At 55.8% G+C, this 115,343-nt stretch carries 106 protein-coding genes, 1 pseudogene and 1 riboswitch (1 of these 108 running past the window's edge); of the genes and pseudogenes, 52 read left to right on the top strand and 55 right to left on the bottom strand.

Annotation, left to right across the window (positions count from 1 at the left end):
• The 4 genes in view from pgaA to pgaD are tightly spaced (at most 38 nt apart) and all read left to right on the top strand, a layout consistent with a single transcriptional unit that may run on beyond the window.
• Nucleotides 1-1,176, top strand: partial view of a poly-beta-1,6 N-acetyl-D-glucosamine export porin PgaA gene (gene pgaA, locus PGR23_RS14205; protein ID WP_047078505.1) — the 3' end only. 1,272 nt of this gene lie to the left of the window's left edge; only the last 1,176 of its 2,448 coding nucleotides appear in the window; its start codon lies off the left edge, out of view; it ends in the stop codon at nt 1,174-1,176.
• A 38-nt stretch (nt 1,177-1,214) separates the two neighbouring features.
• Nucleotides 1,215-3,200 carry a poly-beta-1,6-N-acetyl-D-glucosamine N-deacetylase PgaB gene (gene pgaB, locus PGR23_RS14200; protein WP_380377833.1) on the top strand — a complete coding sequence of 662 codons (1,986 nt, stop codon included), beginning with the start codon at nt 1,215-1,217 and terminating at the stop codon, nt 3,198-3,200.
• On the top strand, nt 3,193-4,524 hold the full coding sequence (pgaC, locus tag PGR23_RS14195; RefSeq protein WP_047046346.1) for a poly-beta-1,6-N-acetyl-D-glucosamine synthase: 1,332 nt from the start codon (nt 3,193-3,195) through the stop codon (nt 4,522-4,524). The genes pgaB and pgaC overlap by 8 nt, the downstream gene beginning before the upstream one ends.
• Nucleotides 4,521-4,955 carry a poly-beta-1,6-N-acetyl-D-glucosamine biosynthesis protein PgaD gene (gene pgaD / locus PGR23_RS14190; RefSeq protein ID WP_315712205.1) on the top strand — a complete coding sequence of 145 codons (435 nt, stop codon included), beginning with the start codon at nt 4,521-4,523 and terminating at the stop codon, nt 4,953-4,955. Before pgaC ends, pgaD begins: the two co-directional genes overlap by 4 nt.
• Nucleotides 4,956-5,011: 56 nt before the next feature.
• Here the strand turns inward: pgaD and PGR23_RS14185 are convergent, their stop codons facing one another.
• Nucleotides 5,012-5,803, bottom strand: coding sequence for a DsbA family protein (locus PGR23_RS14185; RefSeq protein ID WP_015704089.1), 792 nt, complete (start codon nt 5,801-5,803; stop codon nt 5,012-5,014).
• A 220-nt stretch (nt 5,804-6,023) separates the two neighbouring features.
• Between PGR23_RS14185 and PGR23_RS14180 the strand changes: the two genes are divergently transcribed.
• From PGR23_RS14180 to cbpM, 3 genes are all read left to right on the top strand, one after another.
• Nucleotides 6,024-6,707, top strand: coding sequence for a TerC family protein (locus tag PGR23_RS14180; protein WP_045396487.1), 684 nt, complete (start codon nt 6,024-6,026; stop codon nt 6,705-6,707).
• Between the two features lie 141 nt (nt 6,708-6,848).
• Entirely contained in the window at nt 6,849-7,766 is a 918-nt protein-coding gene (gene cbpA / locus PGR23_RS14175; protein WP_047046356.1) for a curved DNA-binding protein, read from the top strand.
• Nucleotides 7,766-8,071: a chaperone modulator CbpM gene (cbpM, locus tag PGR23_RS14170; protein ID WP_015368685.1), complete on the top strand. Its 306-nt coding sequence runs from the start codon at nt 7,766-7,768 to the stop codon at nt 8,069-8,071. The genes cbpA and cbpM overlap by 1 nt, the downstream gene beginning before the upstream one ends.
• A gap of 101 nt (nt 8,072-8,172) precedes the next feature.
• Here cbpM and PGR23_RS14165 read toward each other — a convergent pair whose 3' ends face one another.
• From PGR23_RS14165 to PGR23_RS14150, 4 genes are all read right to left on the bottom strand, one after another.
• A complete protein-coding gene (locus tag PGR23_RS14165; RefSeq protein ID WP_015704087.1) occupies nt 8,173-8,544 on the bottom strand; it encodes a plasmid partitioning/stability family protein in 372 nt (123 codons plus the stop codon).
• A gap of 9 nt (nt 8,545-8,553) precedes the next feature.
• Entirely contained in the window at nt 8,554-9,510 is a 957-nt protein-coding gene (locus tag PGR23_RS14160; RefSeq protein WP_015368687.1) for a plasmid stability protein StbA, read from the bottom strand.
• A gap of 274 nt (nt 9,511-9,784) precedes the next feature.
• On the bottom strand, nt 9,785-11,200 hold the full coding sequence (gene melB / locus PGR23_RS14155; RefSeq protein ID WP_047046360.1) for a melibiose:sodium transporter MelB: 1,416 nt from the start codon (nt 11,198-11,200) through the stop codon (nt 9,785-9,787).
• Nucleotides 11,201-11,292: 92 nt separating this feature from the next.
• The gene (locus tag PGR23_RS14150; protein WP_396280010.1) at nt 11,293-12,645 is read right to left on the bottom strand and encodes an alpha-glucosidase/alpha-galactosidase; all 1,353 of its coding nucleotides are present in this window, start codon (nt 12,643-12,645) and stop codon (nt 11,293-11,295) included.
• A 239-nt stretch (nt 12,646-12,884) separates the two neighbouring features.
• Between PGR23_RS14150 and melR the strand changes: the two genes are divergently transcribed.
• On the top strand, nt 12,885-13,823 hold the full coding sequence (gene melR, locus PGR23_RS14145; RefSeq protein WP_032715623.1) for a transcriptional regulator MelR: 939 nt from the start codon (nt 12,885-12,887) through the stop codon (nt 13,821-13,823).
• Nucleotides 13,824-13,873: 50 nt separating this feature from the next.
• Here the strand turns inward: melR and proP are convergent, their stop codons facing one another.
• On the bottom strand, nt 13,874-15,376 hold the full coding sequence (proP, locus tag PGR23_RS14140) for a glycine betaine/L-proline transporter ProP (RefSeq protein WP_047078509.1): 1,503 nt from the start codon (nt 15,374-15,376) through the stop codon (nt 13,874-13,876).
• A gap of 534 nt (nt 15,377-15,910) precedes the next feature.
• Between proP and PGR23_RS14135 the strand changes: the two genes are divergently transcribed.
• The 12 genes from PGR23_RS14135 to phnP all read left to right on the top strand — a co-directional run bounded on the left by PGR23_RS14135 (nt 15,911) and on the right by phnP (nt 24,800).
• A complete protein-coding gene (locus tag PGR23_RS14135) occupies nt 15,911-16,246 on the top strand; it encodes a zinc ribbon domain-containing protein YjdM (RefSeq protein WP_015368693.1) in 336 nt (111 codons plus the stop codon).
• A gap of 284 nt (nt 16,247-16,530) precedes the next feature.
• Nucleotides 16,531-16,965: a VOC family metalloprotein YjdN gene (gene yjdN, locus PGR23_RS14130; protein ID WP_045396544.1), complete on the top strand. Its 435-nt coding sequence runs from the start codon at nt 16,531-16,533 to the stop codon at nt 16,963-16,965.
• 156 nt (nt 16,966-17,121) lie between these two features.
• Complete coding sequence (gene phnF, locus PGR23_RS14125) at nt 17,122-17,847, top strand: phosphonate metabolism transcriptional regulator PhnF (protein WP_015368695.1); 726 nt, start codon at nt 17,122-17,124, stop codon at nt 17,845-17,847.
• Nucleotides 17,848-18,300, top strand: coding sequence for a phosphonate C-P lyase system protein PhnG (gene phnG, locus PGR23_RS14120; protein ID WP_396280011.1), 453 nt, complete (start codon nt 17,848-17,850; stop codon nt 18,298-18,300). It abuts the gene before it with no gap.
• Nucleotides 18,297-18,881: a phosphonate C-P lyase system protein PhnH gene (phnH, locus tag PGR23_RS14115; protein ID WP_015368697.1), complete on the top strand. Its 585-nt coding sequence runs from the start codon at nt 18,297-18,299 to the stop codon at nt 18,879-18,881. Before phnG ends, phnH begins: the two co-directional genes overlap by 4 nt.
• The gene (locus PGR23_RS14110; RefSeq protein WP_045396506.1) at nt 18,882-19,946 is read left to right on the top strand and encodes a carbon-phosphorus lyase complex subunit PhnI; all 1,065 of its coding nucleotides are present in this window, start codon (nt 18,882-18,884) and stop codon (nt 19,944-19,946) included.
• Entirely contained in the window at nt 19,939-20,787 is an 849-nt protein-coding gene (locus tag PGR23_RS14105) for an alpha-D-ribose 1-methylphosphonate 5-phosphate C-P-lyase PhnJ (protein ID WP_015368699.1), read from the top strand. Before PGR23_RS14110 ends, PGR23_RS14105 begins: the two co-directional genes overlap by 8 nt.
• A complete protein-coding gene (phnK, locus tag PGR23_RS14100) occupies nt 20,784-21,542 on the top strand; it encodes a phosphonate C-P lyase system protein PhnK (RefSeq protein WP_045396510.1) in 759 nt (252 codons plus the stop codon). Before PGR23_RS14105 ends, phnK begins: the two co-directional genes overlap by 4 nt.
• A 107-nt stretch (nt 21,543-21,649) precedes the next feature.
• A complete protein-coding gene (gene phnL / locus PGR23_RS14095) occupies nt 21,650-22,330 on the top strand; it encodes a phosphonate C-P lyase system protein PhnL (protein ID WP_396280012.1) in 681 nt (226 codons plus the stop codon).
• A complete protein-coding gene (gene phnM / locus PGR23_RS14090) occupies nt 22,327-23,463 on the top strand; it encodes an alpha-D-ribose 1-methylphosphonate 5-triphosphate diphosphatase (protein ID WP_045396516.1) in 1,137 nt (378 codons plus the stop codon). Before phnL ends, phnM begins: the two co-directional genes overlap by 4 nt.
• On the top strand, nt 23,463-24,026 hold the full coding sequence (phnN, locus tag PGR23_RS14085; RefSeq protein ID WP_396280013.1) for a ribose 1,5-bisphosphokinase: 564 nt from the start codon (nt 23,463-23,465) through the stop codon (nt 24,024-24,026). Before phnM ends, phnN begins: the two co-directional genes overlap by 1 nt.
• Before the next feature lie 15 nt (nt 24,027-24,041).
• Nucleotides 24,042-24,800, top strand: coding sequence for a phosphonate metabolism protein PhnP (gene phnP, locus PGR23_RS14080; RefSeq protein WP_396280014.1), 759 nt, complete (start codon nt 24,042-24,044; stop codon nt 24,798-24,800).
• Between the two features lie 21 nt (nt 24,801-24,821).
• Here phnP and yjdP read toward each other — a convergent pair whose 3' ends face one another.
• Nucleotides 24,822-25,175, bottom strand: a complete 354-nt coding sequence (gene yjdP, locus PGR23_RS14075) for a DDRRRQL repeat protein YjdP (RefSeq protein WP_045396524.1) — start codon at nt 25,173-25,175, stop codon at nt 24,822-24,824.
• Between the two features lie 70 nt (nt 25,176-25,245).
• Nucleotides 25,246-27,531 carry an ATP-binding protein gene (locus tag PGR23_RS14070; RefSeq protein WP_396280015.1) on the bottom strand — a complete coding sequence of 762 codons (2,286 nt, stop codon included), beginning with the start codon at nt 27,529-27,531 and terminating at the stop codon, nt 25,246-25,248.
• Nucleotides 27,532-27,720: 189 nt separating this feature from the next.
• On the opposite strand from PGR23_RS14070, the gene PGR23_RS14065 reads away from it, so the two are divergent.
• Genes PGR23_RS14065 through PGR23_RS14055 form a run of 3 tightly spaced genes read left to right on the top strand, consistent with a single transcriptional unit; the run spans nt 27,721 to nt 31,205 of the window.
• The gene (locus tag PGR23_RS14065; RefSeq protein WP_045367893.1) at nt 27,721-29,241 is read left to right on the top strand and encodes a sugar ABC transporter ATP-binding protein; all 1,521 of its coding nucleotides are present in this window, start codon (nt 27,721-27,723) and stop codon (nt 29,239-29,241) included.
• The gene (locus PGR23_RS14060; protein WP_045380370.1) at nt 29,238-30,236 is read left to right on the top strand and encodes an ABC transporter permease subunit; all 999 of its coding nucleotides are present in this window, start codon (nt 29,238-29,240) and stop codon (nt 30,234-30,236) included. Before PGR23_RS14065 ends, PGR23_RS14060 begins: the two co-directional genes overlap by 4 nt.
• A gap of 27 nt (nt 30,237-30,263) precedes the next feature.
• Complete coding sequence (locus PGR23_RS14055) at nt 30,264-31,205, top strand: ABC transporter substrate-binding protein (RefSeq protein WP_015368709.1); 942 nt, start codon at nt 30,264-30,266, stop codon at nt 31,203-31,205.
• Between the two features lie 33 nt (nt 31,206-31,238).
• On the opposite strand, the gene PGR23_RS14050 is transcribed toward PGR23_RS14055, so the two are convergent.
• Entirely contained in the window at nt 31,239-31,973 is a 735-nt protein-coding gene (locus PGR23_RS14050; RefSeq protein WP_396280016.1) for a response regulator, read from the bottom strand.
• 272 nt (nt 31,974-32,245) lie between these two features.
• Between PGR23_RS14050 and fdhF the strand changes: the two genes are divergently transcribed.
• Nucleotides 32,246-34,393: a formate dehydrogenase subunit alpha gene (gene fdhF / locus PGR23_RS14045; RefSeq protein ID WP_308958424.1), complete on the top strand. Its 2,148-nt coding sequence runs from the start codon at nt 32,246-32,248 to the stop codon at nt 34,391-34,393.
• A gap of 461 nt (nt 34,394-34,854) precedes the next feature.
• Nucleotides 34,855-35,538, top strand: coding sequence for a tetratricopeptide repeat protein (locus PGR23_RS14040; RefSeq protein ID WP_026612428.1), 684 nt, complete (start codon nt 34,855-34,857; stop codon nt 35,536-35,538).
• 35 nt (nt 35,539-35,573) lie between these two features.
• Here the strand turns inward: PGR23_RS14040 and gltP are convergent, their stop codons facing one another.
• Nucleotides 35,574-36,884 (bottom strand): glutamate/aspartate:proton symporter GltP, encoded by a 1,311-nt coding sequence (gltP, locus tag PGR23_RS14035; protein WP_047047489.1) that lies wholly within the window; start codon nt 36,882-36,884, stop codon nt 35,574-35,576.
• A 414-nt stretch (nt 36,885-37,298) separates the two neighbouring features.
• On the opposite strand from gltP, the gene acs reads away from it, so the two are divergent.
• The 3 genes from acs to actP all read left to right on the top strand — a co-directional run bounded on the left by acs (nt 37,299) and on the right by actP (nt 41,401).
• A complete protein-coding gene (gene acs, locus PGR23_RS14030; protein ID WP_047078459.1) occupies nt 37,299-39,257 on the top strand; it encodes an acetate--CoA ligase in 1,959 nt (652 codons plus the stop codon).
• A 183-nt stretch (nt 39,258-39,440) separates the two neighbouring features.
• Nucleotides 39,441-39,755, top strand: coding sequence for a DUF485 domain-containing protein (locus tag PGR23_RS14025; RefSeq protein WP_045398145.1), 315 nt, complete (start codon nt 39,441-39,443; stop codon nt 39,753-39,755).
• On the top strand, nt 39,752-41,401 hold the full coding sequence (gene actP, locus PGR23_RS14020) for a cation/acetate symporter ActP (RefSeq protein ID WP_045398148.1): 1,650 nt from the start codon (nt 39,752-39,754) through the stop codon (nt 41,399-41,401). The genes PGR23_RS14025 and actP overlap by 4 nt, the downstream gene beginning before the upstream one ends.
• 41 nt (nt 41,402-41,442) lie before the next feature.
• Here the strand turns inward: actP and PGR23_RS14015 are convergent, their stop codons facing one another.
• The 7 genes from PGR23_RS14015 to PGR23_RS13985 form a co-directional block, all read right to left on the bottom strand.
• Nucleotides 41,443-42,534 carry a type 1 fimbrial protein gene (locus tag PGR23_RS14015; protein ID WP_396280018.1) on the bottom strand — a complete coding sequence of 364 codons (1,092 nt, stop codon included), beginning with the start codon at nt 42,532-42,534 and terminating at the stop codon, nt 41,443-41,445.
• A gap of 20 nt (nt 42,535-42,554) precedes the next feature.
• On the bottom strand, nt 42,555-43,124 hold the full coding sequence (locus PGR23_RS14010; RefSeq protein ID WP_380378712.1) for a fimbrial protein: 570 nt from the start codon (nt 43,122-43,124) through the stop codon (nt 42,555-42,557).
• Between the two features lie 34 nt (nt 43,125-43,158).
• Complete coding sequence (locus PGR23_RS14005) at nt 43,159-45,744, bottom strand: fimbria/pilus outer membrane usher protein (RefSeq protein ID WP_396280019.1); 2,586 nt, start codon at nt 45,742-45,744, stop codon at nt 43,159-43,161.
• Nucleotides 45,698-46,387, bottom strand: a complete 690-nt coding sequence (locus PGR23_RS14000) for a fimbrial assembly chaperone (protein ID WP_396280020.1) — start codon at nt 46,385-46,387, stop codon at nt 45,698-45,700. Before PGR23_RS14000 ends, PGR23_RS14005 begins: the two co-directional genes overlap by 47 nt.
• Before the next feature lie 56 nt (nt 46,388-46,443).
• Nucleotides 46,444-47,004 (bottom strand): fimbrial protein, encoded by a 561-nt coding sequence (locus tag PGR23_RS13995; RefSeq protein WP_196796506.1) that lies wholly within the window; start codon nt 47,002-47,004, stop codon nt 46,444-46,446.
• 555 nt (nt 47,005-47,559) lie between these two features.
• A complete protein-coding gene (locus PGR23_RS13990; protein WP_047047331.1) occupies nt 47,560-48,249 on the bottom strand; it encodes an LrgB family protein in 690 nt (229 codons plus the stop codon).
• A complete protein-coding gene (locus PGR23_RS13985; RefSeq protein WP_045398169.1) occupies nt 48,242-48,652 on the bottom strand; it encodes a CidA/LrgA family protein in 411 nt (136 codons plus the stop codon). The genes PGR23_RS13990 and PGR23_RS13985 overlap by 8 nt, the downstream gene beginning before the upstream one ends.
• 103 nt (nt 48,653-48,755) lie before the next feature.
• On the opposite strand from PGR23_RS13985, the gene PGR23_RS13980 reads away from it, so the two are divergent.
• A complete protein-coding gene (locus PGR23_RS13980; protein ID WP_045398172.1) occupies nt 48,756-49,637 on the top strand; it encodes a LysR family transcriptional regulator in 882 nt (293 codons plus the stop codon).
• Nucleotides 49,638-49,959: 322 nt separating this feature from the next.
• Here the strand turns inward: PGR23_RS13980 and PGR23_RS13975 are convergent, their stop codons facing one another.
• The 4 genes from PGR23_RS13975 to soxR all read right to left on the bottom strand — a co-directional run bounded on the left by PGR23_RS13975 (nt 49,960) and on the right by soxR (nt 54,877).
• The gene (locus PGR23_RS13975; protein ID WP_015368729.1) at nt 49,960-51,606 is read right to left on the bottom strand and encodes a Na+/H+ antiporter; all 1,647 of its coding nucleotides are present in this window, start codon (nt 51,604-51,606) and stop codon (nt 49,960-49,962) included.
• Nucleotides 51,607-51,753: 147 nt separating this feature from the next.
• Nucleotides 51,754-53,103, bottom strand: coding sequence for an NCS2 family permease (locus tag PGR23_RS13970; RefSeq protein ID WP_015704058.1), 1,350 nt, complete (start codon nt 53,101-53,103; stop codon nt 51,754-51,756).
• A gap of 372 nt (nt 53,104-53,475) precedes the next feature.
• Nucleotides 53,476-54,144, bottom strand: a complete 669-nt coding sequence (locus PGR23_RS13965; protein WP_380378699.1) for a glutathione S-transferase family protein — start codon at nt 54,142-54,144, stop codon at nt 53,476-53,478.
• A gap of 274 nt (nt 54,145-54,418) precedes the next feature.
• Nucleotides 54,419-54,877 carry a redox-sensitive transcriptional activator SoxR gene (gene soxR, locus PGR23_RS13960; RefSeq protein ID WP_045396728.1) on the bottom strand — a complete coding sequence of 153 codons (459 nt, stop codon included), beginning with the start codon at nt 54,875-54,877 and terminating at the stop codon, nt 54,419-54,421.
• 84 nt (nt 54,878-54,961) lie between these two features.
• Here soxR and soxS point away from each other — a divergent pair, with 84 nt between their 5' ends.
• Nucleotides 54,962-55,291 carry a superoxide response transcriptional regulator SoxS gene (gene soxS / locus PGR23_RS13955; protein ID WP_015368734.1) on the top strand — a complete coding sequence of 110 codons (330 nt, stop codon included), beginning with the start codon at nt 54,962-54,964 and terminating at the stop codon, nt 55,289-55,291.
• Here the strand turns inward: soxS and PGR23_RS13950 are convergent.
• Complete coding sequence (locus PGR23_RS13950; protein WP_047045874.1) at nt 55,276-56,880, bottom strand: EAL domain-containing protein; 1,605 nt, start codon at nt 56,878-56,880, stop codon at nt 55,276-55,278. The genes soxS and PGR23_RS13950 overlap by 16 nt on opposite strands.
• Before the next feature lie 549 nt (nt 56,881-57,429).
• On the opposite strand from PGR23_RS13950, the gene PGR23_RS13945 reads away from it, so the two are divergent.
• Nucleotides 57,430-57,711, top strand: coding sequence for a YjcB family protein (locus tag PGR23_RS13945; RefSeq protein ID WP_015704055.1), 282 nt, complete (start codon nt 57,430-57,432; stop codon nt 57,709-57,711).
• A gap of 64 nt (nt 57,712-57,775) precedes the next feature.
• Here PGR23_RS13945 and iraM read toward each other — a convergent pair whose 3' ends face one another.
• Nucleotides 57,776-58,135, bottom strand: coding sequence for an anti-adapter protein IraM (gene iraM, locus PGR23_RS13940; protein ID WP_045396734.1), 360 nt, complete (start codon nt 58,133-58,135; stop codon nt 57,776-57,778).
• Between the two features lie 449 nt (nt 58,136-58,584).
• Here iraM and PGR23_RS13935 point away from each other — a divergent pair, with 449 nt between their 5' ends.
• Nucleotides 58,585-60,165, top strand: coding sequence for a lytic transglycosylase F (locus PGR23_RS13935; protein ID WP_047045871.1), 1,581 nt, complete (start codon nt 58,585-58,587; stop codon nt 60,163-60,165).
• A 79-nt stretch (nt 60,166-60,244) separates the two neighbouring features.
• Here the strand turns inward: PGR23_RS13935 and ssb1 are convergent, their stop codons facing one another.
• Nucleotides 60,245-60,769 carry a single-stranded DNA-binding protein SSB1 gene (gene ssb1, locus PGR23_RS13930; RefSeq protein WP_015368746.1) on the bottom strand — a complete coding sequence of 175 codons (525 nt, stop codon included), beginning with the start codon at nt 60,767-60,769 and terminating at the stop codon, nt 60,245-60,247.
• 254 nt (nt 60,770-61,023) lie between these two features.
• Between ssb1 and uvrA the strand changes: the two genes are divergently transcribed.
• The 3 genes from uvrA (at nt 61,024) to PGR23_RS13915 (ending at nt 64,716) form a co-directional block, all read left to right on the top strand.
• Nucleotides 61,024-63,849, top strand: coding sequence for an excinuclease ABC subunit UvrA (gene uvrA / locus PGR23_RS13925; RefSeq protein ID WP_045396741.1), 2,826 nt, complete (start codon nt 61,024-61,026; stop codon nt 63,847-63,849).
• Nucleotides 63,850-63,991: 142 nt separating this feature from the next.
• The gene (locus PGR23_RS13920; RefSeq protein ID WP_047045868.1) at nt 63,992-64,399 is read left to right on the top strand and encodes a hypothetical protein; all 408 of its coding nucleotides are present in this window, start codon (nt 63,992-63,994) and stop codon (nt 64,397-64,399) included.
• The gene (locus PGR23_RS13915; protein ID WP_045396749.1) at nt 64,399-64,716 is read left to right on the top strand and encodes a hypothetical protein; all 318 of its coding nucleotides are present in this window, start codon (nt 64,399-64,401) and stop codon (nt 64,714-64,716) included. The genes PGR23_RS13920 and PGR23_RS13915 overlap by 1 nt, the downstream gene beginning before the upstream one ends.
• A 1-nt stretch (nt 64,717) precedes the next feature.
• Here PGR23_RS13915 and PGR23_RS13910 read toward each other — a convergent pair whose 3' ends face one another.
• From PGR23_RS13910 to dnaB, 6 genes are all read right to left on the bottom strand, one after another.
• Complete coding sequence (locus PGR23_RS13910) at nt 64,718-65,071, bottom strand: MmcQ/YjbR family DNA-binding protein (protein ID WP_020079872.1); 354 nt, start codon at nt 65,069-65,071, stop codon at nt 64,718-64,720.
• Between the two features lie 3 nt (nt 65,072-65,074).
• The gene (locus PGR23_RS13905) at nt 65,075-65,491 is read right to left on the bottom strand and encodes a secondary thiamine-phosphate synthase enzyme YjbQ (protein ID WP_045396752.1); all 417 of its coding nucleotides are present in this window, start codon (nt 65,489-65,491) and stop codon (nt 65,075-65,077) included.
• Between the two features lie 141 nt (nt 65,492-65,632).
• Complete coding sequence (gene aphA, locus PGR23_RS13900; RefSeq protein WP_047045864.1) at nt 65,633-66,346, bottom strand: acid phosphatase AphA; 714 nt, start codon at nt 66,344-66,346, stop codon at nt 65,633-65,635.
• 248 nt (nt 66,347-66,594) lie between these two features.
• Complete coding sequence (tyrB, locus tag PGR23_RS13895; RefSeq protein WP_396280021.1) at nt 66,595-67,788, bottom strand: aromatic amino acid transaminase; 1,194 nt, start codon at nt 67,786-67,788, stop codon at nt 66,595-66,597.
• A 184-nt stretch (nt 67,789-67,972) separates the two neighbouring features.
• On the bottom strand, nt 67,973-69,052 hold the full coding sequence (gene alr, locus PGR23_RS13890; RefSeq protein WP_380378838.1) for an alanine racemase: 1,080 nt from the start codon (nt 69,050-69,052) through the stop codon (nt 67,973-67,975).
• Between the two features lie 31 nt (nt 69,053-69,083).
• Nucleotides 69,084-70,499 (bottom strand): replicative DNA helicase, encoded by a 1,416-nt coding sequence (gene dnaB, locus PGR23_RS13885; protein ID WP_015368755.1) that lies wholly within the window; start codon nt 70,497-70,499, stop codon nt 69,084-69,086.
• Nucleotides 70,500-70,551: 52 nt separating this feature from the next.
• Between dnaB and PGR23_RS13880 the strand changes: the two genes are divergently transcribed.
• Nucleotides 70,552-71,535, top strand: a complete 984-nt coding sequence (locus tag PGR23_RS13880) for a quinone oxidoreductase (RefSeq protein ID WP_396280022.1) — start codon at nt 70,552-70,554, stop codon at nt 71,533-71,535.
• Between the two features lie 193 nt (nt 71,536-71,728).
• Here the strand turns inward: PGR23_RS13880 and pspG are convergent, their stop codons facing one another.
• The 3 genes from pspG to PGR23_RS13865 form a co-directional block, all read right to left on the bottom strand.
• A complete protein-coding gene (gene pspG, locus PGR23_RS13875) occupies nt 71,729-71,971 on the bottom strand; it encodes an envelope stress response protein PspG (RefSeq protein WP_045396775.1) in 243 nt (80 codons plus the stop codon).
• 141 nt (nt 71,972-72,112) lie between these two features.
• Nucleotides 72,113-73,111 (bottom strand): tRNA dihydrouridine(20/20a) synthase DusA, encoded by a 999-nt coding sequence (gene dusA / locus PGR23_RS13870; RefSeq protein ID WP_289578574.1) that lies wholly within the window; start codon nt 73,109-73,111, stop codon nt 72,113-72,115.
• Nucleotides 73,112-73,213: 102 nt separating this feature from the next.
• Nucleotides 73,214-73,702, bottom strand: coding sequence for a cupin domain-containing protein (locus PGR23_RS13865; RefSeq protein WP_015368759.1), 489 nt, complete (start codon nt 73,700-73,702; stop codon nt 73,214-73,216).
• A 114-nt stretch (nt 73,703-73,816) separates the two neighbouring features.
• Between PGR23_RS13865 and zur the strand changes: the two genes are divergently transcribed.
• The gene (zur, locus tag PGR23_RS13860) at nt 73,817-74,332 is read left to right on the top strand and encodes a zinc uptake transcriptional repressor Zur (RefSeq protein ID WP_045379090.1); all 516 of its coding nucleotides are present in this window, start codon (nt 73,817-73,819) and stop codon (nt 74,330-74,332) included.
• An 80-nt stretch (nt 74,333-74,412) separates the two neighbouring features.
• Here zur and PGR23_RS13855 read toward each other — a convergent pair whose 3' ends face one another.
• From PGR23_RS13855 to PGR23_RS13840, 4 genes are all read right to left on the bottom strand, one after another.
• On the bottom strand, nt 74,413-74,622 hold the full coding sequence (locus tag PGR23_RS13855; RefSeq protein ID WP_015704042.1) for a CsbD family protein: 210 nt from the start codon (nt 74,620-74,622) through the stop codon (nt 74,413-74,415).
• Between the two features lie 175 nt (nt 74,623-74,797).
• A complete protein-coding gene (gene dinF / locus PGR23_RS13850; RefSeq protein ID WP_047045853.1) occupies nt 74,798-76,123 on the bottom strand; it encodes an MATE family efflux transporter DinF in 1,326 nt (441 codons plus the stop codon).
• Nucleotides 76,124-76,193: 70 nt separating this feature from the next.
• Nucleotides 76,194-76,802 carry a transcriptional repressor LexA gene (gene lexA / locus PGR23_RS13845; RefSeq protein ID WP_015704040.1) on the bottom strand — a complete coding sequence of 203 codons (609 nt, stop codon included), beginning with the start codon at nt 76,800-76,802 and terminating at the stop codon, nt 76,194-76,196.
• 122 nt (nt 76,803-76,924) lie between these two features.
• Nucleotides 76,925-77,293, bottom strand: a complete 369-nt coding sequence (locus tag PGR23_RS13840) for a diacylglycerol kinase (RefSeq protein WP_045396782.1) — start codon at nt 77,291-77,293, stop codon at nt 76,925-76,927.
• Between the two features lie 130 nt (nt 77,294-77,423).
• Here PGR23_RS13840 and plsB point away from each other — a divergent pair, with 130 nt between their 5' ends.
• Nucleotides 77,424-79,847: a glycerol-3-phosphate 1-O-acyltransferase PlsB gene (gene plsB, locus PGR23_RS13835; RefSeq protein WP_045396787.1), complete on the top strand. Its 2,424-nt coding sequence runs from the start codon at nt 77,424-77,426 to the stop codon at nt 79,845-79,847.
• Between the two features lie 51 nt (nt 79,848-79,898).
• Here plsB and ubiA read toward each other — a convergent pair whose 3' ends face one another.
• The 6 genes from ubiA to PGR23_RS13805 form a co-directional block, all read right to left on the bottom strand.
• A complete protein-coding gene (gene ubiA, locus PGR23_RS13830) occupies nt 79,899-80,768 on the bottom strand; it encodes a 4-hydroxybenzoate octaprenyltransferase (protein ID WP_045396790.1) in 870 nt (289 codons plus the stop codon).
• Between the two features lie 12 nt (nt 80,769-80,780).
• Complete coding sequence (gene ubiC / locus PGR23_RS13825) at nt 80,781-81,278, bottom strand: chorismate lyase (RefSeq protein ID WP_015704038.1); 498 nt, start codon at nt 81,276-81,278, stop codon at nt 80,781-80,783.
• Between the two features lie 188 nt (nt 81,279-81,466).
• Nucleotides 81,467-82,414 carry a maltose operon protein MalM gene (malM, locus tag PGR23_RS13820; protein WP_045396796.1) on the bottom strand — a complete coding sequence of 316 codons (948 nt, stop codon included), beginning with the start codon at nt 82,412-82,414 and terminating at the stop codon, nt 81,467-81,469.
• 107 nt (nt 82,415-82,521) lie between these two features.
• Nucleotides 82,522-83,820: a maltoporin gene (locus tag PGR23_RS13815; protein WP_015704036.1), complete on the bottom strand. Its 1,299-nt coding sequence runs from the start codon at nt 83,818-83,820 to the stop codon at nt 82,522-82,524.
• Between the two features lie 99 nt (nt 83,821-83,919).
• On the bottom strand, nt 83,920-85,029 hold the full coding sequence (gene malK / locus PGR23_RS13810) for a maltose/maltodextrin ABC transporter ATP-binding protein MalK (protein WP_015368770.1): 1,110 nt from the start codon (nt 85,027-85,029) through the stop codon (nt 83,920-83,922).
• A gap of 166 nt (nt 85,030-85,195) precedes the next feature.
• Nucleotides 85,196-85,372 carry a hypothetical protein gene (locus tag PGR23_RS13805; RefSeq protein ID WP_015368771.1) on the bottom strand — a complete coding sequence of 59 codons (177 nt, stop codon included), beginning with the start codon at nt 85,370-85,372 and terminating at the stop codon, nt 85,196-85,198.
• Between the two features lie 27 nt (nt 85,373-85,399).
• Here PGR23_RS13805 and malE point away from each other — a divergent pair, with 27 nt between their 5' ends.
• The 3 genes from malE to malG all read left to right on the top strand — a co-directional run bounded on the left by malE (nt 85,400) and on the right by malG (nt 89,169).
• Nucleotides 85,400-86,590, top strand: a complete 1,191-nt coding sequence (gene malE, locus PGR23_RS13800; RefSeq protein WP_047045849.1) for a maltose/maltodextrin ABC transporter substrate-binding protein MalE — start codon at nt 85,400-85,402, stop codon at nt 86,588-86,590.
• Between the two features lie 129 nt (nt 86,591-86,719).
• Nucleotides 86,720-88,264, top strand: a complete 1,545-nt coding sequence (gene malF, locus PGR23_RS13795; protein WP_047045845.1) for a maltose ABC transporter permease MalF — start codon at nt 86,720-86,722, stop codon at nt 88,262-88,264.
• Between the two features lie 14 nt (nt 88,265-88,278).
• Nucleotides 88,279-89,169, top strand: a complete 891-nt coding sequence (malG, locus tag PGR23_RS13790; RefSeq protein WP_015368774.1) for a maltose ABC transporter permease MalG — start codon at nt 88,279-88,281, stop codon at nt 89,167-89,169.
• A gap of 193 nt (nt 89,170-89,362) precedes the next feature.
• Here the strand turns inward: malG and psiE are convergent, their stop codons facing one another.
• Nucleotides 89,363-89,773: a phosphate-starvation-inducible protein PsiE gene (gene psiE / locus PGR23_RS13785; protein ID WP_015368775.1), complete on the bottom strand. Its 411-nt coding sequence runs from the start codon at nt 89,771-89,773 to the stop codon at nt 89,363-89,365.
• A 364-nt stretch (nt 89,774-90,137) separates the two neighbouring features.
• On the opposite strand from psiE, the gene PGR23_RS13780 reads away from it, so the two are divergent.
• The 6 genes from PGR23_RS13780 to PGR23_RS13755 all read left to right on the top strand — a co-directional run bounded on the left by PGR23_RS13780 (nt 90,138) and on the right by PGR23_RS13755 (nt 94,035).
• Nucleotides 90,138-91,415: a serine dehydratase subunit alpha family protein gene (locus PGR23_RS13780; protein WP_047045843.1), complete on the top strand. Its 1,278-nt coding sequence runs from the start codon at nt 90,138-90,140 to the stop codon at nt 91,413-91,415.
• An 83-nt stretch (nt 91,416-91,498) separates the two neighbouring features.
• Nucleotides 91,499-92,239 carry an AzlC family ABC transporter permease gene (locus tag PGR23_RS13775; RefSeq protein ID WP_047045840.1) on the top strand — a complete coding sequence of 247 codons (741 nt, stop codon included), beginning with the start codon at nt 91,499-91,501 and terminating at the stop codon, nt 92,237-92,239.
• Entirely contained in the window at nt 92,232-92,552 is a 321-nt protein-coding gene (locus tag PGR23_RS13770; protein WP_015368778.1) for an AzlD domain-containing protein, read from the top strand. Before PGR23_RS13775 ends, PGR23_RS13770 begins: the two co-directional genes overlap by 8 nt.
• Nucleotides 92,553-92,572: 20 nt before the next feature.
• Entirely contained in the window at nt 92,573-92,953 is a 381-nt protein-coding gene (locus PGR23_RS13765) for a RidA family protein (protein ID WP_047045837.1), read from the top strand.
• 108 nt (nt 92,954-93,061) lie between these two features.
• Entirely contained in the window at nt 93,062-93,571 is a 510-nt protein-coding gene (locus tag PGR23_RS13760; protein WP_045396813.1) for a GNAT family N-acetyltransferase, read from the top strand.
• An 8-nt stretch (nt 93,572-93,579) separates the two neighbouring features.
• Nucleotides 93,580-94,035: an acyltransferase gene (locus PGR23_RS13755; protein WP_063415062.1), complete on the top strand. Its 456-nt coding sequence runs from the start codon at nt 93,580-93,582 to the stop codon at nt 94,033-94,035.
• Nucleotides 94,036-94,084: 49 nt separating this feature from the next.
• Here PGR23_RS13755 and pgi read toward each other — a convergent pair whose 3' ends face one another.
• Nucleotides 94,085-95,734, bottom strand: a complete 1,650-nt coding sequence (pgi, locus tag PGR23_RS13750; protein WP_020079879.1) for a glucose-6-phosphate isomerase — start codon at nt 95,732-95,734, stop codon at nt 94,085-94,087.
• Between the two features lie 340 nt (nt 95,735-96,074).
• Nucleotides 96,075-96,308: riboswitch (Lysine riboswitch) on the top strand.
• A 183-nt stretch (nt 96,309-96,491) separates the two neighbouring features.
• On the opposite strand from pgi, the gene lysC reads away from it, so the two are divergent.
• Together lysC and panS are read left to right on the top strand one after the other, a co-directional pair.
• Nucleotides 96,492-97,841: a lysine-sensitive aspartokinase 3 gene (gene lysC / locus PGR23_RS13745; RefSeq protein WP_032709596.1), complete on the top strand. Its 1,350-nt coding sequence runs from the start codon at nt 96,492-96,494 to the stop codon at nt 97,839-97,841.
• Nucleotides 97,842-97,938: 97 nt separating this feature from the next.
• The gene (gene panS, locus PGR23_RS13740; protein ID WP_015368789.1) at nt 97,939-98,868 is read left to right on the top strand and encodes a ketopantoate/pantoate/pantothenate transporter PanS; all 930 of its coding nucleotides are present in this window, start codon (nt 97,939-97,941) and stop codon (nt 98,866-98,868) included.
• A gap of 37 nt (nt 98,869-98,905) precedes the next feature.
• On the opposite strand, the gene PGR23_RS13735 is transcribed toward panS, so the two are convergent.
• Entirely contained in the window at nt 98,906-99,244 is a 339-nt protein-coding gene (locus PGR23_RS13735) for a helix-turn-helix domain-containing protein (protein WP_045396820.1), read from the bottom strand.
• Nucleotides 99,241-99,596: pseudogene (locus PGR23_RS13730) on the bottom strand (type II toxin-antitoxin system RelE/ParE family toxin). The gene PGR23_RS13735 and the pseudogene PGR23_RS13730 overlap by 4 nt, the downstream one beginning before the upstream one ends.
• A 203-nt stretch (nt 99,597-99,799) precedes the next feature.
• Here PGR23_RS13730 and PGR23_RS13725 point away from each other — a divergent pair.
• Nucleotides 99,800-100,072, top strand: coding sequence for a DUF3811 domain-containing protein (locus tag PGR23_RS13725; protein WP_045396828.1), 273 nt, complete (start codon nt 99,800-99,802; stop codon nt 100,070-100,072).
• Here PGR23_RS13725 and rluF read toward each other — a convergent pair.
• Together rluF and PGR23_RS13715 are read right to left on the bottom strand one after the other, a co-directional pair.
• Nucleotides 100,069-100,944, bottom strand: coding sequence for a 23S rRNA pseudouridine(2604) synthase RluF (gene rluF, locus PGR23_RS13720; RefSeq protein WP_045396831.1), 876 nt, complete (start codon nt 100,942-100,944; stop codon nt 100,069-100,071). The two genes, PGR23_RS13725 and rluF, sit on opposite strands and share 4 nt — an antisense overlap.
• A 61-nt stretch (nt 100,945-101,005) precedes the next feature.
• Nucleotides 101,006-101,251, bottom strand: a complete 246-nt coding sequence (locus PGR23_RS13715) for a YmjA family protein (protein ID WP_020079884.1) — start codon at nt 101,249-101,251, stop codon at nt 101,006-101,008.
• Between the two features lie 145 nt (nt 101,252-101,396).
• Here PGR23_RS13715 and pepE point away from each other — a divergent pair, with 145 nt between their 5' ends.
• Entirely contained in the window at nt 101,397-102,086 is a 690-nt protein-coding gene (pepE, locus tag PGR23_RS13710; protein ID WP_015368795.1) for a dipeptidase PepE, read from the top strand.
• 70 nt (nt 102,087-102,156) lie between these two features.
• Here the strand turns inward: pepE and PGR23_RS13705 are convergent, their stop codons facing one another.
• A complete protein-coding gene (locus PGR23_RS13705) occupies nt 102,157-103,788 on the bottom strand; it encodes a Na/Pi cotransporter family protein (RefSeq protein WP_015368796.1) in 1,632 nt (543 codons plus the stop codon).
• Nucleotides 103,789-103,918: 130 nt separating this feature from the next.
• Entirely contained in the window at nt 103,919-107,602 is a 3,684-nt protein-coding gene (metH, locus tag PGR23_RS13700) for a methionine synthase (RefSeq protein WP_154105134.1), read from the bottom strand.
• A 195-nt stretch (nt 107,603-107,797) separates the two neighbouring features.
• On the opposite strand from metH, the gene iclR reads away from it, so the two are divergent.
• Nucleotides 107,798-108,628 (top strand): glyoxylate bypass operon transcriptional repressor IclR, encoded by an 831-nt coding sequence (iclR, locus tag PGR23_RS13695; RefSeq protein WP_045396840.1) that lies wholly within the window; start codon nt 107,798-107,800, stop codon nt 108,626-108,628.
• A gap of 51 nt (nt 108,629-108,679) precedes the next feature.
• Here the strand turns inward: iclR and aceK are convergent, their stop codons facing one another.
• The 4 genes from aceK to metA form a co-directional block, all read right to left on the bottom strand.
• The gene (aceK, locus tag PGR23_RS13690) at nt 108,680-110,464 is read right to left on the bottom strand and encodes a bifunctional isocitrate dehydrogenase kinase/phosphatase (protein ID WP_047045825.1); all 1,785 of its coding nucleotides are present in this window, start codon (nt 110,462-110,464) and stop codon (nt 108,680-108,682) included.
• Nucleotides 110,465-110,564: 100 nt separating this feature from the next.
• Nucleotides 110,565-111,869, bottom strand: a complete 1,305-nt coding sequence (gene aceA / locus PGR23_RS13685; protein ID WP_015368800.1) for an isocitrate lyase — start codon at nt 111,867-111,869, stop codon at nt 110,565-110,567.
• 31 nt (nt 111,870-111,900) lie between these two features.
• Entirely contained in the window at nt 111,901-113,502 is a 1,602-nt protein-coding gene (gene aceB, locus PGR23_RS13680; protein WP_045396846.1) for a malate synthase A, read from the bottom strand.
• Nucleotides 113,503-113,762: 260 nt separating this feature from the next.
• The gene (gene metA / locus PGR23_RS13675) at nt 113,763-114,692 is read right to left on the bottom strand and encodes a homoserine O-acetyltransferase MetA (protein ID WP_045396850.1); all 930 of its coding nucleotides are present in this window, start codon (nt 114,690-114,692) and stop codon (nt 113,763-113,765) included.
• Between the last annotated feature and the right edge of the window lie 651 nt (nt 114,693-115,343).

Raw genomic sequence — 115,343 nt, 5'->3', positions numbered from 1 at the left:
CTGCCGGAAGCCGAACGGCTCTCCGACCGACTGGCCACCACCGCGCCCGGTAATCAGGGGCTGCGCATTGACTACGCGGCGATACTACAGGCGCGTGGTTTACCCCGCGCCGCCGAACGGGAACTGAAAGCGGCGGAAGCGTTGGAGCCTTCGAACATCCCCCTCGAACGTCAGCAGGCCTACGTGGCGATGGATCTTCAGGAGTGGCGGCAGATGGAGCTATTAACCGATGACCTGCTGGCGCGCAGCCCCGAAGACCTGAGCACGCAAAAATTAGCTCGCGCTCGCGAGGTGCACCATATGTCGGAACTGCGCCTTAACAGCACGCAAGGGATCCACTCGGATAACCCGGTCAGCGGTAGCCACGACTTTAGCTGGGATGCGGCGATTTACGGCCCGCCAATTGCCGATAACTGGCGACTTTTCGCCGGTAATCGCTTCGCCAAAGGGAATTTTGATGAAGGAAAAGGCTCCAGCCGCCAGCTATTTGGCGGCATCGAATGGCGCCCGCGCGATGCCTGGGCTGAACTGGAAATCTCCAACAACAATTTCGCCGGCGACAACAAACCCGGCGCCCGACTTTCCGCCTGGCAAAGCTTCAACGACAACTGGCAAATTGGCGGCGAGGTCGAACGTCTGTCGCGGCAGACGCCGCTGCGCGCGCTGCGTAACGGTATCAGCGCCAACCGCGGCGAGGGCTGGGTTCGCTGGTATCAAAACGAACGACGCGAATATCGCTTCAGCGCCGCCGCCACCCGCTTCTCCGACCACAACCGTCGTCAGGAATATACAATCTCCGGCAAAGAGCGGCTCTGGCAATCGCCAACCATCACGCTCGATCTGGAACCTGGGCTCTCCGCCAGCGTCAACAGCCGGGCGGATACCCTGTACTACAACCCGAAACGCGACTTCGCCGCCACCTCGGCGCTGGTCGCCGATCACGTCATGTATCAGCACTACGATACCGTCTGGAGCCAGCAGCTTGCGGCAGGCGGCGGCGCCTACTGGCAAAAAGCGTATTCGACCGGCGCTATCGCCATGCTCGGCTACGGCCAGCGTATTCGCTGGAACAACGTGATCGACACCGGCGTGATGCTGAACTGGGACAAGCGTCCCTACGACGGCAAACGCGAAAGCAATCTCTCCATTGCCCTTGATGCGAATTTACGGTTTTAAGGATAAACATGGTCAACAAAAGTATCCGCATCAGCCTGATGGTTATCGGCTGGCTCCTGATGACCTGCGCGCTTCGCGCAGAAACGATTCCTTTTCTGCCGCCGGACGCGCGGCCGCAGCCTGAGGCGAATAAGCCCTGGCCACAGAATAAGTTTCTGGTATTGGCCTATCACGATGTAGAAGACGATGCCGCCGATCAGCGTTATCTGGCGGTGCGTACCAGCGCGCTCAACGATCAAATCGGCTGGCTGCTGCACAATGGTTATAAGGCCGTCAGCGTGCAAAATATTCTCGACGCCAACGCGGGGTTAATCACGCTGCCGCCAAAGGCATTTCTGCTGAGTTTCGATGATGGCTACAGCAGTTTTTACACCCGGGTCTGGCCGCTGTTAAAAGCCTGGAACGTCCCGGCACTATGGGCGCCGGTAGGCAGTTGGGTCGATACGCCGGAGCAGAAAAAAGTCGATTTCGGCGGTCTGATGACTCCGCGCGAGCGTTTCGCCACCTGGGAGATGGTGCGCGAGCTCGCGCAATCGCCGCTGGTTGAAATCGGCGCGCATACCTGGGCTTCGCACTACGGTATTCAGGCCAATCCGCAGGGTAGCCGCGAACCGGCGGTTGCCAACCGTTTTTATGATAAGGCCAGCGGACGCTACGAAAGCGACCAGCAGTTTCACCAGCGCATCGATACCGACGTGCGCAAAGTGAGCGACAAAATCGCCGACGTCACCGGCAAAGCGCCGCGCGCCTGGGTATGGCCCTACGGCGCCGCGAACGGCACATCGCTGGCTATCGCGAAAAGCCGCGGCTATCAACTGGCGTTTACCCTCGGCGATGGTCTGGGCGATGTGCGGGATTTGGATAACATTCCCCGTCTGCTTATCTCCGGCAATCCGTCGATCAAGGCCTTCGCCAGCCAGGTGACGCAAATCCAGGAGCGTGAGCCGGTTCGGGTGATGCACGTCGATCTCGATTATGTCTACGATAAAGACCCGGTTCAGCAGCGCAAAAATATCGATAAGCTGATCCAGCGTGTCTACGACATGAAAATCACTCACGTTTTCCTGCAGGCCTTTTCCGATCCGCTCGGCGACGGCACGGTGAAAGCGCTCTACTTCCCCAACCGCCGCCTGCCGATGCGCGCCGATCTCTTCAACTTCGTCGCCTGGCAATTACAAACGCGCGGCGGCGCCAAAGTGTATGCGTGGATGCCGGTGCTGGCGTTCGATCTGAACGGTTCGCTACCGCGCGTACAGCGCTGGGATGCGCAGAGCAACACGCTGCGCCAGGCCACTCGCCCCTATGTACGGCTATCGCCATGGAATAGCCAGGTGCGCGATCAGATCCGCGATATTTATCAAGACCTTGCCCGCTACGCGACCTTTGACGGCGTGCTGTTCCACGACGACGCGGTGCTGACGGATTATGAAGATGCCGGCGCCGGGGCGATGGCCGCCTGGCGGGCGGCGGGCCATTGGGAGGATATCGCGCAGATCCGCCAAAATCCCGCCACGCTGCATGCCTGGACGCGGTTTAAAAGCCAGGCGCTTATCGACTTCACCCGCACGCTCAGCCAGAGCGTAAAAGAGATCCGCGGCCCGCAGGTGAGAACCGCGCGCAATATCTTTGCCCTGCCGATCCTGCAGCCGGAAAGCGAGGCCTGGTTCGCGCAGAATCTCGATGATTTTCTGACGGCCTACGACTGGACGGTGCCGATGGCGATGCCGCTGATGGAATCGGTTCCGGTTGCGGAAAGCGATGCGTGGCTGGCGCGTCTGGTGCGCGCCGTCAGCGCCAGACCGGGCGCATTGAAGAAAACCATTTTTGAGCTGCAGGCTAAAGACTGGACTCTCCCGCAGCAGAACGCCATCCCTGACCAACAGCTGGTTGACTGGATGCGGACGTTACAGCTCAACGGCGTCAACAATTACGGCTACTACCCCGACGATTTTCTTAATAATCAGCCTGATATCTCAAAAATCAGGCCCCTGTTTTCATCGTACTGGTATCCCAACAATGACTGATCGCATTATCGCATTTTCGATTTTATGCCTGGTTTTCGGGCTACCGCTGGGCGTGGCCGCCGTTTTCACCGGCGAGTTGATACTGGATTTCGTCTTCTTCTGGCCGCTGTTTATGTCGGTGCTGTGGATAACCGGCGGGCTCTACTTCTGGTTTCAACTGGAGCGCCACTGGCCATGGGGTAAAGAGACGCCGCCGCCGGAGCTTGCGGGCGATCCGTTGATCTCCATTTTGATTCCCTGTTTTAACGAGGAGAAAAATGCCCGCGAGACCATCGAAGCCGCGCTGGCGCAGCGCTATCGCAACATTGAGGTGATCGCCATCAACGACGGTTCCTCCGACGATACCGCCAGGGTGCTTAATCAACTGGCGGAAGAGTACGCTCTGCTGCGGGTGATTCACCTGGCTGAAAATCAGGGGAAAGCGGTAGCGCTGAAAGCCGGCGCTGCCGCCGCGCGCGGGGACTTACTGGTGTGTATCGACGGCGATGCCCTGCTCGACCGCGATACCGCCGCCTACCTCGTGGCGCCGCTGATCCAATACCCCCACGTCGGCGCGGTGACCGGTAATCCGCGTATTCGTACCCGCTCGACGCTGATTGGCCGCATTCAGGTCGGCGAGTTCTCTTCGATAATCGGGCTGATCAAGCGCACCCAGCGTATTTATGGCCGGGTGTTTACCGTCTCCGGGGTGATTGCCGCTTTTCGTCGCCAGGCGCTGGCGGACGTCGGCTACTGGAGCCCGGATATGATCACCGAAGATATCGATATCAGCTGGAAGCTGCAGCTACGTCATTGGGCGATTTTCTTCGAGCCGCGGGCGCTGTGCTGGATCCTGATGCCGGAAACGCTGAAGGGACTGTGGAAACAGCGTTTACGCTGGGCGCAGGGCGGCGCCGAGGTTTTCCTGGTCAATCTGCGCCGCGTGTTTCGCTGGGAACACCACCGAATGTGGCCGCTGTTCCTCGAATATGCGCTCTCCACGCTGTGGGCCTTCGCCTATGCGGTCACCATTTTTCTGTTCATCGCCAGCCATTTTGCCCCGCTGCCGGAGAACCTGACCGTCCGCAGCCTTTTTCCGCCGGAATTTACCGGGCTACTGCTGGGGGTGATGTGTCTGCTGCAGTTTATCGCCAGCCTGTACATCGAAAGGCGCTATGAACGCGGCGTCGCCGGCTCGCTGTTCTGGGTGATCTGGTTTCCGATGGTGTACTGGATGATCGGCCTGTTAACCACCATCGTCGCCTTCCCCAAAGTCATGTTGAAACGTAAACGCGCCAGGGCTCGCTGGGTCAGCCCTGATAGAGGTAAAGGAAGAATGTCATGAACGAACAAACTCTGATATTAACCGAGCATCGCATGTTGCCGCGGATCTTTGACGGCGTGTTAACTGCCATCGCGTGGGCCGGCTTCGCCTTTTTTATGTATGCCAACCTGCTGATGCAGTTTACCGAGCGCGGTAACGACAGCTGGGACGCAATTATGGCGTCGTTTAATACCGTGCTGGTCTATTTATTGGTGGCGGCAATTAACGGCTGGCTGCTGATTTTGTGGTATCAGTACAATCTGCGCCGTTATAACGCCCGGCGGCACGGCAGCATGGCCTCGCTGCGCCATGAAGAGCTGGCGGAGAGCTTTAATATCGCGCCGCAGATCATTTCCGAGATGAGCCAATATAACCTGCTGACGGTATACCATGATCAGATTGGCAGAATTATTGATTTGAAAATCAATCAGAACGAGGAGGTCGAACGGTAACGGCCCCCCAAAAAGGCCGCATCACGCGCGGCCTTTCCTCTTTCAGCCCGGTGAGATTACTGACCGCCGGCTTTCTTAATCGCCGCATCCAGCGAGGCTTTGTCGGCCAGTCCCGGGAAGACGGTAATGGTCGCTTCGGTCGCGCCGGTAGTCGGCATGACAATCACGCCAGGCGTACCGCTTAAGCCAATCTCCTGCGCCAGCTGGTTAATGTTTTCCAGCGCCGGTTCAACATCCGCCGCTTTTTTGGCGTCAAAGTTCACCTTTTTCGCCTGCTGCTGGATGTCCGCCGCCGTCAGTTTGCCTTCGTTATGCCCGGTAGCGTAAACGCCGTTGTGGTAAGTCAGATAGGCCTCAGCCCCTTTCTGTTGATAAATCTGCAGGCCGGTTTTCGCCGCGTCCAGCGAGGTTGCCCAGCGGCTGCCGAAAATCGGCCACTCTTTAAAGGCAAAACGGGTTTGCGGATGATCTTTAATCACCTGCTCCATAACCGGTGCAAGGCGGCTACAGTAGATGCATTGATAATCGAAGAACTCGATAACGGTGACTTTACCGTTAGCCGGGCCGTAGGTTGGCGTGGCCTTATCCTGCGTCAGCTTGTCGGCATTCTTGATTACCGCCTGAGTAGCGGCGCTGGCCTGCTGCTCCGCCTGAATTTGCTGCAGCTTTTGGCTGGCCTGCAATAGCACTTCCGGATGGGCGACCAGGTAGTCAGCGGCGATTTTGCCGATGCGCGCTTCCTGCTCCGCGGTGAAAGTCGCGGCCGGCGCGTCAGCGGCGCTGGCCAGCGCCGGCAGCAGGGAAGCGCCCGCCAGGGCGAGAATAAGTAAATTCTTGATGCCAGACATATTGAAAAGTCCTTACGAAAAAGTAGACGGCAGGTGAGCCTAATCGGACAAAATATCATCCTTTGGCGGCGAATCATTGTCAGTCTATGCATTGATTCGTAACTTTATTTGTCAGACGCCACTATTCTCCCTACGGCTTGAAGGGTGGTCAGGGGCGAAGAACGAGAGTACCCTGCGCCCATCTTTTTTTGATCGACATTATTTGCAATACGAGCCAGGCATGAACGAAATATTGAGTCAGTGGGACTTCGCCGTTATTTTGCTACAAATCATCGCCATCGATTTGTTATTAGGCGGCGATAACGCGGTGGTCATCGCCATGGCCTGCCGCAAGCTGCCGGCGCATCTGCGCACCAAAGCCATTGTTATCGGGACTCTCGGCGCGATTATCGCACGGGTCGTGCTGCTGGCGGTGGCGATTTATTTGTTGTCGTTGCCGTGGCTAAAAATTGTCGGCGCGTTACTGCTACTGTGGATTGGCGTTAAGCTGGTCGCCAACGAAGAAGAAGAGAGCGATATCAGCAGCTCAAGCAGCCTGTGGCGCACCGCCGTCACCATCACCGTCGCCGATGTCATCATGTCGCTGGATAACGTACTGGCCGTGGCCGCCGCCGGTAAAGGCCATCTGTTACTGGTGGCGCTGGGGGTATTAATCAGCATTCCGATTATTGTCGCCGGTAGTAAGCTGGTGTTGGCAATCCTGACTCGCTTTCCCTCGGTCGTATTACTGGGCGGCGCGCTGATTGGCTGGATTGCCGGTTCAATGATGATAACCGATCCGACCCTGGTTCAGCTGTTCCCCAATTCCCCGAATTATCTACATTTTGTTGCCGGGGCCATTGGCGCGGCGTTGGTGCTGCTGGAAGGATGGCGCCGCAACTACCGCTCCGGCACCCCGGAATAATCACTGGACGCCGTCACCCCCGACGGCGTCAAGTTTTCGCCACTTTTCTCCGCCACCCTTTCTCATTTGCCCTACTCTTAATAGAGCCGCCTGATCCAGGGATTCTGTGACCAGATTTTTGAGCATAAATGAGATAACACCATGGAATTAAAGGATTATTATACCATTCTAGGGGTTAAGCCAACGGACGATCTGAAAACCATCAAGACCGCCTATCGCCGTTTGGCGCGTAAATATCACCCCGACGTCAGCAAAGAACCCGATGCCGAAGCAAAATTCAAAGATCTCGCCGAAGCATGGGAAGTCCTCAAAGACGATCAGCGTCGCGCCGAATATGACCAACTTTGGCAGCACCGCAACGATCCGCAGTTCAACCGCCAGCAGCACGCCCACGAACAAAGCTACAGCCAGCAGGACTTCGACGATATCTTCTCCTCGATGTTCGGCCAGCAGGCGCATCACGCCCGCCGCCAGCGCGCCGAGCGCGGCCACGATGTCGAAATCGAAGTGGCGGTGTTCCTCGAAGAAACCCTCACCGAACAGACCCGTACCATCAGCTACAAGCTGCCGGTCTATAACGTCTTCGGCATGGTTGAGAGTGAAACGCCGAAAACGCTGAATGTGAAAATTCCGGCCGGGGTCAGCGATGGCCAGCGTATTCGCCTGAAAGGCCAGGGGACACCGGGCGAAAACGGCGGCCCAAATGGCGATCTGTGGCTGGTGATTCACATCGCGCCGCATCCGCTGTTCGACATCAACGGTCATAACCTGGAGATCGTACTGCCGCTGGCGCCGTGGGAAGCCGCGCTGGGGACGAAAGTCACCGTACCGACGCTAAAAGAGAGCATTCTGCTGACAATACCGGCGGGCAGCCAGGCAGGGCAACGGCTACGCATCAAGGGCAAAGGGTTGGTGAGCAAAACCCACACCGGCGATTTGTTCGCCGTCATCAAAATTGTCATGCCGCCAAAACCAGATGAAAAAGCGCGTGAGCTCTGGCAGCAGCTCGCCGAAAGCGAAGCCAGCTTCGATCCGCGTAAGACATGGGGGAAAGCCTGATGGCTAAAGTAACAGTGACGTTTACCATCACCGAGTTGTGCCTGCGCACCGGGGTGTCGGAAGAGGAACTGACGGAGATCGTCGGCTTAGGGATGATTGAGCCACACCAGCCGCAGGCTGAAACCTGGCTGTTTGACGACAGCGCGGTAACGATTGTGCATCGCGCGGTGCGCCTGCGTAACGAGCTGGAGCTGGACTGGCCGGGGATTGCGGTGGCGCTGACGCTGCTGGATGAAAATGCGCGCCTAACCCGCGAGAATCGCCTGCTGCAGCAGCGACTGGCCCGCTTTTTGACCCACAGCTAAGCGGAGTTCCCGGGTCGCGGCGTTCCGCCTTACCCGGGCTACAGCTCGCTCACGGCGCAAACCGTAGCCCGGCTGAGCGTAGCGAAAGCCGGGATAAGCGCTTAATCCGGCAGCGAGCCGGCGAGATTACGCGCGGAGACGCTCTCGCTCACCGGGGCTGGCGGCTCGGGCGCCTTAACCGGCGCAGCCGCTGGCGCGGATGCCGGAGCGGAAGACGCTGGCTGAATCTCAAGAAACGAGGCCAGCATTCTACGCAACGTCTCCGGCGGCGTATCTTCCGCCAGCAGCGCCGCCAGCATTGACGGCAGCCGGCTATCAACTTCACCCAATGCTAACCCCGCCAACAGCGCCGTACGCGACATATCCCCGCGATCGCCGCGATGATGGGCCTCAATTTTCGCGTCCGCAAAGCGCTCGCTGGCGCTGATATCCGGGCGCAGGTAAATCAGAACCTTTCTGCGGTCCAGAGTCATAGACGCTCCTTAACCAATAATTTTCAGACCACGCACGAGGGCGAACTGCGGCTCGTCGGCCACCACAAAGCGATCTTCGCGCAGACCCATGCGTTCGCGAATCGCATCGGCAACCAGCGGCGCGCCGCCGCCAATCACGATGGCGTGCGAATAGCCTTTAAAACTATCAATCGCCGTCAGAACGCGAGTCGTCAGGCGTTCGATGCTATTAGAGATAACCTTTTTCACCTCCGATACCGCATCCGGATCGTTGATGTTATCGGTCAAATACTCTTCGTCGTGGCGGTTGATGATTATCTGGTCAACGTTATAGCTCGAGGTATCGGTATTCGCCCGGGCCAGCGCCAGCTTAACGGCGTCGGTCACCAGCGACACGCCCAGCTTCGGGTCGCCGTAAATGCGCGAAACCGAGGTCATCTGCCCGGCCACCATCGAAATATCCAGCGTGGTGCCGCCGAGGTCGACAATCAGCACCGAATGAGATGGTTTAAGCTCATCGCACAGGCTAATACCCGCCGGAATGGATTCCGGACGCACGGTGACTTTGGTGATATTGAACACCACGCCTTTATTCAGTTTAACTTCGCGCAGCAGGCTCTTTTTCTTACGCTCAATGTTATCAAGACGATATTGCGCATCTTCATCATAAAATTCGGTCAGCGGCAGGGTGACCACAATCTCGACATCCTGCGGTTCCAGACCACTGGTCAGCAGCGCATGATGGACAGCGATGGAGTTCAATGGGCTGTATTGCCAATCAATATTGTTGGTGGGTAACGCATCGGGGGTGATCAGGTCGAAAGAGTACTTTTCATCATCCACGGTGTAGTTAAATGGCTTCCCGGCGCCGAAAGTGGCAGACCAGCCGCGCTTGAAACTATTGGGGCTGATATGGGTGAAAGTTTCGCCATCTTGCTCCCACAGCATTTTGATATTGGTTGAACCATCATCGATAAAAATGCGCATCGCATTGCTCCATCACTGAGACAAATAAGAGAAAATGTAAGACCCAAAAAGAGTAGCAAGAGTTAAAAAGCAGCGCAAGAGCACGAAAAAGAGACAATTCTGAGTTTTATTTGAGAAACAATGGATATTTCAATTAACCCATTGAGCTCAAAGAGAGAACTATAAGAGACAAATCAGAGAACTTAAGATTTTCATTTCTGTCTGTTTTAAACGCTATTTTTGCGCAAAAAGAGAGCATCCCTCCCCTCTTTCGCCAGCGGTTTTCGCACGCTTTTTACACCTGATTGGGTACCACAATCGGCCGTTCCGGCTCGACGACATTTTCCGGTACCCGACGATATTTATCCAGCAGGTGAATCTGAATACGTCGCAACATATCGCCATTCAGCTTGTAATAACGGAAATAAAGAAACAGCGTCAGGGCAAAAAAGAGCGTCGGCAGCGCAATCATAATCGCCTGCATCCCCAGCAGCGTGTGAGGCGATTGCGCCGTATTCGGCACGTAGCCAATGATACCGAGCACGATGGCGATAAACCAGGCCGCAAACGCCGAACCGGCTTTGACCACCAGCGTCTGCACCGAGTAGGCGATGCTTTCGCAGCGGATATTCATCGTATATTCGCCGTAATCAACGGTATCGGCCACCATAATGACCTGTAGCACCCAGAACAGCGCGGTGCCGATATTCAACAGCACCCCGGCCAGCGAAATCAGCGCGATGTTGTAAACGCCGCTCAGCGCCATCAGCAACAGCACGCCGCAGCCCAGCACCGGCATGATAGATGCTCCCGCCCACAGAATGCGCCGCGACAGCCCTTTCACCAGCCGTGGGAACAGGATCAGCGTCAGCAAATTCGCCGCCCCCGCGTAGGACATGTAATACGGGAACATCTCCGCGCTGCCGATAACGTAGGTAAAGTAATAAATCGCGAAGCCGGCGATAATATTCGCCGCCGTGTTATAGGCCAGCGCCATGCCCAACAGGCAGGCCAGCTGATCGTTTTTATAGATGAGCGCCACCATCTGGCGCAGTGAAAGATGGCTGGAATCCTCGCTCACGCCGCTATCCGACGAGTAAACCTCATGGACGTTGCGTAAGGTAACGAGGGTGGAGACCACGAAGAAGGCAATCAGCACCAGGGTAAACATCTGGAAACCGAAGCCGCGATCGGCGCCGCCGACGGCGCTGACAAACGGCAGCGTGACGCCGGCGGTCACAAACCCGGCAAGGCTGGCGAAAAAGCGCGGGTAAGGCACCAGTTGTTCACGTTCGCGTTTATCAAGGGTAATGGTCGGCACCAGCGACCAGAACGGCACATCCATGATGGTATAGGTGAAGCCCCACAGCAGGTAGGTCAGCCACACCCACGCCAGTAGCGCTCCGCCGCTGAAGTGATGGGCGCTGAACAGCATATACAGCACCACCGAGTTGGTGATAGTCCCGATCAGGATCCACGGCTTGAACTTCCCCCATCGCGATCGCGTGCAGTTGACGATCCATCCCATGATCGGATCGGCTATCGCATCGAGGATCCTCGCCACCAGGAACAAGGTGCCAACCACCCCAACCGATAAGCCAACAATATCGGTGTAGTAATACATCAGATACATGTAAACGATACCGATAGCGAAATCTTTACCAAAGGCACCAAATCCGTAGCTGAGCTTTGTTGTCATTGAAATACTCATAGGGTACAGGTCGCTGTCGCCAGCGCCTCCTTTAGCGTTTGATAGAGCATGGCAGGCGCCGCCGGGCCAGATCCCCCGGCGGCATGAGAAAATTAACGGTGCAGCCAGGCCGGCAGCCAGTCGCCGTGGCTGGCGATCAGATCGTCCACCAGCGCGTAGATCTCTTCGATCCCCAGCACCGCGGCGGTGTGCGGATCCATCATCGTGGCGTAATAAACGTAATCGCGATTTTCCGTCAGGATGGCCTCCGTTAGCAGCGTCTGCACGTTGATGTTGGTCTGCATCAGCGCCGCCAGATGCGCCGGTAGCACGCCGATTTTCGTCGGCTGGATACCGTTAGCGTCCACCAGACAAGGGACTTCGACGCAACAGCCCTGCGGCAGATTGTCGATGAGATCATCGTTACGTACGTTGCCATACACGACGCTTGGCTCGCCGGTCCAGATAGCGTTCATGATGGTGCTGGCATACTCGCGTGAAGGTTTAACCTCGATCCGCTCGCCGCTCTTATAGCTCTCCAGCTCTTTATGCCAGTTGGCCAGCTGCTCGACGCAGCGTTTAGGGTACTCATCCAGCGGCACTTTATAGCGGGCGATAAGATCGTCGCGCCCCGGCTTGATAAACCATGGCGTGTATTCGGCGAAATGCTCCGACGATTCGGTGACAAAGTAGCCCAGCTTTTTGAACATCTCATAGCGGACAATGTTTTCGCAGCGCGGATTGCCATGCAGGTTCGGCTTCGGCGCCAGTCCTTCGGCGTAGGCCTGCAGCAGGTCGGGGTAGATACTGACGTAGCTGCCGTCCGCGAGCTTTTTCTCCAGCGACAGATAGAACGCCATATGGTTAATGCCCGCGCAGCGGTAACGTAAATCCGCCGGGTCGAGGTTAAGGTCGCGCGCCAGCTCTTCCGCTGTGCCTTGCACCGAATGGCACAGACCCACCTGCTTGATATGCGGGTAGCGGGCGTACATCGCCCAGGTGTTCATCGCCATCGGATTAACGTAGTTAAGCATGGTGGCGTCCGGGCAGACCTCGCTCATATCGTCGCAGATAGCCCACAGGTGCGGGATGGTGCGCAGCGCGCGCATAATGCCTCCCGGCCCCAGCGTATCGGCAATGGTCTGCTCAAGCCCGTGGCGTTTACACACTGCAAAATCGGTGACGGTACAGGGCTCATAGCCGCCAATCTGGAAGGCGACGACGACAAAATCGGCGTCCCGCAAGGCGGTTTTACGATCGCGATGGCAGCTAATTTCGCCATTCGCGCCGACGGAATCCATCAGCTTTCGCACCACGGTATGCGACTCTTCCAGCCGGGTTTCATCGATATCCATCAGCGCGATATGCGCCGATTTCAGCGCCGGGCGCTGGAACACATCACCGAGTATATTTTTAACAAACACCGTCGAACCGGCGCCGATAAAGGTAATTTTGGGGGCAGACATCGCGCTCTCTCCATCAGGTCATTGAACACTTTCAGAGTGGCATGCCGCTCTCCGCTGCGCTGCCCCGTTCCCGCCGGAGCATTCCCGGAAACTCAGATCGGCCATTGAACGCCACAAAATCTGAGTTTTTGGGAATAGATCGGCTTAAAAGGAGAGAAAACGGGCCGATGATTCCGCTAAGCTGTAATCAGTTCAGGCTAAAAACGCAGCCACTCTGACGATCCAGGAATCCGCCCATGATGGAACACCGCTTCACTTCCCTGCCCCCCGACCCGCACATGTGCAGCAGCGATGAAAAGCAGAGCCGCAGCCCGCTGGCGCTCTATTCCGAGTATCAGCGCATGGATATCGAACTGCGCCCGCCGCACGCCATGGCCACCAGCCACTGGCACGGCCAGGTAGAGGTCAACGTGCCGTTCGACGGCGACGTGGAGTATTTGATTAACAATGAAGTGGTGCGCATTGAGAAAGGCTATATCACCCTGTTTTGGGCCTGTACGCCGCATCAACTGACCCGCCCGGGCGACTGCCAGCAGATGGCGATATTCAACCTGCCGATGCATCTGTTTCTGTCGTGGCCGCTGGATCGCGAACTGATAAATCACGTCACCCACGGGATGGTGATTAAATCTCTCGCCGCCCAGCAGTTAAGCGCTTTTGAAGTACGGCGTTGGCAGCAGGAGTTGAATCACGAGAATGAACAGATTCGCCAGTTGGCGATCGATGAAATCGCCCTGATGCTCAAGCGGCTGAGCCTCGCCGGCTGGCAGCCGATTCTGGTCAACAAAACCTCGCGCACCCACAAGAACAGCGTCTCGCGCCACGCGCAATTTTACGTTAGCCAGATGCTGGAATTTATCGCCGCCCATTATGACCAGGCGCTGACCGTCGATGCCGTCGCCGAGCACGTTAAACTTAACCCAAACTACGCGATGGGCGTTTTTCAGCGGGTGATGCAGCAGACCATGAAGCAGTACATTACCGCCATGCGCATCAATCACGTGCGCGCGCTGCTAAGCGATACCGATAAGACCATCCTTGATATCGCCCTCACCGCCGGGTTCCGGTCCAGCAGCCGCTTCTACAGCACCTTTACCCGCTACGTCGGCATGCCGCCGCAGCAGTACCGTAAATTGAGCCAACAGCGCCGCCACAGCCTTGCGTCGCCGCAGCCATAAAAAATGCCGCCGGGGTCTCCCCAGGCGGCATCGTGAACAGTGAAAAACGGTTAGTCGTTGATACGCGGATGCTGCTGTACCAGACGGGCGCGTTTTTCCTGCAGGTCGGCGATTTCCTGATCGATATCTTCGATTTTATGCTCGATGTTATCGTAGTGCTCGCCCAGAATTTCTTTCGCTTCCTGGATATCGGACGCCGCCGGTGTCGCCCCTTTCAGCGGACGGTTAGCGGTCTCTTTCATCGACAGGCCGGTAATCAGGCCGATCACCGCAATCACCATCAGATAGTAAGCCGGCATCATCAGGTTCTGAGTGGTTTCCACCAGCCATGCCGCCAGCGTCGGCGTCAGACCGGCGATCAGCACCGAGATATTAAAGGCGCTGGCCAGAGCGCTGAAGCGGATATGGGTCGGGAACATCGCCGGCAGCGATGAGGCCATCACGCCGATAAAGCAGTTCAGCACCACCGCCAGCAGCAGCAGACCGGCGAAGATCAGGCCAATCACGTTACTGTTAATCATGATAAAGGCCGGGATAGACAGCGTGAACAGCGCGACGCTACCCACCAGGATAAACGGACGGCGGCCAAAACGGTCGCTCAGCATGCCGATAACCGGCTGGACAAACAGCATGCCGACCATGATGGCGATAATAATCAGTACGCCGTGATCTTCCGAGTAGTGCAGGTTATGCGACAGGTAGCTCGGCATGTAGGTCAACAGCATGTAATAGGTCACGTTGGTGGAAATCACCAGACCAATACAGGTCAGCAGGCTGCGCCAGTGTTTGGTGGCAATCTCTTTAAAGGAGACCTTAGGACCTTCCTGCAGACCTTCGCGGTCGCCCTGTTCAAGGGTATCCACGTGCTGCTGGAACGCCGGCGTCTCTTCCAGCGCGTGACGCAGGTACAAGCCGATAATCCCTAGCGGCAGCGCCAGGAAGAACGGGATACGCCAGCCCCAGTCGAGGAAGTTATCTTCACCCACGACGCTGGAAATCAGTACCACCACGCCTGCGCCCATTACGAAGCCGGCAATCGAACCGAAGTCCAGCCAGCTGCCCATAAACCCGCGTTTACGGTCAGGCGAGTATTCGGCTACGAAGATCGACGCCCCGGTATATTCGCCGCCCACCGAGAAGCCCTGCGCCATTTTACACAGCAGCAGCAGAATCGGCGCCCAGATACCAATGGTGGCATACGACGGAATAAGACCGATACAGAATGTACTTATCGACATAATAACGATGGTGATCGCTAAGATTTTTTGTCGACCGTATTTATCGCCGAGCATCCCGAAGAACAGGCCGCCGAGCGGACGAATCAAGAAGGGAACCGAGAAAGTACCGAGCGCGGCAATCATCTGCACGCTGGGATCGGCATCGGGGAAGAAGACTTTACCAAGGGCATAAGCCACAAAACCATACACACCGAAATCGAACCACTCCATCGCATTACCGAGCGAGGCCGCGGTGATGGCTTTTCGCAACTTACCATCATCGATGATGGTGACATCCCTAAGCGTAATCGGCTTTATTTTTTTCCTTTTAAGCATACTTTTCCTCTGTGCTATCGCCTTGAGCGCACGACTCCTCGCCAAATGACGAGGTCATTCGCGACGTACGTTGGGAGCGGCGAAGTGCTGTGCTCCACATTTCAAGCGTAGCAGGTTTGCCTGCACTGTCTTTCTGACAGAGTGTACAACCGAACCTGTTGACGCCTGCTCTGGCCTTAAATTAATAATTCACTTACCAAATAAGCAGTGACGAATTTACTTACATCCCTTTTTACCCTACCAGCGTTTAAATTTGGGATCAACTTCACGAAAAATTCGCCCAGCTTAATTACAGAGCCAAATAAAATGAATAAGTTCAATCTCTGTTTCGCCGCCGATGTTTATTTATGGACTTTATTAACGTCTGTTTTTCAGCATATTCTCCGTAAAGCCAAAATAATTACCCTGCGTTATTTCCTGGAAAAAATACCCGACAAAAGTGCGGGATTGCGCTATAATCAGCCGCACTTTCGGCTCACAGCCGCTGTTTAACGGACCAACGTCCTGTTTTTCCCAGTAATCACGAGGAACGCCATGCAACTTCCACACTGCCCAAAATGCCATTCTGAATACACATATGAAGATAACGGCATGTACATCTGCCCGGAATGCGCCCACGAGTGGAACAATGCCGAGCCGGCCGATGACGCCGACGCGCTGATCGTAAAAGACGCTAACGGCAACTTACTTGCCGATGGCGACAGCGTGACCGTGGTGAAAGATCTGAAGGTAAAAGGCAGCTCTTCCATGCTGAAAATCGGCACCAAAGTGAAGAATATCCGTCTGGTCGAAGGCGATCACAACATCGACTGCAAAATTGACGGTTTTGGCCCGATGAAGCTGAAATCTGAATTCGTCAAAAAGAACTAATTAAATTTTTTCACGCCAGCGCCATTATTTTTCCGGCGCTGGCGGCAACCTCGCCGGCGCGTCCGAATATCAGCGGCGGAACATCGCGAAATTATATCGCTCATTTCACCAAAATTATTCCCGAAATCTCCAGGCCGAACCGCGCGATCAATTCTCATTTCATCTCTGCTTTGCCGGCGCGCTGCGACGCATTTTCAGAAAAATTCACCCCGCTTTGCCGCCTGGCTTCTTTTGCCCGTCACCAACTACGCTTTATGGGTCACTGGTTATCTGAGGTCATGGTTATGTCCCTGAGTCCTTACATTGCTTTTAGCGGCAACTGCGCTGCCGCCATCGCCTTCTATCAGCAGGCGCTGGGGGCGCAGCTTATCCACCAAATCACCTACGGCGAAATGCCGCAGAGCGCCCAGGATGCCGACGATGGCTGCGCCTCCGGGCAGCATCTTGCCGCCGACTGCATCGCCCACGCCAGCCTGCAGGTCGCCGACAGTATTCTGATGCTGAGCGATAGCCCCAGTAGCGACATGGAACATTACGCGGGATTCGTCCTCGTGCTGGAGCCGAAAGATATTGCTGAAGGCAAACACTGGTTTGAAGCGCTGGCCGATGGCGGGCGCATCGAAATGGCGTGGCAGGAGACCTTCTGGGCCCACGGTTTCGGCAAAGTCGTCGATCGCTTCGGCGTGCCGTGGATGGTTAACGTCGTCAAACAACCCTAATCTTCTCTCCAGGGCGGCTTCTCCGCCCTGTCATCTCACCAGCATTAACTCTTCATCCTGCGGTCATCGTGACTTAACAGGAATGTAACAAAAACGCGTCAGTATCGGCCCACGCTCAACGGGGATCCCCAAGGTGCTTAGTGAGGCTCGATAACCATGTACTTATCCAGACATCCGACCAGTTACCCCACCCGGTATCAGGAAATTGCCGCCAGGCTTGAACAGGAGCTGCGCCATCACTATCGCTGCGGCGATTATTTGCCAGCGGAACAGCAGTTGGCGGCGCGCTTTGAAGTCAACCGCCACACCCTACGCCGGGCTATCGATCAACTGGTGGAACGCGGCTGGGTCCAGCGCCGCCAGGGCGTCGGCGTGCTGGTATTGATGCGCCCCATCGACTACCCGCTCAACGCCCAGGCACGCTTCAGCCAGAACCTGCTGGAACAAGGCAGCCACCCGACCAGCGAGAAACTGCTGTCGGTGCTGCGCCCGGCCAGCAGCCATGTCGCCGAAGCCTTTGGCATTGCCGAAGGCGAAACCGTCATTCATCTGCGCACCCTGCGCCGGGTCAACGGCGTGGCGTTGTGTTTGATTGACCACTACTTCGCCGACCTGCGCTTCTGGCCGGTGCTGCAAACCTTCACCCACGGCTCGCTACACGACCTGCTGCGCGACCAGCTCGCCATCGAACTGACCCGCGTACGCACCAAAATCAGCGCCCGCCGCGCGCAGGCGAAAGAGAGCAAGCTGCTGGAAATCCCCAATATGGCGCCACTGCTGTGCGTACGCACGCTCAATAGCCGCGAGGGCGAGACAGTCACGACGGAGTACTCCGTCAGCCTGACCCGCGCCGACATGATTGAATTCACCATGGAGCACTGAATGCACTTCGATACCGCCACCCGCCAGCGCTGGATGTCCGTGCTGGCCCACAGTGACCCGCAGGACCTTCTGGCGCGCATGCAATCGCTGCGGCTGGCGCCGGAGTATGAATTAATTCGCGCCCCGGAAACCGGGCTGGTACAGCTCCAGGCGCGTATGGGCGGCATCGGCGAGCGTTTCTTTGCCGGTGACGCCACCCTGACCCGCGCCGCCGTGCGCCTGGCCGATGGCACCCTCGGCTACAGCTGGATTTTAGGCCGCAATCGCCCACACGCCGAGCGCTGCGCGGCGATCGACGGCCTGCTGCAATCGCCTCACTATTTTCACACCTTAATGGAAACCCTCATTACCCCGCTGGAAGCACAACGCAGCGCGCGCCTCGATGCTCGTCGCGCCGAAGTCAACGCCAGCCGGGTCGACTTCTTTACTCTGGTTCGCGGAGATAACGCATGACATTACAAACCGCCTTTACCCTACCGGTGCAGGATGCCCAACACAGTTTCCGCCGCCTGCTGAAAGCAATGAGCGAGCCGGGAGTGATTGTCTCTCTGCAGCAGCTTCAGCACGGCTGGCAGCCATTGAATATCGCCTCCACCAGTCTGTTATTGACCCTGGCCGATCACGACACCCCGGTATGGATGGCCGCCGCGCTGCATAACGATCTGGTCAGCCAAAATCTGCGCTTCCATACCGGCGCGACGCTGGTGGAACAGCCGCAGCAGGCGGTATTTGCCGTCGCCTGCGACACCATCAGCGCCGAACAGCTTAATGTCCTTTCCGCCGGTACCGTGGCGGCGCCGGAAACCGGCGTCACGCTGATTGTTCAACTAGCCAGCCTGAGCGGCGGACGCATGCTGCGCCTGACCGGCGCGGGCATTGCCGAGGAGCGAATGATCGCCCCACAGCTGCCGGACTGCATCATCGACGAATTAACCGAACGCCCGCACCCGTTCCCGCTGGGCATTGACCTGATCCTGACCTGCGGCGAGCGCCTGCTGGCTATCCCGCGTACCACCCACGTGGAGGTGTGCTAAATGTATGTTGCCGTCAAAGGCGGCGAGAAGGCGATTAGCGCCGCTCACGCCTTGCAAGAGCAGAAACGACGGGGCGATGGACGGCTTCCCGAACTGAGCGTTGACCAGATAAGCGAACAGCTCAGCCTGGCGGTGGACCGGGTGATGACCGAAGGCGGTATTGCCGACCGCGAACTGGCGGCGCTGGCGCTGAAGCAGGCCAGCGGCGATAACGTCGAAGCCATTTTCCTGCTGCGCGCCTACCGCACCACCCTGCCGCGGCTGGCGGTCAGCGAACCGGTTGATACCGCTGGAATGCGCCTCGAGCGCCGCATCTCCGCGGTGTACAAAGATATCCCAGGCGGCCAGCTGCTGGGCCCCACTTACGACTATACCCACCGCCTGCTCGATTTTACCCTGCTGGCCAACGGCGAACCGCCGTCGGTGCAGAAAGCCGGTAGCGAAACGTCGCCGACGCCGCACGTCTTCAACCTGCTGGCGCAACAGGGGCTGGCCAAAGCGGAAGCGGACTGCGGCGCGCCGCCTGACGATATCACCCGCACCCCGCCGGTCTATCCCTGCTCGCGCTCCTCGCGGCTGCAGCAGCTGGTACGCGGCGATGAAGGCTATCTGCTGGCTCTGGCCTACTCGACCCAGCGCGGCTATGGCCGCAACCACCCGTTTGCCGGCGAGATCCGCAGCGGCTACGTGCAGGTGGAAATCGTGCCGGAAGAGCTGGGTTTTAGCGTCAATATTGGCGAGCTGCTGCTGACCGAATGCGAAATGGTCAACGGCTTTGTCGATCCTGAGGATGAGCCGCCACACTTCACCCGCGGCTACGGCCTGACGTTTGGCATGAGCGAGCGTAAAGCGATGGCCATGGCGCTGGTCGACCGTGCCCTTCAGGCGCCGGAATACGGCGAAGAGATAAGCGGACCGGCCCAGGACGAAGAGTTCGTGCTGGCGCACGCCGATAACGTTGAAGCCGCCGGTTTCGTCTCGCATCTGAAACTGCCGCACTATGTCGATTTCCAGGCCGAACTGGCGCTGTTGAAACGCCTGCAACGGGAGAACGAACGTGGCTAACCCACTGACTGGCTATAACTTTGCTTATCTTGATGAGCAAACCAAGCGCATGATCCGCCGGGCGATACTGAAAGCGGTGGCCATTCCCGGCTATCAGGTGCCCTTCGGCGGCCGCGAAATGCCGATGCCCTACGGTTGGGGTACCGGCGGGATCCAACTGACCGCCAGCGTTATCGGCGAGAACGACGTACTGAAGGTCATCGATCAGGGCGCCGATGACACCACCAACGCGGTGTCGATCCGCCAGTTCTTTAAACGCGTAACCGGCGTCGCCACCACCGAACGCACCGAAGACGCCACCCTGATCCAGACCCGCCACCGGATCCCGGAAACGCCGCTGGTGGAAGATCAGATCCTGATCTATCAGGTGCCGATCCCGGAGCCGCTGCGCTTTATCGAACCGCGTGAAACCGAAACCCGCACCATGCACGCGCTGGAAGAGTACGGCGTAATGCAGGTGAAGCTGTATGAGGATATCGCCCGCTTCGGCCACATCGCCACCACCTACGCCTATCCGGTGAAGGTGAACGGCCGCTACGTGATGGACCCTTCGCCGATCCCGAAATTCGATAACCCCAAAATGCACATGATGCCGGCGCTGCAGCTGTTCGGCGCCGGGCGCGAAAAGCGTATCTACGCGGTGCCGCCCTATACCGCAGTCGAAAGCCTCGATTTCGACGATCATCCGTTTAGCGTGCAGGAGTGGGATGAACCCTGCGCCATTTGCGGTTCGCGTCACAGCTATCTTGACGAAGTGGTGCTGGATGACAGCGGCCAGCGGATGTTTGTCTGCTCCGATACCGATTATTGCCGCCAACAGAGCGAGGCGCAGAAAAAATGAGCCAGCCGTTACTTGCAGTCAATCACCTGACCCATCTCTATGCGCCGGGCAAAGGTTTTAGCGATGTCTCTTTCGAGCTGTGGCCGGGCGAAGTGCTCGGTATCGTCGGCGAATCCGGCTCCGGTAAAACCACGCTGCTGAAAGCGATTTCCGCTCGTCTGGCGCCGCAACAGGGTGAAGTGCGGTATCAACAGCGCTCGCTGTACGCCATGAGCGAAGCCGAACGCCGCCGCCTGCTACGCACCGAATGGGGCGTTGTGCATCAGCACCCGATGGACGGCCTGCGTCGCCAGGTCTCGGCGGGCGGCAACATCGGCGAACGGCTGATGGCGACCGGCGCCCGCCACTACGGCGACATTCGCGCCACCGCCGAACGCTGGCTGCAGGAGGTGGAGATCCCGCCTTCCCGCATCGACGACCTGCCGACCACCTTTTCCGGCGGTATGCAGCAGCGCTTGCAAATCGCCCGCAATCTCGTGACGCAGCCGAAACTGGTGTTTATGGATGAACCCACCGGCGGGCTGGACGTCTCGGTACAGGCGCGCCTGCTCGATCTCCTGCGCGGGCTGGTGGTGGAGCTGGGTCTGGCGGTGGTGATCGTCACCCACGATCTCGGCGTCGCTCGCCTGCTGGCGAACCGTCTGCTGGTGATGAAACAAGGACAGGTGGTGGAAAGTGGCTTAACCGACCGGGTGCTCGACGATCCGCACCATCCTTACACCCAGCTGCTGGTGTCGTCGGTGTTGCAGAATTGATGCTGTTTTGCCGGATGGCGGCTGCGCCTTATCCGGCCTACAGGTGCGTTATTCGTAGGCCGGGTAAGCGAAGCGCCACCCGGCACTCCAACCCCGAGAGGGCTAAAATGATCCGCGTTGAAAACATCCATAAAACCTTTGTTCTGCACCAACAGCACGGCGTACGTCTGCCGGTGCTCGCCGACGCTTCGCTCTCCGTTAACGCCGGGGAGTGCGTGGTGCTGCACGGCCATTCCGGCAGCGGCAAATCGACGCTGCTGCGCTCGCTGTACGCTAACTATCTGCCGGACAGCGGTCATATTCATATCCGCCACGGCGACGAATGGGTGGATCTGGTGACCGCCACGCCGCGCAAGGTGCTGGAAGTGCGTAAAACCACCATCGGTTGGGTCAGCCAGTTTCTGCGGGTGATCCCGCGGATATCCGCGCTGGAAGTCGTCATGCAGCCGCTGCTTGAGCTCGGGACGCCGCGCGAAGAGAGCGCCGCTAAAGCCGCCCGTCTGCTGAGCCATCTCAACGTGCCGGAGCGTTTGTGGCATCTGGCGCCATCCACCTTTTCCGGCGGCGAACAGCAGCGGGTCAACATCGCCCGCGGTTTTGCGGTCGACTATCCGATTTTACTCCTTGATGAACCCACCGCCTCGCTGGATGCCAACAACAGCGCCGCGGTGGTGGAGCTGATCCAGCAGGCTAAAGCCCGCGGCGCGGCCATCGTCGGTATTTTCCATGATGAAACGGTACGCGGCCAGGTCGCCGACCGCCTGCACCCAATGGGTATCACAGTATGATAATCAATAACGTAAAGCTGGTACTGGAAGACGAAACCATCGACGGTTCGCTGGAAGTGCAGGAGGGGCGGATTTACGCCTTTGCCGAAAGCCAGAGCCGGCTGCCCGGCGCCCTCGATGGCGAAGGCGGCTGGCTGCTGCCGGGGCTTATCGAACTCCATACTGATAACCTGGATAAATTCTTCACCCCGCGGCCAAAGGTTGACTGGCCTGCACACTCGGCGATGAGCAGCCACGATGCTTTAATGGTCGCCAGCGGCATCACCACCGTACTCGACGCCGTGGCGATTGGCGACGTGCGCGACGGCGGCGACCGCCTTGAGAATCTGGAAAAGATGATCAACGCGGTGGAAGAGACGCAAAAACGCGGGCTTAACCGCGCCGAGCACCGCCTGCATCTGCGCTGTGAACTGCCGCACCACACCACTCTGCCGCTGTTTGAAAAGCTGGTCGACCGCGAGCCGGTCACTCTGGTGTCGCTGATGGACCATTCGCCGGGTCAACGCCAGTTCGCCAACCGCGAAAAATATCGCGAATATTATCAGGGCAAATATCAGCTCAGCGGCGAGCAGATGGAACGCTTCGAAGAGGAGCAAATGGCGCTGGCGGCGGCCTGGTCGCAGCCTAATCGCCAGGCTATCGCCGCGATGTGCCGGGAACGCCAAATCGCTCTCGCCAGCCACGACGACGCCACTCATGAACATGTCGCCGAATCCCACCAGCTTGGCAGCGTGATCGCCGAATTTCCTACCACGTTGGCCGCCGCGCAGGCTTCGCGCCAGCATGGAATGAATGTGTTGATGGGGGCGCCGAATATCGTGCGCGGCGGCTCGCATTCCGGCAATGTCGCCGCGCATCAACTAGCCGCCAGCGGCCTGTTAGATATTCTCTCTTCCGATTACTACCCCGCCAGCCTGCTTGATGCCGCTTTCCGTATCGCCGATAGCGACGACAACGCTTTCACGCTGGCGCAGGCTATCCGTCTGGTCAGCAAACATCCGGCGCAGGCGCTGGGTCTGCATGACCGCGGCGTCATCGCCGAAGGCAAACGCGCCGATCTGGTACTGGCGCACCGCCGCGGCGAGCACGTCCATATCGATCACGTCTGGCGTCAGGGAAAGAGGGTCTTTTAATGCCTGGAAAACTGATTTGGCTGGTCGGCCCTTCCGGGTCGGGAAAAGATAGTCTGCTGGCCGCGCTGCGCCAGCGTGAGCATCCACAACTGCTGGTCGCGCATCGCTACATCACCCGCCCGCACCAGGCGGGCTGCGAGAACCATATTGCGCTGAGCGAGCATGAGTTTTTCACCCGCGCCGAGCGTAATCTTTTCGCCCTCAGCTGGCATGCCAACAATAATTACTATGGCGTCGGCGTGGAGATCGACCTCTGGCTGCATGCCGGTTTTGATGTCGTCGCCAACGGCTCGCGCGCGCATCTGGCGCAGGCGCGGGAACGTTACGATGACGTACTGGTACCGATTTGTCTCGAAGTCTCACCACAGGTGTTGCGCCAGCGGCTTGAACAGCGCGGCCGGGAAAATGCCGTGGAAATCGACCAGCGACTGCAACGCGCCGCGCGCTATAAACCGGCCGATTGCCTGACGTTGAATAACGACGGCAGCCTCGGGCAATCGGTAGAGCGTTTCTTCCAGCTGTTGTGCCAGCACGCCGGGCGTGAAGAGAATCAGCATGCCTGAGGGTAAAGTAATACGATGAGCCTGACAATCCGCCTGACCGGCACCGGCGGCGCCCAGCAGGTGCCGGTCTTCGGCTGCGACTGCGCCGCCTGCCAGCGCGCCCGCGGCGATGCGCGCTATCGCCGCCGCCCCTGCAGCGCGGTGGTGCGCTTTAACCATGCGGTCACGCTGCTCGACGCCGGACTGGCAGACCTGGCGGAACGCCAGCCCACGGGCAGCTTCCAGCAGATTTTATTGACGCATTACCATATGGACCACGTACAGGGGCTGTTCCCCCTGCGCTGGGGCGTGGGCGATCCGATTGCGGTATACGGCCCGCCGGATGACATCGGCTGCGACGATCTGTTTAAGCATCCCGGCATCCTCGATTTTAGCCACACCGTTACCCCCTTCACGGTATTTGAACTACAGGGGCTACAGGTCACGCCGCTGCCGTTAATCCACTCAAAGCTGACCTACGGCTATCTGCTGGAGTCGGCGCACAGCCGGGTGGCCTGGCTTGCGGATACCGCCGGACTGCCGGAGAAGACGCTGAAGTTTTTACTTAATAATCAGCCGCAGGTGATTGTCATCGATTGCAGCTACGAGCCCAGAGCACAGGCGCCGCGCAACCACAGCGACCTGAATACCGTGCGCGCGCTGAACCAGGTACTTGGCTGCCCGCGGGTGATCCTCACTCATATCAGCCATCAGTTCGACCAGTGGATGATGGATAACCCGCTGCCGAAAGGTTTCGAGGCGGGATACGACGGCATGGAGATCGTGCTCGATTAGCCGGCAGCGTGACCGGGAAAATCAATAATCGTTGTCGAGGCGGCGCTGATCGCTTTCCAGCTGGCGGCGATCGCTATCGAGCTGGCGCTGGCGCTCATCCAGCTGGCGACGGCGGTCGTCAAGCTGCCGCTGGCGATCGTTATATTGCTGCTGATTATCCCTACGCTGCTGGCGGCTGCCCTGATAGCTGCCGTCATCGTAGCGTCCGTCGTCATAGCGCCCGTCATCGTCGTCGGAACGGCTGCTGCCCGGATTGTAGGCATCGTTGATGGCTTGCTGAATATTGCCAATAGCGTCATCAATAATATCGGCGTGGGCCAATTGGCTGCTCAGCGCCAGCGTGCAAAAAAACAGAGCGGTTGCGTAACGTTTCATCGGAGCCGGTCTCATCAGGGTACTGGCGATACCTTAATCAACCCTATTTGCCGCGTGTAGCGGAGGAATCTCAAATCCGCGCCATCGCCGCACGCAACGCCTGCGCCAGCTGCGTACGGGTAAAAGGCTTGCGCAGCCGTTCCACCTCCGGCAACGCCGGGTTATGCGCCGGGCGCAAATCCTGGCCGCTAATCAATAGCAGCGCCACCGCCGGGAAACGGCGTTGCGCTTCGTGAATAACCTCGGCGCCGCTCAGCCCGCCGGGGAGCATTAAATCGCTAATCAACAACGCGATATCCCCGGAGGCCGCCAGCATCTGCAGCGCCTGCTCGCCGCTTTGCGCCTCCAGCGTCAGCCAGCCCAGCTGATGCAGCTGCTCGCATAACGTCTGGCGCACATCGGCTTCATCCTCCAGCACCAGCGCTAGCCGCTCGCCGGTCGCCATCGGTTCGCTATCCAACGGCGGTCGCTCCTCCTGCACCGCTGACGTGGCTCGCGGTAGCTGTAAACGTACGGTGGTGCCCTGCCCCGGCGCGCTTTCAATCGCTACGCGCCCGCCCGACTGGCGCACAAAACCGTACACCATCGACAGCCCAAGCCCGCTGCCGCTGCCGGTCTGTTTGGTAGTAAAAAAGGGCTCGAAGACCTGCGCTTTAATTTCCTGCGACATGCCGCTGCCGTGGTCAATCACCTCCAGCGCCACCATATCCTGACGTCGTCCATCGCTACGGGTGACCCGCTGGTTCCAGGTGCGTAGCGCGATAATGCCTGACCGCCCATCCATGGCGTCGCGGGCGTTCATCACCAGGTTGATGATGGCGTTTTCCAGTTGTCCGACATCGATCCATGCCGGCCAGGCAGGCGACTGTGCTTCAATTTCGAGACGCAAAGAGGCAGGCAGCGAATGGCGCATCAGCTCGCAGACGTTCTCCAGCAATGGCTGTAGCGCCACCGCCTGCGGGTTCAGCGCCTGTTTACGCGAAAAGGCCAGCAGCCGCTGAGTGAGTAAGGCGCCGCGTTCGGCAGCCTTCAGCGCCCGCGATATCCGCGGCGCATCGCGCTCATCCGGCTGTACCAGTTCGAGGCTGCCGATAATAACCGCCAGCAGGTTGTTAAAATCGTGCGCCAGGCCGCCGGTAAGCTGGCCGACGGCTTTCATTTTTTGGCTATGCAGCAGCGCCTCCTCCAGCCCCTGTCGCTCAAGGCGGTCAATCTCCATCTGGGTGGTTTTCTCCCGCAGCAGACGGGTAGTGTGTTCAAGGGAAGCGGTATTGCGGGCGAAAACGTTAAAGGCGCGCGCCAGTTCGCCAAGCTCATCGCGCCGCTGCAGAGCCGGCACCGTCACATTCTGCTCGCCGTGCGCCAGCCGCGACATCGCGCCGGATATCGCGTTCAGATTAAGGCCGAGATTACGATAGATATACCAGCCCGCACAGCCGGTAATCGCCAGCGCCAGCAGCGCGGCCAGCAGGATAAACGCGCTGATGGAGCGCAACTGCTGGTGGCTTTGCGCCGCTCGCGCCTCAGATGCCTGGGCAACTCTGGCAACATACTGATTAATATCATCATTAAGCAGCGCAACCAGCGCTTTAATATGAAACATATACCAGCCGATCGCCAGATCGCTCTCTTCAAGCTGCGCCGATAGCGGCGCCAGCCGCGCCAGCTCGGCGTTGAAATCCGGCAGGATAAACGCCCGCTCAGAATCGCTATCATTACGCGGTAAAAAGCGTCTGATGTCATCGAGCTGCAGAACGATCGAGCGCGGCGTGGCGGTGTGTATCGCGGCGACGATCAGCCGGTCCATTTCGTTTAAACGCTGAGGATCGATCGCCGGTTTACCCTCGCGATCGTTGAGATCCTGCAAATGGCGCAAATAGCTCTGGTTTTGATACAGCGCGCTCAGCAGTTCATTACGCTGCAGATGGCGGCGTTGCCCGCGCTCCAGCATGCCGGCGACGCTCTGCTGCAGCTCGTTGCTGCGGCGGATAATGCTCGCCACCAGCGTCTGTTCCTGCCGCGCCAGCGGCGCCGAAGCCAGTTGGCTCAGCGAATGCTTCAGCGACTGTTGGGTTTCCAGCAGACGTTCCGCTTCGCTTTTATACTCCAGCGCGCCTACTACCTGCGACAGTCGCACCGCCGCGGTAGCGACGTTCGCGGTATCGCGCGCCAGATTCATACTGCCGCTCATGTCGCTAAGCGTTTGCTGCTGTACCTGCTCCTGCAACTGGCTGGCATGGCGAAAACCAAATATCGCCACCCCGGCGACCATTAACGTCACCGCCACCATCAACAAGTTAAATGACAGCAGGCGACCGCGGGCGCTAACAAAAAAATGCGGGTGATGGGAAGACATAGCGGCTCCGGTCAGGCGTTTTCTCCCATCATTCCCGGACCGTCGCCGAAGGTGAAGAAAATTTCTCGGCGTAATTGTGATCTGCATTAACTATTCAAAAATATGACAATTATGAATGGCCGATGACATCACTCATTTACGTTGCGGTGATGAAGTGCCGATATCGACAACGCAGCCAGGAGAGCAGGCATGCAGGGAACACCGGTGCTATCCATGCGCAACATCGCCAAAGTTTTCGGCAAGTTTTATGCGCTGAAAGGGGTGGATCTGACGGTCTGGCCCGGCGAGATCCACGCGCTGATGGGCGAAAACGGCGCGGGAAAAAGCACGTTGATGAAGATCCTCGCCGGCGCCTATACCGCCTCCAGCGGCGAGATCCTGATCGACGGACAACCGCAGACGATCAGAGGCCCGAAAGATGCGCTGGCGGCGGGGATCACCTTGATCTATCAGGAGATGCAGCTGGCGCCGAACCTCACCGTCGCGGAAAACATTTTCCTCGGCAGCGAGCTTTCCCGCGGCGGTCTGGTACAACGCAAAGAGATGGAGTCCCAGGCGCAGGCGGTTATCGACCGGCTCGGCGCGCAGTTCAAAGCCAGCGACCGGGTGATGAAGCTGACTATCGCTGAACAGCAGCAGGTGGAAATCGCCCGCGCGCTGCATCGCAACAGCCGCATTCTGGTGATGGATGAACCTACCGCCGCCCTCTCCTCGCGAGAAACGCAGCGCCTGTTTGAGCTGATTTTGCGCCTGCGTGATGAAGGGATGGCAATCATCTATATCAGCCACCGCATGGCCGAAGTGTATGAACTCTCCGACCGGGTCAGCGTGCTGCGCGATGGCCAGTATGTCGGCAGCCTCACCCGCGACCACCTTAGCGCCCCCGAATTAGTGCGCATGATGGTTGGCCGTCCGCTTAGCGATCTGTTCAATAAAGAGCGCGATATCCCTCGCGGCCAGCCGCGCCTGCGGGTGCAGGATCTCAGCGACGGCGGCAAAGTGCATCCCAGCAGCCTGGTGGTGCACGCCGGGGAAATCGTTGGCCTCGCCGGGCTGGTCGGCGCCGGACGTTCCGAACTGGCGCAGCTGATTTTCGGCGTCCGCAAAGCCACCGCCGGGGTGATTGAAATCGACGGCGAACCGGTGGTTATTCACTCGCCGCGCGAAGCTATCGACCTCGGGATCGGCTTTCTGACCGAAAACCGTAAGGAACAGGGGCTGTTTCTCGAACTGGCGGCGCAGGAGAACATCACCATGGCGACGCTTGAGCGCGACGCCAATTGGGGAATGCTAGACCGTAAGAAAGCGCAAACTATCTCCGATGACGCCATCCAGTTGCTGAACATCCGCGTCCCGCATGCTCAGGTGCGCGCCGGCGGGCTTTCCGGAGGCAATCAGCAAAAGCTGCTGATTTCACGCTGGGTGGCGATCGGCCCGCGCATTCTCATCCTGGATGAACCGACCCGCGGCGTTGACGTCGGCGCCAAAAGCGAGATTTACCGCATCATGAATCAGATGGCCCGCCAGGGCGTCGCCATTTTAATGATCTCCAGCGAATTGCCGGAAATCGTAGGCATGAGCGACCGGGTATACGTGATGCGCGAAGGCGCTATCGCCGGCGAGTTGCAGGTTGGCGAGATTAGTCAGGAAAGCATTATGACGCTGGCGACCGGCGTGAACGATTCTCACCTTAAGGCAGGACAAGCATGAGCATACCGAAAGAGACCTCCGCGCCGGCGGCGAAATCCGCCTCGGCAAAAAAAATGCTGATGGGCGACCTGATGCAAACCGTCGGCATCCTGCCGATTTTAATCCTGATCGTCGCGGTGTTCGGCTTCGTCGCGCCGAATTTCTTTACCGAAAGCAACCTGCTGAATATTACCCGCCAGTCCTCCATCAACATCGTACTGGCGGCGGGGATGACCTTTATTATTCTTACCGGCGGTATCGATCTGTCGGTGGGGTCAATTCTCGGCACCACCGCGGTTGCGGCGATGGTGGTATCGCTCATCCCGCAATTCGCGATGCTGTCGATTCCGGCGGCCCTGATGCTTGGTCTGCTGCTCGGGCTGTTCAACGGCGCGCTGGTGGCCTTCGCCGGGCTACCGCCGTTTATTGTCACCCTTGGCACTTACACCGCGCTGCGCGGCGCCGCCTATCTGCTGGCCGACGGCACCACGGTGATTAACTCCGATATTAGCTTTGAGTGGATCGGCAATAACTATCTCGGCCCGGTGCCGTGGCTGGTGGTGATTGCGCTGGCGGTCGTGGCGGTATGCTGGTTTATCCTGCGCCGCACCACCCTCGGTATTCATATCTACGCCGTCGGCGGCAATATGCAGGCGGCGCGGCTGACGGGGATTAAAGTCTGGCTGGTGCTGCTGTTCGTCTACGGCATGAGCGGGCTGCTTTCCGGGCTCGGCGGGGTGATGAGCGCCTCGCGGCTATACAGCGCCAACGGCAACCTCGGCGTCGGCTATGAGCTGGACGCCATTGCCGCGGTGATCCTCGGCGGCACCAGTTTCGTCGGCGGTATCGGCACCATCACCGGTACGCTGGTAGGAGCGCTGATTATCGCCACTCTTAACAATGGTATGACGCTGATGGGCGTCTCCTACTTCTGGCAATTGGTGATCAAAGGGGCGGTGATCATCATAGCGGTGCTGATCGACAAATACCGTACCCGACACCATCAAAGTGCATAACAACATCTTACCTGCGAGGAAAAGCGAATGCGTTTAAAACCGATAGTGACCGCGCTATGTGCCGGCGCGCTGCTGGCCGCCTCCCCTTTTGCGTCGGCCAAAGATCTACAAGCGATAGGCGTGACGGTGGGCGACCTCGCCAACCCGTTTTTCGTGCAAATCACCAAGGGGGCCGAGCTGGAAGCGCGCAAGCTGGCGGGGGACAAAGTGAAGGTCACGCTGGTGTCCAGCGGCTACGACCTGGGACAGCAGGTAGCGCAGATCGATAATTTTATCGCCGCCAAAGTCGATATGATCATCCTCAACGCCGCTGATTCAAAAGGTATCGGCCCGGCGGTGAAGCGGGCGAAAGAGGCCGGGATCGTGGTGGTGGCGGTTGACGTCGCCGCCGAAGGCGCCGATGCCACCATCACCTCCGATAACACCCAGGCGGGCGCGATGGCCTGTAAATATATTAGCGATCGCCTGAACAACAAAGGCAACGTGGTGATTATTAACGGACCGCCGGTTTCCGCGGTGCAGAACCGCGTCGAAGGCTGCGAAACCGAATTCAAAAAACATCCGGATATCAAAATCCTCTCCGCCAACCAGAACGCTAAAGGCAGCCGCGAAGGCGGGCTGGAAGTGATGACGTCGCTGCTGGCGGCGAATCCGAAGATTGACGGCGTGTTCGCGATTAACGATCCAACGGCGATTGGCGCCGATCTGGCGGCGAAACAGGCGCAACGTAATGAGTTCTTTATCGTGGGCGTCGACGGCAGCCCGGACGGCGAAGAGGCGCTGAAGCGTAAGAATTCGCTGTTCGTCGCCACGCCGGCGCAGGACCCGCAGGTCATGGCGGCGAAGGCGGTGGAAATCGGTTATGACATTCTGCAGGGCAAGCCCGCGCCAGCCGCGCCGGTGCTGATCCCGGTGAAGATGATCGATAAAAATAACGTCAGCAGCTACAAGGGCTGGACGGTGAAATAACGCAGCAAAGCGGCTGACGGGTCTCTTTTCGCCCTACGCCGCTTTGTCGTTATGGATAACGTCAGCGGCGAAAACGTAGCCCAGCCCGCGCAGGGTTTTAATCAACGTGGGCTGATGCGGATTGACCTCAACTTTACGCCGCAGGCGCATGATCAGCACATCGATCGTGCGGTCGAATACCTCCATGCTCTCATTATGGGTCAGCGCCAGCAGCTGTTCACGGTTCAGAACCCGGCGGGCGTTTTGCGCCAGCGCCAGCAACAATCCATATTCCCCCTGGGTTAACGCCACGCTCTGCTGCTGGGGATTAAACAGCTCACAGCGGCGGGTATCCAGTCGCCAGCCGTTAAACAACAGCCCATGCTCCCCGCCCGGCACGAGGCTTTCCGCGCCGATCGCCCCGCTGCGCCGCAGCACCGCCTTTACGCGCGCCACCACTACCCGGGCATTAAACGGTTTGGCGATGTAATCGTCGGCGCCCATTTCCAGCCCGACCACTACATCCGATTCGCTGCCCAGGCCGGAAAGCATGATCACCGGTAGCTCAGGCCGCGTGCGCTGCAGCTGTTGTAACACCAGCAAACCATTGGTATCCGGCAGGATCATATCCAGCAGCACCAGCGCGATATCTGCGCGCCGGGCGACCATCGCCAGCGCTTCGCCGCCGTTCTGGCAGGCCACCACCTCGAACGCGTGGGCGCCGAGCACGTCGCCCAGCAGCTCACAGATCGCGGTGTCATCATCAATCACTAAAATGACCGGTTTCATGGTTTACCTCTGCCTGGCGGGAATAGTGTCAGTCTGGTCGATTGTGCAACCGGGCGACGACAAATCCATTTTTCGCTGCCGTTTTTATAATCGGCGTCACATCTCCGGGCTTTTCGTCACGTCAAAACTGACGATGACCTGTTTTTCGTCAGCATTTCGCCCAAAAAAGCCGCGTACTATCCGTTAATACCCACAATGAAAACATGGCATAGAAGATGCATAGTGACGGTCGATTGCGCGTCAGCGCTAATTGATTAACTGGAGCAAAACCGATGAAAAAAGTCGTCACGGTTTGCCCGTATTGCGCATCAGGTTGCAAAATCAACCTGGTGGTCGATAACGGCAAAATCGTCCGGGCTGAGGCGGCGCAGGGGAAAACCAATCAGGGAACCCTGTGTCTGAAAGGCTATTATGGCTGGGACTTCATTAACGATACCCAGATCCTGACCCCGCGTCTCAAAACCCCCATGATCCGTCGCCAGCGTGGCGGCAAACTGGAAGCCGTCTCCTGGGACGAGGCGCTCGATTACGTCGCCACCCGCCTTGGCGCCATTAAAGAAAAATATGGCCCGGACGCGATCCAGACCACCGGCTCCTCCCGCGGGACCGGTAATGAAACCAACTACGTGATGCAAAAATTCGCGCGCGCCGTTATTGGTACCAATAACGTCGACTGCTGCGCTCGCGTCTGACACGGCCCTTCGGTTGCAGGTCTGCACCAGTCGGTCGGTAACGGCGCCATGAGTAATGCCATCACGGAGATTGATAACACCGATTTGGTGTTTATCTTCGGTTACAACCCGGCGGATTCCCACCCTATCGTGGCGAATCACGTCATTAACGCCAAACGCAACGGGGCGAAAATCATCGTCTGCGACCCGCGCAAGATTGAAACCGCGCGCATCGCCGACATGCACATCGCGCTGAAGAACGGCTCGAATATCGCGCTGCTCAACGCCATTGGCCACGTTATTATTGAAGAGGATCTGTACGATAAATCCTTCGTCGCCAGCCGTTCCGAGGGCTTCGAGGAGTATCGCAAAATCGTCGAAGGCTACACGCCGGAGTCGGTGGAAGAGATAACCGGCGTCAGCGCTCAGGAGATCCGCGCCTGCGCCCGGATGTACGCCAGCGCCAAATCCGCCGCCATCCTGTGGGGCATGGGCGTCACCCAGTTCTACCAGGGCGTGGAGACCGTGCGGTCACTGACCAGCCTCGCGATCCTCACCGGCAACCTCGGCAAGCCGAGCGTCGGCGTCAACCCGGTGCGCGGGCAGAACAACGTCCAGGGCGCCTGCGATATGGGCGCGCTGCCGGATACCTATCCGGGCTACCAGTACGTTAAGTTCCCGGAAAACCGCGAGAAGTTCGCTAAAGCCTGGGGCGTCGACAGCCTGCCGGAACATACCGGCTACCGCATCAGCGAGCTGCCGCACCGCGCCGAACACGGCGAAGTCCGCGCCGCCTATATTATGGGCGAGGATCCGCTGCAGACCGATGCCGAGCTTTCCGCGGTGCGCAAGGCGTTTGAACAGCTGGAACTGGTTATCGTCCAGGATATTTTCATGACCAAAACCGCCGCCGCGGCCGACGTCATCCTGCCGTCCACCTCGTGGGGCGAGCACGAAGGCGTGTATACCGCAGCGGACCGCGGCTTCCAGCGCTTCTTTAAAGCGGTGGAGCCGAAGTGGGACCTGAAAACCGACTGGCAGATCATCAGCGAAATCGCCACCAGGATGGGCTATCCGATGCACTACAACAATACCCAGGAGATCTGGGATGAGTTGCGGCATCTGTGCCCGGACTTCTACGGCGCCACCTATGAAAAAATGGGCGAGCTCGGCTACGTCATGTGGCCATGCCGCGATGAGTCCGACGCTGACCAGGGGACGTCGTATCTGTTTAAAGAGAAGTTCGATACCCCGAACGGGCTGGCGCAGTTCTTCACCTGCGACTGGGTCGCGCCGATCGATAAGCTCACCGACGAGTACCCGATGGTGCTCTCAACGGTGCGCGAGGTCGGTCACTACTCCTGCCGTTCGATGACCGGCAACTGTGCGGCGCTGGCGGCGCTGGCGGATGAACCGGGCTATGCGCAAATCAACACCGCCGACGCCGAACGGTTAGGCATCGAGGATGAAGCGCTGGTGTGGGTCAATTCGCGTAAGGGGCGCATCATCACCCGCGCGCAGGTCAGCGATCGGCCGAATAAAGGCGCGGTATACATGACCTACCAGTGGTGGATTGGCGCCTGTAACGAGCTGGTGTCGGAGAACCTGAGCCCGATAACCAAAACGCCGGAGTACAAGTACTGCGCGGTTAACGTTGAGCGGATTGCCGATCAGCGCGCGGCGGAGCAGTACGTGATCGATGAGTACAACAAGCTGAAAGCCCGCCTGCGCGAAAGCGCGATGGGTTAAGGTTCGACGGCCATACCAACCCTCCCCGGTGGCGCTTACGCTTACCGGGGCTACCAACCGACTACCGAACCGTAGCCCGGATAAGGCGCCATGTGCCACTATCCGGGAATCCTCCGCCGGTAGCGCTTACGCTTACCGGGGCTACCAACCGACTACCGAACCGTAGCCCGGATAAGACGCTGTGCGCCGCCATCCGGGAACCCTCCCCGGTAGCGCTTACGCTTACCGGGGCTACCAACCGAATACCGAACCGTAGCCCGGATAAGGCGCCATGCGCCGCTATCCGGGAACCCTCCCCGGTGGCGCTTACGCTTACCGGAGCTACCAACCGAATACCGAATCGTAGCCCGGATAAGGCGCTATGCGCCGCTATCCGGGTATTCACCCCGCTAATTCCCGCCATTTTCTTCTTTTCCGCCGCCCTTTATACTGCGGGGGTCTTCCTTACTGATAATAAAAAAATGAAATACCTCTATTTACTGCTGGCGCTGACAAGCTTCGCCGCAGACGCTGCGGATCCGGGCAGCCAATACCAACAGCAGGCCGAAGCCGGCGACCCGCGCGCGCAGTTTTATCTGGCGGATACCTGGGTTAGCTCCGGCAACTATCAACAGGCCGAATACTGGGCGCAGAAAGCGGCGGCGCAGGGCGATGGCGACGCAATGGCGCTGCTGGCTCAGCTTAAAATCCGTAACCCGCAGCAGGCCGACTATCAACAGGCGCGACAGCTAGCGGAAAAATCCGTGCAGGCCGGCAGCAAGGCCGGCGAGATTATCCTCGCCCGGGTGCTGGTCAATCAGCAGGCCGGACCCACCGATTATGCGCACGCCATCAGGCTGCTGCAGGATGCGGCCAAAGATGAAGAGAGCGACTCCGCCGTCGATGCGCAGATGCTGCTGGGGCTTATCTACGCTAGCGGCGTGCTGCCGCCGGAAGATGACCTCAAGGCCGCGCAGTACTTCAAAGGCAGCTCGGCGCTTTCACGCACCGGCTATGCCGAATACTGGGCAGGGATGATGTTTCAGCAGGGAGAGAAAGGTTTTATCGAACCAAACCCGCAAAAAGCGCTGCACTGGCTTAACGTCAGCTGTCAGGAGGGGTTTGATACCGGATGTGAAGAGTTCGACAGGATAACCAAAGGCTAAAAAAAGCCCGGCGCGAATGGCCGGGCTCTGACATCTTATTGGGCGGTTTTATCAAACTTGCCCAGCACTTCGCGTTCATACGCCAGCGCTTTCTTACGGTCAAACTTGTGTTCCCACTTGGCGATAACCAGCACCGCCAGCGCGTTGCCGACCACGTTCAGCGCGGTACGCGCCATATCGAGGATACGGTCGACGCCGGCAATAAACGCCAGCCCTTCCAGCGGGATCCCCACGCTACCCAGGGTCGCCAGCAGCACCACGAAGGAGACGCCCGGTACGCCCGCGATGCCTTTTGAGGTCACCATCAGCGTCAACACGAGAGTGATTTCCTGCCACAGGGAGAGTTCGATACCGTACAGCTGGGCGATGAAGATCGCCGCGATGCTTTGATATAGCGTCGAACCATCGAGGTTAAAGGAGTAGCCGGTCGGCACCACAAAGCTGGTGATTGAGGCCGGCGCGCCGTAGGCTTCCATTTTCTCAATGATACGCGGCAGTACGCTCTCGGAGCTCGCGGTGGAGTAAGCCAGAATCAGCTCGTCTTTGAGGATACGAATCAGGATCCAGATGCTCAGCCCACATACCCGCGCCACGATACCCAGCACCACCAGCGCGAAGAACAGAATCGCGAAGTAAACCAGGATAACCAGCTTAGCCAGCGGCCACAGCGAAGCGAAGCCGAAGGTGGCGACGGTCACCGAGATCAGGGCAAAGACCCCGACCGGCGCATAGCGCATTACCATGTGCGTCACTTTAAACATGGTTTCGGAGATAGAGCGGAACACGGTCACCAGCGGCTCGCGGTGAGTAGACGGCAGGGAAGAAAGCCCCAGGCCGAACAGCACCGAGAAGAAGATAATCGGCAACATATCGCCTTTCGCCATCGAGGCGACGATGTTGGTCGGCACCAGCGACAGGATGGTTCCCATCAGGCCATGCGCGTGACTCTGCACTTCCGCGGTGGTGTTCTGATATTTCGAGATATCGACCGCCGCCAGCTGCGACATATCAATGCCGCTGCCCGGCTGGAAGACGTTCGCCAGGGTGATCCCCAGTACAATCGCCACCGTGGTGATCACTTCAAAATAGATGATGGTCTTGGCGCCGATGCGGCCCAGTTGCTTGGCGTCGCCTACGCCCGCAATGCCCACCACCAGCGTCGAGATGACAATCGGGACGACAATCATTTTAATCAGGTGGATAAAGATATCGCCCGCCGGGGTCAGGAGGTTTGAGATTAACCAATCACGGCTTTCGGCGTGGTAATGCAGGTAGCTGCCCAGAAGTATGCCAAGCACCAGGGCTAGCAAAATCTGCCAGGCCAGGCTGACTTTTGTTTTTTTCATCACTACTGACTTCCTCAATGAAAGGCACCATTCCGGGAGGTAATGGCACCCACTGAAAGGGGTATGAATTGTGTTGCGTTGCTTTATGGGGTTATTTAACGCGCAATATCAGTATCATTTGCACGGCATGCTGCGCAAGCCTTTAAGAACAGCGCTTTCCTCTGGTTTTCTGCATAAATCCGCCCATTTCAGCGCATTACATTGCATAAGTATTTGTTATAAAAAATATTTAACACATTCAGTTTCTATAAATACAGCAAATGAATTATTTCATTTCAAAGTTTCATTTGATTGAATTTCATTCAGTTTAATCAATGCGTGATCTGCCCCCCAAATAGTAAACAAAGCTCATAAAGCCCCTATTATTAACGGTTATTTGACATATATTTAACAAGTTAAAGGAGAAAAAAAGCCATGAGCCAAATACATAAACACCCTATTCCCGCAGAGATTGCGGAACATTGCCTGATGAATCCGCAACAGTACCAGGTGAACTACCAACAATCCATCACCAACCCAGATGCCTTCTGGGGCGAGCAGGGCAAAATCCTCGACTGGATTAAGCCCTATACGCAGGTAAAAAATACCTCTTTCGCGCCGGGAAACATCTCCATCAAATGGTATGAAGATGGCACCCTGAACCTCGCGGCCAACTGTCTCGACCGCCACCTGCATGAGCGCGGCGACCAGACCGCGATCATCTGGGAAGGCGACGACGCCAGCCAGAGTAAAAACATCACTTATCGCCAGCTCCATCGCGATGTTTGCCGTTTTGCCAACGTATTGCTCGATCTGGGCATTAAAAAAGGCGATGTCGTTGCTATCTATATGCCGATGGTGCCGGAAGCCGCCGTGGCCATGCTGGCCTGCGCGCGCATCGGCGCCATCCACTCGGTAATCTTCGGCGGCTTTTCGCCGGAAGCGGTTGCCGGACGCATTATCGACTCCAGCGCTCGCCTGGTGATCACCTCTGACGAAGGGTTACGCGCCGGTCGCGCCATCCCGCTGAAGAAAAACGTCGACGATGCGCTGAAAAATCCGCACGTCACCAGCATCGAGCATGTGGTGGTCCTCAAGCGCACCGGCGGCAAAATCGACTGGCAGGAAGGTCGCGATCTGTGGTGGAGCGATCTGATTGAAAAAGCGGATGACCTGCATGAAGCGGTGGAAATGAACGCCGAAGACCCGCTCTTTATCCTCTATACCTCCGGCTCGACCGGCAAGCCAAAAGGCGTACTGCACACCACCGGCGGCTATCTGGTATATGCCGCAACCACCTTCAAATACGTCTTTGATTATCATCCGGGCGATATCTACTGGTGCACCGCCGATGTGGGCTGGGTCACCGGTCACAGCTACCTGCTGTACGGCCCGCTGGCCTGCGGCGCCACCACGCTAATGTTCGAAGGCGTACCAAACTGGCCGACCCCGGCGCGCATGTGCCAGGTGGTGGACAAACATCAGGTCAATATTCTGTACACCGCGCCGACGGCGATCCGCGCGCTGATGGCGGAAGGCGACAAAGCTATCGAAGGTACCGATCGTTCCTCACTGCGCATTCTCGGCTCGGTCGGCGAGCCGATTAACCCGGAAGCCTGGGAGTGGTACTGGAAGAAGATCGGCAACGAGAAGTGCCCGGTGATGGACACCTGGTGGCAGACAGAAACCGGCGGCTTCATGATTACCCCGCTGCCGGGCGCCACCGAACTGAAAGCCGGTTCCGCCACGCGTCCATTCTTTGGCGTCCAGCCGGTACTGGTGGACAACGAAGGGACGCCGCTGGAAGGCGCGACCGAGGGCAATCTGGCGATCGCCGACTCCTGGCCTGGCCAGGCGCGTACCCTGTTTGGCGATCATGAGCGCTTCGAGCAGACCTATTTCTCAACCTTTAAAAATATGTACTTTAGCGGCGACGGCGCCCGTCGCGACGAAGATGGTTACTACTGGATCACCGGTCGCGTCGATGACGTGCTGAACGTCTCCGGCCACCGTCTGGGCACCGCGGAAATTGAATCCGCGCTGGTCTCGCATCCGAAAATCGCCGAAGCGGCGGTGGTTGGTATTCCGCATAACATCAAAGGCCAGGCCATCTACGCTTACGTGACGCTGAATCACGGCGAAGAGCCGACGCCGGAGCTGTATGCCGAAGTGCGTAACTGGGTGCGCAAAGAGATTGGCCCGCTGGCGACGCCGGATGTACTGCACTGGACCGACTCGTTGCCGAAAACCCGCTCCGGCAAAATCATGCGCCGTATTCTGCGTAAGATTGCCGCTGGCGATACCAGTAATCTCGGGGATACCTCGACGCTGGCCGATCCGGGCGTAGTGGACAAACTGCTCGAAGAGAAGCAGGCCATTGCGATGCCTTCTTAACACGATACCTACCCCCCTCTCCCTCTCTGGAGGGAGAGGTTAAAAACATAAACTCCCCCCAAGGATTCTGTTCAGCAGGAAAGCGGTAAACCAGCGGCTACTCGACGTAATAACGTCGGGCGGGTCACTGTTGCCGACGGATAGCCGATGGATGACATAAGGGTTACCTCTGGAGACGCTAAGATGAATGAACAAATTTGTCAGCGGATAGAAAATAGTGCGCATTTCAGGGAGTTAGTTGCATCACGGCAACGGTTTGCCGCCATTCTGTCAGTCATTATGTTGGTCATTTACGTAGGCTTTATTTTGCTTATCGCCTTCGCGCCCGGCTGGCTTGGGACGCCGCTGCATGAAGGCACCAGCGTTACCCGCGGCATCCCTATTGGTATCGGCGTCATTATCATCTCCTTCGTTCTGACCGGCATTTACGTCTGGCGGGCAAACGGCGAATACGACAAGTTGACCAAAAGCGTGATTAGCGAGGTGCAAGCATCATGAAAAAAGTCCTGACGGCGCTTGCCGCCACGCTCCCTTTCGCGGCCAACGCCGCCGATGCCATTACCGGCGCGGTGCAGCGGCAGCCGACCAACTGGCAGGCGATTATCATGTTCGTGATTTTCGTCGCCCTGACGCTGTATATCACTTACTGGGCGTCAAAACGCGTGCGTTCGCGCAGCGATTACTACACCGCGGGCGGCAATATCACCGGTTTCCAGAACGGTCTGGCGATCGCCGGCGACTTTATGTCCGCGGCCTCGTTCCTCGGCATTTCCGCGCTGGTATACACTTCCGGCTACGACGGTTTGATCTACTCGCTCGGCTTCCTCGTCGGCTGGCCGATTATCCTGTTCCTGATCGCCGAACGCCTGCGTAACCTCGGTCGCTACACCTTTGCCGACGTAGCGTCTTATCGCCTGAAGCAGGGGCCGATTCGCACTCTCTCCGCCTGCGGTTCGCTGGTGGTGGTGGCGCTGTATCTGATTGCGCAGATGGTTGGCGCCGGCAAACTCATCCAGTTGCTGTTCGGCCTCAACTACCACGTTGCGGTGGTGCTGGTCGGCGTGCTGATGGTGTTGTACGTGCTATTTGGCGGCATGCTCGCCACCACCTGGGTGCAGATTATCAAAGCGGTTCTGCTGTTGTTCGGCGCCAGCTTTATGGCCTTTATGGTGATGAAGCACGTCGGTTTCAGCTTCAATAATCTGTTCACTGAAGCGATGGCGGTGCACCCGAAAGGAGCGGCGATCATGAGCCCCGGCGGGCTGGTGAAAGACCCGATATCGGCGCTATCGCTCGGTCTCGGCTTGATGTTCGGTACCGCGGGCCTGCCGCACATCCTGATGCGTTTCTTCACCGTCAGCGACGCCAAAGAAGCGCGTAAGAGCGTGTTCTACGCTACCGGTTTTATGGGTTACTTCTATATCCTGACCTTTATCATCGGCTTCGGGGCGATCATGCTGGTGGGGGCGAATCCGGCGTTTAAAGATGCGGCCGGACAGCTCATCGGCGGCAACAACATGGCGGCGGTGCATCTGGCGGATGCCGTGGGCGGTAACCTGTTCCTCGGCTTTATCTCGGCCGTAGCTTTCGCCACAATTCTGGCGGTGGTCGCCGGACTGACGCTGGCGGGGGCATCGGCGGTCTCTCACGATCTTTACGCTAACGTGTTCCGCAAAGGCGCGACCGAACGTCAGGAGCTGAAGGTATCGAAAATTACCGTGCTGATCCTCGGCGTGGTAGCGATTCTGCTGGGGATTTTGTTCGAAAACCAGAATATTGCCTTCATGGTCGGCCTGGCGTTCTCTATCGCCGCCAGCTGTAACTTCCCGATTATCCTGCTGTCGATGTACTGGTCGAAGCTGACCACCCGCGGCGCGATGATCGGCGGCTGGCTCGGCCTGCTGACCGCGGTGATTTTAATGATCCTTGGCCCGACCATTTGGGTACAGATCCTCGGTCACGAGAAAGCCGTCTTCCCGTATGAATACCCGGCGCTGTTCTCCATCGCCATCGCGTTCATCGGCATCTGGCTATTCTCGATTACCGATAACTCCGCAGAAGGGATGCGCGAGCGCGAGCAGTTCCGCGCCCAGTTTATCCGTTCACAAACCGGTATCGGTATCGAACGCGGCCAGGCGCACTAATGGTATCGGCCTCTTCCTCGCGCTGAGGAAGAGGCTATATTTTAGTTATAGGTAAAGGTTATCACCCCGCTCGCATTTGCCGATCCCGCCGTCACCGTCTCCGCTGTTTTGTAATAATTGGTGGTAAACATGAGCGACTGCATAGCATATGCGCCGCCGGGGAAATCAGGATTGGTAAAAATGGTATAGCCGGCATCCGCGCCGTTATTGGTCACCGTCGTGCGGCTTGAATAATATAAGCTGATATCCGTATTCAGCGGCAGCGCATTGTCCTTCAGATTAAGCTGTACGCCAACGCCGGTGGCAGCATTACCATCCGCTGTTAAGGCCATCACCGTATGGTTCGGGTTATCGCCGCTCGCTTCCGCAGCCGTCACCCGCATTACAACGTTAGTCCCCGGCTCACAGGAGAGCGTCACCGATTGAGTTGCAGAGCCAGCTTTCCCCGCGGAATTGAATGCCGAAGCGCTTATCGTCCCCATCGCGAAATTCAATCCTGAGCTACTGACCATGCAACCCATCGGGGTGAGCTGAATAGTCGTGGTGCCGCTAATATGCAGCTGGGAAATTACGATAGTACCTGAACTGTCTTTCGCAGAGACCGTCGCCACCGGATCGTTCAACGACAATTTACTATTTGTCGCTATTGGGCCGCCGGTCGCCACCAGCTGTAGCTGGTAAGCCGGTGAGTAATTGGTTGAAGCATAATAATCCAGTACGCCGGAAGGTTTGCCAAGGTAGTAATTAACATCACCAATAAAATGCTGCTGATAATCGCTATTGAAATCGCCGCTATCGCCATTATATTCGCCGGTAACGTTTAACCAAACTTTGACTCTCAACCCTACGCCTTGTAACGAGGTGGTATAGATATTATCGCCGATTAAATTTTCTGTGTTATTTGATGCCCACTGAAAGTTAGCATATATATCACCTTGACAGTTGAGTAGCGCGGCCTGCGAACGAGTTATCTTACCTGAGTCATATAATACTGTTCCGGCCGAGTAATTCCCGGCACTAAGTAAAATCTTCTCAGGCAAATTAGTCATCGATACATCGCCAGAATTCACCCCCTCACAAGCCCAACTCAACACAGGGAAAATCAGCAGTAACATTAATATATATTTACTCATACCATTCCTTGTACATCGAATTATTTATAGATGACATCAAAGGTTGCGGTAAATCCCACAATGCCAGCGCTAATTTTTCCGTAAGGTGAATACATTCTGGCAATCATATTAAATGTATGAATATCAGTGCCGGCATCAAATGTATAAACATATCGGTCATTAGGGCCTAATGGCTGATTATCCGCCTGGCTAAATAACTGCATTCCGACGCCGCTGGCCCCGGCGCTGCCGGTTTGATAATTTTTATAAATTGAAGTATGGGTATCATCAAAATAGGAGCCACTGAAGGATAAGGTGACCGTAGAGGTTCCCGCGGAGCAGTTGCTAAACTCAAGCTTGACCGGCGTGCTTTCCCCACTGGATCCTGCTTTACCGGTTAGCGTTTGATACGACACTGTGCCTAAATCAATGGTGGCAGAGGGTTTTATTGCAACGTCACAGGATGGTTCCTCAATATTGCCAGAAACGTTAAAATTGATCGTGCTTGAATCCTCATAGGCCAATGCTGGCGTCGAAATAACAAAAAGCGCACAGATTAAATAGCCAAATAAACAGATTAAGATACCGCCGATACATTTAACATCACCCATATTCAAACCTCATTCCTTTGAGCAACCATCTAAGTTAATGACACAGTGCTTGATAGAAAATAATCTCCTGATTTTTTTCCTTCACGGTCAAATCATAATCTGCACGGCATTGTTCATTTCGCCCCTCGCCCCATTTCGCCAGCATAGTTCCTTTTTGCTGAAGACCCGTCATATAAACCTGCCCGTCATCGCCAACGATATTGCTGCGAATATCCTGGCGCCGTTGTGGTTGTTTTTCTAAAGTCACAATAGCGCCAAATGGCGCGACGCCGGTCGCCGTCTTTAACGTGACCATGGCCTTTGCTCCAATATAGGTATCGTATTGCACTCTGACTATCGCGTTACGCGTCGGTACCACGTTTCTCACCACATTATCAACCTCCGCACCCGCAATCTGTTGTTCATCCAATGACAGGCTATTGACATGATATGGCCGAATATATGGCACGATAGCGTAACCTGAGGAATCGGTTGTGACATTGGTTTGTCCGCGGACCGCCACATCGCTCACACCGGGTGTTTCAATCAGGGCGGAACTCTCACCGAGGAATCGGGAAAAGGTGAGTCCGCCCGCATGGGCGATCATGCCTCCGCGTAATGAATAGTTATAGTGATTGCTATAATGGTCATAGCCGTAGCCGGCGGAAATATCCCCTTTGGAACTCTGATAATCCACACCAATATTTCCGGAAGTACTTTTATTACTGGCGTTATAACCTTGCTGAACATTCCAGTTAAGCGATCGATCCGCCAGCATCATGCCGTTCAATCCTACGCTGTGGGTGGTGTCGCTTGCACGGCCAGAACTCATGCTGTAATTAGACGAGAGCCTTTCGCCTATCGGTATAGACAGCGTTAACGACACAATAGTATCGCTGCCAGGTTTCGTCTCTCCATGACTTTCACTACTTTGTACGTTACGGTTATATGAATAGTTAATGAAATAAGAAACTTTTCCCAGCGAACCGCTATAGCCAATGCCCAATGAATCCATTCGCGAACTATCCCAGTAAGTTTCATTCACTAAGGAAAGCGACAGAGAACCATACCCAAACAGCGATTGCGATATTGAGGCATCAAAGCGCCCTTTTTTCCGACCAGTTAATGTACAACAATCCTGGTCATCTGAGGTCTTATCGATAAAATCCTGAAAGGAATAATATCCCGCAGTAGAATAGCGATAACCAGCCACCGAAAAATTAGTTCCCGTCTGCAAAAAGCTTTTACTAAAACGCAGGCGTAAGGATTGTCCCTTTTTTTGCGATAACGTAGAGCGGGCTTCGTTTTGCTTAATATTGGCCAATGATTGAGAAGCATCAAACGACAACGCACCAATGCTTCCTAAGTTAAAACCAGAACCCATTAATATATTAGTATATTTATCTTCAGCCTGCTGTAGTCCCGCATATAACGTAATATTACTTGAAACGCCGTATGCCACCGTCGACTGGACAAAATTATATTCTTTATCACCGGAACTGGAGGCACGCGCTTTTCCGCTACTAAAAGCATAGTCCAACTGCCCCTCGCGTTGCAAAATAGCCAACGAGGCATAAGGCACGACAAAATTTTGCTCGCTACCGTCGGACTCTTTAATATTAACGTTGAGATCGCCGGCGCTCCCGGTTGAATAAAGATCCTTAATCTCGAAAGCCCCGGGAGCAACCGTTGTTTTATAGATACTGTAGCCATTCTGATAAACGGTGACCTCGGCGGTGGTGCGCGCGATACCTTTAATCGTTGGCGCGAAGCCGTGAAGACTGTCCGGCAGCATTTCCTCATCCGAGCTCAACTGCAGGCCAGTAAAATTTATGCTGTCATAAATACCCGACGAGGTATAGGTATTACCCAGAATGAATTGGCTTTTCAGGATATGGATATCGCGCGCCAGATAGCTATACACCGATTGCCAGTGACTACCGTCATCGCCGTGATCAAACGTACTATAGTTGCGAAGACGCCACGGTCCCAGATTTATACCAGGCTGCAAACTCGCAAACTGGCTTTCGGTAGCGCTACCGCCATGCCGCGGCGTATTCCATTGCCCCGACAAACTATAGTTAAGCAACCCCGCGTTGATTCCTTGTTGCCACTGCTCCTCCGGAACATAGTCTCCAGGGCGATTGAGCAGCGCCGCCTGGGGCACGGAAAGTACCAGGCGCTGCTGCGACAACGACACTGAGTATTCAAGACCAGGGATCGCTGACAGAGAGGCGCACTGCGTTGCCATATCCGCAAGCTGCGGATAGCGCGCGGTATTAATTGACCATGATTTTAGCAGTCCAACGCCAATGCAGGGTTGAACCCTGGTCTCTTGTTTATCCGTGTTTTCTTTAAATTCAATCACCTCGGTAGATATATATTTATCATTAATATAAATATCCAGATTATAGCTACCGGGTGGAATCGTATCCTGAGATAACCAGGATAAGTCCACGGCGGTAGCGCTACTTTCAGTCACTTCCAGTAAATGCGGGTTGAAGTATTCTCCGGCCTGCGCGCCAGAACTTAGGGTAGTGGCGTATAGCAAGAATGCTGCTCCGATATACCCTGGAGTATGAAATAGAGTAACGCTACTGTATGATTGCGGAATATTTTTTCCCTGCCGTACCATAATCATTAATCACGCTCCATGTGATTTCTTTGTTCCTCGCAGAGGATAAAACATCTTTTGCCGGTATCTTTAACGTAGAAAATGGTGCCGCGAACCATATTCCAGATACATTCTTACCGTTAATCTTTATTTGTGAAAAATTCATATATAACGGTGAATTATTTGTTACGCTATAAAAGTTGCTATCGTGACTCCATTGTAATTTAGCAGCATAATTTTCTGGGATTTGTCCCTGCAGCTCTTTGGGACGATAAATAAGTTTAATTTTAGAATTAATAGCGAACTGCACCGTGTTCTTATCTGGCACATTATCCATTGCGGGTATGCCTTTAACATTTAGCCAAAGCATGGACTCCCGACTGGTTGGTAATGGCTTCCCTGAACGCACTATCCGGACAAAACCTTTCTCACCAGAATTTAAACGAAATAGCGGTGGTGTTATAATAAATGAGTCTTTTTCAGGTGATGAAGTATCAACGACAGAAAGCCAGGACTGGACAATATTAGTGGTATTATCTTTATTATCAACAGCCACTACCGTACTCTCTTTGGCACCATCAAATATCACCCGAGTCGCGCCGACCACTACACTCGCTTGCGCATTCGAAAGGGTTAGCAATAAGCTAATAAAAAATAAACGATATCTCATATACCCATAATAAAGGGGAATCTACATACCGCTCCCCTTTCTCCATATAAAATTAATTAATAGTAAGTCACGTTATAAGTCACGGTCGTTTTTACTGCCCCTTTCGTTGGATCAGAAGCGCCTGACTTGACCATTTTCACGGTAAATGGAATAGTCGCAGCCCCTGATGAAATATCCACATCGGCGCCTTCTTCATTATTTTTCAGCAAATTACCTGCGTTATCAAAGATGGCGACCGCTACGCCAGAAGCTGCAGAAGTTGAGGCCTGGTTTTTGAAGTAATCACTGTTCGCAGCATCTGCCTCGCCACCGAAGGTAACGCGGGCGATAGCGTTGCCCCCCTCTTCAGTGCCAGGACAGTTAGCCAGGGAAAATGAAAAATTCTTCGCAGCACCATAGGTATTCGCTTTCAAATCCGCCACTGAAGTAGTACCCATTTCGATAGACGTCACCCCACCATCAATTGTTGCGGTACAGGTGGTGTCAGAAACGGTGCCAGTAAAAGTGATAGCATTTGATGCAGCTTGCGCATAGGTCGACAGCATGCAGGAAGCAGAAATTGCCAGCGCGCTGAACACATATTTCTTACTGATTTTCATATGAATTCCCATATCCATTGTAAACGACAATCAATCCGTCAATTGCTTGATGCAGGTATATTAAAGAATGGAATTCAAAATTAGCGCCGTCAGATTTTTATAAAAACAACATGCAATATTTTATAAATAATTTAAAATTGACCAGGTAATCGCTTATTGAATCCATTCAATAATAGCATCCCACATAAAAATAATATCTTGAGAAAAATATTTTTCAATAAGTATTGCTAACATCATCCATTAGAATGAATTAATCACCTATTATAAAAACAAACCAAATACACATATTATCAGCATGTTATGCATTCATATAATTCACAGCGCAAATTAGTAATTGTTTAATCATTATTAAATTCATTAAATAACCCATCATTTAGAAATATCTTTTTACAAATTAAATGACATAAGATCTTTCCAAACAGCATTCAACAAAAACATCCCACAATGAAATTAAGAATATAACCTAAACACATTTCATACTAATTAAGATAAATAGCCTATGGATACGTAATATTTTACCGGGGTGAACTCAGCAGTCTTACCCGTTGTCCTTTGAGGTAAGACTGCGGAATCTTAAAATATCGCCCAACGAACTAGCGGCGCCGCCAGCACCATGACTACGCCGGAAAGCATCATCACCAGGCTGGCGACCACGCCCTCCTGCTGGCCCAGTTCATAGGAGCGGGCTGTTCCGGCGCCGTGCGACGCCGCGCCGAACCCCGCCCCTTTAGCCATACCGGCGCGGATTGACAGGCGTAAGAACAGCACATCGCCAATCGCCATACCAAATACCCCGGTGACCACCACAAAAAGCGCTACCAGGTCAGGCTGGCCACCGAGCGGTTTCGCCGCCGCCAGCGCAAACGGCGTGGTCACCGAGCGTACCGCCAGGCTACGCTGAATTTCGTCAGGCAGAGTGAAGAGACGCGCCAGCCAAACGGAAGTGGTAACGGCGACCACCGACGCCGTCACCACTCCCGCGGTCAACGACATCCAGTGACGCTTAATAATCGCCAGGTTGTCATAGACCGGTACGGCGAAGGCGATGGTGGCCGGCCCCAATAACCACAATAGCCAGTGCGACTCGCCCATATAGCTCTGATAGGAGATATGACCAAAGACGAGGATCAGCACCAACAGTACCGGCGTCAGCACCAGCGGCATCAACGGCAGTTTATGGAAGCGGCGATAGAGACGCTTATTGGCGAAATAGAGCCCGAGGGTGACCGCCAGGCACAGCATGCTCAGGGTAAAATCACTCATTTTTCAGCCTGCTCACTTCGTAGCGATACACCTTATCCACTACCCACGCCGTGGCGCCCAGTACCATAGTGGTGCTTAACGCGATGACGAGGAAGATGCGCCAGCCGTCCACCATCAGCAGTTGCGCATAGTTAACGACGGCAACCACCGCCGGGACGAAAAACAGCAGCATTTCCGCCAGTAGCCAGCGCGCGCCTGCGCGCACCCAGTTGAGCGGTATCACCCGGCAGACGATAAGCATCAGCAGCATCAACATGCCGACAAGATTGGCAGGAAGCGGGAGATGTAGCCAATTCACCAGATATTCAGCGCAGACAAACAACCCGGCATAGAGCAGTACCTGAACCGGTACCTGAAGACGTTGCATCACGAAAGGCGCAACACGTGCTGGCGCGAAGGCCATGAGCGGAATTCCCTAAAAATAAGTCAGGGGTGCAGTATAGAGAGCCGCCCTTGCGGACAGAAATGAATTAAAATCATCACAGGTATAGTCTCAGGGAATAATCATGGATATACGTACGTTGCGGTATTTTGTCGAAGTCGTCCGCCAGCAAAGCTTTACCCGCGCGGCGGAGAAGCTCTTCGTCACGCAACCCACCATCAGCAAGATGCTCAAAAATCTGGAAGATGAGCTCAACTGCACCCTGCTTATCCGTGATGGCCGCAAGCTGTTATTAACCGATACCGGCCGGGTAGTCTTCGAACGCGGGCAGGCGATACTCGGCGAATTCAGCCAGTTAAAAGCCGAACTCAGCGATATTAACCATCTGAATAAAGGCGTACTGCGCCTGGGGATCCCGCCGATGGTCGGCATGTTGATGGCTGAGCCCATCAGCCGCTTTCGCCTACGTTATCCCGGCGTGGAGCTGAAAATTTCCGAGTTCGGCGGGTTGACGGTGCAGCAGGCGGTTAGCAACGGCGAACTCGACCTGGCGATGACCGCGCTACCGGTCGATGAGTCCAGCGGCCTGACCACGCTGTCGCTCTTTAGCCATCCGCTCTGTGTCCTCGTGCCGAAGACAGCGCAGTGGCAGGATATCACCTCGATCTCGCCGCAAAAGCTGGCGCAGCATCCATTGGTTATCTACAACGAAGATTTCGCCCTCAGCCAACAGCTGATGCGCCTGTTTGCCGAGCGTGATGTCAAGCCGCGTATCGCCGTGCGCAGCGGTCAGTGGGATTTTCTGGCGGCAATGGTGCAGGCGGGCATTGGCGTGGCGATTTTGCCGGAGCCGATTTGCCAGCGTCTTGATGCCGAGGATTTTTATTGGATCCCGCTGGAGAGCGAATTACGTTGGGAATTAGGGATGATCTGGCGGGAAGGGGTGTATATGTCGCGCAGCGCCGAGGCGTGGCTGGAATGCAGTAAAGCGTTCTGGCTGGAGTAACTCCCCGGTCGCGCTAACGCTTACCGGGGCTACATATAGACTGTCGATACTGTTATCGGTTGGCAACTTTTTAAGGGTTTTCCCGGAGGCGGCGCGTTGCGCCTTCTCCGGGCTACCAAATCGCGCAGTGCTGTAGCCCCGGTAAGCGTTAGCGCCACCGGGGGATTTTGAGATCGCCAGCACCAGTAGTGTCAGCCAGCATAGTGAATAAATTAAAGGCAGGCCGCACGGACCGTAGGTCGGGTAAGGCGTTAGCCGCCACCCGACAAAAAACGGCGCCGCGAGTAGTCCCGATAAACGTCGCGCTTACCGGGACTTAAGGTTACTGATCTTCGATTAACAACGCTTCTAACAGGTCGAGATCGTGCAGCAGCTTCTGCAACGTCTCGTTGCTGATTTGCCGCGTCGCGCGCAGGTGGTACAGCTCACCGCGTTCCGAACGTAGCGCCGCCAGACGGAAACGGCGCTCAAGGCTCTCTTCCAGCATCGAGGTTTCGACATCGTTACGCCCATCCACACGGCGACGCAGGTTACCGATGACGCGCGAACTCACCTCGGTCAGCAGCTGGTTGTCGATATTCTCTTTGGTATCCGCCGCCAGGCGTTCTTCCATTTTCTGAATCGCGACAATCGCCACATCCGCCGTCGCGGCGCGCGCCAGACGCTCTTCTTTGCGCTGCTGTACGTGGTCGGTGGACTCAATACGCCGCAACAGAATCGGCAACGCGATCACCCCGACGAACAGGGAGAAAAGAATCACCCCGGCGGCCAGGAAGATAAGCTCGTAACGCGCCGGGAAGACGTTGCCGTCCGGTAAGAGTAGCGGAATCGACAGCACACCGGCGAGAGTAATCGCCCCGCGCACCCCGGCGACGGAGGAGATCAGCAGCTCGCGGGTGGTCCAGGAGCCAAACTCCATCGGTTTCTTCTTCAGGAAGCGTTGGCTGAGCTTACGCATCGTCCACAGCCAGCCGAAACGCACCAGCATCAGCGCGGCGTAAATCAGCACGATATCGGTGAACAGCATCCAGGTTTCAACGTTCGGATCGGCTTCCGCCGCCACCAGCGAGCTCGACAGGATATCCGGCAGCTGCAGCCCCAACAGCAGGAACACCATGCCGTTAAACACGAACTCCAGCATAGCCCAGGTACTGTTGGCGCGCAGGCGCATAGCCAGCGGCGCGGTACGCATCACCCCGGAACGGGTGATGGTCATCCCTGCGGCCACCGCCGCCAGGATCCCCGAGAAACCGATATGTTCGGCAATCAGGTAGGAAGCGAACGGCAGCAGGAACAGCAGCACAATTTGCGTTGCCGGTTCATCGCCGCCCCAGCGGCTGAGGAAACGCATTGAGCGGCCATACAGCCAGCTGACCACGAAACCGGCCAGGATGCCGCCAATCGCCACCTTCAGGAACTCAACGGTGGCGCCGCCAATGGTGAACACCATCGTGCCCATCGCCACGGCAACGGCAAATTTTAACGACACCAGGCCCGAAGCGTCATTCATCAGCGCTTCACCCTGCAGGATGCCCATGATTTTCTTCGGTATCCGCCCTTCGCCGACAATACCGGACAGCGCCACGGCATCGGTCGGCGACAGCACCGCCGCAAGGGCGAATGCCGGAACCAGCGGGATCCCCGGCACAATCCAGTAAATCAGGAAGCCGATACCGACCACGGTGACCACCACCAGCGCCAGCGCCAGGCCGAAGATTTCCCGGCCGTGCTCGATAAACTCGCGGGTCGGCGTTTTCCAGCCATCGGCAAACAGCAGCGGCGGGATAAACAGAACGAGGAAGAGTTCAGGGTCGAACTCAACGTGCAAACCAAAGGTCGGCCAGGCCAACAGCGCGCCGATGGCGATTTGCATTAACGGTAGTGGGACCTGAAAGGGCAGTACACGTGTAACCACCCCTGAGAGAGAGACCACGAGGGTCATGATGAGTATGGTGAAGAATATTTCCATGTGTTCCCTGTTTGCTGCGTTTTCTTTTTTTACATCTGAGGCGTCATGTCTCGAAATGATACGCTACTCAGATTAACGCAAAAGGAAACAGGATGTGGCTTAAAAATTAAACGGGCGGCCAAAGCCGCCCGTCGTTAGCAGGAAAAGTTAAATCGCCCATCCGCCGGCGTAGAAGATGACCAGCGCCGCCGCGATGATCACGGTGCCCGCATTGAGCTTGCGCCATTCGCCGGATACCACGCGGCCAATCACCAGCGATGCAAAACCGATCATGATGCCGGTCACGATGTTGCAGGTCAGCACGATGAACACCGCGGTAATCAGCCCCGCCATCGCATCAACGAAGTCATTGAAGTCGATTTTCGCCACGTTGCTCAGCATCAGCAGGCCAACGTACATTAGCGCTGGCGCGGTCGCGTAGGCCGGTACCAGATAGGAGAGCGGAGAAAGGAACAGGATCAGCAGGAACAGCACGCCAACGGTGACTGCCGTCAGACCAGTTTTACCGCCCGCCGCCGTACCGGCTGCCGATTCGATATACACCGCCGCAGGGGCTGCGCCCACCACGCCGGAGAACACGCTGCTCAGGGAGTCGGTAGTCAGCGCTTTGCCGCCGTTGATGATCTGCCCGTCTTTATCCAGCAGGTTAGCCTGGCCGGCCACCGCGCGAATGGTACCGGTGGCGTCGAATACCGCAGTCATGACCAGCGCCAGCACGCTTGGCAGCACCACCGGGTTCAGCGCGCCGATGATATCAAGGCTGCCAATCAGCGAATTGCCTTTGTCGTCGCTCAGCGACGGCATGGCGAAAATCCCGGAGAAATGGACGTTCGGATCGAAAATCAGTCCGATAATGGAAATACCGATGATGGTCAGCAGAATGCCGCCAGGCACTTTCAGTTTTTCCAGACCGATAATGACCGCCAGGCCAATCAGCGACATCATCACCGGGAAGCTATCGAAATTGCCCAACGCAACCGGCAGGCCGTCCAGCGGGTTTTTAATTACCAGACCGACGCCGTTGGCGGCGATCAGCAGCAGGAACAGGCCGATACCGATGCCGGTGCCGTGCGCCACGCCCTGCGGCAGGTTGCGCAGGATCCAGCTACGAATACCGGTAGCGGAGATAATGGTGAACAAAACCCCCATCAGGAACACGGCGCCTAATGCCACCGGAATACTAATGTGCTGCCCCAGCACCAGGCTAAAAGCGGTAAAGGCGGTCAGCGAAATCGCGCAGCCGATAGCCAGCGGCAGGTTAGCCCACAGGCCCATCACTAATGAACCGACGCCCGCTACCAGGCAGGTCGAGACGAACACCGCCGCAGGCGGAAAGCCAGCTTTACCTAACATTCCCGGCACCACGATGACGGAGTACACCATCGCCAGGAAGGTCGTTAATCCGGCAACAATTTCCTGACGTACGGAGCTGCCGCGAGCTGAAATTTTAAACCAGGCGTCTAATGAACCACCGGTACGCGCTGAAGGCGTAGACATAGAAAACTTCCCCTGAAAATTTTGATCGTTCGCTTGCATGCGTGATGGACCGTCCACTGCCAGTTAAACGCCATCTCCTTGTGCTGTTTCCCGGCGCCAGGAGGGAGGCTGAGAAAAAGCAAACGTTTAACTCCGCGCATACAATGCGGTATATGGAATGTCTTTGCTCCCCCTGTCGGCAGGGGAAAAAACGAGCAAAGTAAAAAGGCAAACGATTATCCTGTCTTTAGCTGGCCCTTTTCAACTGAAGTTTGACGTATTTTGCCAAATTTCGCCGCCAAAGCTCAGGAAATAGACAAACGATGCGCAAACGTTATCGTCAGTGCGCAATGCATTAACATTTTTATATGTTTTAATCCTCTTTCTGGCGTATTAACCGCCAGGCAGGGTAAATGGCCCACCGCGCTCAATAGCGTTAATCCACCCCGGACGTGACTCCACCTGCTGCTGCCAACGCCGGGTGTGCGGCAGGTGTTGAATGCCGCCGCGCGCCAGTAAGGCCATCACCGGGAAGCTCATCTGAATATCCGCCATGCTCAGCGTGCCGCCGGCAAACCACGGCTGACGAGCCAGATGCTGTTCAATATATGCCGCATGGGTCGCCAACTGCCTGTCCAGCCACGCTTTTTGTACCCCTTTGCCCAACGCCCCGCCCAAGGTGCGCATACCAAGCGGCACCGGCGGCTTGCCGAGGCTGGCGAAGATAAGTTTCATCAACAGCAAGGGCATTAACGATCCCTCGGCATAATGGAGCCAGAAGCGATATTGCAGTTTATCTTCCCTCCCCTGCGGCCTCAGCTGCTGGGCGCTATCGTAGGTTTCCTGCAGATATTCCAGAATCGCGCCGGACTCTGCCAGCACCATCCCCTGATCCTCAAGCACCGGCGATTTACCCAACGGGTGAATTTTTTTCAGTTCCGCTGGCGCCTGCATGTTTTTTTCACGCTGATAGCAGACGACCTGATAAGACAATTGCAGTTCTTCCAACGCCCACAGCACGCGCTGCGAGCGGGATTGGTTGAGGTGATGGACCGTCAACATGGCGCTCTCCTGTTGTTCGTTCAAATTAACTATAGAAACAGGCGACCAATGACGGAAAAATTTCGGCAACGCCAACAGGCAAAATCATCAGGCTGTGCCAAAATTACATTGTCGACGCAATCCGGAACCTCCTTCAACACATTGCGCAATACCTGAGGGGAGTCGACGTCGGGGGAAACCCTCCCGTGAGCCAGCGGGATAATGCGAAAGACAAAGACCGGAAAACAACTAAAGCGCCCTGTTGTGGCGCTTTAGTTTTTTGCAGGTATCACGATTAATCCTCTTCCAGCAGGCGTGCGCCGGTTCCCTCTTCACCCAACTTATCCCCAGGGTTGCGTAATGGACAATCGCGGCGCGATAAACAGCCGCAGCCGATGCAGCCGTCGAGCTGGTCACGTAGCGCGGTCAGTGTGTGGATACGCCGGTCCAACTCCTCCCGCCATTGCGACGACAGTTGTTTCCACTCTTTGGCGCTCAGATTATGCCCTTCCGGCAAGACGCCGAATGCCTCGCCGATGGTCGCCAGCGGAATACCAATACGTTGCGCAATCTTGATGATCGCCACTGCTCGCAGCACATCACGGCGATATCGCCGCTGATTGCCCGCGTTGCGCTGGCTGCGGATAAGCCCTTTGCTTTCATAAAAGTGTAGCGCCGAGACGGCGACGCCGGTTCGTTTCGCCACCTCCCCAGGGGAGAGCAGCATTTTGATGCGTGCTGGTTTATTTTCCATAAAGCTCTTTACCTCAAGTTAACTTGAGGAATTATACTCGCCGACAGACAAAACGACGAATCGAGAATTGAGAGAGGCCGCTTTATGTCCCATCAGGATATTATCCAAACGCTTATTGAATGGATTGATGAACATATCGATCAACCACTTAACATTGATGTAGTCGCTAAAAAATCGGGATACTCGAAATGGTATCTGCAGCGAATGTTCCGTACCGTTACCCACCAGACGCTGGGTGATTACATTCGCCAGCGCCGGCTACTGCTCGCCGCTGAAGCGCTGAGAACCACGCAACGTCCTATTTTTGATATTGCGATGGATTTGGGATACGTCTCGCAGCAGACGTTCTCGCGGGTATTCCGCCGGGAGTTCGATCGCACTCCCAGCGATTACCGTCATCAGATTTCCGCCTGACGACCGTCGTGCGGCGTACGCAGTAAGATTGGGGACTTGGCGAGCCACTGCATAAACTCCTGTGGCGGCATAGCCCTGGCAAAATGCCATCCCTGACAAAACTGCACGCCGCGCTTAAGCAACCAATCCACCTGATCCAGCGTTTCTACCCCTTCGGCGATGGTTTTTAAACGCAGGCTACGCGCCATATCAATGATATGCTCGGCAATCAGATGGCTGGTACTGTTGGTGGTCAGCGTATCGATAAAGGATTTATCAATCTTCAGAATATCGACATTGAGCGAATAGAGGTTATGCAGGTTGGAATAACCGGTACCGAAATCATCAATGGCTATTTCGTAGCCCGCTTCGCGGAAGGCCTGAATCACCGGTGTGGTTTTCGGCACATCGATAAATCCTCTTTCGGTGACTTCAATTTTAATTTGCTTCACGCAAACCGCATAGCTGCGGGCCTTCTCAGTGATCTGCGCAATTAATCGCGCGGAGTGGAAGTCCGATGCCGAAAGATTAATCGCGATATAGAGCTGTGGATGTCTGGCCAGATATTCGCCAAGATCGTTGAACAACTCGTCGACCACATAATCCGTCACCTGAGCAATCATGCCTGAGTTTTCCGCCAACGGAATAAACTCCGCCGGGCTCATCACCGGACCGTCAAACCCCGGCCAGCGTAACAGCGCCTCGGCGCCGACGCAGCGGTTATTCTTGATGTCGATAATAGGTTGGTAATGCAGGCACAGCTGCCGGTGGCTTAACGCTCGCTGCAGTTTATTGCGCGGTGAATGATACTGCTGACGGCTTCGCGACCAGACCATCAGAATCAAAATGCTGCAAATAATGCCTAACGGCAGGGTCAAGGTAATCTGGTCGTAGAGGCTGGCATAATAGCTGGCGCGCGAGGTGGACATGATGACCGCAATCGGCCGAATCGACGAATGGGCGACGGTATAAACCCGGCCATCCTGGTTGAAAAAAGCGTCTTCGTGGCGAATAAGACGATGTAATTCCCTGGCATCAACGTTTTTACTCACGGAGAAAAACATGTTCGTTTTGGTGTCGAAGACGCCGTAAGCTAAATCTTTATCGCTGGAAATAACCGAACTATAAGAGAGAGGGTTAACCACCACGGCATAATGCCCGCGCTGCATATAATTCATATCATAGCCGGGATAAAACGGCGTATCACGATAGTAGTAAATGGAGACGTCGGGCTTTCGAGTATAATTCGCGGCAGCTATTCTCCAGCCCTCTTCGGGATGGACCGCGGTGGAACAGAGGAAAGTGTTACCGCTCGCATAAATCAGGTCATCAACATACAGTAGCCCGCGCACGATATTTAACATGTACTGCTGATGCTGCGGGGAACACATTGCCCCGGTAAAGTGCATGGCTTTTTCGCGCGCCTGCTCGGATTCATGAATGACCATTTCCGTTTTTTGCAGCGCCAGCTGCGAAAACGATTGCAGTCTATCTGAGATTTCTTCCCGGGCTCTGATTTGCGCAAACCACAACGCCAACACCACCGGCAGCACAACCACCAGTATGATGAAGAATATTCTTAACGCCTTATGCGGCGCGTTACGACTCATTTCCGCTTTTTATCCATGCGATACGCCTCAATCACGGTATAAGGACAAAAACCAGGCATTACCGACTGTTATAAAAAACAGCGAATTTCAGCAACGAACACGTTTATGTAAAAACCTCACACCTAATAATGATGAATCATACTTACTTATAGATGGATCGAGAAACATTCTCGTAATAATTAAGACACTAGCCACTTACTAATTCGGTTTCTCCGTACAATTACTCGTAATAAGTAACAAAACCCGTTGAACAATTATCGGCAGTCCAGGCCCAGTCCTTAACGGTGTCGAAAAACAGACACCAGACATGCTGGCGCGCATTCCGCCGCCATTAACCCTATTAATAACGTGGTTTAAAATGTCAAAAAAGGTCATTTTTTGTCTGGCGAATAAATCAGCAAATGTGATATAGTTCACACAAGTTGATGAAACAAAATCGTCGTTTCATCACTCCCTGAAGTGCCCGCCGATAGCCAGAGCGTCTCATTATTGATAATCGCGCCAGGTTGTCTAAGGCTCCCGACTTTCTTTGAGAGATAGGATAAGTTAATGGCTTCCATTACTACCAGTGTCGTACTTTTGCGCTGGCCCCTGGTGAGCGCGGTATTGATGTTCCTGGCCAGTTCGCTGAATATTCAATTACGTAAAAGCGACTATGCCGGCTTAGCGATTATTTGTAGCTGCCTGGGCCTGGCTGCCGCCTGTTGGTTTGCTACCGGCTTGTTAGGCATCACCATGGTGGATGTTGCTAAAATCTGGGGCAACATTAAAGATGTCATGGTTGAAGTCATGAGCCAGACGCCGCCAGAATGGCCAATGATGATGACCTGATAAAAAAGCTTCCTGCGGGAAGCTTTTTTATTTTCAGCAACAGCGATGTTCTTCCCGGCTCCTGCTAATATTGTTCGCATAACATCGGTCGTAGACGCTCGTTTGGGCAGCGCTTAACCGCACAATACGATTGATAAAGACAAGATTCCTGCTCCGCGACCTCGAAATTGTACGGGCAGGTTGGCCGCTCTCTTAAGGTTTCCCACTGTTTATCGTCGTAACGCGTGATGTTATAAATTTTTAATGAATGATATCGATCATTAATTAAAACTTTAGATGAATAAAGTTTCATGGTTTCGCCGGGAATTAATAAAAGCTCAGCCTCATACCAGATAATAAACTTGAGAAACCGCAGCCCAGATATTGACGAAAAGGCAACGCCAGTATGCGGGCAGATAAGGGTGTTAAGAATCGTCCATTTCATCTTCCATCCTTGTAAGTAAAATCTGAGAGAGAATTTAGTGATAGCACTCCAGGCCGTTATCTGCAAGGCAGGTTATTAATAGTGTGATATAGACCAACCCTGACACACATCGGCCATACCACTCTTGAAGTAAGCTAATCCGGGCATTCTACGAATTATGTATTAATACTAAAAAAACATAACCATGCAAAGGTTATAAATAACCTTACAATATATTTTAAATAGCAGACAAAAATATCATTTTGATATTCACCTGGATGGGATAAGCAATTAGCGATCGCAAAGCGAAAATATTCTATGGTAGGAGAAGCATCTCTTTCTTTTGTATTCTCGCAATCAGGACAATACCACCTACGTCGCGCTGAACCCGGGAGAGGTAAGTAGAAAAAGGCACAGGGGCGCGTTTGCATTGACTAAAATATAACCATCTCCCTGCAGAGTGCCGCATCATGAACATCTTCGGTTTTCAACGTCACCTGGCGATGGTTTCCGGCTGCCTTCTGGCCATCATGTTTGCCTTCTCCGCTTCAGCGGCTTCGACGAATAAATCGCCGCCGGCCCAAAAGGACAAAGCGGAGCTGGCCATCAATATGGATCACATCATGCAGCCGCAAAAAGGCGATCTTCCCGATATGATCAACCGGCGGGCGATCCGGGTATTAACGACCTACAGCAAGACCTTCTTTTTTATCGATAAGGGTACCCAGCGCGGCGCCACCCACGATCTTTTCATCGCTTTAGAAAAAGATCTCAATAGCAGACTGGCAAAAGAGAAGAAGCTGAAGCAGAAACACCTCAAAATGCGGATCGTTTTCATCCCGGTGACGCGGGATAACCTGTTCAAGGCGTTGAATGAAGGTAAGGGGGATATCGCCGCCGCCAATCTCACCATCACTTCATCGCGTCAGGAGCAGGTCGCCTTTACCACCCCGCTCTATAGCGATGTCAAAGAGCTATTAGTTTCTGGGCCATCATCGCCCAACGTGAAAAGCCTGGAGCAGCTTTCCGGTAAAACCGTGTTTGTTCGACGCTCCTCCAGCTATTACGAAAGTTTGCAGGCGCTTAACGCCCGCTTTGCCAAAGCGTCGCTGCCGCCGGTCATTCTGCAGGAGGCGCCGGAGGCGCTCGAAGATGAGGATCTTCTCGAAATGCTTAATGCCGGCCTGATTCCTCTGATCGTGGTGGATCGCCATAAAGCGATTTTCTGGAAACAGGTGTTTCCCAAAATTCAGGTGCATGAAGACATTGTGTTACGAGATGGCGGTAGCATCGCCTGGGCGGTCCGCAAAGATAACCCACAGCTTCTCGCGGTGCTGAATACCTTCGTGAAGAATAATCGTCAAGGCAGCACCCTGGGAAACACGATTCTGCTGCGCTACCTGAAAAGCGCGACCTACGTTAAAAATGCCGCAGCCAACAGAGAACGAGCTAAATTTTTGCAGATGGTCGACATCTTTAGAAAATATGGCGAACGCTATGATGTCGACTGGCTGCTGATGGCAGCCCAGGGATATCAGGAGTCGCGGCTCAATCAATCGGTACGTAGCCACGTCGGCGCAATCGGCGTAATGCAGGTCATGCCCGCCACCGGCAAGGAGCTGAAAGTTGGCGATATTAAGAAAATCGATCCCAACATTCATGCCGGCGTGAAGTATATGCGCTGGATGATTGATCATTACTATGGCGATCAGCCAATGACGCCGCTGAATAAAGCGCTATTTTCGTTCGCGTCCTACAATGCGGGCCCGGCGCGCATCGCGCGTCTACGTACGGAAACCCAAAAACGCGGTTTTGATCCGAACATCTGGTTTGGCAACGTTGAGAATCTCGCCGCGGAAAAAATCGGCGCTGAGACGGTAACCTACGTCAGCAATATCTATAAATACTATATTGCCTATCGGCTGATAATGGATGATATCGCCCGTAAACAAAAAGCGACTGCCGCGCCGCTACCCGAGCCAGGAACGGGCAAGCCGCAGCCCGACGCGGCTACGCCCACAGCGCCTCAAATTCCGACGCCGGCGGCCTGAGAACCTGAAATGAAAAAGCCCCGAACAATCGGGGCTTTTTGTTGGCTTACCGCACAGGCAGCACGTAATCAGGAAAACCTTAGAACGGGATATCGTCGTCGAAGTCCATCGGCGGTTCGTTAGATGGCGCTGCCGGAGCCTGCTGCTGCGGACGAGACTGCGCGCCGCCGCTGAACTGGTTGCCGCCCTGCGGCTGCTGAGGCTGACCCCAACCGCCCTGCTGCTGGCCGCCGCCTGCCGGTGCGCCGCCGCCCTGACGGCCGCCCAGCATCTGCATGGTGCCGCCGACGTTTACCACGATTTCAGTGGTGTACTTGTCCTGACCGGACTGATCGGTCCATTTGCGGGTACGCAGCTGACCTTCGATATAAACCTGAGAACCTTTACGCAGGTATTCGCCAGCGACTTCCGCCAGTTTGCCGAACAGCACAACGCGGTGCCATTCAGTCTGCTCTTTCATTTCGCCGGTTTGCTTATCGCGCCAGGATTCGGAAGTTGCCAGCGTGAAGTTGGCGACAGCGCCGCCACTTGGCATGTAGCGTACTTCCGGGTCCTGCCCCAGATTACCGACGAGAATCACCTTGTTTACGCCTCTGCTGGCCATGATCGAATCTCCTGAATAATACGTTTTGTATAAGTGTAAACCGGGAATTCTAACATCACAAAGGGGCAATTTGATAGCTGCGAAGCCAATTCCAGAAAACATCCCGCCGCTATGCAATTTTTCACTCTCTTACTGCAGCGCCATTCCAATACTGTATATCCAGACAGGTCAAGTTGTGTCATAATTAGCCGTTTCTGCCGTTTGTCCTTCAAACAAACCAGGCAATCCGTGTATCTACCTACCGGGAAAGGTGAATGGATAAGATCGAAGTTCGGGGCGCCCGCACCCATAATCTCAAAAACATCAACCTCGTCATCCCGCGCGACAAACTCATTGTCGTCACCGGGCTTTCTGGGTCTGGCAAATCCTCACTCGCTTTCGACACCCTGTACGCCGAAGGCCAGCGTCGCTACGTCGAATCGCTCTCCGCCTATGCGCGACAGTTCCTGTCGCTGATGGAGAAACCAGACGTCGATCATATCGAAGGGCTGTCGCCGGCGATTTCTATCGAGCAGAAATCGACCTCCCACAACCCGCGTTCGACGGTAGGTACGATTACTGAAATCCACGACTATCTGCGCCTACTGTACGCCCGCGTCGGCGAACCGCGCTGTCCGGATCACGACGTGCCGCTGGCCGCACAGACCGTCAGCCAGATGGTCGATAACGTGCTCTCTCAGCCGGAAGGTCAGCGCCTGATGCTGCTGGCGCCCATCATTAAAGAGCGTAAGGGCGAGCACACCAAAACGCTGGAGAACCTTGCCAGTCAGGGCTATATCCGCGCGCGGATCGATGGCGAAGTCTGCGATCTTTCGGATCCGCCGAAATTAGAGCTGCAAAAGAAACACACGATCGAAGTGGTTATCGACCGCTTTAAAGTGCGCGACGATCTGGCGCAGCGTCTGGCGGAGTCTTTCGAAACCGCGCTGGAGCTCTCAGGCGGCACCGCCATTGTTTCCAATATGGATGACAGTAAGGCGGAAGAGCTGCTGTTCTCGGCAAACTTCGCTTGCCCGATTTGTGGCTATAGCATGCGCGAGCTGGAGCCGCGCCTGTTCTCCTTCAACAACCCGGCAGGCGCTTGCCCAACCTGCGACGGCCTTGGCGTTCAACAGTATTTCGATCCCGATCGGGTAATTCAGAATCCTGAGCTATCGCTGGCTGGCGGCGCCATCCGCGGTTGGGATCGCCGCAACTTCTACTACTTCCAGATGCTCAAGTCGCTGGCGGATCACTATAAGTTTGATGTCGAAGCGCCATGGGGCACCCTCAGCGCTAATGTGCATAAAGTCGTGCTGTACGGTTCAGGTAAAGAGAATATTGAATTCAAATACATGAACGACCGCGGCGACACATCAGTACGCCGCCATCCGTTCGAAGGCGTGCTGCACAACATGGAGCGCCGTTACAAAGAGACGGAATCCAGCGCGGTGCGCGAAGAGCTGGCGAAATTCATCAGCAACCGTCCGTGCGCCAGCTGTGAAGGCACGCGTCTGCGTCGCGAAGCGCGCCACGTGTTTGTGGAAAACACGCCGCTACCGACCATTTCCGACATGAGCATCGGTCATGCGATGGACTTCTTCAACAACCTGAAGCTGTCCGGACAGCGGGCGCAAATCGCCGAGAAAGTGCTGAAAGAGATTGGCGATCGTCTGAAGTTCCTCGTCAACGTCGGCCTGAACTATCTAACGCTCTCTCGTTCGGCGGAGACCCTCTCCGGCGGTGAAGCGCAGCGTATTCGTCTGGCGAGCCAGATTGGCGCGGGGCTGGTTGGCGTGATGTACGTGCTGGATGAGCCCTCTATCGGCCTGCACCAGCGTGATAACGAACGCCTGCTCGGTACGCTCATCCACCTGCGTAACCTGGGTAACACGGTCATTGTCGTTGAACATGACGAAGACGCCATTCGCGCCGCCGACCACGTGATCGATATCGGCCCCGGCGCTGGCGTTCACGGCGGCCAGGTGGTGGCCGAAGGGCCGCTGGACGCCATTATGGCGGTACCAGAATCCCTGACCGGGCAGTACATGAGCGGCAAACGCAAAATCGAAGTGCCGAAACAGCGCGTCGCCGCCGATCCGGAAAAAGTGCTGAAACTGACCGGCGCGCGCGGCAACAACCTCAAGGATGTGACGCTGACGCTGCCCGTCGGCCTGTTTACCTGCATTACCGGCGTTTCCGGTTCCGGCAAATCAACGCTGATTAACGATACCCTGTTTCCCATCGCCCAGCGTCAGTTGAACGGCGCGACGATTGCCGAACCGGCGCCGTACCGCGATGTCCAGGGGCTGGAACACTTCGATAAAGTCATTGATATCGACCAGAGCCCGATTGGCCGCACGCCGCGCTCAAACCCGGCAACCTATACCGGCGTGTTCACGCCGGTGCGCGAACTGTTCGCCGGAGTACCGGAATCACGTTCACGCGGCTATACGCCGGGCCGCTTCAGCTTTAACGTGCGCGGCGGTCGCTGCGAAGCCTGTCAGGGCGACGGGGTGATCAAGGTTGAGATGCACTTCCTGCCGGACATCTACGTACCGTGCGACCAGTGCAAAGGCAAACGCTATAACCGCGAAACGCTGGAGATTAAGTACAAGGGCAAAACCATCCACGAAGTGCTGGATATGACCATCGAAGAAGCGCGCGAATTCTTTGATGCCGTGCCGGCGCTGGCGCGTAAGCTGCAAACCCTGATGGATGTCGGCCTGACCTATATTCGTCTCGGCCAGTCGGCAACCACGCTCTCCGGCGGTGAAGCCCAGCGCGTGAAGCTGGCGCGCGAACTTTCCAAGCGCGGTACCGGCCAGACGCTGTATATCCTTGATGAACCGACCACCGGTCTGCATTTCGCCGATATTCAGCAGCTGCTGGACGTGCTGCATCAGCTACGCGATCAGGGTAATACCATCGTGGTCATTGAGCACAACCTCGACGTGATTAAAACCGCTGACTGGATTGTCGACCTCGGCCCGGAAGGCGGTAGCGGCGGCGGGGAGATTCTCGTTTCCGGCACGCCGGAAACCGTTGCCGAATGTGAAGCCTCGCACACGGCGCGCTTCCTGAAGCCCCTGCTGAAGTAACCTCTCAGGCCTCTTCCTTCGCGGAAGAGGCCTCATTTCATCTCATTTCATCTCATTTTTTTACGCTGATACTTCGTGATTTGCCCGGTGCGCACACTCTGGCGTCTGATAGTCGCTATCGCCCACCGATGTCGGGAAAACTATGCGAGTACCACGCCTCATTCCGTTATTTGTTATCGCCGCCGCGCTATGTGCGGTAAGCGCCTGCTCATGGGTTGGCCGCTACAGCGATACGGCCTATCAGCAATTGCTCACACTCAAGCAATTGCATTTGCAGTTCATCACCACCGCAGCGACGGAGGACGATCAACAACTGAACGCAGAAGATGAACAGATTCGCCAGCAGTTCGCGCAGGCGATGGATCACAGCGATGCGTTGCGCCAGGAAAATTTCAGGATACTTGAAGGTAACTATCTGCGCGTTTACGCCCATCGCCAGATGCTGGGCGCGCCCTTTACTCCTGCCGAAGCGCAATATTTATCGCGGCAGACCCTTTATCTTTATCAACAGGCTATCGCTGGCGAATGTCAGCGAACAGGGAGGGAATAATGCCGACAACCATGGAGATTCGCGCGCTGTTGTCCGCTTGCGCGATTGATAGCGCCGAATGGATGCCATTACTGAATAAAGTACTTGGCGATGAGTACCGTGAAGTACGCGATAGCGGACTCTTTTTACTGCAGGCATTGCAGCAAAAAGCCCAGGGCTGGCTGACCGAAGACGATCTACGGCTACTGCTGGAAGGTCAGCGCGATATTGCCCGCATTCGCGCTAACAACCAGAGTATCGCACGCCAGGCGCAGCTGCAGTCGACATTATTACGTCTGTTCGATATCACGTTGCTGGCGCTGGCAGGGGGGTTATAAGCTAGGCTAACTGCCGCCGCTTATCCTCCGACAGCAGGTCGACCGCCTGCTGGTAGGAGGCATCCACGAGGTAGTAAATCTGCGAGTCTGGCAAGGAGCCATCAAGGAAGACCGTGCTCCAGTGAGCTTTATTCAGGTGCCTGCTGGGGCGTACATCGCGATGTTGTTCCCGCAGCAGCTCGGCAAGCTCCGGGCTGGTCTTTAACGCAACGGCCGGCCGCTTATCCTCCACTTCTTTTACCATGGCGAATAGCACGTCCGCGACCTTGATTTGCGTTGCTTTCCAGTCGCTATGAACGCTTTGTTCCGCGCCCGGCTTCGCCATGCAGTACTGCAGTAGATCCGATATAGTCATTTTTTATTCTCCCGTGAGCGTGGCGACGATATGCCGCGAGCCGCCGTGAATGCGATGCTCCCCCAGCCAGATCCCCTGCCAGGTCCCCAACATGACGTTGCCGTTCTGCACCGGCAGCATCAGTGAAACGCCCAGCAGCGAGGATTTAATGTGCGAGGGCATATCATCAGGACCTTCATAATCGTGTTCATACGGCGCGTTGTCTGGTACGGCGTTGAGAAAATGCTGTTCCATATCAAAACGAACCGTGGGATCGCAGTTCTCATTCAACGTCAGGGAAGCGGAAGTATGCTGGAGTAACAGATGCAGCAGGCCAACCTTGATATGCGACAGTTCGCGGATTTGACCAATAATTTCGTTAGTCACCAGATGGAAACCACGAGATTTCGGCCCTAATGTCAGGGTTTGCTGATGCCACATAAACGACTCCTGTAATGTGTGAATCCTTCTAAGTTTGCAGCAAGAAGCGAAAAGGTAAAACCTCAAACGCTGAAATTCGTATAAAAAAAAGACAGCCTGCGGCTGCCTTCTCATGTTCAGATGCGTCGAGTTTCGCGCGCCTTAATATTCTGAATTCACAATCACCTCTTCCCCTTGCGATCCGGCCATCGGCAGCGGTTTGTAGGAGGAGTTTGCCGCGCGCAGCACGCGAATTCCGCGCGCATCGGCATCGCGAGCCGCCGAGATGTCGTTGTCCGAGTCACCGTAGAAGACTTTGATATTCTTCTCCCGTAACCACTGAGTTTTCGTGTTCTGGCCTGGCTTATCGCCGGCAAAAATCACCGGGTTCATATTGGCGCCGGGGATCAGGAAATCATCCTGCAGGGTTTTGGAGACGGTCTCAGTTTTGGTCTGGCTGCGGCCGGTCACGAAGTAGATGCTGTCGCCGCGCTTTATATGCATCGCAATCAGCTGGCGGCCCACTTCTTTCGGCATGCTGAACTCGTCCCAGCCGTTATTCATCTTTTCCCAAAACTCCGGGTTCTTTAGATAGGCTTCGCTGCCGGGAGAATAGGTTTTTTGCCCGCGCCAGAAACCGGGGCTGGAAAACAACACGGTGTCATCGATATCGAAACCCACCGCCATCGGCGCGCGGCCCAGCAGGCTATTTTCGATTTGCGCTACCGATACCCAATGGATCGGCGCCTGTTCGGCGAGTATCGCAACATTCGTCCCCTCCCAAATGGGCTGCGGAGTAGAAGCGCGAGCGACAACGGAGCTATTCAGAGCGAACAACAGACAGGTGGCGCTAATGGCCAAAGTTAACTTACGCATATTTATCCCTATGCCCCTCATGCGCCAGGCCGCTTAGCGTCAACCTGAGTTATTTTGGGTCTAAATAATCGATTCGTTATTATTTTTAATAATGAGTGAGCTCATTAATGTAGCAAGACCTTAACGCCTGACCACACAGATAGAAAGGATTTTCTGCTCAGATATCATATAAAAAGAGCATGATCACACTTCGGGGGTAATATTACCCTCGCCTTAACGCTGACGAGGGTAAATTAGTAAGTGAGCACTTACATTACAGCAGCAAACGCCTGAGCGACGCGCTGGACGTTACGCGAGTTAAGTCCTGCTACGCACATCCGGCCGCTGGCAATCAGGTAAACGCCAAACTCTTCGCGTAGGCGATCCACCTGTGCCGCGCTCAATCCGGTGTAGCTAAACATGCCGCGCTGCTTCAGCAGGTAGTCAAAGTTCTTGCCGGGAACGGCCTCTTTCAGCGCATCAACCAGCGTCTGACGCATCGCCAGAATGCGGGTACGCATCGCTTCCACTTCCGCCAGCCATGAGGCTTTCAGCGCCGCGTCGTTCAGCACCGCCGCGACCACCTGCGCGCCAAAATTCGGCGGGCTTGAGTAGTTGCGGCGCACCGTCGCTTTCAACTGACCCAGCACGCGGCCTGCGGTTTCCGCATCATCGCAGACAATCGACAACCCACCGACGCGTTCGCCGTACAGTGAGAAGATTTTGGAAAATGAGTTGCTGACCAGCATCGGCAGGCCGGCGCTGGCAATCGCACGAATAGCGTAGGCATCGTCTTCCATACCGGCGCCAAAGCCCTGATAGGCGATATCGAGGAAAGGAATTAAATTGCGTGCTTTCAAGACCTTAACGACTTCATCCCACTGCGAGTTGCTCAGATCGGCGCCCGTCGGGTTGTGGCAACACGGATGCAGCAGCACGATATCGCGCTCAGGGAGCGTCTGTAGTTTGGCGAGGAAGGCTTCAAAACGCACGCCGTTGGTCTCATCATCGAACCAGGGGTAAGTACTTACTTCGAATCCAGCCCCTTCAAATATGGCGATGTGGTTTTCCCAGGTCGGGTCGCTAACCCATACGCGCGACTGCGGGAAGTAGCGCTTGAGGAAATCGGCGCCAACCTTCAGCGCGCCGGAGCCACCCAGGGTTTGAATTGACGCTACGCGGTTTTGTTTCAGCACCGGATGGCCAGCGCCAAATAACAGCGGCGCAATGGCGTGGCGGTAGCTATTGAGCCCTTCCATCGGTAAATACAGCGAAGCGCCATGCGGCTGGGCATTGAGGCGCGCTTCGGCTTCCGCCACCGCCTGTAGTTGCGGAATAATGCCGTCTTCGTTGTAGTAAAGACCAATGCTGAGGTTCACTTTGTCACTACGCGGATCGTCTTTGAAACGCTCCATCAAGGAGAGAATGGGGTCGCCGGCGTAGGCGTCAACTTTTTGAAACACGAGATGTATCTCCAGGTTTACGAAAGCAGGTATTTACACAATAAACCGGAAGTTGGGGAAGGTCGAGGGGATGTTGGTAAGTTATCGACAAAGATCGCTGCAAACCTGGGCGACGCCGCGCGCCGCCCCTGCTCATTACCCCGATAAGCGTAGCGTAATCGGGGAAATATGCCACTGACAGTCGTTAGTCGAGGTAGCGGATAGCCAGCCTGGAAGTCAGTCGGGTAATAAGTTCGTAAGCACTCACTTTCGTTATTTCCGCGATGCGCTCAACGGGGAGCCCTTCTCCCCATAACACAACCGGATCGCCGGCTTTATCCTGCGCTTCAGGACCGAGGTCGACGCAAATCATATCCATCGCCACGCGACCGACAATCGGCACTTCGCGGTCGTTGACCAGCACCGGCGTGCCGGAGGGCGCGGCGCGCGGATAACCGTCGCCATAACCCATCGCCACTACCCCGAGGCGAGTATCGCGCTCACTAATCCAGGTGCCGCCATAGCCCACCGGCTCTCCGGCTTTATGTTCGCGCACCGCAATCAGGCTGGAGGTCAGCGACATCACCGGCAGGCAACCAAAATCCTCTCCGGTAGAGTGATTTTCCAGCGGCGAAACGCCGTAGAGAATGATGCCCGGCCGCGCCCAGTCGAAATGCGACTGCGGCCACAGCAGGATCCCGCCCGAGGCGGCAATAGAACGCAGCCCCGGTTTCCCTTCGGTAAAGGTGGTGAAAATATCCAGCTGACGCTCGGTCGCGCCGCATTCCGGCTCATCGGCACGGGCGAAATGGCTGACGATATTCACCGGCTGGCGAACATTTTTGCACCGGCTTAGCCGCTGATAGAATGCTTCTGCCTGTTCCGGCAGTACACCAAGGCGATGCATACCGGTATCCAGCTTCATCCAGACGGTAACCGGTTCGGTCAGTTCCGCTTGTTCGAGCGCCGCCAGCTGTTCCGGGCTATGTACCACGGTATGCAGTTGCTGCGCGGAAATCAGCGCCAGATCCGCCGCTTCAAAGAAGCCTTCCAGCAGCAATATCGGTTGGGTAATGCCCCCTTCACGCAGGCGCAGCGCCTCTTCCAGGCGGGCGACGCCGAAGGCATCGGCGTCGGTCAGCGTTCGCGCGGTCTCAAGGAGGCCGTGTCCGTAGGCGTTCGCTTTCACCACCGCAACCAGTTTGCTGGCAGGAGCCAGTTCACGCAGGCGTTGCAGGTTGTGTCGCAGAGCGCGGCGGTTGATAACTACAGTTGCCGCTTGCATTTGAATTCCTTAAAAAAAGACAGACGGAGGTTTACTCATCGTCATACTGAGGACCGGCATAATTATCGAAACGCGACCACTGGCCGTTAAAGGTCAGTCGTACCGTACCGATCGGGCCGTTACGTTGTTTACCAATGATAATTTCAGCAATACCTTTTAAATCACTGTTCTCGTGATAAACCTCATCACGGTAGATGAACATGATTAAGTCGGCATCCTGTTCAATAGAGCCGGATTCACGCAGGTCGGAGTTGACCGGACGTTTATCGGCGCGCTGTTCCAGAGAGCGGTTCAACTGCGACAGCGCCACCACCGGCACCTGCAACTCTTTTGCCAGCGCCTTCAGCGAGCGGGAGATTTCGGCGATCTCCAGAGTACGGTTGTCGGAGAGCGACGGTACGCGCATCAGCTGCAGGTAGTCGATCATGATAAGGCCAATACCGCCGTGCTCGCGGGCGATACGCCGGGCGCGCGAACGCACTTCCGTCGGCGTCAGGCCGGAGGAGTCATCAATATAGATGTTACGTTTTTCCAGCAAAATACCCATCGTGCCGGAGATCCGCGCCCAGTCTTCATCGTCCAGTTGGCCGGTACGGATACGGGTCTGATCGACGCGCGATAGCGAGGCCAGAGAACGCATCATGATCTGCTCGGATGGCATCTCCAGACTGAAGATCAATACCGGCTTATCCTGCAGCATCGCCGCGTTTTCCACGAGGTTCATCGCAAATGTCGTCTTACCCATCGATGGACGCGCGGCGACGATAATCAGATCCGAAGGCTGTAGCCCGGCGGTCTTTTTGTTGAGGTCGTCATAGCCGGTATTCACCCCAGTGACGCCATCATGCGGCTGTTGGAACAGCTGTTCAATACGGGCGACGGTGGCATCGAGCACATCGGCGATGTTCTTCGGCCCTTCGTCTTTATTGGCCCGGCTTTCGGCAATTTTAAATACCCGGGATTCCGCCAGATCCAGCAGGTCCTCGCTGGTGCGCCCCTGGGGGTCGAAACCGGCTTCGGCGATCTCGTTGGCCACCGAAATCATTTCACGCACTACCGCGCGTTCGCGCACGATGTCGGCATACGCGCTGATGTTCGCCGCGCTTGGCGTATTTTTGGAGAGTTCGGCCAGGTAGGCGAAGCCGCCGACGCTATCCAGTTGCCCCTGACGCTCCAGCGATTCGGCGAGGGTGATCAGATCAATCGGGCTGCCTGACTCTTGCAGGCGCGCCATCTCGGTAAAGATATGACGATGCGGACGGGTATAGAAATCTTCCGACACCACCCTTTCGGCGACGTCGTCCCAGCGCTCGTTATCCAGCATTAAACCGCCCAACACCGACTGTTCCGCTTCAATCGAGTGCGGCGGGACTTTCAACCCTGCGAGCTGCGGATCGCGTTCGCGAGGTTCTGTCTGTGGTTTGTTGAAGGGTTTATTTCCTGCCATAGTGAATGGAGTTACCTGTAAATGAGAGACACAAAATTATAAAGGAGTTCACATGGCAACACGAATTGAATTTCCCGCGCATGGAGGCCCCGAGGTTCTGCATGCGGTTGAGTTTACCCCCAACGATCCTGCCGAACACGAAATCCAGGTAGAAAACAAAGCTATCGGTATCAACTATATCGACACCTACATCCGCAGCGGCCTGTATCCACCGCCCTCGCTGCCGAGCGGACTGGGAACCGAAGCCGCCGGTATCGTGAGTAAAATCGGCAACGGCGTAAAACATATCAACGTTGGCGACCGCGTGGTGTACGCCCAGTCCGCGCTTGGCGCTTATAGTTCGGTGCATAACGTGCTTGCTGACAAAGCGGCAATTTTGCCGGATGCGATTTCCTTTGAGCAGGCCGCCGCCTCGTTTCTTAAAGGGCTGACCGTCTGGTATCTGCTGCGCAAAACCTATGAAATACAAGCCAATGAAACCTTCTTGTTCCACGCGGCGGCGGGCGGCGTGGGGCTGATTGCCTGCCAGTGGGCGAAAGCGCTGGGGGCGAAACTTATCGGTACCGTCGGAAGCGAGCAAAAAGCGCAGCGCGCCCGGCAGGCCGGCGCCTGGGAAACCATTAACTATCGCGAAGAGAATATTGCCGAGCGCGTCAAGGCGCTAACCGGCGGCAAAAAAGTCGCCGTGGTTTACGATTCCGTAGGTAAAGATACCTGGGAGGCCTCGCTCGATTGTCTTCAGCGGCGTGGGCTGATGGTCAGCTTCGGCAATTCATCTGGCCCGGTAACCGGCGTGAATTTGGGTATCCTCAATCAGAAAGGCTCACTGTATGTGACCCGCCCTTCTCTGCAAGGCTACATCACCAACCGGGAAGAGCTGACGGAAGCCAGCAACGAGCTATTTTCGCTGATCGCCAGCGGCGTGATCAAAGTCGATGTGGCGGATAATCAGAAATACGCCCTGCGTGACGCCAGACGCGCGCATGAGATCCTGGAAAGCCGGGTGACCGAAGGCTCGAGCCTGCTGTTACCGTAACCGGATGAGATCGCCAGAAAAGTTTAGGGCCTCCTGACGGAGGCCCTGACTTTTTTTGTTCGGCTGTATGTAGGGTACAGCACGATGAATTCGTTATCGCGCTAATAGTGACAGATTTAATACGCAATGCCTACGCTGTTTTATGCAAAATTACTCAGGTTGTGACACACCGCTCAATCCCCAAAATGATGGCTTAGTAGCGCCAGCGATCTTCGCGGCGATAGCGGGTTGTGGTCGGCGATTTTATCGCCCGAATAACCCATACGACGGCCACCGCCAGCAGCAACCAGGGTAGCAGCTTAAACATTAATGCGAACAGGCCGCCGAAGAACATCAGCGCGGTGGCGACGACCAGCGCGGCAATAATGCCAAGCAGCGAGATGCCGGTGACCAGCAACATGACAAAAAAGCCAATAACAAATAAGAGTTCCAGCATGGTCTTCTCCCGAAATAAATAACCAGATAGCTGATTGGCTATTTCAAGAATCATGCCAGGTATAACTCATTGAATTAAAACAAAACGCCCCGCAGCAGTGCTGTAGGGCGTGGCGAAATAGACCAGTTTTTAGCGAAAAGTTTAACGCTTATCGGCAACCAGCTTCAGCGCGTGTTCCAGCACGTTGATATCGGCGCCCGCTTTGTGGGCGTTTTCACTCAGATAGCGACGCCACTGACGCGCGCCGGGGATCCCCTGGAACAATCCCAGCATATGGCGGGTGATATGGCCAAGATAGGTACCGTTGCTGAGCTCTCGCTCGATATAGGGGTACATTGCGCGCACCACCGCCACCGGATCGGCATCCGCGCCGTCGACGCCGAAAATCTCGCGATCCACAGAAGCCAGAATACCCGGGTTTTGATAGGCTTCACGCCCCACCATCACGCCGTCCATATGCTCAAGCTGCTGTTTAGCCTCTGCCAGAGATTTAATTCCGCCATTAATCGCCATCGTCAGATGCGGAAAATCACGTTTCAGTTGCCAGACGCGCGGATAATCCAGCGGCGGAATTTCGCGGTTCTCTTTCGGACTCAGGCCGGAAAGCCAGGCTTTACGAGCGTGAATGATGAACATTTCACACTCCCCTTTGCCGGAGACGGTCTCAATGAAATCACACAGGAATTCATAGCTATCCCGATCGTCAATGCCAATACGGGTTTTTACCGTTACCGGGATCGACACCACGTCGCGCATCGCTTTGATGCAGTCCGCCACCAGCGCGGCGTTGCCCATCAGACAGGCGCCAAACATCCCGTTCTGCACGCGGTCAGAGGGGCAGCCGACGTTGAGGTTAATCTCGTCGTAGCCGCGCGCCTCGGCGAGCTTCGCGCAGTGCGCCAACGCCGCAGGATCGCTACCGCCCAACTGCAGCGCTACCGGATGTTCTTCTTCGCTATAGGCCAGGTAGTCGCCTTTACCGTGAATTATCGCGCCGGTGGTGACCATTTCGGTGTACAGCAGAGTATGGCGCGACAGCAGACGCAGGAAGTAGCGGCAATGTCTGTCGGTCCAATCGAGCATGGGCGCGATAGAAAAACGGTGGGCGGCAAAAGCGGTAGATGTGGATTCTGGCATCATGGCGAATAAATAAGCATCCGGGTAAAAAGGGGCGCTACTATAGCACAAACACCAACCACGGCGCATAACGTCGAACGCTACGCGCCATGGTCAAAATGCGGCCTATATTTTACGCGGTTTGCCGTCGTGCGGGCCAAAGAACTGCGGAGGGTGATCCACCCAGCGGTCCTGGCGAGTCGCGGCATAGCCCGGGTTCAACGGATAGTAGATGCGGTTGTGTTTTTTATTCGCCTCGCCAACGACCAGCAGCCGCACCTCCTGCTCGGTGTTATTCAGGAAGGTATGACACACACCAGTCCCCGCCGGAAAGCCGACGCTATCGCCCGGCTCCAGCTTCCATAGGTAGCCATTGATCCAGACTTCCGGAAAGCCTTCCAGCACGTAGATGAACTCTTCTTCATCGCTTTCCGCATGTGGATAAGAGGTTCTGCGTCCCGGCGGTAAGCGTTCATGATGGATGCCCAGCCGATTTAGCCGCAGGCCGCGGGCAAGAGGCGCGCCAATAGAAAACAGCTCGTGACTATCGGGGTAGGTGGAATCATCCGCACCTTCCAGTTCGCGCCAATGTCGAATGCAATCAGGTCGTTTCATCGTTTTCTCCCGAAAATGAGATACATCAGGTATAGCAAAGCTTGCAGGATCTCGGCGTTTTACCTGGTTCGTGATAAAGTAACAGTTTCAACATCACGCAACCAGAGGATGCTCATGGATAACACCACTTCGCAAGAAATGTTAGCGCAGGCTGAAAAGCTTTGCGTGCAACGTGGCGTACGCCTGACCCCACAGCGTCTGGAAGTGTTGCGTCTGATGAGCCTGCAGCAAGGGGCGATTAGCGCCTACGATCTGCTGGATCTGCTGCGAGAAAAAGAGCCGCAGGCGAAGCCGCCCACGGTCTATCGCGCGCTGGAGTTTCTGCTGGAGCAAGGTTTTGTGCACAAAGTGGAATCGACCAACAGCTATGTACTGTGCCACCTTTTCGATCAGCCGACCCACAGTTCGGCGATGTTTATCTGCGATCGCTGCGGCGTGGTCAAAGAAGAGTGTGCAGAAGGCGTAGAAGATATTATGCATACGCTGGCGGCCAGAATGGGCTTCGCTCTACGGCATAATGTGATTGAAGCGCACGGCCTGTGCGCGGCCTGCGTGGAAGTCGAAGCGTGCAGCGCCCGCGAACACTGTCATCACGATCATACCATCCAGATTAAAAAGAAAGCCCGCTGAGTCGGGCGACATCAGCGGGAAGCTACGGCATATCGCTATGCCGTTAGACAGGCATAAACAGGGGGTCAAAACCGCGTTCGCTACCAGCGCGTATCGTTCTTACGCTCCCAGTCGGACACCTCTTTTTCGGCCTGATCTTTCGCGTAGCCGTAACGCTCCTGAATTTTACCGACCAGCTGATCGCGCTTCCCTTCAATGACCGTCATATCGTCATCGGTCAGTTTACCCCACTGTTCCTTGGCTTTACCTTTTAACTGTTTCCAGTTACCGCTGATTTCGTCTTTATTCATCATTACGTCCTCATGATTCGGTGGGTTAACAGCCCGTTTTGTTCCGGACATGGTAATAACTATAGATGACAATGCTGACACCGATTCGTTATTCGGAATTTTTAACCATCAGGCCAATTGAACACGCAGGGAGAATTTTCCCGGCTCGCGCTGCGCTCGGCCGGGCTATTTGCATTCAGGAGGGTGAATTAAACCAGGTGCCACGCTGCCAGTGGCGGCGCCAGATGAGCGCCAGCGAAAGCCCACGCAAAGCCAGGAACACGGCCAGCGCCAACCACAGGCCGTGGTTGCCGAGCACGGGCACAGAGAGCAGCGTCACCGCAAATCCCGCGGCGGCCACCGCCATGCTATTACGCATCTCCGCGCCGCGCGTCGCGCCGATAAACATGCCATCCAGCAGATAACACCAGACGCCAATCACCGGCAGGATCATCTGCCAGAACAGATAGCGGTCGGCCAGCTGCTGCAATGATGGGATAGAGGTCAATAGCGCGATGATATGCTCACCGGCCACGCTGTAGATTAACGCGAACGCCAGCGCGACCATTCCCGACTGCCGACAGGCCGCGCGCCAGACTTCCAGCAGTTGGCTACCGTCACGCGCGCCGTAAGCCTGTCCGGAATGGGCTTCGACGGCATAGGCAAAACCGTCCAGCGCGTAAGCGGTAAAGGTCAGCATGGTCATCAGTACCGCATTGACCGCCACCACGTCGCTGCCAAGACGGGCGCCGAAGACGGTGATGGCGCCAAAACAGAGCTGCAGTAGCAGCGAACGCAGCATGATGTCGCGATTAAGCGCCAGCAGGCGCCGCATATTGCCGCGCCAGGCTTCCTTCAACATGGCAAGCGTCACGCCGCGCAGCGCCAGCACCCGTTTCGCCATCAGCAGGCCGATGATAAAGGTAGCGTATTCCGACAGCGCCGTCGCCAGTGCCGCCCCCTGCACGTTCATATGCAGCCCCATCACCAGCCACAGATCGAGCACGATATTCAGCAAGTTGCCGACCACCAGCAGGATCACCGGGGCGCGAGCGTACTGGACGCCAAGCAGCCACCCTAACAGCACCAGGTTAGCTAACGACGCCGGGGCGCTAAGCCAGCGGATTTCGAGGAACCGTCTGGCCTGCTCCAGTACCGCCTCGCTGCCGCCGACAATATGTAGCGCGAGGTCAATGAGCGGCATGCGGAACAGAACAATGAGCAGCCCGGCGGCCAGCGCCAGGATCAGCGGTTGCACCAGAGCGCGCGCCAGCCGCTGCGGATCTTTGGCGCCGTAGGCCTGAGCGGTTAAGCCAGTGGTGCTCATTCGCAGGAACAACAGCAGCATAAACAGGAAACTAGTGGCCGTCGCGCCGACGGCAACGCCGCCAAGGTATACGGGGCTATCAAGATGGCCGACAACGGCGGTATCGACCAGCCCCAACAGCGGAACGGTAATGTTCGAGAAAATCATCGGTAGCGCGAGGCGCCACAGTGCTTTATCGGCGGCGTTGAGCAGCATGAAGAGGGACCAGACAGAGGAGGAACATCGCAGCGTCATGCATCATGATGACGCTGCGTTAGGACGGGAGTTACAGCCACTCACCGTTACGGATCACGCCGACGGCCAGACCTTCAATGGTGAAGCTCTGCTGGCGCAGATCGACGACGATCGGGGAAAACTCGCTGTTTTCCGGCAGCAGTTCAACGACGTTGCCCTGCTTTTTCAGACGTTTTACGGTGACTTCTTCATCGATACGCGCGACGACGACCTGGCCGTTACGCACGTCCTGAGTTTTATGTACTGCCAGCAGATCGCCGTCGAGGATACCGATGTCTTTCATCGACATCCCGCTAACGCGCAGCAGGAAGTCGGCATTTGGTTTAAACATCGCCGGGTCAACCTGGTAGTGACCTTCAATATGCTGCTGCGCCAGCAGCGGTTCGCCTGCGGCGACGCGGCCGATCAGCGGCAGTCCGTGTTCTTCTTCCGTCAGCAGACGAATGCCGCGTGAAGCGCCGGAGACGATTTCAATCGCGCCTTTACGCGCCAGCGCTTTGAGGTGTTCTTCTGCCGCGTTTGGGGAACGGAACCCCAAGCGCTGAGCAATTTCCGCACGCGTTGGCGGCATGCCCGTTTGGCTGATGTGATCCCGGATGAGATCAAACACCTCTTGCTGCCTGGTCGTTAACGCTTTCATTCCGCCCCCTGGGTGTATATACAGTTATGCTGTGAGTATATACAGCTAATGGTGATTTTGGAACCACATATCATATAAAAATCAGGAGATTCTTTGCGTTTTGCGAGCGTTGCCGACAAGACTTAGCGGTAATGCGACCACAACAGCATAGTCCAGGTGATCAACGCGATGATTATCGCCAGCAGTACCGCCGCCGAGCCCATATCCTTGGCGCGCCCGGAAAGCTCATGATGCTCAGGCCCGATACGGTCAACCACCGCTTCAATCGCGCTGTTAAGAATTTCGACTATCATCACTAACAGGACCGAGCCAATGAGCAGGACTCGCGTAATGATATCGACATCCAGCCAGCAGGCTATCGCCACGGCCACAATGGCGGCGACGCCTTCCTGGCGGAAAGCGGCTTCGTTCACCCACGCCGCGCGGAAACCTTTCCAGGAATAACCTGCTGCTTTAATGATTCTGGTTAACCCAGTGGTATTATTGGCCATCAAAAAGAACCTTTTAATGTAAATGACGTCGCTGAGTGTACGTGTTTGCCGTGTGACAACGGAAATTTTGTACGCTTTCTGTTATTCTTGCCGCGCATTTGCATGATTAACCAGAGGCTTCACATCGTTTATGTCCGGCTGGCAACGAATTTACTATAAATTACTGAATTTACCATTACGGGTGCTGGTAAAAAGCAAGTCTATTCCGGCAGAACCTGCTCAGGAATTAGGGCTCGATACCTCGCGTCCGATAATGTACGTCTTGCCTTATAACTCCAAGGCGGACCTGCTGACCCTGCGCGCCCAGTGCCTGGCGCATGACTTACCCGACCCTTTTGAACCGCTGGAAATCGACGGCACCCTGCTGCCGCGCTACGTTTTCATCCACGGCGGCCCGCGCGTGTTTACCTACTACACGCCGAAAGAGGAGTCCATTAAGCTGTTCCACGACTACCTGGATCTGCACCGTAATCATCCCGACCTTGACGTGCAAATGGTGCCGGTCTCGGTGATGTTCGGCCGCGCCCCAGGTCGCGAAAAAGGCGAAGAGAATCCGCCGCTACGCATGCTTAACGGTATTCAGAAATTCTTCGCCGTCTCCTGGCTTGGCCGCGATAGCTTCGTGCGTTTCTCGCCTTCTGTCTCTCTGCGCCGCATGGCGGATGAGCACGGTACCGATAAAATCATCGCCCAGAAGCTGGCCCGCGTGGCGCGTATGCACTTCGCCCGTCAACGTCTGGCCGCCGTCGGCCCGCGTCTCCCTGCCCGCCAGGATCTGTTCAATAAGCTGCTGGCATCGAAAGCTATCGCCCGCGCGGTAGAAGATGAAGCACGCAGCAAGAAGATTTCTCACGAGAAGGCCCAGCAGAACGCCATCGCGCTGATGGAAGAGATTGCCGCTAACTTCTCTTATGAAATGATCCGCCTGACTGACCGTATTCTCGGCTTCACCTGGAACCGTCTGTATCAGGGGATTAACGTGCATAACGCCGAGCGCGTACGCCAGCTGGCGCATGACGGCCATGAGATTGTCTATGTGCCCTGTCACCGTAGCCACATGGACTACCTGCTGCTCTCTTATGTGCTTTATCATCAGGGGCTGGTGCCGCCGCATATCGCCGCCGGCATAAACCTCAACTTCTGGCCGGCCGGGCCGATTTTCCGCCGTCTGGGCGCTTTCTTTATTCGCCGTACCTTTAAGGGCAACAAGCTCTACTCCACGGTATTCCGCGAATATCTTGGCGAGCTGTTCAGCCGTGGCTATTCGGTGGAATACTTCGTCGAAGGCGGACGTTCCCGTACCGGCCGTCTGCTGGATCCGAAAACCGGCACCCTGTCGATGACTATTCAGGCAATGCTGCGCGGCGGTAGCCGCCCCATCACCCTGGTGCCGATTTATATCGGCTACGAGCACGTGATGGAAGTCGGTACCTACGCCAAAGAGCTGCGCGGCGCGACAAAAGAAAAAGAGAGCCTGCCGCAGATGGTGCGCGGCCTCAGCAAACTGCGTAATCTCGGCCAGGGCTACGTTAACTTCGGCGAACCGCTGCCGCTGATGACCTACCTCAATCAGCACGTGCCGGAATGGCGCGAAGCCATCGATCCTATCGAAGCTGTCCGCCCTTCCTGGCTGACGCCGACGGTGAATAATATCGCCGCCGATCTGATGGTGCGCATCAACAATGCCGGGGCGGCCAACGCCATGAACCTGTGCTGTACGGCGCTTCTGGCGTCTCGTCAGCGTTCTTTGACCCGTGAGCAACTGACCCAGCAGTTAGATTGCTACCTCGACCTGCTGCGTAACGTGCCGTACTCCACCGATTCGACCGCGCCGACGGCTTCCGCCGGCGAGCTTATCGACCACGCGCTGCAGATGAACAAGTTCGAAGTCGAGAAAGACACCATCGGCGATATCATCATCCTGCCGCGCGAGCAGGCGGTGCTGATGACCTACTATCGCAACAACATCGCCCATATGCTGGTGATGCCGTCGCTGCTGGCCGCTATCGTGACCCAACATCGCCGCATCACCCGTAGCGAAGTGCTGCGTCATGTCGAGATGTTCTATCCGTTCCTGAAAGCCGAGCTGTTCCTGCGCTGGGAAAAAGAGGAGCTGGCGGGCGTTATCGATGCGCTGATGGCAGAGATGCAGCGTCAGGGCCTGGTGGTGCTGAATGGCGATGAGATGAGCGTCAACCCGGCGCACTCTCGTTCCCTGCAGCTGTTGGCCGCCGGCGCGCGCGAGACGTTACAGCGCTACGCGATCACCTTCTGGTTGTTGAGCGCCAACCCGTCCATCAACCGCAGTACGCTTGAGAAAGAAAGCCGCACCATGGCGCAGCGTCTGTCGGTACTGCACGGTATCAACGCGCCGGAGTTCTTCGATAAGGCGGTGTTCAGTACCCTGGTGCTGACCCTGCGTGACGAAGGCTACATCAGCGATACCGGCGATGCCGAGCCGGCAGAGACCCTGAAGGTCTACCAGATGCTGGCGGATTTGATTACGTCGGATGTACGTTTGACGATTGAAAGCGCCGCTCAGGACGACGCATAACGTTGCGGCTTCTGTTCCCCGGCTCGCGGCGCGAGTCGGGGAAAGAAGGATTTACTGCAGATAACTCATCGCCAGACCGAGAAACAGCACCAGCCCAACGTAGTTATTATTCATAAACGCTTTGAAGCAGTTATCGCGTTCGCGCTTGAAGATAAGCTTCTGCTGCCAGACAAACAATCCCGCCGCGATAAACAGCGACCAGTAGAATTCCCAGTTCAGCCCATTCAGCCAGCCCACCGCGCCCATCAATACCAGCACGGCAACCTGCAGAATACCGATAATCAAACGATCGTTTTCACCGAACAGGATCGCCGTCGACTTAATGCCAATTTTGACATCATCGTCGCGATCGACCATCGCATACTGGGTATCGTAGGCTACCGCCCACAAAATATTGGCGAGGAACATCAGCCAGCAGCTGAGCGGCAGCGCTTCACTTACCGCCGAGAAAGCCATCGGGATCGACCAGCCAAAGGCCGCGCCCAGCACTACCTGCGGCAGATGGGTATAGCGCTTCATAAAGGGGTAGACCCAGGCTAGCGCCAGCGCCGCAACCGACAGCAGGATGGTCATGGTATTGAGCGTCAACACCAGCAAGAAGGAGAGCCCCACCAGTACCGCGAACAATATGCGCGCTTCTTTTTCGGTGACCTCGCCGCTTGGTAGCGGGCGACGAGCCGTACGCTTAACGTGACCATCAAATTTACGGTCGGCATAGTCATTCACCACGCAGCCGGCGGCGCGCATCAACCAGACGCCAGCGACAAATACCGCCAGTATCCACAGCGGTGGCACCCCGGGTGATGCCACCCATAGCGCCCACAGCGTCGGCCACAGCAGCAATAGCGCGCCGATTGGTTTGTCAGTACGCATCAGGCGGTGAAACGCCAACAGCTTATTCTGCGTCAGACTCCACTCCATTTTCTCTTCCTCTTAATACAATGGCGATGCAGGCAGAAAAAGCTCTGTCAGCAGCAGCGGTTTGCCGCTCAGCCGGAGACGGGAACGTCGCCCCCACAGCTGTGCACTACGGCCAATCTCAATAAAATCACGGGTTAACGTCGACGACGTAAACAGATACCGGCCCAGCGGCGTCTGCCCCAGCTGCTGCAGGGCTAATTCCGGGCCGCATAGCGTCGATTCCGGCACGAGGGTACGACCGGCAAGCCAGGGTTCGCCATCGGCGCAAAGAATGATTTCCCGCAGCCAATAACGCGCTTCTTCCGGCAATAGGGCTTCTTCGCCCGCCAGCGCGTCGCGTCCGACGAAACCTTCGTTAATCATGGTCACGGTGACCTTTTTCCCTTGTTGCTCAAAGCGCTTGGTCATTGAGTCTTCCAGCAACAGCCAGTCGCGCAGCGGCGCGTCCAGCTCGGGTATGGCGGCAAAATAGCGCAGCGCACGCAGTTGCGTAAGCGCAGGATGTGGCATGCCTGATTCTCCGGTACAAAACGTGCAGGCATTGTATCGCAGAATAGCGTTTTGAGGGCGGGCAAACGTCAATATACGATCATCCGCGCAACAGGCATGCAACAGTTGCCGCTGCGCGAGAAAAAAAAGTGCGTCCAGGCGGACGCACCTAAAGGCTGTGCCTAAACATCAGCATTGTGGGGAGACGGTCACCCCTTGCCTTTTACACTGCTGATAAAGGTGGAACGAGCAGATTTCGAGCCGAGACGTTCAGCTTCGTTCATCAATTTAAGGGCTTTATCGATATCGCCTTGTTTAACCGCTTTCTTGATACCGTTGTTGAAGTAGGTTTCGGTATCGTCAAGCATCGGTTCGCTTTTCGCCGCTGGAGCGGCAGCGACCGGCGCGACAACAGGCGCAGCGGCCGGGGCGTTATAGACCGGCGCCGCGGTATTGCCGACGGTCACCGGGCCCGGGCCGGAAGACCCAAACAGCGGGCCCACCAGCACGCTGGAACTCGAAGACGTTTTCACCTTCAGGCTCAAGGTGCCGTCAGTGGTATGTTTAGCGATCGGATCCGGAATGTCCGGCACCGCGTTACCGGTGCCTTTCGCGTAGGCTTTCGCCGGGTCGATTAATTTGGTGGTCTGCTGCAGATCCTGCGGAGTGGTAAACACCAGCACATAAATTTTCTGCTGTCCCAGCGCCGGCGTCAGGCGCATTACCCCTTCCAGGCGGTCGGCGCTCATCACGCCCGGCTCCAGATAAGTGAAATAGCTGCTCGGGAAGAAGGCGGACGGCGTCATGCTCTGATCGAGGATCAGCACGTTTGGCGCATAGACGCTGGTCTGTTTGTCGACTTCGCTGGTCAGCGTCAGGGTTAACTCGCCGATATTGGCCGGTACGCTATAGGCCACCACCGGCCCGGCGATACCGGGAACATTCAACGTTTGACCGGCGATCGCCACTTTAGAGGTTTGGGTTTTCGATTGATCGACCGGCGTCCAGGTCAACTGCTGCAGCGAGGAGGCCGGGATGGACGGCGCGGCAGAGGTATTCTGCGGCACGAAATTGACATCAGCAAAACTGACTGCGGGTACGCTGGCCAGCAGGCCGGCGGACAGGCAGAGGGCAACGAGACTTTTCTTCATATTCATTGTTATCACCTCAATTCCTATGGCCGAGCGTTAGCCAGGCAATAGCGCGCTGGGCCGAAAATAGAGGGGCTGATGCCCCTCTTTTACTCATCATGATGCGGATAGCATTACCACCAGATTTCCATCTGGGCGCCGAAGGTCCACTCATCGTCGTCGCCGCGGCTGGAAGTGTTGATACCGGTACCAGAGGTATCGCGCATGGCGACGCCGCTATCGGTGTAACCCCACTTCTCATCCCACTTCGCGTAGGTGGCGAACAGACGAATTGCCGGACGGGACCAGATGCTGTCGCCCGCCTGCCACTGTTGCGCCAGGGTGATTTTGTACTGGTTGTTGCTGTCGCCGGTTTTCTGCGATTTGACGTTGTCGTAGCCGACTTCCAGCAGGGTGCTCATGATCGGCGTCCATTTGTACATAGGACGTACGCCGACGGTCCACCATTTGGTACCGTTGTTGTTGTCCAGGTTGACGTCCTGGTACATGGCGACGTACATCATGTCCCAATCGTCCGCCAGAGAGACCGCGCCGTGGTCAAGCACACGCCACATGGAACCATCGTTATTAATGCTGCCGCCCTGCGGTACGCCTTTACCGTTGGAGGTCATGGCATCGGTCGCGTACTGCAGAACAAATTTGTTGTAGCCTTTCAGGATGCTCTGGGTATGTTCAGCGGTGAACATCCAGCCATCTTTCGATGCATCCGGCTGCAGGTAGTAGTCATCCGGCACGTTGGTGTGACCATAGTCCACGCCCAGCTCCAGCGTACCGCCCGGGTTGGTTTCCATCTGCGCTAAACGCACGTCGAAGACGTCGTTCGGTACCAGATGATCATAAACGCGTTCGCCAGTCAGCGGATCGCGGTCAGCATAGGTTGCCGAGCCGCCGGATTCAGAAGAACGAGTGGCGGCCAGAGAGAGTTTACCGAAGCCCAGATCGATGTTTTCGATACCGGCGCCAGGACCGGAAATATCCCAGTAGTAGAAGTCGATCATGTGAACGTCATGACGCTGATAGAAGCGCTTACCAGCCCACAGGGTTGAACCCGGCAGCCAGTCGATCAGGTTTTTACCCTGTACGTTAACTTCACGGAAGGCCGGGCTGGTAGATTCCCAGTCGTTCTGCTGCGATACCGAGTAGGCAACGTTGGTATCGAAGTAGAAGCTCTTATCGCCCTCTTTCCACACTTCCTGGCCCAGTTTCAGTTCAGCGTAAGTTTCACATTCGTTACCGAGACGGTATTTACTTTGAGCGCCGGTGGCCTGGAAGCACTGCTGTTCGCCGCCGCTGCCGGTCCAGCCAATACCGGAACGAGCGTAACCATGGAAATCGACAGCCAGCGCCTGGGCAGACATCACGCCCGCCGCAACGGCTACCGCCAGTGGAAGTTTGCGCAGAGTAATCATCATTCTATCTCCTGAGATCATTGCTTTTCTTTGAACACTTCCCCGTCGGCCGCCGCATGGTTGGCTGCGCGCTGGGTTCGCGTCTTCTTTTAATGGGGAACCTTATACGCCCGGCTCTTTATGCAACCGACGACAAGCGGTGCCATCCTCACGGAATAAATGGCAGCGCTCCGGCGGCAAACCGATGGCGAATGTGGCTCCCTCTTCTACCAACACCACGTCATTCTGGCGGTACACCAGGTTCTGACGGATGGCGGGGATCTGGATATGAATTTGCGTTTCGTGACCAAGCTGTTCGACCACCTGCACTTCGCCCTCAAGGGTGACATCGGCGATGTCGCTCGGCAGCAGGTGTTCCGGGCGGATGCCCAAAGACATATTGGCGCCGACCTGAACGTGAGCGCTGTCTACCGGCAGCCAGACCTGCTGGCGGTTCGGTAGTTCGACTTGTACCTGTTCGATGGCGGTCGCGGTGACTTTGACCGGTAGGAAGTTCATCTTCGGCGAACCGATAAAGCCCGCGACAAAGCGGTCTGCCGGATAGTGATAAAGTTCCAGCGGTTTTCCGACCTGCGCGACGCGGCCGGCGTCCAGCACCACGATTTTGTCGGCCAGGGTCATGGCTTCCACCTGATCGTGGGTGACGTAAATCATCGTGCGACCGAGGCGCTTATGCAGACGGGAGATTTCGATACGCATCTGCACGCGCAGCGCGGCATCGAGGTTGGACAGGGGTTCATCAAGCAGGAAAACCCGCGGCTCGGCGACCAGGGTACGGCCGATGGCCACGCGCTGACGCTGGCCGCCGGAGAGCGCTTTCGGCTTACGCTCCAGCAGGTGCGCCAGCTGTAAGACCTCAGCGACTTGAGTTACGCGCTGGTTAATCACCTCTTTTTTCGCCCCGGCCAGCTTCAGGCCAAAAGACATATTTTCGGCAACGGAAAGGTGGGGATAGAGCGCATATGACTGGAATACCATGCCGATGCCGCGCTCGGCGGGCGGCACGTCGTTCATTCGGGTATCGCCAATAAACAGATCGCCGCTGGTGACCGTTTCCAGTCCGGCGATCATACGCAGCAGGGTGGATTTGCCGCAGCCCGACGGTCCTACAAACACGACGAACTCCCCATCCTGGATCTCGAGATTGATATCTTTAGATACCACCACGTCGCCCCAGGCTTTCGTTACATTTCGTAGCTGTACGCTCGCCATGCCCTTCTCCCTTCGTTACAACCTGTCACTTAAAGACACATTCAAGATGGGCTGACTATGCGGCATTCATTACGTTGGCAAATCCTCCACCCCCCGGGTTTTTGATGGGGGAGGAGACGGGAGGATGAGAAACCGCCTCTCGCCGCCGGAAGTTCCCGGCACAACGTCATTTCGTGATCGAAGCGACAAAAACGGTGGCTTTTTTATGTGCTCCAGGGCCCATTACCGGCATTTCTGCAATGCGGATCACATAAACGGCGGGCGGGGCGTAGACATAGGGAGGATGGAAAGAGGTTGTTAAAAAAGGAAACTCATCAGCGTTAAACCACTCAAGTGTATCCACGAGCACATCACCAAATAGGACGGGTATATGAAAATCAAAACTGGCGCTCGCATCCTCGCGCTGTCTGCATTGACGACGATGATGTTTTCCGCCTCTGCCCTCGCAAAAATTGAAGAAGGTAAGCTGGTTATCTGGATTAACGGCGATAAAGGCTATAACGGCCTCGCTGAAGTGGGTAAAAAGTTCGAAAAAGATACCGGCATTAAAGTTTCCGTAGAACATCCGGATAAGCTGGAAGAGAAGTTCCCGCAGGTTGCTGCCACCGGCGACGGCCCGGATATCATTTTCTGGGCGCATGACCGTTTTGGCGGCTACGCGCAGTCCGGCCTGCTGGCGGAAATCACCCCGGATAAGGCCTTCCAGGACAAACTCTATCCCTTCACCTGGGACGCCGTACGCTACAACGGCAAGCTGATCGCATACCCGGTAGCGGTTGAAGCCCTGTCGCTGATTTATAACAAAGACCTGGTCCCGAACCCGCCGAAAACCTGGGAAGAGATTCCGGCGCTGGATAAAGAGCTGAAGGCGAAGGGTAAGAGCGCGCTGATGTTCAACCTGCAAGAACCGTACTTCACCTGGCCGCTGATTGCCGCCGATGGCGGATACGCGTTTAAGTTTGAAAACGGCAAATACGACGTGAAAAACGTCGGCGTCGATAGCGCCGGAGCAAAAGCGGGCCTGACCTTCCTGGTCGACCTTATCAAAAATAAACACATGAACGCCGATACCGACTACTCCATCGCGGAAGCGGCGTTCAACAAAGGCGAAACCGCGATGACCATCAACGGTCCGTGGGCGTGGTCGAACATCGACAAAGGTAAGGTTAACTACGGCGTCACTCTGCTGCCAACCTTCAAAGGCAAACCGTCTAAACCGTTCGTTGGCGTCCTGAGCGCCGGGATTAACGCCGCCAGCCCGAATAAAGAACTGGCGAAAGAGTTCCTCGAAAACTACCTGATGACCGATCAGGGCCTGGAAGCGGTGAACAACGATAAACCGCTGGGCGCCGTGGCGCTGAAATCCTTCCAGGAGAAGCTGGAGAAAGACCCGCGTATCGCCGCCACCATGGCTAACGCCCAGAAAGGCGAAATCATGCCGAACATTCCGCAGATGTCCGCATTCTGGTATGCCGTCCGTACCGCGGTTATTAACGCCGCAAGCGGCCGTCAAACCGTCGATGCCGCGCTGAAGGATGCACAGGGCCGTATCACCAAGTAATACCGTCGCACACGTGCCGGATGGCGGCATAAATGCCTTATCCGGCCTACACGCCTTGTAGGCCGGATAAGTGCAGCGCCATCAGGCACTTTTGTCGACAGATATTTAACGTTGTAGAGGATGATCCCCATGGATGCCGTTAAAAAGAAACACTGGTGGCAAAGCCCGCAACTCACATGGTCTGTGATTGGTTTGCTGTGCCTGCTGGTGGGTTACCTTGTTGTTTTAATGTACGCCCAGGGGGAGTACCTGTTCGCCATCATGACGCTGATTTTAAGCTCGGTTGGCCTGTATATCTTTTCCAATCGCAAGGCCTATGCCTGGCGCTATGTTTATCCGGGTCTCGCCGGGATGGGGCTGTTTGTTCTGTTCCCGCTGATCTGTACTATTGCCATCGCCTTCACCAACTACAGCAGCACCAACCAGCTCACCTTCGAACGTGCCCAGCAGGTGCTGATGGACCGTTCTTTCGAGGCCGGCAAAGCCTATAACTTCTCACTCTACCCGGCGGGTGACGAGTGGCAGCTGGCGCTGACGGACGGTGAAAGCGGTAAAAATTATCTCTCCGAAGCCTTTAAATTCGGCGGCGAGCAGAAGCTGACGTTAAAAGAAGCCGATGTCCTGCCGCAAGGCGAACGCGCGAATTTACGCGTAATCACCCAGAACCGCGCCGCGCTGAACCAACTGACCGCCGTGCTGCCGGATGAAAGCAAAGTGATTATGAGTTCGCTGCGTCAGTTCTCCGGTACCCAGCCGCTGTACGCGCTGGCCAACGACGGCACGCTCACTAACAACCAAAGCGGCGTGAAATATCGCCCCAACGACAACATCGGCTTTTATCAATCCATCAATGCCGACGGCAGCTGGGGCAATGAAAAGCTGAGCCCGGGTTATACCGTCACCATCGGCTGGGATAACTTCACCCGCGTTTTCCAGGACGAAGGGATCCAGAAACCGTTCTTCGCCATTTTCGTCTGGACCGTGGTGTTCTCGGTGCTGACGGTGATTTTGACCGTCGCCGTGGGAATGGTGCTGGCCTGTCTGGTGCAGTGGGAAGCGTTGAAGGGCAAAGCGATTTACCGCGTGCTGTTGATTCTGCCGTATGCGGTGCCGTCATTTATCTCAATCCTGATTTTCAAAGGGCTGTTTAACCAGAGCTTTGGTGAAATCAACATGATGCTGAGCGCGCTGTTCGGCATTAAACCGGCCTGGTTTAGCGACCCAACCACCGCGCGCACGATGATCATCATCGTCAACACCTGGCTGGGCTATCCGTACATGATGATCCTGTGCATGGGGCTGCTGAAGGCGATTCCGGACGATCTGTACGAGGCGTCGGCGATGGATGGCGCGGGTCCGTTCCAGAACTTCTTTAAAATTACGCTACCGCTGCTGATCAAGCCGCTCACGCCGCTGATGATTGCCAGCTTCGCCTTTAACTTTAACAACTTCGTGCTGATTCAACTGTTGACCAACGGTGGCCCGGACCGTCTCGGCACCACCACCCCGGCCGGTTATACCGACCTGCTGGTGAGCTACACCTATCGCATCGCCTTTGAAGGCGGTGGCGGTCAGGACTTCGGCCTGGCGGCGGCTATCGCCACGCTTATCTTCCTGCTGGTTGGGGCGTTAGCGATTGTGAATCTAAAAGCCACGCGCATGAAGTTTGATTAAGGGAGATAACGATAATGGCTATGGTCCAACCTAAATCTCAAAAACTGCGTCTCTTCACTACGCATCTTCTGTTACTGATTTTTATCGCCGCGATTATGTTCCCGCTGCTGATGGTTATCGCTATCTCACTGCGCGAAGGCAATTTCGCGACCGGCAGCCTGATCCCGGATACCATCTCCTGGGAGCACTGGCGTCTGGCATTAGGCTTCAGCGTCGAACACGCCGATGGCCGGGTAACGCCGCCGCCGTTCCCGGTGCTGCTGTGGCTGTGGAACTCAATTAAGGTCGCCGGGATTACCGCGATCGGCATCGTCGCCCTCTCCACCACCTGCGCTTATGCTTTCGCCCGTATGCGCTTCCCGGGCAAAGCGACGCTGCTCAAAGGGATGCTGATTTTCCAGATGTTCCCGGCGGTACTGTCGTTGGTGGCGCTGTATGCGTTGTTCGACCGCCTCGGTCAGTATCTGCCTTTCGTCGGCCTCAACACTCACGGCGGGGTGATCTTCGCCTATATGGGCGGTATCGCGCTGCACGTCTGGACGATTAAGGGCTACTTCGAAACTATCGATGGTTCACTGGAAGAAGCGGCCGCACTGGATGGCGCCACTCCGTGGCAGGCCTTCCGCCTGGTGCTGCTGCCGCTGTCGGTGCCGATTCTGGCGGTCGTGTTTATTCTGTCGTTCATCGCCGCGATTACCGAAGTGCCGGTGGCCTCGTTGCTGCTGCGCGATGTGAACAGCTATACCCTGGCGGTCGGGATGCAGCAGTATCTCAATCCGCAGAACTACCTGTGGGGCGACTTCGCCGCGGCGGCGGTACTGTCGGCGATTCCGATTACCGTCGTCTTCCTGCTGGCTCAGCGTTGGTTGGTTAACGGCCTGACGGCGGGCGGGGTGAAAGGTTAAGTTTCATCATGTTAGACCCTTGTTTTACCGCCCCAAATTTCAGCGAGGGTGGGATGTGGTACCCGACCCCAACCGGGTACGGCAGCCCACCTCTCCCTGAAAAAGTAGGGCAAATGCCACTGCAATCCTCTACTGGACCCTACATAAATTTCATTTGTGATTGTCGGTCAAGCGGCCCTGGAGGCCGCTTTTTTTATTCCCGTTTCAGGCGGTTGGAATTACACAACCACAGGGTAATCACCAGGATAAGGATCGCCGCAGAGTAAATCAGCACCGCCATCGGCGACTCATGGTCGACGATAATAAGCCGCACAATCGCCGTAATACCGATATAGACGAAATAACGCAGCGGGAAGTGAAAACCGGACTCAAAGTATTTCACAATCAACGCGATAAACTCGAAGTAGAGAAAATAGACCACCAGCCCTTCGACCAGCTTGTACTTACTCACCGGCTCCGGCGTAAACAGCACGTGCGCCAGATGCAGGGTCTCCTTTCCCAGGAACACCACCAGAATAATTCCCAGGCACAATAGCGCCAGGTTCAATACGGCCTGCATGGCCTTCGCAACAAAATTAACCAGCGGACGATATACCGACGGCATAGTGACACCTCAAATGCATGAACGTTATTGATCTGTATAGCGCAAAAGTGTGATCCAGATCTACTTCGCTTTGCGAGCAGCATCGGTCCTTCAAAGCGGTAAATGCAACTAAGAGAAAATTTTACTTCCTGCAATGCTGTGAGCAAGTTAACCAAATCATCCGTTACGCTTAAAACAAAACCAACCAACTTATTGAAAATTAAAACATTTACCATTTGAAACAGTTATATCTTAAAAATTCTCACAAGATAAAATTTTTCTAAAATCCGCATTATTTATATGGTTATTAGGGTAAGATTTTTCTTATCCATTGTCTTAGCATTATCGCAGTTGAATAAAATTTAATTTTGGACATTAAATCATTATGAAAACCGATAACGCATCCCTGTATATCAAATGGCTCAAACAAGAAGTTGCCCCAGCGTTAGGTTGTACTGAACCCGTCGCTATTTCCTTCGCTGCCGCCTACGCCGCACAATATCTGGATCAGCCTTGCACCAGAATTAGCGGTTTTATTTCCGCCAATCTCTATAAAAACGCGATGGGTGTTACTATTCCCGGCACCACCGTTTGCGGTGTAGCGCTGGCCGCCGCAATTGGCGCATTTGGCGGCGATCCGCAAAAGGGATTAAAAACGCTGGAAGATATCACCCCGCTACACGTCGAAATGGCACAGAAGCTGATCGCCAATCATGCCGTTGATATTACCGTCAAAGAGACCCCGGACTTTATTCATCTGGATCTAACTCTCTCTGATGGCGAAAACACCTGTCGTGTCGTAGTAAAAGGAACCCACACTAACGTGGTCGAACTTTATATTAATGACCAGCCGCAGCCACTAAGCGAAAAACAGAATGCAAGCGCCCGGCACGAAACGCTGTCCAATTTTTCGCTACAACAGGCTTACGGCTTTATTAATAGCGTCGACTTTAATGATATTCGCTTTATTCTCGAAGCCGCGCGCTTAAACTCCGCGCTGGCGGCAGAAGGCAAAACCAAAAAATATGGCCTGAACATTAACGGTACCTTTTCTGACGCAGTGAAAAACGGCCTGATGAGCAACGATCTGTTAAGCAAGGTGATCATCAACACCGTCGCCGCTTCAGATGCCCGCATGGGCGGCGCGCCGGTGGTCGCAATGTCTAACTTCGGCTCAGGCAATCAGGGCATTACGGCAACCATGCCGGTAGTGGTGGTTGCTGAGCATCTCGGCGCCGATGAAGAGACCCTGGCGCGCGCTTTGTCTCTATCTCATCTCACCGCCATCTCAATTCATTCTCGTTATACGCGCTTATCTGCGCTATGCGCGGCCTCAACCGCCGCCATGGGCGCCGCCGCCGGGATGGCCTGGCTATTTACTCGCGACATCAACACCATTAATACCGCGATTATTAATATGGTCAGCGATATTACCGGCATGATTTGTGATGGCGCCTCTAATAGCTGTGCGATGAAAGTCTCATCTGTGGTATCCAGCGCCTTTAAGGCGGTACTGATGGCAATGCAAAATAGCTGCGCTGGCGCCAATGACGGTATTGTCTGCGCTGATGTCGAGCAGACTATTAATAATCTGTGCCGCCTGGTGATTAAACCAATGACCCTCACAGATAAAGAAATTATCAGTATCATGGTCGCTAAATAACAATATTTAACGGGCCTGAACATTCAGGCCCCGATTAACCTACCCTACCCACACTATTATTTATAAATTAGCAGGTATAGCAGATGAATAAAAAAGTCATCTTACGCGGCGCCAGCGCTATTATGCCGCTGTGCATCGGCGACTTTCCATTTTCATTTATTGTCGGCGCATTAAGCGTTAGCGCGGGCATGAGCGTCTGGCAGAGCACGGCGTGGTCGGCGATTGTTATTGCCGGTTCGGCGCAAATGCTGGCATTAAATATGCTTAAAACCGGCGCCACGCTCGGGGTTATTATATTCACCACATTAATAATTAATCTACGTCATGTACTGTACAGCGCCTCTATTTCCGGTACCGTCCGTGAAGCATCATTCTTTAAAAAATGCTTTATGTCCTACGCGCTGACCGACGAAGTGTACGCCACCACCGTCAAAGAGATGGAAGGCAATAAGCAGGATAAGTATCTGTTTTATGGTTCGGCGATGATCACCTTCTGGGCAATTTGGGTACTGGCGGATTTCCTCGGCGCGCTGGTCGGCGCTTCCTTCCCGAACATTGAAAAGTACGGTCTGGATTTCGCCATGGTCGCCGCTTTTATCGCTATCGTGGTGCCGCAAATAAAAAGCCAGGCCTGCACCGTCGCCGCCGTGGTGGCCGCCGTCTCCGGCGTGCTGTTGGTCATCCTGCCCTACTCGCTGGGCATTGTCGTCGCGTCAGTGCTTGGCGTGCTCGCCGGACTGTGCGTCGACCTGGCTGAAGAACGTAAACAGGCAGCAATTGCCAAATCCGGAATGCCGCTCGTGGAGGCGCTGGAACATGAATAATAGCTACTTTATCGCCCTGACTTTGGGGATGGCCGCCGTGACCTTTCTGATCCGATTTTCGTTTATCGGCCTGGCCGGAAAAATCCAGATGTCCGAGCGGGTGACCAAAACGCTGCGCTTTGTCCCGGTCACCGTCCTGCCGGCCATTATCACCATTCAGATCCTGAGCGTGAATTCCAGTATGGAGTTTGACTTAAAGAATCCGAAGGTGATCGCCGCCATTATCTGCACGCTCGCCAGCTTCCGTTTAGGCCTGGTATGGGTGGTAGTGAGCGGCGTCGGCTCGCTGGTGTTGTTAAATTATTTTATGTAACCGTTTGAAGGATAAACCATATGATTATTACCACCGCTGACGCGCCTGCCGCTATCGGCCCGTACGTGCAGGGCGTCAATCTCGGCGCGATGACCATCACCTCCGGTCAGCTGCCGATTAATCCGCTGGACGGCACCATGCCAGGCGATATCGCCGAACAGGCGCGGCAATCGCTGGAAAATGTGAAAGCCATCGTTGAAGCTGCCGGACTCACGGTCGGGCAGATCGTTAAAACCACGGTGTTTGTCAAAGACCTGCAGGATTTTGCCGCCATCAACGCCGCCTATGAGGCCTTCTTTACCGAACATCAGGCCGCTTTTCCGGCGCGTTCCTGCGTAGAGGTCGCCAGACTGCCGAAAGACGCCGGCATCGAAATCGAAGCCATCGCCTTCGCTCGTTAATCACCCGGCTGGGGGGAAACCTCCAGCCTCCTTCCCCACCGTTTTTCGCCGTTCCTCCTTGCTCATTTTACAGGCACTATACGATGAGATCTGAATGAGGAACGCAGTATGTTAACTATCCGTAAGGCTGTACCAGAAGATGCGCCGCAGCTCAGTAATATGGGCTATGCCAGCTATCGCCACCACTTCGCCCACCTTTGGCGCAACGCCGATGAGCTGGCATTATTTCTCCAGCAGGAGTATTCCGTGGAATCGCTGCGTCAAAGTCTTGCCGCGGCGGAACAGCATTGGCTCATCGCCGAATCCGCGCACCCCGTTGGCTTTGCTAAATACAGCTGCCAGCAGAGAATTGATGGCGATGGACGTATCGGCACATTGCTGCATAAGCTCTATCTCATGCCTGACGAAACCGGACACCGCTACGGCGAGCGGCTGTTTAGCGCCATAGAGGCTCTGGCACAAGAAAATGGTGAAGCGTGGCTGTGGCTTGAGGTCCTTGCCGATAATCCTGGCGCGCGTCGTTTTTACGAACGCCAGGGAATGCAGCATGTAAAAGACACCATTTTCCATTCCGCCAGCCAACAAAGCACCTTACATATTCTGGCCAAACCGATATGAGAGAAATTATGCCTGAGCTTCGCGATACCGGCGTTCACAACGTCATCTGCGGCGAAAACGTGGTCATATACCAGCCCGCCAACCTCTATGGTTGCCAGCTCGGCGATAACGTCTTCGTCGGGCCGTTCGTCGAGATTCAGGGGCACACGCGCATCGGCGCGGACAGCAAAATCCAGTCCCACAGTTTTATCTGCGAGTACGTCACCATCGGCCAACGTTGTTTTATCGGCCACGGCGTGATGTTCGCCAACGACATGTTCCGCGATGGCAAACCGAATGCCGACCGCGACAGTTGGGGGCGCATTGAAATCGGCAATGACGTGTCTATCGGCAGCGGCGCCACCATTCTGGCGGTGAGTATCTGCGATGGCGTGGTCATCGGCGCCGGGAGCGTGGTGACAAAATCCATCACCGAGAAAGGCGTTTGGGCGGGCAATCCCGCGAGGCTGCTGCGGCGGCTATAAATAAAAATGCCGACCCGAGGGTCGGCATTCAGGCTTAATTGCGCAACACTTACGCGCGCCAGGCTTTATAACGGTTAATCAGGCCGTTGGTAGAGCTGTCGTGGCTGCTAACGTCTGCGCCATCTTTCAGTTCCGGCAGGATACGGTTAGCCAGCTGTTTACCCAGCTCAACGCCCCACTGATCGAAGGTGAAGATATTGAGGATCGCGCCCTGGGTGAAGATTTTGTGCTCATACAGCGCAATCAATGCGCCCAGGCTGAACGGGGTGATCTCACGCAGCAGGATGGAGTTGGTCGGACGGTTGCCTTCGAACACTTTGAACGGCACCACGTGCTCAAGCTGAGCCGGGTCTTTACCCTGGTCGCGATATTCCTGCTCAACCACTTCGCGGGATTTACCAAAGGCCAGCGCTTCAGTCTGGGCGAAGAAGTTAGACAGCAGTTTCTGATGGTGGTCAGACAGCGGGTTATGGGTGATAGCCGGCGCGATGAAATCGCACGGTACCATTTTGGTGCCCTGGTGGATCAGCTGATAGAACGCGTGCTGACCGTTAGTCCCCGGCTCACCCCAGATGATTGGGCCAGTCTGGTAATCCACGACGTTGCCGTTACGGTCAACGTACTTACCGTTGGATTCCATGTTGCCCTGCTGGAAGTAAGCGGCAAAGCGGTGCATGTATTGATCGTACGGCAGAATCGCTTCGGTTTCGGCGCCGAAGAAATTGTTGTACCAGATACCGATCAGCGCCAGCAGTACCGGCAGGTTTTTCTCAGCCGGGGTGGTGGAGAAGTGTTTGTCCATGGCGTGGGCGCCGGACAGCAGCTGGACAAAGTTATCGAAGCCAACGGACAGAATGATAGACAGGCCGATGGCGGACCACAGGGAGTAACGACCGCCAACCCAGTCCCAGAATTCAAACATGTTAGCCGTATCGATACCGAACTCGCCAACCGCTTTACCGTTGGTGGAGAGCGCCGCGAAGTGTTTCGCCACGTGTTTCTCATCGCCCGCGGTCGCCAGGAACCAGTCACGCGCGCTGTGGGCGTTGGTCATGGTTTCCTGAGTAGTGAAGGTTTTGGAAGCCACCAGGAACAGCGTGGTTTCCGGATTCACCGCTTTCAACACTTCGGCGATATGGGTGCCGTCTACGTTGGAAACGAAGTGCATGTTGAGATGGTTTTTATACGGGCGCAGCGCTTCGGTCACCATGAACGGGCCGAGGTCTGAACCGCCGATACCGATGTTCACCACGTCGGTGATCGGTTTGCCGGTGTAGCCTTTCCAGCTACCGGAGATAATTGCTTCAGAGAAGGCTTTCATCTTCTCCAGCACCGCGTTGACTTCCGGCATCACATCTTTGCCATCAACCACAATCGGCGTATTGCTGCGGTTACGCAGCGCAACGTGCAGTACCGCGCGGTCCTCGGTACGGTTAATTTTTTCGCCGGAGAACATCGACTTGATAGCACCGGCCAGATCGGTCTCTTTCGCCAGATCCTGCAGCTTAGACAGTGTCTCTTCAGTGATGCGGTTCTTGGAGAAATCCACCAGCATCAGATCGTCAAAAGTGGCGGAGAATTTAGAGAAACGATCGCTATCTTTGGCGAAAAGCTCGCTGATAGTGACGTCTTTCATTTCATCGAAGTGTTTCTGTAATGCCTGCCATGCAGCGGTCTGCGTTGGGTTGATATTTTTCATTAGCAATACTCTTCTGATTTGAAAAATGTGACTTCGGTCGATTGTAGCCTCAGCGGCGGAAAATTGTGATGATTTTTGTGTTATGCCGTTGACGGGGGTCAGAAATAGGGTAAAGAGCCCCCATATTATAGCGATCATTAGGCATTTTTCTGTTATCCGCCGATGCATGAAAAATCCGCATAACCCTGTCGTTGACATACCCGTCCGGAAGCCTTTATATAGCTGAACTGCCTACGGAACCGTAGGTATGTATTGCTCGCGCATTTCACGCTACAGCGAAGAGTATCGTTGGGGGGTATAATGACCAGTCTCTCCCCAGGCATAGTGAAAGACGTCAGTAATTGCCAGAAGAGGTGCGTTGCCCAGGTAACCGTATTGGAGGAACCAGTCCGGGGAAAATACGTGAGGGGGAGCAACGCCGAGGCGCACAGGCATCTGGTTAAGTCTGTCGCCGGCCACAGGGGCTGAATCCCCTGGGTTGTCACCAGAAGCGTTCGCAGTCGGGCGTTTCATACTCGCGAACCGATGCGCGTCATCGGCGAACGGGTCTACAAGGTGGAGCACTTCTGGGTGACATCGTAGTTTGTTTATCGCTCTGCGCCCACCCTACTTTTCGCTCTTCCCTTGTGCCATGGCTGAGTTAATTTGGCCTGGCTTATTAAGACATTTTGTAGCGCTCCGGTTATTTCCAGCCCGAACCAGGAGCGGTTGTTCAGGAATCGTTTTAATAAGTCAGGCCCCCTGACACGAGGTTGTTATGACAGATTTAGTTGTTGCTAAGTTCGGCGGCACCAGCGTGGCCGATTTCGACGCGATGAACCGTAGCGTCGACGTCGCGCTGCTGGATGCGAATACCCGCGTAGTGGTGTTATCCGCATCGGCTGGCGTTACCAATATCTTAGTTGCTTTAGCGGCAGGGCTGGAACCCACCGAACGCTTCGCTAAGCTCGATGAAATGCGCCAAATCCAGTTCAATATTCTGGAGCGTTTACGTTATCCCAACGTTATTCGCGAAGAGATCGAGCGTCTGCTGGAAAACATTACTACCCTGGCGGAAGCCGCCTCGCTGGCCAGCTCGGAAGCCTTGACCGATGAACTGGTGAGCCACGGCGAACTGATGTCCACCTTACTGTTCGTTGAGATCCTGCGCGAACGCGGTATCGCGGCGCAGTGGTTCGACGTACGCAAAGTGATGCGTACCAACGATCGTTTCGGCCGCGCCGAACCGGATATCGCCGCGCTGGCGGAACTGACGCAACAACAACTGGCGCCACGCCTGGAAGAAGGCCTGGTGATTACCCAGGGCTTTATCGGCAGCGAAGCCAAAGGCCGTACCACCACCCTTGGCCGCGGCGGCAGCGATTACACCGCAGCGCTACTCGGCGAGGCCTTAAACGCCAGTCGTGTCGATATCTGGACCGATGTCCCTGGCATCTACACAACCGACCCGCGCGTCGCGCCAGCGGCGAAGCGCATCGATGTGATCGCTTTCGCTGAAGCCGCGGAGATGGCCACGTTCGGGGCCAAGGTATTACATCCGGCCACCCTGCTGCCGGCCGTACGCAGCGATATCCCGGTATTCGTCGGCTCCAGCAAAGAACCTAAAGCCGGCGGCACGATGGTCTGTCATAAAACCGAAAATCCACCGCTGTTCCGCGCGCTGGCGCTGCGTCGTCGTCAAACGCTGCTGACCCTGCACAGCCTGCATATGCTGCACTCCCGCGGCTTCCTGGCTGAAGTGTTCGGTATTCTGGCGCGGCATAATATTTCCGTCGATCTGATCACCACTTCGGAAGTGAGCATTGCGCTGACCATGGACACCACCGGTTCAACCTCCGCTGGCGATACCCTGCTGACCCAGGCGCTGCTGACCGAGCTCTCTTCGCTGTGCCGCGTCGAAGTGGAAGAAAACCTGGCGCTGGTCGCCCTGATCGGCAATGAATTATCGAAAGCCTGCGGCGTCGGTAAAGAGGTATTCGGCGTACTGGAACCGTTCAATATCCGCATGATTTGCTACGGCGCCTCCAGCCACAACCTGTGCTTCCTGGTGCCTGGCGACGACGCGGAGAAAGTGGTGCAGAAGCTGCATCATAATTTGTTTGAATAATATTCTTTTGCGCGATAAAAAATACCTATAGCCGGGCTCGAACCCGGCTTTTTTATAACAACATCAACACAACAAACACTGTCGCAAGGAATACACTATGCTCGCCACGCTTACGCGGCTGTTCCCGTTATGGGCGCTGCTGCTCTCCGTATTGGCTTATTACACGCCAACCACTTTTACCCCTATCGGCCCGTGGGTCACCACGCTGCTGATGCTGATTATGTTTGGTATGGGCGTCCATTTGAAGCTGGACGATTTCAAGCGCGTGCTGTCACGACCTGCGCCGGTCGCAGCGGGAATTTTTCTGCATTACCTGGTGATGCCGCTCGCCGCCTGGGTACTGGCGCTGCTATTCCACATGCCGCCAGAGCTCTCCGCCGGAATGGTGCTGGTCGGCAGCGTCGCCAGCGGAACCGCTTCCAACGTCATGATCTATCTGGCGAAAGGCGATGTCGCACTGTCGGTAACCATCTCTTCCGTTTCGACACTGGTTGGCGTGGTCGCCACGCCGCTGCTGACGCGCCTGTACGTTGATGCGCACATTCAGGTCGATGTGATGGGCATGCTGCTGAGCATCCTGCAAATCGTGGTGATCCCAATCGGCCTCGGTCTGATTGTTCATCACCTGTTGCCAAAAGTGGTAAAGGCGGTGGAACCCTTCCTTCCCGCCTTCTCCATGCTGTGCATCCTGGCAATTATCAGCGCCGTGGTCGCCGGTTCCGCATCGCATATCGCTTCGGTGGGGCTGGTGGTTATCGTGGCGGTGATCCTGCATAACGCTATTGGCCTGCTCGGCGGCTACTGGGGCGGGCGCCTGTTCGGTTTTGATGAATCCACCTGCCGCACCCTGGCGATCGAAGTGGGTATGCAGAACTCTGGCCTCGCCGCGGCCCTCGGGAAAATCTACTTCGGCCCGCTGGCCGCCCTGCCCGGCGCGCTGTTCTCGGTATGGCATAACCTTTCCGGCTCGCTGCTGGCAGGTTACTGGTCCGGTAAGCCGACGACCAAAAAAGGCAACCAGCGCTAATCGGTATACGTCCGGGCCATATGCCCGGACGTTTGGTTTATCCCACCAGTAAACTCACCGGCTTGCCTAACTTCATTAACATCATGACCAATGCATCAAGGGTAAACTTACTGGTTTTCTGGTTTACCACATCTGAAATACGCGGGCGTGAAATATTCAACTTCGCTGCGGCATCCGCTTGCTTCAATTGATTTTCATCTATCCACTCAGCAATTTCCTGCATGAGTTGCCGCTTCAGGAGCATCAGTTGTTCGACTTCTTGTTCCGCTTGCGTCCTTAACCGCTCCGCTTCACAGTCATCAAAGCCGAGTTCACTGAAAATATTCGTCTCTGCTGTCGTCACGTGACGGATGCCATCCACTGTCTTACGATTCATTTACGACTCCTGTGTTCCTGCGGTATAAGCTGCAAACGGCTTCTGACAATTTGTTTTTCATGTTCGGCGGTACGTCGAGTTTTTTTGTTAAAACAGTGCAGGACATAAACCTCTGCCTCAAAACGAGCCAGGTAAATCACCCGATAAGCGCCAGAATAATGGCGTAACCGTATTTCCTCCACGCCTCTCCCCAACTGAGGCATGCTTTCCAATCAGCAGCTTCTAACCCCGCCTGTAAACGGTAAAGCTAAAAACCGGCATCCCGGCGGACCTCCTCAGGAAATTGGCGCAAATCATCAAAGGAAGACCCCATCCAGACAATACGTCGTAAACTTTGCCCCTGATTCAACATACCACATCCTTGTATAAAATTTTATACACAAATCGCGCAAAAATAAGTTTGCGGATGACCACATAAACCATGCTGCTACGCTAATCCAGACAACATCATCGGTCACCCACTCAGCAAATATTCTGCGAGGCATTTTCCGGATTAGTTCTATTTTGCGCCGATTGCCGTACACTGGACTCTCTGGTCTGATTGAGGGCACCACCATGGCACTCCCCCGCATTACACAAAAAGAGATGACCGAGCGCGAACAGCGCGAATTGAAGACGCTGCTGGACCGCGCGCGTATCGCGCACGGCCGCCCGCTGAGCAATGCGGAAACGAACAGCGTGAAAAAGGAATATATCGATAAGCTGATGGCGCTGCGCGAAGCGGAAGCGAAGAAAGCCCGCCAGGTGAAAAAGCAGCAGGCTTACAAAGTAGACAAAGAAGCGACATTTTCGTGGTCGGCGAATACGCCGACCCGCGGCAGGCGTTAGCGGCCTTTCTTTTTACGTCCCGGCTGAGCGAAACGTTTACCGTTCGAAGCCGGGCGGCCTTTCTCGTTGGTTTTTTCCATCTTCACCACCGGGCGCTTGATGCCGGCGGTCGCCGCTTTGGCCTTCGGTTTAGCTTTTGGCTTCGCTTCGGAAGAGGAGTTTTCAATCAGCTTGAAAAGATCGATCAGCTCATCATCGGTTAAATCGCGCCACTCGCCCAGCGGAATGCCCGTCAGGCTAACGTTCATAATGCGTGTCCGCTCCAGCTTCATGACTTCATAGCCGAAATGCTCGCACATGCGGCGGATCTGGCGGTTTAACCCCTGAACCAGCGTGATGCGGAACACGAACGGCGCTTCTTTCTTGACCTTACATTTCTTGGTCACGGTACCGAGAATTGGCACTCCCGCGCCCATTCCACGAATAAACTCATCGGTAACCGGCTTATCGACGGTGACCAGATACTCTTTTTCATGATCGTTGCCGGCGCGCAGGATTTTGTTCACCAGATCGCCATGGTTGGTCAGGAAAATTAACCCCTGAGAGTCTTTATCGAGACGGCCAATCGGGAACACGCGTTTACTGTGGTTCACGAAGTCGACGATATTATCGCGCTCGCCATCTTCGGTAGTGCTGACGATACCCACCGGCTTATTCAGCGCAATCAACACCAAATCATCGGCTTCTCGCGGCTCAATCAGCTGACCGTTGACTTTCACCACATCGCCCGGCTTCACCTGATCGCCAATGGCGGCGCGCTTACCGTTGATAAAGACGTTGCCTTGTTCAATAAAGCGGTCCGCTTCGCGACGCGAGCAAATCCCGCTTTCGCTGATGTATTTATTTAATCGAGTAGATGAGTCGGTCAGCATAGTTTCTCCTTTGACAGCGAAATATACCTCACCTTACTGGCGATAAAAAACAGGGATGACGTTATTCATTACCCCATTGATTGAGGAAATTGGCGATATCGTCGATACGCTGTTCGGCAATGCCTGCTTCACGGGCCATCTCCTGCTGCGCTTCCTCGCTGATCTCCTCATTATTCATTAAGCGCGTAATCAGCAGTTGGAAGTAATGCGCCAGACAATCGCGCTCGGACTCTTTTACCGCTTCCGCGCACTCCGTCGAGTACTCATCCACGATGTCATAATATTTCAGCGGTATTTCATTGTTCATAGGTCGTCTCCGGGGTGGTTAGCATCTGCGCTTTCGGCCCCGATAATAACATTCAGCTTGCCTGCACCGTGAGCCATATCAGCGCCTCAAGGCCGGGCCAATGATAGAATCTGCGTCAAATGACATGCTTACACAGGATGAAAAGATGGAACTGCTGTTACTGAGTAACTCAACGCTACCGGGCAAAGCCTGGATGGAACATGCGCTGCCGCTGATTGCCGGCCAGGTCAAAGGCCGCCGCTCGGCGGTATTTATTCCCTTCGCCGGGGTGACGCAAAGCTGGGATGATTACACCGCCAAAGCCGCCGCAGTCATGGCGCCGATGGGCGTCAGCGTGACCGGTATTCACAGCGTCGCCGATCCTATCGCCGCCATTGAAAACACCGAGATGGTCATCGTCGGCGGCGGGAACACCTTCCAGCTTCTGAAAGAGTGTCGCAGCCGCGGGCTGCTGGCGCCGATTGTCGATGTCGTCAAACGCGGGGCGTTGTATATCGGCTGGAGCGCGGGTTCTAACCTCGCCTGCCCGACCATTCGTACCACCAACGATATGCCGATTGTCGATCCTCAGGGGTTTGACGCGTTAGGGCTGTTCCCGCTGCAGATTAACCCGCACTTCACTAACGCGCTGCCGACCGGGCATCAGGGTGAGACCCGTGAGCAACGTATTCGCGAATTGCTGGTCGTGGCGCCGGAATTAACGGTGATTGGCCTGCCGGAGGGGAACTGGATTCAGGTCAGCGACGGACACGCCACGCTCGGCGGCCCGAACCCGACGCTGTTGTTCAAAGCGGGAGAAGAAGCGGTAACCCTGGCCGCGGGCCACCGTTTCTAGACTAGTTTGACGAACATTACCCGGATAGCGGCGCGTTGCGCCTTATCCGGGCTATCCAGCGTAAATCCTGCTAATAATCATCCCGCTCGTCGTCTTCATCCGGCTGCTCCATCACGCTATAGGCAACAGCACAGAACAACGAGTTCAGACGCTTCATATCGCCCAACAGCGCCAGATGCAACGTACTGGTTTCGATACTCTGCACGTTTTGCTGATGCAGGCGGTCAACATGCGCATGCGAGTAACGGCGATTAAGAATACGAAAACGGTGCTTACTGCGGCGCAACCGACGGGCGCTCGGCACGTCGCCAGAAAAGAAGACCGACATTGCCAGCTGCAGGTTACTGAGCAGCAGCTCGTATAACGCATCCAGCTCTTTTAGCCCCTCGACGGAAAATGCGCGCCGCGCCGCCAGTGATTTATCGGCGATCTCGCTGCCCATTCGCTCGACGATGTCAGACGCCTGCTCCAGGTTGAGCGACATCTCGATAATTTCCGCCCAGCGGCGAGACTCCTCTTCCGCCAGCTCGTCCTTCGGCATCCGCGCCAGGTAGAGCTTGATAGCCGTATACAGCACGTTGATATCGTCCGCCATCCGCCGCAGCTCTTTCTCTTCGCGCGGCTCGCCGTGCATCACCTTGCGCAGGCTTTCCAGCATCTGCTCCATGGCGTCGCCGATACGCAAGGTCTCACGGGCGGCATTGGCCAACGCCAGCGCCGGCGTATCCAGCGCCGAGGGATCCAGATGCTTCGGCTTGAGATGGTTATCCAGCTCCGGCTCATCGCGGATCAGGCGCTTACACAGGTTCGCCATCGGCCCGGCGAACGGCACCATCGCCACGCAGCGGATCAGGTTGTAGAAGACGTGGAAGTAGATAACCAGCTCCGACTCTTCCAGCGGCAATTTGTGCATGACATCAGCCAGTACGTGCACAAATGGCAAAATTATCAAGCTCCCCACCAGCTTGAACAGCAGGCTGCCGAGCGCCACGCGCCGCGCCGCCGCATTGGCGCCGCTGTTGTTGAGCATCGCCAGCAGGCCTGAGCCGAGGTTAGCGCCGATGACCAGGCATAGCGCCACCGGGAAAGAGATCACCCCGGTGCCGGTTAACGTTGCGGTCAGCAGCACGGCCGCCAGGCTGGAGTAACTGATAATGGCGAACACGGCGCCAATCAGCGCATCCAGCATGATATCGCCGGTCAGCGAGGCGAAAATCACCTGTACACCGTTGGCCTGGGTAATCGGATGCACCGCCTGGACGATGAGCTCCAGCGCCAGCAGGATAAGTCCAAGGCCGATACCGACCCGCCCAAGCTGACCCGCGCGGGTCTGTTTACGGCCGAGGAAGAAAATAACGCCGATAAATATCAGCAGCGGCGATAGCCAGGAGAGGTCGAAGGTCAGTACCCTCGCCATCAGCGCCGTCCCCACATCCGCACCCAGCACCATAACCAGCGCTGGCGCCAGCGCGACCAGATCCTGGGCTACAAACGACGTCACCAGCATGGTGGTGGCATTGCTGCTCTGCACCAGCGCGGTGACGCCAATCCCCGCGCAGAAGGCGAGCGGTTTTTTCTCCACGCTGCTGCTGAGCACGGTACGCAGGCGCGCGCCAAAGACTCGCATCACGCCGGTGCGCACAATATGGGTACCCCACACCAGTAGGGCTACGGCGGAAAGTAGGTGTAACAGCGTTAACACAGAATCAGCTTCTCCTTATCGTTATAAGTGTTCCTGAGGTTTAAACCTCCCTTCAGTATAAGGGGTTAACTTCAATAAAGAGACAAGGCGCTCAAAGAGCGCCCTGTTTGTTGTAACGAAACATATTTCGTTAGTCAGCATCATAGCCGAGGTTAGGGGCGAGCCAACGCTCAACTTCGGCCGCCGTCATCCCCTTACGCAGGGCGTAATCTTCCACCTGGTCGCGCTGGATCTGCGCCACGGCGAAGTACTTACTGTCCGGATGACTGAAGTACCAGCCGGAAACCGATGCGCCAGGCCACATGGCGAAGGACTCGGTGAGCTTCATACCGGTATGCGCTTCCACATCCAACAGTTCCCAGATGGTCGCTTTCTCGGTGTGTTCCGGGCAGGCCGGATAACCGGGCGCCGGGCGGATCCCCTGGTAATTTTCGCGGATCAGCTCTTCATTGCTGAGGTTCTCATTGGCCGCATAGCCCCAGTAAACCTTACGCACTTTCTCATGCAGATACTCGGCGAAGGCTTCCGCCAGACGGTCGGCGATGGCCTTAACCATGATCTTGTTATAGTCGTCGTGCTGCGCTTCATAGGCTTCCGCCAGCGCGTCTTCTTCCAGCCCGCCGGTTACCGCGAAAGCCCCGATGTAGTCCGCTTTACCGCTCAGCTTCGGCGCGACAAAATCGGCGAGGCAGTAGTTCGCGAAGCCAACCTTTTCGGTTTGCTGGCGCAGGTGATGGCTGACCGTTAGCACGTGGGTACGGGTTTCATCACGATAGATTTCCACATCGTCGCCAACGCGGTTAGCCGGGAACAGCCCGACCACGCCGCGCGGGTTCAGCGTTTTTTCGGCGCTGAGTTTATCCAACAAATCGTTGGCGTCTTTAAACAGGCGCTGTGCCTCTTCACCCACCACTTCATCTTCCAGGATACGCGGATATTTGCCCGCCAGCGACCAGGTCATAAAGAACGGCGTCCAGTCGATGTAGTTACGCAGCGTTTCGATGCTGGCTTCCACCTCCTGCACGCCCAGACGATGGGCCACCGGAGGAGTGTAGCTCTCCCAGTCAAACGCCAGATCGTTTTCCCGCGCCGCCTGCAGAGTCACCGGCGGCGTGCGCGGCTTTTTACGCCCGTGCTGGATTCGCACGGTTTCATACTCTTTACGGGTACGGGCGACAAAATCATCGCGCTGGGTTGCCGACAGCAGGGCTGAAACCACTCCTACGGTACGCGAGGCGTTCTGCACGTAAACCGTCGGGCCACTGTAGTTCTGCTCGATTTTCACCGCGGTATGGGCTTTCGAGGTCGTCGCTCCGCCAATTAGCAGCGGGATAGTGAAGCCCTGACGCTCCATCTCTTTAGCCACGTTGACCATTTCGTCCAGCGACGGCGTGATAAGCCCTGAGAGGCCAATCAGATCGGCGTTTTCTTCGCGCGCGGTACGCAGGATTTTCTCTGCCGGCACCATCACGCCGAGATCGATAATTTCGTAGTTGTTGCACTGCAGCACTACACCGACGATGTTTTTACCAATATCGTGCACATCGCCTTTCACGGTGGCGATCACCATCTTACCGTTGCTGGAGCCCTGTTCTTTGCTGGCTTCGATGTAAGGTTCGAGGTAGGCCACCGCCTGTTTCATCACCCGTGCGGATTTTACCACCTGCGGCAGGAACATTTTGCCTTCACCGAACAGGTCGCCGACGACGTTCATGCCATCCATCAGCGGCCCTTCAATCACCTCAATCGGCCGTTCGGCCTGCTGGCGCGCCTCTTCCGTATCTTGCTCGATAAATTCGGTAATCCCTTTGACCAGCGAGTATTCAAGACGCTTTTTCACCTCCCAGCTGCGCCATTCCGCCTGCTGAGCGTTCGCGCTATCGTCCGCTTTGCTGCCGCGATATTTTTCCGCCAGCTCAAGCAATCTTTCGGTACTGTCATCGCGGCGGTTAAGGATCACATCTTCAACCGCGTCGCGCAGCTCGCCAGGCAGATCGTCGTATATCGCCAGCTGGCCGGCATTGACGATGCCCATATCCATACCGTTGCGGATTGCGTAGTAGAGGAAGACGGCGTGGATCGCTTCACGTACCGGATCGTTACCGCGGAACGAGAACGACACGTTGGAGACGCCGCCGGAAATCAGCGCATGCGGCAGCTCGCGTTTGATGTCTTCACAGGCGCCGATAAAGTCCTGAGCGTAGTTATTGTGCTCTTCAATACCGGTGGCGACGGCAAAAATGTTGGGGTCGAAGATGATATCTTCCGGCGGGAAGCCGACCTCTTCGGTGAGGATTTTGTAGGCGCGACGGCAAATTTCGATTTTGCGCTCACGGGTATCGGCCTGGCCCACTTCATCAAAGGCCATGACGACCATTGCCGCGCCGTAGCGGCGAACCAGCTTAGCGTGATGAATAAAGGGTTCGACGCCCTCTTTCATCGAGATCGAGTTAACGATGCCCTTGCCCTGAATGCACTTGAGCCCTTTTTCGATGACTTCCCACTTGGAGGAGTCGATCATAATCGGCACGCGGGCAATATCCGGTTCACCCGCTATCAGGTTGAGGAAACGCACCATCGCCGCTTCGGCATCGAGCATCCCCTCATCCATGTTGATATCGATAATCTGCGCGCCGCTTTCTACCTGCTGGCGCGCCACGTCCAGCGCTTCACTGTATTTCTCTTCTTTGATTAAGCGCTTAAATTTAGCGGAGCCGGTAACGTTGGTACGCTCGCCCACGTTGACGAACAGGCTATCGTCGCCGATGTTCAGCGGCTCCAGGCCAGACAGACGGCAGGCGACCGGCAGTTCCGGCAGCTGGCGAGGCGGCAAGCCCTCTACCGCCCGGCTCATGGCGGCGATATGCTCGGGGGTGGTGCCGCAGCAGCCGCCGACGATATTAAGGAAACCGGCCTGCGCCCATTCGCGAATTTGCGCCGCCATGGTATCGGCATCCAGATCGTATTCGCCGAAGGCGTTCGGCAGGCCGGCGTTCGGGTGCGCGGTAACGTAACACTCGGCGATCCGCGAAAGCTCCTGCACGTACTGGCGCAGCTCATCCGGCCCCAGCGCGCAGTTTAAGCCGAAGGTCAGGGCATCGGCGTGGCGCAGCGAATTATAGAACGCTTCGGTCGTCTGCCCGGACAGTGTACGTCCGGAGGCATCGGTGATAGTGCCGGAAATCATAATCGGCAGCTCGACGCCGAGCGCCTCAAATTCTTCTTTTACCGCGAAAATCGCCGCTTTGGCGTTCAGGGTGTCAAAGACCGTTTCAATCAGAATCAGGTCCGAGCCGCCTTCCACCAGCGCTTTGGTGGATTCACGATAGGCGGCCACCAGCTGATCGAACGTGATATTCCGAAAGGCCGGATCGTTGACGTCCGGAGAAATAGAAGCGGTGCGGTTGGTCGGACCAAGCACCCCCGCCACATAGCGCGGTTTTTCCGGCGTACGCGCGGTCCACGCGTCGGCGCTGGCGCGGGCCAGCTTTGCGGCGGCAAAGTTGATTTCCGCCGACAGGGATTCCATCTGGTAATCCGCCATCGCGATGGTTGTCGAGTTGAAGGTGTTGGTCTCGATAATGTCCGCGCCGGCGGCGAAATAGGCGTCGTGGATCTCGCGGATGACCTCAGGCTTGCTGAGGACCAGCAGGTCGTTATTGCCTTTCAGGTCGCACGGCCAATCGGCAAAGCGTTCGCCGCGGAAATCCTGCTCACTCAGACGATAGCCCTGGATCATGGTGCCCATGCCCCCGTCCAGAACCAGAATGCGTTCTTTTAACTGCTGATGTAATTGTTCTACTTTGTTACTCACACAGACTCCCGACAGCGCTCAACTCAGACCAAAAAGCCAACAAACCATACTGGCATAAACCACCCTGCTGGAAAAGGAAACCTGCAGCAACATGAGACAAGTTCAACTTCACTCCTCCGATCAGTCTGGTTGTGATTGCATTATCGCCAAATAAAACGAAAATCATTTCCACGATACAGAAAAAAGGAGTTCATCATGGCTACCCCGGTTCCCGCCAAACGCGGCAGAAAACCCGCTGCTGCCGCCCCTGCCGCGCAGGCTGGCGGGCAAGTTCAGTCGCTTACCCGCGGTCTGAAACTGCTTGAATGGATTTCTGAATCGCATAGCAGCGTCGCGCTCACCGAACTGGCGCAGCAGGCGGGGCTACCTAACTCCACGACCCATCGTCTGCTCACCACCATGCAGCAGCTCGGTTTTGTGCGCCAGGTCGGCGAGCTGGGGCACTGGGCGATCGGCGCGCATGCGTTTGTCGTCGGCAGCAGCTTCCTGCAAAGCCGCAATCTGCTGGCCATTGTCCATCCTATCCTGCGCCAGCTGATGGAAGATTCCGGCGAAACGGTCAACCTGGCGGTGCTGGATAAAAGCGATCATCAGGCGATTATTATCGACCAGGTGCAATGTACGCAGCTGATGCGCATGTCGGCGCCGATTGGCGGCAAATTGCCGATGCACGCGTCAGGCGCCGGAAAAGCGTTTCTGGCGCAGTTGAGTGAAGAAGAAGTCACCACGCTGCTACATCGGAAAGGGCTGCATGCTTACACTCACGCCACCCTGGTTTCTCCGGTACATTTGAAAGAGGATTTGGCCCAGACGCGTAAACGCGGCTATTCATTTGATGATGAAGAACATGCGCTGGGGCTGCGCTGTATCGCCTCCTGTATTTACGACGAACACCGCGAGCCGTTCGCCGCTATCTCCATCTCCGGGCCAATTTCACGCATGACCGACGATCGGGTGACCGAGCTTGGCGCATTGGTTATTAAGGCTGCAAAAGAAGTCACGCTGGCGTACGGCGGGGTTAAATAATAAAAATGCCCCAAAGGGGCATTTTGAGTAAGCCTGATAAGCGTAGCGCCATCAGGCAGATCGGCGCACCTTGCCGGATGGCGGCGTAAACGCCTTATCCGCCCTACTGTCGGCGCCATAGCGCACGCTAAAACGCTGCTTACGCCGGTAAGCGTACACATCTTCCACGTGCCCGTTTTTAATGCGCGTCTGCAGTTCACGCCAGTAATCGGCACGCAGTAAATCGGCGTGCATCTCCTCCAGTAGCGGTCCGATCCGCGGATCGGCGCACAGCCAGTGGCGGAACTCTTCCGGGAAGACATCGCCCGGGGACACGCTATACCAGGGTTCACTGGCCAACTCATCTTCCGGATAGCGCGGCGGCGGAATATCGCGGAAATTCACCTCGGTCATGTAGCAAATTTCATCATAATCGTAGAATACCACCCGCCCGTGGCGCGTGACGCCGAAGTTTTTAAACAGCATGTCGCCGGGGAAGATATTGGCGGCCGCCAGTTGGCGAATAGCATTCCCGTACTCTTCTACCGCGTCGCGTAGCGCCTGGCCTTCCACCTGCTCCAGCCAGATATTAAGCGGCACCATCCTTCGTTCAATATAAAGATGGCTGATGGCAATGCGATCGCCGAGGTCGGTCAACTTATTCCCCGCTTCCGCCTGCAACAGCGCCATCAGCTCGGGCGCGATTTGCCGCTTATCGAGCACGAAGTTTTCAAACTCCTGGGTATCCGCCATCCGCCCGACGCGGTCGTGTTCTTTGACCAGCTGATAGCAGGCGCGGACGTGGGCGGCGGTCATCTCTTTTTGCGGCGCAAAGCGGTCTTTAATCACCTTAAATACCCGGTCGAATCCCGGCAGGGTAAATACCAACATCACCATCCCACGGATGCCCGGCGCTTCGATAAACTGCTCATCGCTGCGGGTAACATAGTGCAGGTACTCGCGATAACTTTCCGTTTTAGCATGCTTCTGACAGCCAATCGCCATATACAGCTCGGCGGTAGTTTTTCCCGGCAGAATCTCGCGCAGCCATTCAACCAGCGCCGCGGGCAGCGGCGCGTAGACCATGAAATAGGAGCGGGCGAAACCAAAGACGATACTCGCCTCGGCGTGGGTCGTCAGGCAGGTATCAACAAATAGCTCTCCGTCATCGCTACGATGTATCGGCAGCAGGAACGGCAGCGTCGCCATCGGTGTAACCAGTTTACCTACCAGCCAGGCGGCTTTATTACGATAAAACAGCTCATTCGCCACCTGCAGATGCGACTGCGACAACAGTTCTCCACCGAGAGCTTCACGTAAATGGCTGACGATATAACCGATATCACGCCCTTTGTTTTGCCACGGCAGGCGCAGCGGCAAATCGGCAAGCAGGTTATGCATCAGGTATTCCCAGCCGCGTTCGGGATAAAAATCCTTCGCCAGCGGTCGCGAAATCGTGCGAAAACGACGTTCCGGCTGGGAGCTAAAAATAAAGAGCCGCTCGGGGGTCAGCGAGCGGTGGTCAAACAGTCTGCAGTAGACCGAGTTGAAAAAGCTCTCCGCAATTTCAAAGCGAGGGTAATCCGGCAAAAGTTGGGTGTACTGCTGTTTCACCCGCAGAAGAAAATCGACGTCGGTACTTTTCCCTTCGGTAATACAGCGCAGCTGTTCTACCACCAGACCCACGTGGTGATCGTAGAGGTGGATACGCTGCTTCATCGCCTGCTGCACGGCGTGCCAGTCCGCTTGTTCGAAGCGCTGCTGTGCGCCGGAAGTGACTTCCAGAAAACGCCCGTACTGGGCGTCGAATCCCTGTAAAATGGTTTGGGCAATCAGTAGTTCCAGGCCACGCGTCATCGCTTTCCCCCATCCGGCACAACATCATGCCGGATGGCGCGTTAGCTTATCCGGCCTACACCTTTGTAGGCCCGGTAAGCGCAGCGCCACCGGGCATTGCTTAAAACTGCGATTCTTCGGTCGAGCCGGTCAGCGCCGTTACCGACGAGGTCCCCCCCTGGATAATGGTGGTCACTTTGTCGAAGTACCCGGTGCCCACCTCCTGCTGATGCGAGACGAAGGTGTAGCCTTCCGGCCCGGCGGCAAACTCCGGCTGCTGTACCTTTTCGACGTAGTGACGCATGCCTTCGCCCTGCGCGTAGGCGTGAGCCAGGTCGAACATGTTGAACCACATGCTGTGGATACCCGCCAGGGTAATGAACTGGAATTTATAGCCCATATCCGACAGCTGCTGCTGGAAGCTGGCGATGGTTTTATCGTCGAGATTTTTCTTCCAGTTAAAGGATGGCGAGCAGTTATAGGCCAGCAGCTTGCCCGGGAAGCGGGCGTGGATCGCCTCGGCGAAACGGCGTGCCTGTTCAATGTCCGGTTTAGAGGTTTCACACCATACCAGATCGGCATAAGGCGCGTAGGCAAGGCCGCGGCTGATTGCCTGTTCGATTCCGGCATGGGTGCGATAGAAACCTTCGCTGGTGCGATCGCCGGAGATAAACTCGCGATCGTATGGATCGCAATCCGAGGTAATCAGGTCAGCGGCATCGGCGTCGGTACGAGCGATAAGCAGCGTCGGTACCCCCATCACATCCGCCGCCAGGCGCGCGGCGACCAGCTTCTGAATCGCCTCTTGCGTCGGCACCAGCACCTTGCCGCCCATATGTCCGCACTTCTTCACCGACGCCAGCTGGTCTTCGAAATGCACGGCCGCTGCACCGGCCGCAATCATCGATTTCATCAGCTCAAAGGCGTTCAGCACGCCGCCAAAACCGGCTTCCGCATCGGCGACGATCGGCAGGAAATAGTCGATAAAACGCGGATCGTTCGGCTCAATCCCCGCCGCCCACTGGATCTGATCGGCGCGACGGAAGGTGTTGTTGATCCGATCAACTACCGATGGCACCGAGTTAGCCGGGTATAACGATTGATCCGGGTACATACTGGAGGCCAGGTTGGCGTCGGCGGCGACCTGCCAGCCAGACAAGTAGATGGCTTCAATGCCCGCCTTCGCCTGCTGCAGCGCCTGGCCGCCGGTTAACGCGCCAAGGCTGTTGATATAACCCTTTTTCGCTTCACCATGCAGCAGACGCCACATTTTCGCCGCGCCAAGCTGCGCCAGCGTGCATTCCGGGTTCACCGAGCCGCGTAACTTCACCACCTCTTCCGCGCTGTATGGGCGGGTAATGCCTTCCCAGCGCGGGTTCGTCCACTCTTTGTTTAATTCTTCGATTTGTTGGGTACGGGTTTTCATGTGCAGATGCTCCATATAGTGATGGGGTGAATTACGCCAGCAGGCGGTAACCTGGCAGAGTCAGGAAGTCGATCAGTTCGTCGGAAGTGGTGATTTGCTCCATCAGTCGCGCCGCATCGTCAAAGCGACCGTGGCTGAAGCGGTGTTCTCCCAACTCTTCCTGAATCACCATCAGCTCTTCAGCCAGCCACTGGCGGAACAGCGCCTTGGTAACCGGTGTGCCGTCGTTCAGGGTTTTCTGGTGATGGATCCACTGCCAGATAGAGGTACGCGAAATCTCAGCCGTCGCCGCATCTTCCATCAGGCCGTAAATCGGTACGCAGCCGTTGCCGGAGATCCAGGCCTCGATGTACTGCACCGCCACGCGGATATTAGCGCGCATGCCGGCTTCGGTGCGCTCGCCCTCGCAGGGAGCCAGCAGCTGCTCGGCGGTAATCGGCGCGTCGTCATTGCGGGTAACAAACAGCTGGTTAGGATGTTCGCCCAGTACGCGGTTAAAGACGCCCATCGCCGTATCCGCCAGTCCCGGATGCGCAATCCAGGTGCCATCGTGGCCATTGTTGGCCTCCAGCTCTTTATCGGCGGTGACTTTATTCAGCACCTGACGATTGCGCTCGGCGTCTTTGCTCGGGATAAAGGCCGCCATACCGCCCATCGCGAAGGCGCCGCGTTTATGGCAGGTCTTAATCAGCAGGCGTGAATAGGCGCTGAGGAAGGGCTTATCCATCGTCACCACCTGGCGATCCGGCAGGACGCGGTCTGGGTGGTTTTTCAGCGTCTTGATATAGCTGAAGATATAGTCCCAGCGCCCGCAGTTCAGGCCAACAATGTGGTCGCGCAGCGCATGCAGGATTTCATCCATCTGGAACACCGCTGGCAGCGTTTCAATCAGCAGCGTGGCCTTAATGGTGCCGCGCGGCAGTTCAAAGCGATCCTCGGTAAAGCTGAAGACTTTGCTCCACCATGCCGCTTCCTGCCAGGCCTGGGTCTTCGGCAGATAGAAATAGGGGCCGCTCCCTTTCGCTAGCAGCGCCTGGTAGTTGTGGAAGAAATAGAGCGCAAAATCGAACAGACTGCCGGGTATCGCCTCACCCTGCCAGGTGACGTGCTTTTCCGGCAGATGCAGGCCGCGAACGCGGCAGACCAGTACCGCCGGGTCGGGCTGTAGCTGATAAATTTTCCCTGCTTCGTTGGTGTAGCTGATGGTGCCGTTGACCGCATCGCGCAGGTTGATTTGGCCATCAATCACTTTGTGCCAATCCGGCGCCAGCGAGTCTTCGAAATCGGCCATAAAGACTTTGACGTTAGCATTCAGGGCATTAATCACCATCTTGCGTTCAACAGGACCGGTGATTTCAACGCGGCGATCCTGTAAATCGGTCGGAATACCGCGTATTTTCCAGTCGCCATTACGAATGGAAGCTGTTTCCGAAATAAAATCAGGAAGCTTGCCGCCATCAATGGCCTGCTGTTGCTGGACGCGTGCTGCCAACAGTTGATTACGCTCAGGCGTAAAACGGCTCACTAGTTCCGTCAGGAACTCCACCGCTTCCGCAGTCAGAATTTGCTTCTCCTGCTCGCCATAAGGCTGGCTGAATGCCAGTTCATCGGTCATTGTCGCCTGTTGCGTCATTGTGCAGCTCCTCTTGGTTGATCCTGATAGCGCGAGCGAAAGATCGTTGTTTGCTTTTCGCTCAGCACAATTAAGACTACTCAAGAATTTTTCAAAATCAAAAACAATTTCCATTTTTAATTTAATATTGCATCAACATACTGATAACAAAAGAATTAAAGTTAAAATAGAAGGGGAAGTTGTTTTCGGAAATAAAAAAGGCACCCGAAGGTGCCTGAGGCGAGATGCTGAAACGCTTTAGGATCGTACGCGCTGGTAGATTAATCCAGCGTTGGATTCATATGACGCAGATCGTATGGTGTGATTTGGTAGACGTAATAGTTAAGCCAGTTAGCAAACAGGAGATTGCCATGGCTGCGCCAGGTCGCCCGCGGTTTATTGTTTGGATCATTATTCGGGAAGTAGTTGTCCGGAAGCTGTGGCGCTAAACCTGCCTCCAGATCGCGGAAGTATTCACTTGCCAGGGTATGCGGATCGTATTCAGGATGACCGGTAACAAAAGCGATGCGCTTATCTTTGCTGGCGAACAGATAGGCATCGCCATCTTCGGTTTCGGCGAGAATATCGAGGTCGGTGTAGTCCCGAATCAGCCCGGCCGGGAAGTCGGCATAGCGCGAATGAGGCGCAAGGAAGGTGTCATCAAACCCGCGAGTCAGCAGCGCATGCGGGTGCAAAATATGGTGTTCATAAACGCCAGAGATCTTTTCGGTACGAGTTTGCTTGGGGATGCCATACAGAATATTTAACGCGGCCTGTACCGCCCAACAGACAAATAACGTTGACGTGACGTGATCCTTTGCCCACTCCAGTACCTGTTTAATCTGCGGCCAGTAGGCAACATCGTTAAACTCGACCAGCCCTAACGGCGCGCCGGTAACAATCAAACCATCGAAATTCTGTTCGCGAATATCGTCGAAGTTGCAGTAAAAGTTATTCAGGTGCTCCGTCGGCGTATTACGTGATTCACGCGCATCGATGCGTAGCAGCTGGATATCAACCTGCAACGGCGAGTTCGACAGCAACCGCAGAAACTGATTCTCCGTCTCGATCTTCTTTGGCATCAGATTGAGAATTAACACCTTCAGCGGGCGGATTTCCTGAGTTGTAGCACGCGATGTGGTCATCACGAAGACGTTTTCATCGCGCAAGAAATTGACGGCCGGTAGCTCGTCCTGCACCCGAATTGGCATAGCTGTATCACCTCATTACATACGTATAAACGTTTAGACATCCAGATAGCTGACAATAACCAGGAATAAGCAAAATGTCGAGTCTGCAAGCGTAAGGTGAGAAAGTTTCAAGGAGGATTTAAGAGGTGGGATTTCCCCGCAGGCGGTGTAGCCCGGGGAAGGAGCCGTAGCCCCGGTAAGCGCAGCGCCACCGGGGGAGATGGCGGCGCGTCTGGCCGCAAAACACAAAAACAAAAGGCCCGGTCTTCCGACTGAGCCTTTCGTTTACGTTGCTATGGCAGCGGCTTTCCCCGGAGGCGGTGCTGCGCACCTTTTCCGGGCTACAGGGTCTGTAGCCCCGGTAAGAGCAGCGCCACCGGGGGAGACGGCGGCGCGTCTGGCCGCAAAACACCAAAACAAAAGGCCCGGTCTTCCGACTGAGCCTTTCGTTTACGTTGCTATGGCAGCAGCTTTCCCCGGAGGCGGTGCTGCGCACCTTTTCCGGGCTACAGGACTGTAGCCCCGGTAAGCGCAGCGCCACCGGGGGAGACGGCGGCGCGTCTGGCCGCAAAACACAAAAACAAAAGGCCCAGTCTTCCGACTGAGCCTTTCGTTTTATTTGATGCCTGGCAGTTCCCTACTCTCACATGGGGAGACCCCACACTACCATCG

The sequence above is a fragment of the Klebsiella sp. 141162 genome (assembly GCF_050600755.1).
GTDB lineage: Bacteria > Pseudomonadota > Gammaproteobacteria > Enterobacterales > Enterobacteriaceae > Klebsiella > Klebsiella aerogenes.
Note: the sequence above shows the minus strand (reverse complement) of the source record. Positions and strands in the feature narration are given on the sequence as shown.

Coding starts and splice junctions, on each gene's coding strand:
- yjdN (WP_045396544.1), top strand. CDS start 16,531: ATGTCCCTGAGTCCTTACATTGCTTTTAGCGGCAACTGCGCTGCCGCC.
- dinF (WP_047045853.1), bottom strand. CDS start 76,123: ATGCTGCTCAACGCCGCCGATAAAGCACTGTGGCGCCTCGCGCTACCG.
- ubiA (WP_045396790.1), bottom strand. CDS start 80,768: ATGGAGTGGAGTCTGACGCAGAATAAGCTGTTGGCGTTTCACCGCCTG.
- melB (WP_047046360.1), bottom strand. CDS start 11,200: ATGAGTATTTCAATGACAACAAAGCTCAGCTACGGATTTGGTGCCTTT.
- phnG (WP_396280011.1), top strand. CDS start 17,848: ATGCACTTCGATACCGCCACCCGCCAGCGCTGGATGTCCGTGCTGGCC.
- iclR (WP_045396840.1), top strand. CDS start 107,798: ATGGCTACCCCGGTTCCCGCCAAACGCGGCAGAAAACCCGCTGCTGCC.
- pgaD (WP_315712205.1), top strand. CDS start 4,521: ATGAACGAACAAACTCTGATATTAACCGAGCATCGCATGTTGCCGCGG.
- panS (WP_015368789.1), top strand. CDS start 97,939: ATGCTCGCCACGCTTACGCGGCTGTTCCCGTTATGGGCGCTGCTGCTC.
- PGR23_RS13935 (WP_047045871.1), top strand. CDS start 58,585: ATGAACATCTTCGGTTTTCAACGTCACCTGGCGATGGTTTCCGGCTGC.
- lexA (WP_015704040.1), bottom strand. CDS start 76,802: ATGAAAGCGTTAACGACCAGGCAGCAAGAGGTGTTTGATCTCATCCGG.
- PGR23_RS14180 (WP_045396487.1), top strand. CDS start 6,024: ATGAACGAAATATTGAGTCAGTGGGACTTCGCCGTTATTTTGCTACAA.
- PGR23_RS13970 (WP_015704058.1), bottom strand. CDS start 53,103: ATGTCTACGCCTTCAGCGCGTACCGGTGGTTCATTAGACGCCTGGTTT.
- malF (WP_047045845.1), top strand. CDS start 86,720: ATGGATGCCGTTAAAAAGAAACACTGGTGGCAAAGCCCGCAACTCACA.
- dusA (WP_289578574.1), bottom strand. CDS start 73,111: ATGATGCCAGAATCCACATCTACCGCTTTTGCCGCCCACCGTTTTTCT.
- PGR23_RS13765 (WP_047045837.1), top strand. CDS start 92,573: ATGATTATTACCACCGCTGACGCGCCTGCCGCTATCGGCCCGTACGTG.
- PGR23_RS13975 (WP_015368729.1), bottom strand. CDS start 51,606: ATGGAAATATTCTTCACCATACTCATCATGACCCTCGTGGTCTCTCTC.
- pgaB (WP_380377833.1), top strand. CDS start 1,215: ATGGTTATCGGCTGGCTCCTGATGACCTGCGCGCTTCGCGCAGAAACG.
- PGR23_RS13905 (WP_045396752.1), bottom strand. CDS start 65,491: ATGTGGCATCAGCAAACCCTGACATTAGGGCCGAAATCTCGTGGTTTC.
- PGR23_RS13915 (WP_045396749.1), top strand. CDS start 64,399: ATGCCGACAACCATGGAGATTCGCGCGCTGTTGTCCGCTTGCGCGATT.
- PGR23_RS14000 (WP_396280020.1), bottom strand. CDS start 46,387: ATGAGATATCGTTTATTTTTTATTAGCTTATTGCTAACCCTTTCGAAT.
- PGR23_RS14135 (WP_015368693.1), top strand. CDS start 15,911: ATGCAACTTCCACACTGCCCAAAATGCCATTCTGAATACACATATGAA.
- PGR23_RS13995 (WP_196796506.1), bottom strand. CDS start 47,004: ATGGATATGGGAATTCATATGAAAATCAGTAAGAAATATGTGTTCAGC.
- pspG (WP_045396775.1), bottom strand. CDS start 71,971: ATGCTGGAACTCTTATTTGTTATTGGCTTTTTTGTCATGTTGCTGGTC.
- PGR23_RS14150 (WP_396280010.1), bottom strand. CDS start 12,645: ATGTCTGCCCCCAAAATTACCTTTATCGGCGCCGGTTCGACGGTGTTT.
- iraM (WP_045396734.1), bottom strand. CDS start 58,135: ATGAAATGGACGATTCTTAACACCCTTATCTGCCCGCATACTGGCGTT.
- PGR23_RS14070 (WP_396280015.1), bottom strand. CDS start 27,531: ATGTCTTCCCATCACCCGCATTTTTTTGTTAGCGCCCGCGGTCGCCTG.
- PGR23_RS14060 (WP_045380370.1), top strand. CDS start 29,238: ATGAGCATACCGAAAGAGACCTCCGCGCCGGCGGCGAAATCCGCCTCG.
- malE (WP_047045849.1), top strand. CDS start 85,400: ATGAAAATCAAAACTGGCGCTCGCATCCTCGCGCTGTCTGCATTGACG.
- PGR23_RS13880 (WP_396280022.1), top strand. CDS start 70,552: ATGGCAACACGAATTGAATTTCCCGCGCATGGAGGCCCCGAGGTTCTG.
- PGR23_RS14050 (WP_396280016.1), bottom strand. CDS start 31,973: ATGAAACCGGTCATTTTAGTGATTGATGATGACACCGCGATCTGTGAG.
- soxS (WP_015368734.1), top strand. CDS start 54,962: ATGTCCCATCAGGATATTATCCAAACGCTTATTGAATGGATTGATGAA.
- PGR23_RS13985 (WP_045398169.1), bottom strand. CDS start 48,652: ATGGCCTTCGCGCCAGCACGTGTTGCGCCTTTCGTGATGCAACGTCTT.
- cbpA (WP_047046356.1), top strand. CDS start 6,849: ATGGAATTAAAGGATTATTATACCATTCTAGGGGTTAAGCCAACGGAC.
- PGR23_RS13755 (WP_063415062.1), top strand. CDS start 93,580: ATGCCTGAGCTTCGCGATACCGGCGTTCACAACGTCATCTGCGGCGAA.
- phnL (WP_396280012.1), top strand. CDS start 21,650: ATGATCCGCGTTGAAAACATCCATAAAACCTTTGTTCTGCACCAACAG.
- actP (WP_045398148.1), top strand. CDS start 39,752: ATGAAAAAAGTCCTGACGGCGCTTGCCGCCACGCTCCCTTTCGCGGCC.
- uvrA (WP_045396741.1), top strand. CDS start 61,024: ATGGATAAGATCGAAGTTCGGGGCGCCCGCACCCATAATCTCAAAAAC.
- phnP (WP_396280014.1), top strand. CDS start 24,042: ATGAGCCTGACAATCCGCCTGACCGGCACCGGCGGCGCCCAGCAGGTG.
- PGR23_RS13990 (WP_047047331.1), bottom strand. CDS start 48,249: ATGAGTGATTTTACCCTGAGCATGCTGTGCCTGGCGGTCACCCTCGGG.
- gltP (WP_047047489.1), bottom strand. CDS start 36,884: ATGAAAAAAACAAAAGTCAGCCTGGCCTGGCAGATTTTGCTAGCCCTG.
- phnK (WP_045396510.1), top strand. CDS start 20,784: ATGAGCCAGCCGTTACTTGCAGTCAATCACCTGACCCATCTCTATGCG.
- PGR23_RS14010 (WP_380378712.1), bottom strand. CDS start 43,124: ATGGGTGATGTTAAATGTATCGGCGGTATCTTAATCTGTTTATTTGGC.
- psiE (WP_015368775.1), bottom strand. CDS start 89,773: ATGCCGTCGGTATATCGTCCGCTGGTTAATTTTGTTGCGAAGGCCATG.
- PGR23_RS13920 (WP_047045868.1), top strand. CDS start 63,992: ATGCGAGTACCACGCCTCATTCCGTTATTTGTTATCGCCGCCGCGCTA.
- PGR23_RS14040 (WP_026612428.1), top strand. CDS start 34,855: ATGAAATACCTCTATTTACTGCTGGCGCTGACAAGCTTCGCCGCAGAC.
- phnF (WP_015368695.1), top strand. CDS start 17,122: ATGTACTTATCCAGACATCCGACCAGTTACCCCACCCGGTATCAGGAA.
- PGR23_RS13715 (WP_020079884.1), bottom strand. CDS start 101,251: ATGAACAATGAAATACCGCTGAAATATTATGACATCGTGGATGAGTAC.
- rluF (WP_045396831.1), bottom strand. CDS start 100,944: ATGCTGACCGACTCATCTACTCGATTAAATAAATACATCAGCGAAAGC.
- PGR23_RS13855 (WP_015704042.1), bottom strand. CDS start 74,622: ATGAATAAAGACGAAATCAGCGGTAACTGGAAACAGTTAAAAGGTAAA.
- PGR23_RS13735 (WP_045396820.1), bottom strand. CDS start 99,244: ATGAATCGTAAGACAGTGGATGGCATCCGTCACGTGACGACAGCAGAG.
- PGR23_RS14185 (WP_015704089.1), bottom strand. CDS start 5,803: ATGTCTGGCATCAAGAATTTACTTATTCTCGCCCTGGCGGGCGCTTCC.
- PGR23_RS14110 (WP_045396506.1), top strand. CDS start 18,882: ATGTATGTTGCCGTCAAAGGCGGCGAGAAGGCGATTAGCGCCGCTCAC.
- PGR23_RS14160 (WP_015368687.1), bottom strand. CDS start 9,510: ATGCGCATTTTTATCGATGATGGTTCAACCAATATCAAAATGCTGTGG.
- lysC (WP_032709596.1), top strand. CDS start 96,492: ATGACAGATTTAGTTGTTGCTAAGTTCGGCGGCACCAGCGTGGCCGAT.
- PGR23_RS13780 (WP_047045843.1), top strand. CDS start 90,138: ATGAAAACCGATAACGCATCCCTGTATATCAAATGGCTCAAACAAGAA.
- phnM (WP_045396516.1), top strand. CDS start 22,327: ATGATAATCAATAACGTAAAGCTGGTACTGGAAGACGAAACCATCGAC.
- aphA (WP_047045864.1), bottom strand. CDS start 66,346: ATGCGTAAGTTAACTTTGGCCATTAGCGCCACCTGTCTGTTGTTCGCT.
- malM (WP_045396796.1), bottom strand. CDS start 82,414: ATGAATATGAAGAAAAGTCTCGTTGCCCTCTGCCTGTCCGCCGGCCTG.
- plsB (WP_045396787.1), top strand. CDS start 77,424: ATGTCCGGCTGGCAACGAATTTACTATAAATTACTGAATTTACCATTA.
- PGR23_RS13865 (WP_015368759.1), bottom strand. CDS start 73,702: ATGAAACGACCTGATTGCATTCGACATTGGCGCGAACTGGAAGGTGCG.
- alr (WP_380378838.1), bottom strand. CDS start 69,052: ATGCAAGCGGCAACTGTAGTTATCAACCGCCGCGCTCTGCGACACAAC.
- PGR23_RS14065 (WP_045367893.1), top strand. CDS start 27,721: ATGCAGGGAACACCGGTGCTATCCATGCGCAACATCGCCAAAGTTTTC.
- pepE (WP_015368795.1), top strand. CDS start 101,397: ATGGAACTGCTGTTACTGAGTAACTCAACGCTACCGGGCAAAGCCTGG.
- PGR23_RS13775 (WP_047045840.1), top strand. CDS start 91,499: ATGAATAAAAAAGTCATCTTACGCGGCGCCAGCGCTATTATGCCGCTG.
- yjdP (WP_045396524.1), bottom strand. CDS start 25,175: ATGAAACGTTACGCAACCGCTCTGTTTTTTTGCACGCTGGCGCTGAGC.
- soxR (WP_045396728.1), bottom strand. CDS start 54,877: ATGGAAAATAAACCAGCACGCATCAAAATGCTGCTCTCCCCTGGGGAG.
- PGR23_RS13770 (WP_015368778.1), top strand. CDS start 92,232: ATGAATAATAGCTACTTTATCGCCCTGACTTTGGGGATGGCCGCCGTG.
- ubiC (WP_015704038.1), bottom strand. CDS start 81,278: ATGCCACATCCTGCGCTTACGCAACTGCGTGCGCTGCGCTATTTTGCC.
- pgi (WP_020079879.1), bottom strand. CDS start 95,734: ATGAAAAATATCAACCCAACGCAGACCGCTGCATGGCAGGCATTACAG.
- phnH (WP_015368697.1), top strand. CDS start 18,297: ATGACATTACAAACCGCCTTTACCCTACCGGTGCAGGATGCCCAACAC.
- PGR23_RS14025 (WP_045398145.1), top strand. CDS start 39,441: ATGAATGAACAAATTTGTCAGCGGATAGAAAATAGTGCGCATTTCAGG.
- malG (WP_015368774.1), top strand. CDS start 88,279: ATGGCTATGGTCCAACCTAAATCTCAAAAACTGCGTCTCTTCACTACG.
- pgaC (WP_047046346.1), top strand. CDS start 3,193: ATGACTGATCGCATTATCGCATTTTCGATTTTATGCCTGGTTTTCGGG.
- ssb1 (WP_015368746.1), bottom strand. CDS start 60,769: ATGGCCAGCAGAGGCGTAAACAAGGTGATTCTCGTCGGTAATCTGGGG.
- aceA (WP_015368800.1), bottom strand. CDS start 111,869: ATGAAAACCCGTACCCAACAAATCGAAGAATTAAACAAAGAGTGGACG.
- PGR23_RS13725 (WP_045396828.1), top strand. CDS start 99,800: ATGGCACTCCCCCGCATTACACAAAAAGAGATGACCGAGCGCGAACAG.
- PGR23_RS14055 (WP_015368709.1), top strand. CDS start 30,264: ATGCGTTTAAAACCGATAGTGACCGCGCTATGTGCCGGCGCGCTGCTG.
- zur (WP_045379090.1), top strand. CDS start 73,817: ATGGATAACACCACTTCGCAAGAAATGTTAGCGCAGGCTGAAAAGCTT.
- PGR23_RS13965 (WP_380378699.1), bottom strand. CDS start 54,144: ATGTTGACGGTCCATCACCTCAACCAATCCCGCTCGCAGCGCGTGCTG.
- melR (WP_032715623.1), top strand. CDS start 12,885: ATGGAACACCGCTTCACTTCCCTGCCCCCCGACCCGCACATGTGCAGC.
- proP (WP_047078509.1), bottom strand. CDS start 15,376: ATGCTTAAAAGGAAAAAAATAAAGCCGATTACGCTTAGGGATGTCACC.
- malK (WP_015368770.1), bottom strand. CDS start 85,029: ATGGCGAGCGTACAGCTACGAAATGTAACGAAAGCCTGGGGCGACGTG.
- PGR23_RS13840 (WP_045396782.1), bottom strand. CDS start 77,293: ATGGCCAATAATACCACTGGGTTAACCAGAATCATTAAAGCAGCAGGT.
- metA (WP_045396850.1), bottom strand. CDS start 114,692: ATGCCAATTCGGGTGCAGGACGAGCTACCGGCCGTCAATTTCTTGCGC.
- cbpM (WP_015368685.1), top strand. CDS start 7,766: ATGGCTAAAGTAACAGTGACGTTTACCATCACCGAGTTGTGCCTGCGC.
- PGR23_RS13815 (WP_015704036.1), bottom strand. CDS start 83,820: ATGATGATTACTCTGCGCAAACTTCCACTGGCGGTAGCCGTTGCGGCG.
- PGR23_RS13945 (WP_015704055.1), top strand. CDS start 57,430: ATGGCTTCCATTACTACCAGTGTCGTACTTTTGCGCTGGCCCCTGGTG.
- PGR23_RS14165 (WP_015704087.1), bottom strand. CDS start 8,544: ATGACTCTGGACCGCAGAAAGGTTCTGATTTACCTGCGCCCGGATATC.
- phnN (WP_396280013.1), top strand. CDS start 23,463: ATGCCTGGAAAACTGATTTGGCTGGTCGGCCCTTCCGGGTCGGGAAAA.
- PGR23_RS13980 (WP_045398172.1), top strand. CDS start 48,756: ATGGATATACGTACGTTGCGGTATTTTGTCGAAGTCGTCCGCCAGCAA.
- PGR23_RS14015 (WP_396280018.1), bottom strand. CDS start 42,534: ATGAGTAAATATATATTAATGTTACTGCTGATTTTCCCTGTGTTGAGT.
- aceB (WP_045396846.1), bottom strand. CDS start 113,502: ATGACGCAACAGGCGACAATGACCGATGAACTGGCATTCAGCCAGCCT.
- acs (WP_047078459.1), top strand. CDS start 37,299: ATGAGCCAAATACATAAACACCCTATTCCCGCAGAGATTGCGGAACAT.
- PGR23_RS13950 (WP_047045874.1), bottom strand. CDS start 56,880: ATGAGTCGTAACGCGCCGCATAAGGCGTTAAGAATATTCTTCATCATA.
- PGR23_RS13760 (WP_045396813.1), top strand. CDS start 93,062: ATGTTAACTATCCGTAAGGCTGTACCAGAAGATGCGCCGCAGCTCAGT.
- PGR23_RS14005 (WP_396280019.1), bottom strand. CDS start 45,744: ATGATTATGGTACGGCAGGGAAAAAATATTCCGCAATCATACAGTAGC.
- dnaB (WP_015368755.1), bottom strand. CDS start 70,499: ATGGCAGGAAATAAACCCTTCAACAAACCACAGACAGAACCTCGCGAA.
- PGR23_RS13910 (WP_020079872.1), bottom strand. CDS start 65,071: ATGACTATATCGGATCTACTGCAGTACTGCATGGCGAAGCCGGGCGCG.
- aceK (WP_047045825.1), bottom strand. CDS start 110,464: ATGACGCGTGGCCTGGAACTACTGATTGCCCAAACCATTTTACAGGGA.